Source organism: Rhizobium sp. Leaf262 (assembly GCF_001422245.1).
Taxonomy (GTDB): domain Bacteria; phylum Pseudomonadota; class Alphaproteobacteria; order Rhizobiales; family Rhizobiaceae; genus Agrobacterium.
On sequence record NZ_LMMM01000001.1, the window covers coordinates 516161 to 631503 of the forward strand.

Genomic DNA, 115343 nt, shown 5'->3' on the forward strand with positions numbered 1-115343 from the left:
TGCTGATCTGGTCGTTGGTGTAGATGGGGAACGTGCGGGTTGGGTCGTCTATGTTACCCTTTGGCGCGCTCAGGCTGAGGTTGCCGATGGCTGTACGGACATCCTCCATGGTCACATCGGCCTGTGCCAGACGACCGGGGTCGACCGCGATGCGGATGGCTGGCTTTTGCTTTCCGCCGATATTGACGAATGCCACACCGGAGACCTGCCCGATCTTGGAGGCGACGTTGCGTTCGATATATTCGTCCAGTTCCGGCAGGGTCAGCGTGTCGGAACTGGCGGAAAGCTGCATGACGGGCGCATCGGCGGGGTTGACCTTGCGGACCGTTGGCAGGGATGTCATGTCTTTTGGAAGCTGCCCCGCCGCCTCGCTGATTGCGGTCTGCACATCGCTGGCCGCTGTCTGAATGTCCTGATCGAGTCCGAACTGGACCGTGATGGAGGTGGTGCCGAGGGAACTGTTCGAGGTCATTTCAGTGATGCCGCTGACCCGCGATAAAGCTTCTTCAATCGGCTGGGCGACGCTGGACGCCATCGTATCCGGCGATGCGCCGGGAAGATTGGCGGCAATCTGTACCGTCGGAAAATCGATCTGCGGCAGAGCCGAAACCGGCATGAAGGGGTAACAGACCGCGCCGAGCAGAAAAATCCCGGCCATGATCAAGCCGGTCGCTACCGGATGCATGATAAAGAAATCGAAAAAGCCCGACTTGGCTTTGGGCTCAGTTGCGTCTGGGGCGCCGCTCATGGTTTGGCCTGTTCCGCAAGTTCGCCGGTGGGCGATCCCGTCCATGGTGTGACGGTGACGTGGTCACCATCGCCAATGCGGGACTGACCGTCCATGACGACCTGATCGCCGTCCTGTATACCCTCTGTGACCAACGCGCGGGCGTCTGTAACATAAGCCGTGCTGACGGTCTTTTTCTCGACCTTTCCGTCCGAACCGACGACATAGGCGTAAAGACCGTCGCGCCCGCGTGCCAGTGCCTTGTCGGGGACGACCACGCCCTGCTTCTTCTCCACGGTCAGAACCGTGGCAACCGGCAGACCGGGCCAAAGCACGCCATCCTTGTTGTCGAAGGTCGCACGAAGGTGGATCGAGCCGGTCGATGCGTCCACGGCATTGTCCATCGTGGTCAGATGACCTGTTGCCAGAACGCGGCTACCGTCCGTGCTTACCAGACGCACCTGTGCGATCCCCAGTTTCAGAGCATCACGAATTTCGCCGAAACGATCACCCGGCGCGACGAAGGATACGGCGATGGGGTCCATCTGGGTGATGGTGACAAGGCCATCGGTGGAACTGGCGCTAATGATGCTTCCTACATCTGCCTGCTTGAAGCCGGTGCGCCCAGAGATGGGGGCCGTGACGGTGGCGAAACTGAGTTGTGTTTCTGCGTTCTTGATCTGCGCATCATCGTACTGGACAGCCGCTGCATATTGTTCGCTGGACGCATTTTTCTGTTCGAGCGTGGAGGCGGAGGCGACGCCTTTTTCGGCGAGTGCTGCGTAACGCTGAGCATCCGTTCTGGCACTGTTGAGCTGGGCTTCGTCCTGCGCCTTCTTCGCCTTCGCGGATGTCAGTGCCGATACAAGCTCACGGTCATCGAGCCTGGCGAGCACGGTTCCCTTTTCCACCAACTGACCTTCCGTAAAGGCAATGTCCAGGATCTCGCCGTCTATGCGGGGGCGCACGTTCACCGACTGCAGGGGAGCGACGGTTCCGATGCCGTTGATGACGCGGTCAATGGTTTCGACGCTGGCTTTTATGGCGGTTACGGGAACCGCGGGAGCATCGTCGGCGAAGGTGGGAATGGGATGGATTATTATCACGCCTGCCATCAGCGCAAGCCATTTGCGCTTGCCGGAAACGGCAAGCAATTGAACCAAAGGTTTACTCATGCATGCCACTCCGTGAAAGCGGTCAATAAACGCAAGCGGATGGGGTTTGGTTCAGCGGGGACCGGCCGGAAACGGTCAGATTCCGCTTTATGACCAATAATTTAGAAATCGCATCAACCCTGGATGCCTGCTTGATGGCGGCAGCGATATTTTTCAATTTTTAGCAGTGCAAGACGGCGATCCTTGCGCGTTTCAGAGGACGCCCCACGCGCGAAACCGTCCCCGACCTGTCATTTCGCGCAGTTCGAGCTGGTTTGCGAGACCGACAGCGCCCTGCGGTGTGGTGCCCAGCGCCTTGACGATCATCGAGGTGGAAACGACAGGACGGGCCAGCACGAGCGCTATCAGTTCGGGCAGGCGAGAATTCGAGCGCCTGCCCACAAGCTTGCGTTCTATCCGGTTCTTTGCATTCAGCAGCCGGTCATGTTCTTTCATGCCCAGTGTTGCTGCCTCGTGAATGGCGTCCATAAGCACAACAAGACGCTCTGATTGGGAGGTGGCATTTCGCCTTTCGCGTGGAATGGCGCGCAAGCCGATATTGAGCGTGATGAGGTGAGCTTGCGTCAGCCCGTCTTCGCGCAGGAGTGCGGCTGCAAGCTGCCGCCCAAGCCATGGGCTGCGCTGGAGAACCTCAAGTCTATGCCATGCGTCAAGGGCAATGGCGGCCCGAAGCGGAGATGGAAGCCCTGTGCTGGCCTTGAGAGTGGCGCGCCACTCCTCAAGCCGTTCGTCTTCGTTCCAGTCCGGATCACGCACAAGGGTGTCCGGCTTGGGATGAAGGGATGGTCGCTCGTCTCTAACGATTGTTTGCAGCGTTGCCGTGCTTCGTGCAAGCAACCTGTCGAGGGCGCCAAGCTCGTCGCTGAGCGTCAGGTCATCCTCTTCATCATCGGCGGTGTCGAGCTGGGGTGCATGGTCATCCAGGGGGAGGGACGCGACGCTGACAGGTTCTTCGCCGCGGAGGCGCGCCAGGCCAGATGCGCCCAAGGCCCAGGCAGGCTCATTGGAAAAGATTTGCCTGCGGGCGCGCAGCACGCGATTGGCAATCGATAGCTCGTGGGTCGGTGCACGGATATCCATATGGGCATCGTGGAGAACCAGATCTTCGATATGGACGAGCTCACCGTCTACCCACAGCGACGATGTCGCGTCCTGAAAATCCTGGCGCTCCAGAAAACCATCCCGAAATGAAGATCGTGAAATGCGTTCGTCCAGCCGCGCCAGTGCCTCTGTTGCGCGCATACAGGGCGACATCAGTGTTGCGAGTGGCAGGCGGTTCACATCGTAGAGCATGGAATCTGATAGGATGCCCACGAAATGAAAGCAATTTCGGAATTGGCTTTCATAGACTTGTACCCGGCTTTATGTGCCAGGCAGCGACACCCTGGCTTCGAAACCCTCGTTTCTGCCTGCGGCAGGCGATGTCAGATGCAGCTTGCCATTCATTTGCTGAACGAGATGGTGGACGATGGCAAGGCCCAGACCTGAGCCGCTAGCCTGCGTGGTGCCACGCATGAAGCGCGTCGTAAGCTTAGGCAGAAGAGCGCTGTCGATGACAGGGCCGCTGTTGACGACGCGAAGGGAGTTGTCATTGCCGATATGCACGTCGACATGACTGTCAACCGGGCTATGAACGAGGGCATTTTCGACAAGATTGCGCACCACGATGCCGAAGGCATCCGCATTGATCATACCGCGCAGCTGTGCATCGGCGGGCAAGTGAAACTGGATACGTTTTACGCCAATGTCCGAACGACCGATATCCTCCAGCACAAGTTCCACAATAGGCAACAGGTCGGTCTCGGTGTCTGACGTGCCGATTCCCGCCTCGGCGCGTGACATCTGCAGCAGTTTTTCCGCCAGTTGCGCCAGATGGGACAGAGAGCGCTCGATCTGGTCGACGCGCGGCGCGAATTCCTCGGGAATGTCTGCCTGCAAACGCTGGGCCTGCGCCAGCGCACCGGCAATGGGCGTGCGCAATTCATGGGCGCTGTTGGATGCAAAGGCCCGTTCAGATTCCAGCGCCGCCCGCAGCCGCTCCAGCAAAAGGTTGACCGACCGGGCGATGGGATGCAGTTCTGCGGGAAGATGGGCATCATCGACGGGCGCCATATTGCCGCTGTCTTTGCTGCCGATCTCATCGCGCAGGCTCTGCACGGGCGCAAGCGTTCGCCTGATTACCAGAATAACGGCGATTATACTGAGCGGGATGAGGAGCAGCAAAGGCAGGATCAGCGCAGTGCCGGCCTCCACAATGGCTTCGCGGCGATTGGCGAAGGCATCCGCCATCTGGAGGTACAGGCTGCCATCGGCACTGACGACCGTGTAGATGCGCTGCGTGGCCGTGTCGGCAAAGCCAGGCACGAGTGGAACGTCGAAAGGTTCAGAGGGACTGTCGTGCGAGTGAAGCAGGACCTCGCCCTCGCGGTCGCGCAGCTGATAGGTCAGATACTCCTCGCCCCCCGCAGGCTGCACGAGTCGGCGCTCGGCTTCCGGGCTGCGTTCGCTGAGGTCGTCGGCAATCAACGGCAGAAGTCGTTCTGCCGTCTCCTGCACCCCGCTGTCGAAGATTTCCGCAAATTCGTCCTGCATCACCATGATGCCGAGGGACGATGCTATAAGCCAGGACAAAGCGACAACGCTTGTCAGCGCTATTACCATGCGGCGGGTCATGCTGTCGTTGCGCTTCATCTGTCTACCTGATCGTGTAACCGAGACCGCGGACCGTCTCCACCCGGTCCGAGCCGATTTTCTTGCGCAACCGGCTGACATAGACCTCGACGGTATTGCTTTCTATTTCCGCGCCGAATTCGTAAAGCGTTTCGTGCAGTTGCGCCTTTGAAACCACCGCACCGGGTCGCTCCACCAGCTTTTCAAGGACTGCCCATTCTCTGGCGCTGAGCGTCAGCGCGGTGCCGTTGACGACGATGTTTCGAGCAACCTGGTTGATTTCGATGCCCGGCAGTTTGACGACGGGGGCGGAGCGCCCCTCGTAACGGCGCGAAACCGCCAGCATGCGTGCCGTCAGTTCACCCAGATTGAAGGGTTTGACGAGGTAGTCATCCGCCCCGGCATTCAGGCCCTCGATCCGATCGGATACCTGATCGTGAGCGGTCAGGATGATGACGGGCGTCGGATCGTTGCGCTGGCGCAAATGTCGGAGAATGGTCAGGCCCTCTCCATCCGGCAGGCGAAGATCAAGCAGGATCAGGCCATAGCCGACGGTCTCCGTGACCGCCATGGAATCTGCGACGGTCTTGAACCAGTCCACCGCGTGGCCCGAAGCAGCAACATGATCGCGCAGAGCCTCCCCCAGAACGTGGTCGTCTTCGACAAGCAGAACGCGCAAGCATACCTCACTTTCAGACCGTAAACCCGTGGCCATGATAGTGGGTATGCTGCGATATTTCTTCCGTCAAGCGCACGCTTTCAGGCGGAGGGACGATGCCGGCACGCGCTGAACACATCCAGCGACGGATCATAGACACTGGTCGAGATATTCATCATGCCTAAAATGCTGTGGAAGAAGTTGTCGTGGGAGCGTCCACCCGCTTGAGCTTCCTTCGTCAGGCAAGCGGCATCCAGCCCCATGGACTTTGCAAAATCATCATCGAACCAGACGAGGAATGGCACGTGGGTCTGCTCGGCAGGTGCCAGGATGTAGGGTGCTCCGTGCAGATAGATGCCGTTTTCGCCCAGTGACTCGCCATGATCGGAGGCGTAGATCAAACCTGTTGCGAGCTTGTCCGAGCGGGCCTTCAGCTTGTCGATCACGCTTGCCAGAAAATGATCGGTGTAGAGGATGGTGTTGTCATAGGCGTTGACGATCTCGCTGTCCTTGCAGCTTGCCAGTTCCGCTGTGCGGCAATCGGGCGTGAATTTTCTGAACTCGTCGGTGTAGCGCAGGTGATAGGTAGGGCCGTGGCTTCCCAACTGGTGAAGGACGATGACGCTGTCCTTGGTCACGCCGTCGAGCCAGCTATCTAGCCGGTCCAGGAAAATGTCGTCATGGCATTCACCCGTCGGGCAGAACTTCGGGTCAAGCGAAGCAGTCAGATCGAAATAGGGGATACGGTCTGCGACGTTCTTGCTGCCGGTGTTGTTATCCCACCAGCGGGCATCGACGCCTGCGTGAACGAGGACATCGAGCACGTTCTCGTTGGAGAGCGCCTTGCTGTGGCTGTATTCCGTGCGGGGGAAGCGAGAGAACATGCATGGAATGGAGATGGCGGTTGCCGTTCCGCAACTGGTCGTGCTGGGAAAATAGGTGACGTTGCGCTTCTTCAATTCCGGATTCGTTTCCCGCGCGTAGCCGTTGAGCGAGAAATTCGCCGCACGCCCTGTTTCTCCCGCAACGATAATGGTGATGCGGGGCTTGGTGACACCGGCCAATGCGGGCATGACTTTCGCATCCTGTCCCGTTGGAGAGACTGTCAGCTTTGCTTCCCGGTCTGCCTGCGAGACGTAGTGAATTGTCGAAGAGATCGGTGTAATCGGGTTCAGGCTCTTGACGATATCCTTGTGCTGACGGACTGCGGTCGTGAATGTCTTGGAATTTGCAGCGGCAACGGCAAAAACGATTGCCAAACAGCCGACGATGCCGATCGTATTCCAGAGGACCTTGCCGGCAAAAGGCCGGTGATCGATTTTAACGAGTGCGATGAGAAGAATGGGAATCCCGGCAACAAGTGCAAGGTGAAGTGCAAACCCCGGCGTCATGAGGTTTCCCGCTTCCGCCTGCGTCGTTTCGAAGGCATTGCGCACCATATCGCTGTCAATCACAGCGCCGAAGCGATCCATGAACCAAGAGGACACGGCTGCGATGATGATCAGCGCAGCAAACAGCGGCTTGGTCAGGTACTTGACGGAAAAGAAGATGAAGATGGCGGAAAACGCGGCACTCATGGCAATGTAGAGCGCAAAAATCGCGACCGGATAGGCAGCAAGATAGGTGTGGACCTTCGTCCAGAAGGTGTGGTTGGTAAAGAACAGAACATAGAGTGCGGTGGCCACGCTCAACGTAACGCTGCCGACATGCGGACGCCCGAGGGTGCTGCCTCCGCTTTTCATTCCCTGAATTGTAAGTGCCATATGCTCGATCTTCCCGCTGCAAGTTCCGTGGATATCCGCGCGAGTGGCGCGCAGATATCCGGATGATTGGTCAGCGAGATGTGTCATTCACCTGACATGAAACTGAACGTTTCTGTCAGAATGGATCGGTGCGCGGTTTGCCGCAAAAACAGGCATCTTAACGATTGTTAAAATCCACCCTTAAAAATGCGCGGTTTTCCTTTGGCCTCATATCTGTACAGTCAAGGTTGCGTGATCTCCCCGTGACACTCCTCCCACGCCCCACTTCGCATTAGGCCAATTTTCTTAGGTCTTCCGCCGCTATGAATGGAATTCAGATGGCTTCGTTGATCCCGTCGAGAAAGCTAATTTTGATCCCTCTGCTGGTTCCCGTCGCAGCCATGGCCTTCGATGAAGTGCCAAGGAAGGACCAGATCGCCATGATGGCCGAGATCAAAAAGACCGACATGGTGGGCGTGGCGAGAAAAACGAAGGAAGTCGATGCCAGACCTGCCTCTCCGGGCGAGATCGTCATTACCTTTATCAAGGGTCAGGGTGTGGAGACCCGGTCCAAACCTGCCGAAGAAGGGGATTGGGTCGTCCGCAACCGTTGCGAGGAAACCGGAAACGAGGAAATTCTGGTCAAGGCACGCAATTTCGCCAATCGCTATGGCGAGCCGCTTACAGAGCCCAATGCTGCCGGTTATCGTGCCTTCAAGCCAAAGGGTAGCGACATGCGCTACTTCATCGTAAGCGACGATATCGGGCCGTTCAATTTCAAAGCGCCTTGGGACGAGACGATGGTGGCCTTGCCGGGCGACGCCATTGTGCAGATGGAAAATGACGAGAGCGAGACATACAGGGTCGCTGCGGCGGCGTTTCAATGCACCTACGAGATCGTCGATCCACCGAAGATCGTCGTGGATGCGGCGTTCCGCTAAACCTTCATCGGCGAATGTTTTAAACTAGGGCAGAAATTCCAGCAGCCTGCGCTCGTCTGCTCTCAGTCCGGATATGGATTTCAGGTCTGCGGCAAGAATTCTCTCAAGCTTCTTGACGGACTTGTCCTCCGTGGCGAGGTCCAGCACAGCTGGGTGGACATAGCTCTTGCGACAGATTGCTGGCGTGTTCGACAGTTCTTCCGCTGCGGCCATGCACATGCCCTTGATGGTTGGACGTTCGGCACTGCCAATCGCACGCGCAGCATGGCCAAAGGCTGCCAGTGTGCCGCCCCACGTGCGGAATGTCTTTGCGGAAATGCCTTCGCCTGCGCTTTGCGAAATATAGGCGTTCAGCGCGCTGGAATCGATCGGGTGAACAAGCCCGTTCTCATCCTGCCATACAAATAGCTGTCGGCCTGGAAGATCGGCGATATTTTCAAGAATTCTTTGCAGGCGTGGATGCTTCAGCTTTCGTTTCACCTTCTGCCCACCCTTGGCGGCAAAACGCAGCTCGATCGTTTCTCCGAAGGACACATGTTTTTTGAGAAGCGTCGTGGCACCATAGGTGCCGTTGGTCTCGAGGTAGGTCTTGTTCCCGACACGCAGATAGGCTGCGTCCAGAAGGAGGACCAGAGCCGCCAGCGTGACGTCTGCGCTGTGGACCTGTTTGGAAAGGTCTGCCGTGGCGCGTCGTCGGATGGCAGGCAACGCTTCTCCAAATGTTTTCAACTGATAGAATTTTGTTTCCCCGCGCAGCGCGTGCCAGTCGGGGTGATAGCGATATTGCTTGCGACCGCGGATGTCATAACCCGTGGCCTGAAGATGACCGGTCGGGTCTATGCAGATCCACACGCGTTCATAAGCGGGTGGGACGCCCAAAGATTTAAGACGGGTGATTTCGATCTTATCTGAGAGGAGTGCGCCGTCAGGCAGGCGATAGGCGAAGCCCTTCCCTCGCCTTTCGCGTGAGATGCCCGGTTCCTGATCGCTGACATAGGTCAAGCCGACTTTCTTCAGGATACGAATTGGAAGCTCATTCATGGATTTTATTGCTCCTCACCATTGTGAGGGATAATGCAGCCGCGGCTCGTCTGTTCCCGCAGACGCCAGACGGACGGAGAGCCGCCGGAACGGCTCTCCGTCACGGATGGTCAGGCGTCAGGTGCAAGTTTCAGGATTTGCGATTTACCGCCACCCCGTTCTTCGGTGACCGCGTACACGGCACCATCACTACCGATCTTGACGTCGCGGATGCGTGCTTCCAGCGGGAATCGACCCTCGGAAACGACTTTGTCGTTTTCGATCTTGAGAACCACCAGACCCTGGCTGACGAGACCGCCGATGATCAGAGAGCCCTTCCATTCGGAGATGGCCTCCGAATCGTAAAAGGCCAGACCGGACGGACCAATGACGGGGTCCCAGTAGTAGACCGGCTGCTCCATGCCTTCCTTGGCCGTAGCGCCTTCTCCCACCGCACCGCCACTGTATTCAATACCGTAAGTGATGACGGGCCAGCCGTAGTTGAGCCCTGCCTTTGGCAGGTTCAACTCGTCACCACCTTTGGGGCCATGCTCGACGGTCCACAGGCGGCCTTGGCCGTCAATTGCTGCCGACTGCATGTTACGGTGGCCATAGCTCCAGATTTCAGGCAAGGCCTTGTCCTGCCCAATGAACGGATTTCCTTCGAATGCCTTTCCGTCCGTGTCGATGCGGAAGACTTTACCGAGACCACTGGCCAAATCCTGCGCCTGGACGCGAGGCTCCTTGTCGGAGCGCTCTCCGACCGTGACATAGAGTTCGTTGTTCGGGCCGAATGCAAGACGTGAGCCGAAATGCTTGTCGCCATCATAGGTCGGCATCTGACGGAAGATGACCTTGGTATCCTCAAGAACCGCTTTACCGTCGTTCTCCACGAGTTTCGCCGATGCGACCGATGTGCCGTTCCCGCTCTCGCGTGGTTCCGAAAAGGAGAAGTAAATCATTTTGGACGTCTCGAAATCTGGCGCAAGAGCGATGTCGAGCAAGCCGCCCTGTCCAGCGGAAGCAACCTCTGGAACACCTTCGAGGGCCGGTCCTGCCTTGCCATCCGCAACAATGTGCATGGCACCTTCCTTGGCTGCGACAATCATGCGGCCATCCGGCAGGATTTCCATTGACCAAAGATGCGGAAGATCATCAGCCACGACTGTCTTTTGAAGTGAAGGCATCTTGTCCGGCTGTGCGGCGCGTGTCTGGCCTTCGAAAGCAGGTTTCTGATCGGGTGCGTTGGCGGCTTTGGTCTCTGCGGGACTGGCAGACTGGGCGTTTGCCAAAGAGGTCATCGGTACCATAAGGCACATCGAAAGAACGGTGGTTGTCAGCAGGTGGATAGCGCGTGGCATAGATCTCCCTTCCATGGATTCGTTGCGAGCGGCAAACAAGTGGGAGCGTTTTTCGTTTCAGCGATGGGCTTCAACAAAACTTGATTCCAAAGTGTAAAACATCATCAGCTTAAATTTCGCGGGCGAGAACTTGTGAGGAACATAAGTGCCCTTCTGGCGTTTTTTGGTGTCGCTAACGCAGGAGGATGCCATGCAGATCATAGACAACAAGGAAATCGAAGCGACGGAGATACGGCCGATCCAGAGCGTTGCGGAATTTTGCCATCGCTACCGACTTGATAAGTCTGAAGAAAATCGGTTGAGAACGCTGTTTGGGGATTTTGCATCTCGCCACGAACTGCTGATGAACGCACAGCGCAAGGCAACGTTCCGCTAAAAAACCGTCAGTTCGACGCCTCGCCCAAGATCATAAAGACGTCGTACCGAGTCGTTTTTCCTAGAAGTTGATGAGATGGTTTGCGAATGCCGGGCATGGGCTCGGCACGCAGCGGCCACTTCAAAACCACCCGTTTGGTCGCATGCGAAAGCGCGACATTCATCAGATCGACCTGATCAGGGTCCGAACCCACCAACTCCCGCAGCACACGCATTTCCTTCTTCACCAACGCCGTACTGTGGCGGGGCGGATGCATGGGGTCGATGATGACGACCTCCGGTGAAAGATTGGGTATGACGGCTCGCGAATCGCCATGCAGCAGAGTCATCCGCGAAACGATCTCCCTGTAGATACCACCTTCGGCGTCGGCGCGCGCAATGGCATCTGTCAGCAGTGCGTGCATGCCTGGCGATCTCTCGATCAGTGTGACCTCTGCTCCAAGGGATGCGAGCAAGAATGCATCGCGACCCAGTCCGGCCGTCGCGTCGACGATCTTCGGTGTCTTGCCATGTTTCAGACCGGCAGCTTTGGCAAGGGCCTGACCGCGCCCTTCGCCGGAGCGAAGACGATGACCGACCGCGCCACCCACGAAGTCGATGATGAAAGCCTCATTGCGTTCTTTATCCATCATGGCGATCTCAAAAGGGGCAGGGAACGGTGAAAGTCACATCGTGGCCGTCTGGATGGCGAAAGGTCACCTCCTGGGCATGCAGAAGCAATCTTGACGAAGCCGCAAGGGCGCTGTCGTTGGCGTAAAACGCATCCCCCAGAATGGGGTGACCGATGGCCTGCATGTGGACCCGCAATTGATGGGTACGTCCGGTCTTTGGGTGCAGCCGCAGCCGGGTGGCGGGAAGCGGCAGCCGCTCTATGACACGCCACGCCGTCAGCGCGGCTTTGCCGCCCTCGTGATCGACACGGTGGCGTGGCTTGTTGTGAGGATCTATTGCAAGCGGCAGATCGATCTGACCGCTTTCAGGCTCTACATGGCCCCATACGACGGCAATATAGCTCTTATCCGTTTCACGATTTTCAAATTGCGAAGCGACGGCGGCATGTGCCTTGCGATTTAGCGACATCAGCACAATGCCTGATGTGTCCTTATCGAGACGGTTGATCATCAAGGCATGTTTGAAGCGCTTCTGAACCCGCGTGGCGAGGCTGTCGAAAAGGCCGGGGTCGCGCCCCGGCACCGACAAAAGCCCGCTCGGCTTGTCGAGAACAAGAAGGTCGTCATCCTGATAGACTATGGAAACATAGGGTTCCATCGGGGGATCGTAGACCGGATTATCGAGCACGAATGTCATGCGGCCTCATAGCACGGTTTGCGATGAAGGCGAGGTGTCTTTGTTCATCGCTGAGGAAGCGGAACGGTAACACGCCCACTTGTCAGGTCCAGTACCATTCTGGCGACATCTTCGGCATTTGCGACCGGAATGGACAGGCCCAGTCGTGCACCCGCCTCTGTGAAAACTTCCCTTTCGATCGTAAGGTCCGGCACAGCCGCCAGTCTCGATTTCACCAGTGCCAGATCGGAAAAGCCGCATTCGATTTCGCTGGAAAGTGTGGGAATGACGCGCGTCTTTTCGCCGTGGCGCAGGCAGGTCGCGGCCGTGCCGCCATAGGCGCGCATGAGGCCGCCGCTCCCCAGCAGGATGCCGCCGAACCAGCGTGTCACGACGACCGCGACCGCGTCGAGCGATTGTCCGTCGATGGCTTGCAGGATCGGCTTTCCCGCAGTGCCGGATGGTTCGCCGTCGTCGCTGAAGCGATAGACCTGCCCGATGCGCCACGCCCAGCAATTATGGGTGGCGGTGGGGTCCGATTGCGCTTCGATGAAGCGTCTGGCCGCGTCTTCGTCCGCCACGGGACTGGCGGCAGCGATGAAACGGCTTTTCTTGATGTCTTGCGAAAAGGTTTCTGGGCGATTGAGCGTGAACATGAACCGTCAATAGCGCATGTACTGCGGCGGGCAAATCGTTATAAGGCCAGTGGAAAGAACTGTGTTGAAAATGATGTGATGCGCGGCAAGCAGATTTCGATCATCGGTGGCGGCCCGGCAGGGTTGATGGCGGCAGAGGTGTTGTCATCGGCAGGTGCCGAGGTAACTCTTTACGAGGCAATGCCGACGGTTGCGCGCAAGTTTCTGATGGCGGGAAAATCGGGTCTCAACATCACCCATGCGGAGCCCTACAGCGAGTTCGTGACCCGTTTCGGTAGTGCGCAGCATAGACTGCGTTCGGCGTTGGACGAATTTACACCCGATATGCTGCGGCACTGGACGCTTTCGCTTGGACAGGAAACCTTTACCGGAACGTCCGGGCGCGTCTTTCCCATCTCCATGAAGGCATCGCCACTTCTGCGGGCATGGCTGGCGCGGCTGGAAGAGCAGGGCGTTCGCATCAAGACAAGGCATCGCTGGACGGGCTTCAAAGGCGGTGCGCTCTGCTTCGAGACGCCATTGGGCGAGACCCTTGTCGAAGCCGACGCTGTCCTACTTGCGCTTGGCGGTGCAAGCTGGCCGAAACTGGGATCGAACGCGGCGTGGGTTCCCTTGCTCCGCCAGAGGAGCATCACGGTCAACGACTTCCGTCCGGCCAATTGCGGTTTTGACGTGAACTGGAGCGACTATTTCCGTGAACGTTTCTCGGGCGTACCGGTCAAGTCCGTCGCCATCACGTCGTCGGCAGGCCGCCATAAGGGGGAATTCGTCATCACCAGGCATGGCGTGGAGGGCAGCCTTGTCTACGCCCATACCGCAGCCCTTCGCGATGCCTTCCGCGACGCGCACAAGCCGGCCATGGTGGTGGACCTTATGCCCGGGCGTTCACGGCAAAGGCTGGCGCAGGACCTTGAGCGCCATCCGCGAAAGGACAGCCTCTCTAACCGCCTGCGCAAGGCTGCGGGTCTCTCTTCTGTGAAGGTGGGGCTCTTACGCGAGTGCCATCCCGATTTTCCCAGCCTTGATGCATCGGACATGGCAGCCATGATCAAGGCGGCACCAGTCCAACTCAGCGCCGTGCGACCTATCGCGGAAGCCATATCCAGCGCGGGAGGCATTGACTGGGACGAAATCGACCTCCGCTGGATGTTGAAACATGCACCCGGCATTTTTGTTGCGGGTGAGATGGTGGATTGGGAAGCACCGACCGGTGGATACCTTCTAACCGCTTGTTTCGCGATGGGAAAAGCGGCTGCTAAGGGGATGATTGCCACGCTTGGTGATGTGGGATAACCATATCGTGCAATCGCCTATTGCGTCGGTTCAAAAAAAACGCTTGATAAGTTTCTTCGAATAAAGTGGGTAAAGCTTTCAGGTCTGCCATACGCAGCCGAAGCTCTGGGTGGATGAAGGCCTTGGCTTTCATTGGTGATGTTGATGACTGATGTATCTGCAACTGGCCTGTGGCCGATAGGTGGTGGCGAGGCGGGCGCGCTTGTGCGTGCATTCGACTGGTCCACAACCTCGCTTGGCCCCATCTCATCATGGCCCGCCAATCTGCGTCATAAGGTCAACTCTGTCGTCAATTCTCCCATTCCGCAGGTTTTGATGTGGGGCGCCGACCACGTCATGATCTACAATGACGGCTACATAGAGATCGCCGGAAATTACCATCCCAAGGCGTTGGGCGCCACCGTTCCCGCCATATGGCCGGAAATCTGGGACTGGAACAAGAAGATACTGGCTGCCGGTTTTCAGGGAACGGTTCAATCCTACCGTGATCAGACGTTGGTCCTCAATCGCAACGGCCAGCCGGAAGAGGTCGTGTTCGATCTGTTCTACACCCCCATCCACAATGATGATGGTCGCGTGGGCGGCGTGTTGTGCACCGTGCTTGAAAATACCGAGAAGGTCAGGGCCGTTTCCGATCTGGCTGCAAGCCGGGAAGAGCTGAGCCGCCTGACCGACGCCTTGCCCATTCTGGTCGGTTTCATCGACCGCGACCATGTCTATCGATTCGCCAATCAAGGCTATCTCGACTGGTTCAATTACCATCCTGAAGATGTGCTGGGCCGCAAGGTCGTCGAGGTGGTTGGTGAGCGGTTCTACCAGGAGCGGCTGCCTTTCATCGAGCGTGCGATGTCGGGGGAAGCCGTCATCAACGACGCCTCGATCCTGTGTCCTGATGGTGTGACGCGTGCGGCGGAAATCCGTTATGTGCCCCGTTACACATCCAAGGGCGATATCGACGGCAGTTACGTCCTTATCATCGACATCGATGCGCGCAAGCGCGTCGAACTGGAACTGACCGTCAGCAACAACCGCTTCCGTGCCGCTGTCAACGCCGTTCACGGCGTGCTGTGGACCAACAGCCCCGATGGTCGCATGGTGGGCGTGCAGAGCGGTTGGGCCGGGCTGACCGGACAAACGCTGGAGGAATACCAGGGATACGGATGGGCGGAGGCTGTTCACCCGGACGACCAAGCCGGTTCACTGGAAAGCTGGAACGAAGCCGTTGCCGCCAAGTCCACCTACGTTTGGGAACATCGCGTTCGACGTCATGACGGTGTTTACCGGACATTCGCCATCCGAAGCGTGCCTATTCTGGATGCCCGCGGTGAGATCATCGAATGGGTTGGCGTTCACACTGATATCACCGAGCAGCGGGCCGCAGAATCGGCATTGCAGGAGCATTCCGCCAATCTGGAACGGGAAATTCGCCATCGCCGCCGCGCCGAGGACCAGCTTCGACAGCTGAATGAAGGCCTGGAAGCGCGAGTGGCCGCTGAAATCGCCGAACGTCGACACGCCGAACGCGCGCTGCAGCAGGCACAGAAGATGGAATCCATCGGTCAGCTGACGGGTGGCGTCGCGCACGATTTCAACAATCTGCTACAGGTCGTCGCGGGCAATCTTCAGCTTCTTGCGAAGGATGTTGCAGGCAATGAGCGCGCCGAGCGACGGGTGAGCAATGCGCTGGCTGGTGTCAGCCGCGGTGCCAAGCTTGCCAGCCAATTGTTGGCCTTCGGTCGTCGACAGGCGCTGGAGCCGCGCGTCATCAATATCGGTCGTTTCGTAGCCGGCATGGACGATCTGCTGCGCCGCTCCATCGGCGAGGCGGTGGAGGTGGAGGTGATCACCGCTGGCGGTTTGTGGAACACATTTGCCGATCCGGCACAGGTGGAAAACGCGCTGTTGAACCTCGCCATCAACGCGCGCGACGCGATGGACGGCTCCGGCAAGCTGACGATCGAGGTTGGCAATGCGTCGCTCGATCAGGATTATGCCCGCACCCATGCGGAAGTCGAGGCAGGTCAATATGTGATGCTGGCGGTGACGGACACCGGCTCCGGCATGGCACCGGAGATTATCGACAAGGTATTCGAGCCGTTTTTCTCGACCAAGCCCGAAGGCAAGGGTACGGGTCTCGGCCTCTCGATGGTCTATGGTTTCGTCAAGCAGTCGGGTGGTCACGTCAAGATTTACAGCGAGGTCGGGCAGGGAACGACCGTCAAGGTTTATCTGCCACGGTCCTTGGCTGACGAGGACCGCGAAGTCGTCGTGCAGGACGGGCCGATCGTTGGTGGTAGCGAAACGGTTCTCGTGGTCGAAGATGACGACGAGGTCAGAAGCACCGTTGTAGAAACACTGACCGATCTGGGGTACCGTGTACTGACGGCACGTGACGCTCAGGCGGGCCTGACCGTTGCCGAAAGCGGCGTTCCCATCGATGTCATTTTTACCGATGTGGTCATGCCGGGTCCGCTGAAAAGCAGTGAGATGGCAAGGCGCGCCAAGGAGCGTCTGCCCAATCTCGCCGTTCTCTTCACCTCGGGATATACCGAAAATTCCATCGTCCACGGTGGCAAGCTCGACGCAGGCGTCGAACTGCTGTCCAAGCCCTATACGCGGGAAGCACTGGCGAGACGCCTCCGGCATGTCCTTGCCAACCAGAAGCAGCGGGCGGAAGCGAACAAGGATCGCGTTTACAGTCACGATGCCATCGCCAAGCTGCGCACGAAGCCAGCGATGCGGGTGCTGCTGGTCGAAGACGACGATCTCATCCGTATGAACACAACCGATATTTTGCTGGAAGGCGGTCATATGGTGGTGGAAGCGGCGAATGCGACTCAGGCGATCGATCTGATCGACAGAGAAGACATCGACGTGCTTGTGACCGATGTCGGACTGCCGGATATGAGTGGCGCTGATCTCTCGGTGCTGATCAAGGAGCGCAAGCCCTCCGTGGGCGTGGTATTTGCAACGGGCGACAATTTCCTGCCCAGCAATGCGCCTGCAGGCTCGGTTCTGCTCTGCAAGCCCTACACCGAAAGCGATGTCCGCTTGGCCATCGTGCAGGCGATGAGCGAATAGGACATCAGTAGCCGCGGGCCATGTCCACGGTCGCTGGTAACGAACCGGTCTGTCGCCAGGCCCTGATGTTTGCCGCAACGATGGCCGCAGACGTCTGGCGGTTGGTTGGCGCGGAGATATGCGGCAGGACTGTCACTTTGGGATGCCGCCAGAAAGGTGAGGTCTCGGCCAGCGGTTCCTGTTCGAAGACATCCAGCACGGCGTGGGACAAGCGCCCTTCATCCAGCGCAGTCAGAAGATCGTCCGCGACGACCACAGCGCCGCGCGCAAAATTTATGACGGAAGCGCCCGGCTTCATGCGGTCAAGCCGGTTCTTGTTGAGAAGGCCTCTTGTGTCAGGTGTCAGCGGCACCAGGCAAATAAGGATGTTGCTTTGTTCCAGAAGCGTTGTCAAACCGCGATCTCCTGAATGGCTCTCGACGCCTGCGACGGTCTTGGGAGATCGGCTCCAGCCTATGGTACGAAAGCCCGCCTGAACCAGCCGTTCGGCTGCAAGAGCGCCCAAGGTGCCAAGTCCGAGAATGCCGACCGTAACATCTTGCGGATGACGATACTCGATCTCATTCCAGAGGGCGCGCTGCTGCTGTTCACGGTATGCTGGCATGTCGCGGTGGAGATAGTAGGTCCATGCCAAGACGGCCTCTGCCATCACGCGGGAGAGCTCAGGGTCGGTTAGTCGGACGATGGGCGGCGCCGTTGCACCCAGTTCGGCCACAAGTCGCTCGACGCCAGCCCATAGGCTGTGGATCCATGTCAGGCCGGGCAGGGATGCGATATCGGCCGGGTCCGGGTTGGCGACGATTGCAACTTCCGCCTCAGACCGTTGCTGTGGGCTCATGGATTTCACCGGAACGATGGTCTCGCCCGGCAATGCTGCCGAGAGGATATCGATCCACTCCGCCTCATTAGCCTCGGTGGTGCGGGAAGCAAAAGCAATAGGAGAAGGCATGGGGAAATCCTGCGGAGATATTGTTATCCGCCATCAATGCGGAAAAGCGCTCTCCAAATCCAGCCTTGTGAGGAAAAGGCGGGCAAAAAAATGCCCGCTAATGCGGGCATTTCTCTTTCAGTATCAGGCCGGTTCCGTCACCGGCTTTTTCGCATCACCGTAATAGGCGGAGAACTGGTCATGATAGTGCTCCGACCCGCCAGGACCTGCATAACGCTGCAGTTCCGTCATGTCGGTCTTGTTGAGCACGATACCGAGCGTCTTGCTGGCGATCTGCGGCTCGTGGCTCATCAGGTTTTGCACCATCTGGATCGGTGTCTTGCCCCATTCGGTGACGAAGACGAAGCCATCAACCTGAGAGGCAAAAGCCTTTGCATCGATGACCGGTACGACCGGTGCAAGGTCGACGATGATGTAGTCGCAAGCTTCACGCGCAGAGTCCATGAACTTACGCATGCCAGACGATGCCAGAAGTTCGCTCGAATGGGCAAACTGGTTGCTTGTGGAGACCGGAAGGATGCCCATCTTCGTGCGGCTGTCCACCTTGACGGCCTTGGTCCATGGGACTTCATCGAGAACGACTTCGACAAGACCTGCGGACTGGCGCGTGGTGAGCATGCGGCTGAGGCCGGGATTGCGAATGTCGGCATCCACGACGAGCGTGCGCTTGCCAGTTGTCGCGATGAGACCTGCCAGATTGAGGGCAACGACGGACTTGCCTTCGTTCGGAAGGCAGGAAATGACACCGATAACACGGCATTGCTTTTCCTGAATGACGACATCCGCCGTCAGTTTCACGTTGCGAAGCGTTTCTGTGAAACTGGAGCGTGGGCTGTCGACCGCCAGACGCAACATCTTCTGGAACGAGACCTGCCCGATGTCCTCGATGTTGCTGTCAGGGATTTCCGGCGTCGCCGCACCCGTTTCCGATTTCCCGGTATCCACGCCCTTTTCACCGATGAACGGCAGATAGCCGAGAAAACGCATGCGCAGATTGTCGCGCACGTCGTTGCCGGTATGGAAGTACCTGTCACGGAATTCCAGAACAGCGGCGACACCACCACCCAGCATCAGACCCAGCACGATGGACAGTGCCATGGTCATGGTTTTCTTGGGGCTGGAAGGAGAGGTCGGCAAGCCGGCTTCGGAGATCACGCGCGCCTTGGCAATCGGGAAGGACTGTTTTTGCGACGCTTCCTCGAAGCGGCCGAGGTAGGATTCGTAGAGCGTTTTCAGCGCCGCTGCCTGTTGCTCGAGCTCGCGCAACTTGACCATGGTCATATTGGCTTCGGAGTTGCGCCCGGCAACGCGGTCGATGCTTTCACGCAAGGACTGAACGCGCGACTGGGTTACATCGAAATCGTTCTTGAAGCTGCCTGTGAGCTGCTGCAGTTCCTGAAAGATCTGGCGGGCGAGATCACCCTTTTCAGCCTCAAGTGCCACAGCTTGGGGATGATCCTTGCCGAACTGCTGAACAACGCCGCGTTCACGATCGGAAATGGCGATATAGCGTTTGCGCAAGTCCTGAATAACCGAGTTATCGGTATCACGCGCCGAAACGATCGCGTTGTTCACGGCATTGTCGGGCCCCTGATCGGTAATCGACTTGTATTGCGTGTAACGTGCTGAAGCGGTTGCGGCATCTGCCTGCGCTGCGATGAGTTGGCCGTTCAAATCCGATAGCTGGCTTTCAGACATCAACTCCCCGCGCGAGGACACGATGTTGTTGGCAGCCTTGTATTTTTCAACGGCGAGAGATGCTGCCTGCGAACGCTGGTTAAGATCGGTCAGGCGTTCCTGAAGCCAGACAGAAGCGCGCTCCGTGGCATCGAAGTTGGCGTTCAACTGCTCTGTCAGATAGGAATTCGCGTAGGTCTTGGCGATCTGAGTTGCAAGCTGCCGGTCGGTGGAGCGGATGGAAATAGCAATAACCGAGCTTCGGCCAACGCGCTCGACAGTCAGCGCCTGCTGAATGACTGCAGCTGCTTTTTCGCGGCGGCCGTTGCGGATCGCTTCTTCGGACGCAGGCGTCGAACTGGGCGTCAAGAGATCGACGATACCCTTGACGGAAGACTTGACCAGATCGGCAGGCGACATCGGTGGATTGATGATCGTATCGTTCTGATCGAGAGCCGCCTTGTCGACGACGGTCAGGGCCATTTCCTTCGATTTGAGGATTTCGACGGCGCTGGCAATTCGATTGTCTATGACCTGCGCTGCGGGAACCGGCGTCTCGTCTTCGGCGTAGCGCGACAGACTCTCGTCGAGCAATACCTGCGTCATTGCGGTATAGACCGGCGTGGCGAAGACGAGGTAGGCCCCGGCCAGGATCATCGTGGCGATCACGCAGGCCGCAATCACGTTGGCGCGGCGCAAAACGGCCGCCCAAAGGCGGTCGAGGTCGATAAACGTGTCGGAATCCTTGGATTGATCCTGGAAATTCATGTTCGATTTAAAGGTCTTGTGGTGCATGGACCCACCTTGTGATTAAAAACGGCGAACGGGAAGGCCGTTCTCCTGCCTCCCCGTCTCCCTCTATTTTACGTTTCAGGCCGCTTTTACACGGCTTTCGTGGTTCAGAACGAGTTCCTTGATAGAAGCCAGAACCTGGGCTTCCATATCCGAGCGCATAAGCGAAAATGCGACATTGGCTGCGATGAAGCCCTGCTTGCTGCCACAATCGAATGTGCGTCCGATAAATTTCTGGCCGTGGAAGGGCTGTGTCTCGGCCAGGCGCTTCATACCATCCGTCAACTGTATCTCATTGCCCGCGCCGCGTTCCTGCTTTGCGAGAATATCAAAAATCTCCGGCTGCAAAATATAGCGGCCGTTGAGGTAATAATTCGAAGGAGCCTTGGAAGGTTCCGGCTTCTCCACCATTTCGGTGACGCTAAAGCCATGGCTAACCGTATTGCCGACACCGACGATGCCGTAGGATGAGGTTTCTTCAGGGGCGCATTCTTCGACACCGAGGATATTGCCACCCACTTCGTCGTAAAGCTCCATGAGGCCAGCGATGCAGCCGCGTGCACCGTAGGAGACCATGTCCGGTAACAGCAACGCGAAGGGTTCCTTGCCCACAAGCTCACGTGCACACCAGACGGCATGGCCGAGGCCAAGCGGCACCTGCTGACGGGTGTAGCTGACGGTTCCGGCGACAGGCAGCATCTTTTCGAGTTGAAGCACCTGCATCGTCTTGCCGGACTTCGTCAGCGTGTTGACGAGTTCGGGCGCGCTGTCGAAGTAGTCTTCGATGGCGGTTTTGTTGCGACTGGTCACGAAAATAATATGTTCGATACCGGCCTGCATGGCTTCGTCGACGGCATATTGCACAACGGGCCGGTCGACGATTGTCAGCATTTCCTTCGGCATCGCCTTGGTTGCGGGCAGGAAGCGTGTTCCGTTTCCGGCAACAGGAATAACAGCTTTTCTGACAGTCCTATTTAGCTCCATGGCATTCTCCTTGATCGAATTTGGGGGCGAAGGCAGGGTCAAGACGCCTGCCTTTTGACATCTGTCTGGACGGGAGGGGCGAAGATGGAGTGACGTATTTTTCTCAGGCGCACTTCGATGGGCATACGCAGATGTCGAAGCGCTATCGGATCGCGCAGGGCAATCTTGACCACCTCGCCAAGCGACCGGCGCTTGATGCCGGAAACGATCATGAGAAAATGGCGGGCCTCCACAAGACTGCGTGTGCGCAAGCTCTGTGCCTGGCGCGCGGCAGGCGCAAGCGTGTAGTGATCCAGAAACTCGCGGTCTGCGGCAATCATCGCGTCGATATGGTGCAGTTCCAGCACACGCGATATAGACCCCTCACGGATGTTATAAACATAGCCGGGCGTGGGCTCTATGGCGCATAGCCCGCCTTCGGCCAGCGCCGATGCGAGCAGCAGGTAGTCTTCACCGATGCGAAGCGTCTTATGGAAGCGCAGCCCTTTCGTATTCAAAAAGGCCCGCTGGAACATGGGCTTCATGTAGCCGAAGTTGAATGTGGATCGGAACAGGATGTTGGATGCGATGAAATCTTCAAGTGTGAGGGTTCCCCGCTTTTGAAGAAATGCCTCTTCGAACATCGTTTCCGATGGACGATCATCCGTGTAGACCACGTCGAGATTATCGACTGCGATCTCGGCGGACATGGATTCTGCTCTGGCAATCATGCGCGCCGTACGCTTGGGAAGGATGACGTCATCGGAATCCAGAACCGCGATCCATCGTCCGCTTGCCGCATCTATCCCCGCATTGCGAGCTCCGCCGGGACCAAGGTTCTGTTCCAGCGCGACCAAACGCACACGAGGGTCGTTTTCGGCAACTGCTCCCACGATGGTGCGGGTGGCGTCGGAAGAGCAGTCATCGACAACAAGAACTTCCAGCGTCACGGATTCTTGCGCCAGCGCGCTTTCGATGGCGGGAACGATCGTCTCTGCTGAGTTATAGGCGGCGATGACGAATGTGACGTCCGGCTGTGTGGTGGTTTCCATCAGGTCGCCTCCACCGTGCCATACTGGCGGATTTCGCGCACGCCGATCGCGCCGCTAACCGAGCCCATGTGCAAGGCGACGCGCAGCAGCTGGCGGTTGCGGCGTACGGGATCTAGGCAGGTTGCAATGGCCATGCCTGTGCAGGCAAGAACCTTTGCGCTTGCGGTCAGCACCTGCATGACGCGGCGGATACCGGGTTTCTTTTCCGCCAGCAGCCGTCCATGGGTCTGACCAGAGCGGAAGCGCCGTTTTGCAAGCCACATGAAGCTCGCCCGCGTGTCCGGGACAGGCTCCGTCAGAAGCGCATTTTCAGCGTATGCGATACGACCACCGGCGGCATGCATGTGCGTGAAGAAATGCGTGTCTTCTCCGCCGCTTTGTCCCAGCGAAAGTGCAAAACGACGCCCTGCGACAGAGGGCGCATCCATGCGCAGTAGGGTGTTGCAGGTATAACCTGTGATGATGGCACCATTGACCCATACCGGCGCGGTCGAGTGAAAGTCACCCTTGCGCATCCAGCCGGGTACGGTGTCCTTGTAGATAGCGCGGACAGGACCGAGTACGGCTTCGGCACCCGTTTCCTGCGCGGTCTTCAACAGTTCCGTCAACCACGCCGGTGGGGCGGTTTCGTCATCGTCGATAAAGGCCAGATATTCGGCGTCGCTGGCCGACAGGCAGGCGTTGCGCGCAATCGAAATATTCGACTTAGGGCAGTGAACATAGAGGATTTCGAAGGGAGATATCTCACGCAGATGATCAATCGACGCTTTCGCTGTCGGCTCGGCATCGTTGTCGGCAACGATAAGGCGAACTGTTACACCGGCGGGAACGTCGATGGCAAACAACGATTTCAACGTTGCGACCACGGCGGGGCGACGGTAGGTGCAAATGCCGATATCGACCTTAAACGGTGGGGTTACAAGTGACGTGTCGGTCATGATACCGCCTTCTCCGCCACGGGGGCCGGAGTACCAAGAGAGCCGAAAAGCTCAAGCCAGAAGCCGGTAGACCATGCGAAATGCATGACCATTGCGGCAAATGCGGCGAGTGGGCCGTGGGAATTTTTCTGTGCGATTGCCATCCACAGGCCATAGCCAAGGCATGCGGCAATCCAAAGGCACAGCGGAATGACAGCTGCCCAATGGAAAATACCCAGCAATGCAAAAACGGCGACGGGCATGACGGCAAGCGGAATCATCTGGCGAAGTTTCGGCAGGGAACGATGCTTGAGCAGGTTCTTTGCGCGCCCGCGTCCATAGGCCAGATATTGTTTGAACAGCGGACGGACGTTAGAGCGAGGATAATAGGTCATGCGGGTCTTGTCGGTCATCCATATACGGAAGCCAGCCTTGCGCAGCCGGTAATCCAGTTCGGCATCCTCGTTGTGGCTGAAACTCTCATCATAGCCTCCGACCTTTGTGAACGCCGCGATGCGCATCAACGCGTGGTGGCCATGATCGATCCAGTGACCCTTGGCACCTTCGCGATGTTTGGAGCCGCCATTTCCCAGCTTGGAGTTCTGGGCAATCGCCGTGGCTTTCTGAAATGTGCCGTGACCGACGGTGTCCATGGCAACCACCACCGAATCGGCTCCGGTTTTGACCGCGTCTTCGATGAGGCGCGTGCAATAATCGTCCGGATAATCGCCATGGGCGTCGATGCGAATGAGATAGTCGTAGTCAGCACCAAACATTTCGATGGCAAGATTGATCCCGGCACTCTGGATGCGCTTTGGATTGGCCAGAAGGATGACGCGGGCGTCCTGCTTTGAAAAGCTTGCGACAATGTCACGTGTACCATCGGTACTGCCGCCATCAGCCACGATGATACGGTCCTGTGGGTGATTGAGCGTACTGGAAAATTTGAGAAGCAGATCGTCAATCGTCCGCGCCTCGTTGAGACATGGAATGACGATCAGTGTTTTGACATCAGGAATTATCTGCGGTTTCATGGCTTTGACCCCCGTCAAACTGTTGAGAGCATGGCTTCCAGGGCGCGGCCATCATGCGGCGCAGCCAAGGAGGCGAGTTTGTGAACGAGATGGGTGCAATCCTGTCGATCCGTCACCCACTGCTTGCGGTCTATCGCTGCGAGTTTGCGGAACTCCGCCAGATAGGCGTCTTCGCTGAGGCCCGAGAACAGGGATACGAGCGTTGCAGCATCCGCCGATGGTAGAATGTGACCGATATTTCGCGTTTCAAGAAAACGGGCGGTCTCCGTTCCGGAGAGAGCAATGGGAAGCGTACCGAACAGGCATCCTTCATACAGCCTGTTGGGCAACAGCCAGCTGGAGTTCTGACCTTCTTCGAAGAAGTCGATCGCCCAGGTGAACTGCACCTCATTGTAAATCGCGGCAAGATCCTCGGGATTCTTGTATGGTCCCTCAAAGCGCAGATGAGGGGCATTTGCGACGAAGCCATCAAAATCATCGAATTCGGAATAGGCCGGGCGACCGCGCAGGATGAACTCGACCTTGCCGTCCATGCGTTTTGCAAAGTCCGCCAGAATTTCAAGCGATTTGCGGCAGCGCAAAGCTCCGAACCAGCCTATTTTCCAAGGCTCTCCCACTTTCGGCTGGCGAGGTGCCTGTACCGTTTCGGTCTCCGCATCCAGCATCAAAACCTTGTTTTCCTGTAGGAGGACGGGAAGTTTCAGGCCTGAACGGGGCGCGAAATAGTGGCGTACAAAAGCTGGTGAGCTTGTGATCAGGAGCTTCGCATCACTTGCAAAGTAACGCTGGGCAGCGTTGACCATTTTTCCGACCATGCCCTCGTTCAGCAATAGTCGGTGAATGTCGAGGCATTCATAGACGACCGGTACGTCGCGGCCGTAAATGGCCGAGGCGCGCTTGGCGAGCGCCAGCATTTCCAGATTGCGAGCGATGATCACATCTGGTTTGCGCACATTTTGCAGTGCGCGGCGCAGGGAAAGGCTGGCCTTGGCGATGGAACCGATGCGTTGCGCAAAGCGCCCATCTGCGGTTTCCCCCAAGACGGTGGGCGTGACGCCATCGACCGTAGCAAGCGTGTTCACCCCGCGCGTAAAGCCGGTCAGACTGACATCAGCTCCACCCGCCTGCAACGTCATGACGCGCCGGCGAATGGCCGGGTCGGCAAGGTCGTGAGCGAGATAAAGAACATGTGTCATTCAAACAGTCCTGGGCGATGGGTGAAAAACGAGACGATGTGGTATCGCTCAGTTTGAAAGGCAGGCAACGGATTCGGGGAACTGGCACTTGTCGCCAAGAGCGGTAAAGGCCATGCGATCCACACTCATCACGGCCGGGCCGCTATAGGCGAATTTGCCCATCCAGCTTTTCAGCGTGTCCGTGCCCCAAAGGCTGAAGAAAATCTTCTGCGGATTTTGAGGGATTTTCGAGGCGTCAGTCACTTCATGCACCATCTTGCCATTGACGTAGTAACGCAGGCGCTGTGGCTCCCACACGAAGGCGTAGTCGTTATAGGCCTTGTCTGCCCCACCTTCGACATCCACCAACTTCTCGTTCCCGCCCTTGGCGGATACATATTGGTTGAGCTGAACCTGAGACGTGTTTTTGCCCAGCACTTCCATATCGATCTCGTCATGCGGTTTCTTGTCGGTTGGCCCGATATAGGTAAAGAAGGCCGAGTTCAGACCAGAACCGGTCGCGGTCTTGATGCGTGCCTCATAGGTGCCGTAGCGGAACCGGGCTTTCGTCTGGATTTCGCCGCAGGAGAAATTACGGTCTCCCGCCTTGCCTTCCTGATAGCCAAGCTGAAGCTTGCCCTCTTCGAACTTCACCAGCTTTTTTGACCAGGTACAATTCTGATGGGGGCCGTTGTTCCAGCCGTCGGACACATACCAGAATGACCGGTCCATGCTGTCGAAGTTTTCGACGAATGACTTGCCGTTGTCTTCCTGCGCCATGGCGGCGGGAGCGCCGATGCTGAGCGCCAGGAGAGCGGATGCGATCATGCGTGAAGGGACGGATGCGAGTAAAGCGGTCATGTGATCACCTTTGTCTTTGCGGGTAAGCCGGGTCTGGAACGTGCTGCGATGGCGCGGCAGCGACGGCCGTCGGGCTCTTTATTACGGGTTTCGGCTTTTTTCCCCGGCTTCCCGTCAACAGGCCGTAGAGAGCGGGAAGTTTCGAACGAACCTGTGCATTGGTGACGATCAGGATAGCGAACGACAGCAGCACGGCTCCAATATAGAATGCGGGATAGAAGTCGGGCCCACCCCTGTTCCAGACCATCCACATCAGGACCAGAAGGGGATAATGGGCACAAAAAATCCAGAAGCTCAGGCTCCCCGTCTCGGAAAGGCGTCGGCCCGTCCGACTTTGTATGAGCAGGGACGAAGACGCCCAAAGCCCCATGGCACCGAAAACAGCCAGAAGATTTCGAAGCAGGTTGAGTTCGAAGGTGAATTCTGGACCTGTAAAGTAAAGCCCGGTGGCAAGCAGTGCAGCTGACACCAAAACAGCAGCGGTGATTCTGCCCGCATAGGGGTCCAGCATTTTCAAATCGACCTTGTGCAGCGCAAGCGCGATACCCAGCGTAAAGCTGAAGAGAATCGATTTTTTCTGAACGATAAACAGTGTCAGGTCGGGCCAAGCCGTTACCACCAGCAGAGCTGCCAGCGTTGGCAAGGCAGCACGGCGTACGAGAAATGCCAGTAGGGGCGACAGCAGAATGCAGACGAAGAGGTCGCGCAGGAAGTAGAGCGGGACGTTGACGGGAAGCTCTTCGACGGCTGCGCCGTGACTGATCATCTCTCGCGGTGTGGCGTTCCATAAATCGGGGAAATAGCCGACACCGACGTCGAAGCGCTGAATGAGAAGCACAGCCAGGAAAAGTGCACCGTTCCAGAGCAGGAACGGCAGCAGGACAGTTTTGGCCTTTGATTTGACGGTGGCGGAGTAATCGAACGCCTGCATCCCCTTGCGAAAGAGAAGGTAGCCGGAAATAGCGCTCAGACAGGGAACGCCGATGCGGAAAAGAGCATCGCCGAGAAACACACGAATCCAGTCAAAGAAACCGTAAACCCCGAGAAAAGGGCTGGTTTCAGGATTATGCGGGACATGTACGAAGACGATGCCCGATATCAAAATTATGCGCATCAAATTGATGCGGGAAGATAGGTTCTGATCAAAAGTCACATCAGTTCCCCTTATTGGGCGGCGTCTCCCTCCACCGCGTTACAACCAGAGCGAACGTAAGCCCGTGCTGGAGTCTGGTTTTCACTTTAGGGTAAAATGTGGCGATGCGGGAAAATTAGCTCTCGAAATGTGAGGGGTAAATCTCTGGCGCATCGCGGCTTTCCTTAGGGAATGCACGCTAACTACAAGTTTTCAATGAGGAAATTTTCAGTGCGTCTTTGCGTTGGAGCAAGTCCAGCAACACTTAGTGCCCTCGTTTTTGCTGCAGTGCAAAATGAAATCCAGATTTCCCTCACACATCTCAGGGAAACGGAGTGTCAAAGCAGGCGGATTTGTGGCGAAAAAGGCTCTGGCAAAAGTTGCACTTTCTCAGGCCATAGCTTCTTTGGCCTTGCGATTGCGTACCAGCCCCATAATTTTGCCGAGCAATGCTCGTTCGGTCAGCAGGATGAGAACGCCGTAGATCGCGCCGCCTGCGACAGCACCTACGAGGACCTGCATGTAAGCGTGCGGCAGGCTATCGGCGAAGACGTGTAGAATATAACGGACGGCCAATGCCATCACGAAAGAGGCGATCATCGGACGACTGCTGATGTAAAGGCCTTTCAGGAGAGGCGTTTCACTCGCCTTGAACACGGCCCATGAATAGAAAATCAGAGTGATCGCATTGACGACGCACAGAGCGACCATCGCATCGATCAGCGTGCCGTAGATGGCGGCCAGCCACACAGCGCCGGTTGTCACGAGCGCGCGGATTGTCGCCGACCAGAATAGGACGCGGCCGTAACCTGCGCCTTTCAGATACGGAATGAAGGTGCTGCAGGGTGTCAGGATTGCCTTGGACAACGCCAGCAAACCCAGAACTGGCCAGGCGTAGGCCCAGTTGGGGCCGAAAATGACCAGCATGGCTGGTTCTGCCACGGCCCAGAGGCCGAACATCATGGGCGCGAGAATGACGGTCAGGACCTGAGTAGAGAACATCAGTGCCTCTCGACGTCGCTGTTTGTCATCCATCATGCGGCTGAAGGCGGGAAACAGCACGCCCATGACGGCCGAAAGGACGACCTGATTCGGAATGCTGGCGAAACGGTTGGAGGCGGAATAGGCGCCTGCATCGGCAAGCCCGAGATAACGGGCTATGATGACCATGGGCGACTGGAAGGTCACGAAATTCGCGATTTCAGATCCCATCAGCCCTGAGCTGAAGCCCAGAAGTGGAACAAGCCGCTTCGGCTTCATGACGAATGCCGGCTTGTAGTGGGAAACGGCATAAAGGCCGACGAGACGGATCAGCGCGGCTGCAAAAAGCTGGATGATCAATGCCCAGACACCAAAACCGGCAAAGGCCAGTACGACGGCGAGGATGGCTGCGGCACTTTCCGAGGTCATGCTCCAGATGGCGTCCTTGCTGAAATTCATGCGCCGTGCCAGCAGCGAATAGGCCACGTCCCCCGCCAGTTGCAGTGGAATGAGGAAGGCCATAATCCGCAGCAAGTAGGCGCTTTCCACCGCGCCCAGCAACGTGCCGAAGAACTCTGCGCCAAAATACAAAATGGCGGCCATGGTGCAGGAAATGGCCAGATTGGCCCAGAAGACGGTATGGATCGTGTCCATGTCTTCTTCCTTTTCCACGATCAGTGCAGAGGTAAGGCCTGCGCCTGCGATCATCGTCAGGAATTGAACGACGGTCAGGCCCACAGCCACGACGCCGAACTCCTCCGGTGTCAGCAATCGGGCCAGAATCGGCACGGTGACAAACTTAAGCCCGAATGTGCCTGTTTTTGATAAAACGCTCCAACCGACATTCGCGGTAATCGTTTTGACGCTCGGAGCTGGGGGCATTCGTGCATCCTATATGGTTTGGAGGCCAGCAGTGGTGGGCTGGCGGGAGGTTTGCCACTCATCGGGGCCGTTCTATTTATCGGGCCCGACACTTCTTGATCAACACAAGGGGCGAAACAATGGCGAAATTTACAGTCGTTATTCCTTATTATCAAAAACAGCACGGCGTTTTGGGTCGTGCACTGGCATCGGTTTTTTCCCAGTCCCTTCAGGATTTCGATCTCGTTATCGTAGACGACGAGTCGCCTTATCCCATTGAAAAAGAACTTGAAGAGCTGGCTGAGGAGCAGAGAGCGCGGATCAAAGTGGTCAAACAGGCCAATGCCGGCCCGGGCGGTGCGCGCAACACCGGGCTCAATAATGTCCCTGCGGACACATCTTATGTGGCGTTTCTCGATTCGGACGACATGTGGACGCCCGATCATCTGAAGAATGCCGCCTACAGCCTAGAGACCTTCGGTGGGGAATGCTACTGGGCGTCGATGCAGGCAAGTGACGAATTCTATTACCACTTCGCCATTTCCGAACTGGAAAGCAACGAAGGCGCAACCCGTCTATCCGAATCACCCAAGGTTATCGAGCTGCCGGATCTTGCCAGCGTGATGTTGCGCAACTGGAGTTTCCTGCATCTGTCCTGCATGGTCATTGGCAGGCCGCTGTTTGAAAAAATCCGTTTCGATCCGATCTTGCGGCTGGCGGCGGAAGATGTTCTGTTTTTCTGCGACTGCATTCTCGCCTCCAAACGCACGCTTCTATGCGACGACGCCGGTGCGATGCGTGGCATGGGCGTCAATATTTTCCACAGTATCGACAACACCTCGCCGGAATTCCTGCGACAGCAGTTCAACACCTGGGTTGCGCTCGACACCCTCCAGGGTCGCTTTTCGAAGCGTCCGGCGGATGTCGCCTCCATCGCGTCCTACAAAAACACCGCCCGCAAGCAGGCGCTCTGGAGCCAGGCGGGCAAGTTGAAGCAACGCAAAGCCCCTGAACTCGGTCTGCTGTTCAAATGGATGATGCGCGACCCTGCCATTTTACGTGCAGCACTCGAGCTTGGAACAGGCAAATTCGCCCGTCCGAAGTGAAGCGGCTGCAACCGACATTCTTATTCAGGAGTAGTCCATGAAACCATATCACTGGGAATCGCATCACGGAAATTTCGGCGATGACCTCAATCTCTGGCTTTGGGATTTCCTGCTGCCGGGTCTGCGAGACGTCCATCCCGATGTCCTGCTGGTTGGTGTCGGCACCGTCTTGAACGATGTCCTGTTTCCACCCCAGCAGCGCAAGCTCATCATCGGCAGCGGTTATGGCTATGGTGCCGTGCCGGATATTTCCAACAAGGAGCTTTGGGATATCCGCTGCGTGCGCGGTGAGATGACTGCGGCCAAGCTGGGCCTGTCACCGGATATGGGTATCGTTGACCCGGCCGTGATGGTTACGGAAATGCCGGATTTCAAAAACCTGCCGAAGCTTTACAAGAAGACCTTCGTTCCGCATTGGGAGTCTGCGGAATTCGGCATGTGGCAAAGCGTTTGCGAACCCGCGGGACTGACCTATCTTGATCCGCGCGGTGAGGCGAAGGCCGTGATCAAGCACATCGCGCAATCGGAATTCATCGTTGCCGAATCGATGCATGGTGCCATTCTGGCCGACGCCTTTCGCGTGCCATGGGTTGCCGTCAGCACGTCGACATCGATTAACAGCTTCAAATGGAGCGATTGGGCGGGCAGTGTCGGTGTGAAGTACGAACCGCGTTATGTGCCTGTCTCCACCCGTGCGGAAGCTGCCAAGAAGGGCTCGAAATTCTGGGGCATGAGCTTTCCTCCACCACCGCCCGCACAAATCGTGGAACGTCCGGTAACGGAACCCCATGACGGTGAGTTGCTTGTTCGACCGCATCAGGAGCCGCGTTCTTTGCGCACCCTGGCAAAGCAGGTGCTTGCGGCACCATCGACGCTGGCTCTGTGGCAAGCGAGCCGCGCCGAACCGAGACTAAGTCCGGATGGGCGGTTGGAAGAGCGCAAGCAGCGCTTCCAGGCGGTTCTCGAAACGATCAAGAAAGACTATTTCTGATCTGGAAAAACGCCGCTCAATTTTATGAATTGAGCGGCGTTGCGCTCAAGAGATACCTGACATCGGCAACCTGCTGCGGTCTTTTCCGATACTTTGCCGTTTTGTCCATCCATATGCCATGGATGACGGAAGGCATGGCGGGCAGACGTTTCACCGCATGTGTCAGCGCACCGCCCAGTCCGCCTTTCGCCTTGGCGTCGAGAAAATGGCGAAGCTCGAACTTTTCCCGAATGTGGCGTTCATGCTCCTCGAGCAGAGCCTTCTGCGGCTGCGTCAGGGTATATGCAGCGAGAATGCGACGGTCGGCTTCGTAGAGCTGACGCAAGTCATCTGTGCGGTGGCTGCCGCTCAGCGAATTACCCCTGACGATGGCACCATAACCGCAATTGCGAATGACCTTATAGCGCGCGCCGCAAGCCAGCGCCCGCACGTAAAGCTCGTAATCTTCACCGAGTCGCAACGCTTCATCGTAGCGCAGCCCATGCTGCTCCAGAAATGCGCGCCGAATAATCGGTTTCAGAAAACCCGTCTCGCCGCGCTCTATGCCGCGCTTCGATATGTTGCCTTGAACAAATTCGGAGAGGGTCAGGAAATGCTCTTCGGGCGCAAATCGAGCGGGCTGCAGGGATGACGCGCCGGATACCGATTGCTGAATGAAGGCGATGTTGTCCGCCACCAAATCCCAGTCGTCACTTTCCAGCATGGCGGCAAAGCGGCCACGAAAGAAAAAATCATCCGCGTCGAGAATGCTGATCAGCGGTGCCGAAGATATGGAAATAGCGTGGTTACGTGCGGCGGAAGGCCCCCTGTTAACGTCAAAACGGTCGACCTTCAGACGGTGGCTTCCATCGTCACATGCGCGAGCCACGTCTGCGGTGGCATCGGTCGATCCGTCATCGATCACAACCACTTCCGATACTTCGGGTTCTGCCAGAGCAGAGGCAATCGCCGTCGCGATTGTATCGGACGCGTTTTTGGCTGCGATAATAACGCAAATGGATCGCAAATCCCCAGTCATGCCAACTCCTGCTTCGTTACGTCTTACCGTTTTCGTAGCAGAAAATGTCAGGGATAAGGACTCGAGGTGATTATTTCGCACCTGCGAGAAGTTCGGTTACATGTAAAAAGAAGACGTTAGAAATCGCTGAGTTTAGGGCCATGTGGCGACACGCCGGTAATGGCGTCCGCAACAGAGGTCTCAGGCGCAGGCGCGGTTTCCTTTTGAAAGTTGAGTGTCGCGCGCATCTGCCGCTTTTCTTTTGCCACAAGAATAAGCACGCCTACAAAGTAACCAACCTGTATAATGACAAGACAGAGCAGCGTCTGAATGAAGCTGGTTAAGAAAGAGCCATGGATAAAATATGTCGCAACCGCGAAAACCAGCAACGCACAGATCATGCTGATGAGAACGCGCGGGGCGTACATATCTTTCTCCTCCGCTAAGCATTGTCTCTCGTTGGAGAAATGCATTGTTATGGCTTTCTTTTTCAAGGATAGTATTACGAAACGCATGCCGTTTCAACACAGTTATACTTCTCTTAGAACGTGCAGCATGAAATTTCGGTAATCTTTATTGGTAAAATTTACCCAAATTTCCGACCTTTTCGCGGTTTTTCGTATTTTCGTCTCAGCGTCTTTCGCGAAAGGTTGAGAATGCGTGAAGACCACTTGGTGTCGGTCCGTGGTTTCCGCCTCAGCGAGCAAAGGCACGGGTTTCGCCGTCGGGAAGCAAAACGGCGTTGCTGCAGACTTCGTTAACTATGTCACGGGTAAACATAGGATGTTGATTCCCGAAGCAGTAAGGTGTGCGTGTGACAGAGCGTTCAGAAGTAATTGCGTTTCCCGCCAAAAATCGCGTCGTCGATATCAAGCGATGTGTCCAGATGCTTGAAACCCTTCATGGCGAGGAAGCAAACCGCTTCTGGCGGGACGAGTGCCGTGCGCTTGCCGCGCATTTGCTCAATCTGGGTTATGACGATACGGCCATGCGTCACGAAGTTATGGAATTTCAAAACGCTGTACAGACAGAACTTTGGGCAGGTTGCCAGCAGGACGAGCCTGCACGCCGCGACGCCTATTGAACGAGTAACCGATCATGGTTGCTTGAAACGCGTTTTCTTACTTATGCGCAAGTCGCCATGCTGGAGCGCCGACGGAGTTGCGCACAATGAGATCCGGTGTGAGCAGGATCTCCGGTTGATCAGCTTTTTGCCCTCCCAAAAGATCTAGCAACAGTGCCATGGCATGTTTGCCTATGGATGTTCTGGGCTGGCGAATCGTCGTCAGGGCAGGCGACATGAAAACCGCCTGGGGAATATCATCAAAGCCCGTCACCGAAAAATCGCCGGGAATATCGTATCCTCGGGCAGTCAGGCCGATCATGACCCCGATTGCCGTCTGGTCGTTCACACACATGAAGGCCGTTGGCAGCGTGTCGCGCATGAACAATTGCTCGATGGCCAGTCGCCCGCTCTCCAGCGTTCCGTCGCCTTCGATGATCATCGCTGGTGCGGAAACAAGGCCCGCTGCCTCAAGACCCTCGTCATAACCCTTCCGGCGGCGGCTATAGGCGAGACGCACACGCGAATCGCCAATAAAGGCAATGCGCTCGTGTCCTTCCGCAATCAGCATGTCGACGACCTTGCGCGCGCCAGCGGTGTCGTCCACGCCAACATAGGGTATGCCGCCCTTGTAGATCGGCTCGAAAACGCCGACGCTTGGCGGCAGGCGCGCCGTCATGGCCTGATGGCCGAATGGCAGGATGCCGGTGAAAAGGATGAGCCCGGCGGCTTGGTTGGAATTCAAGAACTTCAGATATTCCAATCCGCGCTGAGCGTCGTTCTGCGTGTGGCCGATGAGGATGCCGTAACCATGCGATCGCGCTTCGTTTTCCAGCCCGACGAGAATGTTTGAAAAGTTCGGATCGCCGATATCTGGCGCGACCACGAGGATCATATTGGAGCGACCAAGACGCAGGCTTCTTGCCATGGCATTGGTCGTGTAGCCCGTCACGGCGATGGCCTGATTGACTTTCAGACGAGTCGAATTGGCGACTTTCTCAGGCGTATGGATGGCGCGTGAAACGGTGGCGATGGAAACCTCCGCAATCCGGGCAACGTCTTCAATCGTGGCAGAGGAGGGAATGGACAATGATGGCCTCGGATGTATGCGCGACCGGACACTACACAGACTTGGCGATCCGTCAAATACGATCACGCAAATCTGTTCGTAAACGCAGATGTAAACCTTTACATCACCAGTGTAAAGGTTTACATCGATTTCAGACGTAGGGAGACGTCTGGAGGGTTTTCATGGATGCTGAGATGGCTGACGACCGCGGCACAGTGCTGTCTGCGCGGCGTATTTCCAAATCTTTCAACGGTGTACAGGTGCTTTTCAGCATCAATTTCGACCTGAAAGCCGGAGAAATCCATGCGTTGATGGGTGAAAACGGCGCTGGAAAATCAACGCTCGTGAAGGTTCTGTCTGGGTTCGAGCAGCCGAGCACCGGTGAAATTCTTCTTGACGGCAAACCAGTCAAGTTGCCGCCAAATGGCCTGGCAGAAGCCCTGGGGATTGTCATCATCCATCAGGAATTCAATCTGGCAGAGCACCTCACAGTGACGGAAAGTCTGTTTCTCGGTCGGGAGTTGACCCATTTCGGCGTTCTCGATCGAAAGGCCATGCGGGGAGAGACCCGCCGCGTTCTGGACCTCCTGGGGTGCCACGTCGATGAAAACGCGATGATTGGCACACTGTCTGTGGCCGAAAAGCAGATGGTGGAAATTGCCAAGGCCATCAGCCGCGATGCGCGTATCGTTTTTATGGATGAGCCTACAGCGGTGCTTTCGCGGGAAGAAACCAATTACCTGTTCGAACAGGTTCGCAAGTTGCGAGACAAGGGCACGAGCTTTGTGTTCGTGTCGCACAAGCTGGACGAAGTCATGGAGCTGACGGATCGCGTTACCGTCCTGCGCGACGGTCACTGGGTGAAGACTGCGCCCACGGCTCTTCTTGATGGCGAAGCAATTGCACAGCTGATGGTCGGGCGGGAATTGTCCAGCCTTTATCCAGCCAAGCGGGAACCTGACGTGGACGAGAAGATCGTTCTCAGCGTCCGTGGCGTGTCCACCAAATATGTGCAGGATGCCAGCTTCGATCTTCGCAAAGGCGAGATCATCGGGTTTTCGGGCTTGATCGGCTCCGGTCGCACCGAACTTGCCGAGGCTATTGTCGGGCTGCGTGGGCGTTCGTCGGGCGAGGTCGAGGTCAATGGCAAGCTTTTACCGCAGCATGATCTCCACGCAGCCATCGACGCCGGTCTGGCCTATATGACCAAGGATCGCAAATCCAAAGGACTGCTTCTCAATGCGGGCATGTCCCTGAATCTGACGCTTCAGTCGCTGGAGCGACATGGAAAGTTTGGATATCTCAGCTCATCGAGCGAGGCCAGATCGCTTGAGCGTGCGCGCAGACGTTTCGATATCCGCGTGCGTGATGGCAGCGTTGTCGTTGGGCGCATGTCGGGTGGCAACCAGCAGAAATTGCTTTTGGCCAAGGTCATGGAGACAGAGCCCAAAATCATCATCATCGATGAGCCGACGCGCGGCATTGATGTGGGTACCAAGCAGCAGATTTATCACTTCATATCCGCATTGGCACGCGACGGACATTCGGTCGTCGTCGTTTCCTCGGAGATGCAGGAGGTCATCGGGCTTTGCACCCGCGTTGCAGTCATGCGCGAAGGGCGCGTGGTCGGCATGCTGGAAGGCGACGAAATCAACGAAAGAGAAATCATGCGCTATGCGGCAGGCCTGAAAACCAAGGCGGCGGCATAGCGGCGGTCGCAAGACCGATGGGAAGGGGCGGGAGGTCAATTTGAGCACGAGCGTGAGTGATAACAGCAAGGAAAAGCGTGGGAGGCGGTCGCTGCGTGATGTGGATTTGCGGGCAGTGGCACCCTTTATCGCTCTCTTCCTGCTATTGGTCGTCGGGGCCATGGTCAATCCGAATTTCATCAGCATCAATAACCTTGCCAACGTGGCCACGCGTAGTGCGTTTATTGCGATCATTGCGGTTGGTGCGACATTCGTCATCTCGGCGGGCGATCTCGACCTGTCGGTGGGATCGATGGTGGCCTTCGTCGCCAGCCTGATGATCCTTCTGATGAATTCCGGCGCGGTGGCCGATCCGGCAATGATGCTGGTTCTGGCCGTGGTTTTCACGCTGATTGCCGGTTCGCTCTGTGGTCTCGCCAACGGCTTGATCACCACAGTCGGCAAGATCGAACCATTTATCGCCACCCTTGGTACGATGGGTGTCTATCGCGGGCTGACCACATGGCTGTCGCAGGGGGGCGCCATCACCCTGCGCGAGCCGCAGTTGCAGACAATGTACCGTCCCGCTTATTTCGGATCGTTTCTGGGCGTGCCGTTTCCGATCATCGTCATTCTGGTCGTGACGGCGATTGCTGCCTTCATTCTGTATCGGACCCGTTACGGTCGCCATGTCACCGCGGTTGGTTCCAATCGTGATGTCGCCAAATATTCCGGGGTTGCCGTCAACCGTGTGCGAACCATCGCCTTCGTCATTCAGGGTCTATGCGTCGCCATCGCTGTTCTTCTCTATGTTCCACGTCTCGGTTCTACATCGGCCACGACAGGCATGATGTGGGAATTGCAGGCGATCACTGCCGTCGTCGTTGGCGGTACGGCGCTGAAGGGCGGCGCTGGCCGCGTCTGGGGCACCATCTGCGGTGCGTTCATTCTGGAACTCGTGGGCAACATCATGCTGCTGTCGAACTTCATCAGCGAATATCTGATCGGAGCGATACAGGGCGCGATCATCATCATCGCCATGCTGGTTCAGCGTTCGCTGATGAGGCGGTCGTAAGGTTACCGGGTCAACGGGTCGCCCGGTTTAGAAAATCGAGACCTTTTTTTGTGTGGGAGGAAAACACATGCGGAAGACACTGTTGGGAGCGGCTGTGGCGCTGTTGGCGCTAAGCGGGGCAGTTCAGGCACAAGACAAGAAAGTGACCATCGGGGTTTCCATCCCTGCAGCCGACCACGGCTGGACGGCTGGCGTCGTTTATCATGCCGAACGCGTGGCTAAACTGTTGATGCAGGAACATCCGGGTCTCAATGTCATCGTGAAGACATCGCCGGACGCCGCAACTCAGGCCAATGCCGTGCAGGACCTTGAAACGCAGGGCATCGACGCCTTGGTTATTCTGCCGTCAGACCCGGATCCTCTGGTCAACGCCATTAAACAGGTGAAGGATAACGGAAAGTTCGTGACACTGGTGGACCGTGCACCGAGCGTCAACGACGACACGGTGCGTGACCTCTACGTTGCGGGCAACAATCCTGCATTGGGCGAAGTCGCTGGCAAATATATTGCCGAAACCACGCCGGAAGCACAGGTCGTCGTCATTCGCGGTCTGCCCATTCCAATCGACCAGCAGCGTCAGGACGGTTTTGACAAGGGCATCGCCGGTTCTAAGGTGAAAATTCTGGATCGCCAGTTCGGCAACTGGAACCGCGACGACGCTTTCAAGGTCATGCAAGACTACCTGACGAAGTATCCGAAAATCGATGTCGTCTGGTGCCAGGATGACGATATGGCAGTGGGCGTTCTTCAGGCCATCGAGCAGGCAAAGCGCACCGACATTCAGTATGTCGTCGCCGGTGCCGGTTCCAAAGACATGATCAAGAAGGTCATGGATGGCGACAAGATGATCCCCGTCGACGTGCTTTATCCGCCAGCCATGGTCGCAACGGCCATGCAGCTGACCGCCGCCAACTTCTACGATCAGGTTCCCGTGCGTGGCACCTATATTCTCGATGCGACGCTGGTGACGAAGGACAATGCCGAGAGCTTTTACTTCCCCGACTCTCCGTTCTGATCGCTGACGACTATGGCAAAGGCCCGTTCGAAAGAGCGGGCCTTTCGTCTGTCAGGAAAAGCGGCTGGCCCGGAACGGATCGACCGGGATGGCGGTATCCTCGCCCTGAATGAGCTGCGTGACGAGTTTTGCCGTTGCGGCAGACTGTGTCAGGCCCAGATGGCCATGGCCGAACGCGTAGATGACATCGCTGCTTGCGCGTGAGCGGCCGATTACCGGAAGGCAATCGGGCATGGAAGGTCTGAACCCCATCCACTGCCTGCCGCCCTCGGTTTTCAATCCCGGCAGGAACCGGCTTGCCTTCTTCAGAAGGGCTTCGGAGCGACGGAAATTCGGCGGCAGGTCGAGCCCGCCCAATTCAACCGCACCACCGACACGAATGCCTGACGAGAGCGGCGTCACGACGAAGGCATGATCGTTGAAATAAAGCTGGCGCGTCAGGTCGAAAGAGCCGGATGGAAGCGTCGTATTGTAGCCGCGCTCGGTTTCCAGCGGCACAGTATTCCCAACAGACGTAGCGAGCGGTCTCGACCAAGCCCCGCAGGCTATAACGACTTTGTCCGCGTCGATCTTCTCGCCATTTGTCAGAGCGACAATGGTGCTTTCGCCGACCGTGTCGATGCGGCTCGCTTCACCTTTTCGCAGCACTGCTCCGCGCGCTATGACGAGATCGACGATTGCGCGTGTAAACTCATAGGGGTCGGCGACCTGCAAGCCGCCAGGCGTGAAAATCGCATTTTGAAACTGCGGCGCCAGACCGGGCTGTAATTGTTCAATGTCCTGTCGCGAAACACGAGAAAAAGCGACCCCCGCACGCTCCTTCTCGTCCCAGTCTTTTTGCGCAGCGTCGAAACTGGCTCTGGTGTCATAGAGGTCTAGTGTGCCGGTGTTTGAGATGAAGTGCGACAGTTCTGGCATTGCAGCCACGTTCTGCATCTCTCGTGCGGCAAGCGCCATCATCGAAATTTGGACGTTCAGGCCGTGGCGAAACCGACGCGGAGAACTTGCTTTCCGAAAACGCCACAGCCATGGAGCGATCTTCAAGGCGTAGGCTGGTGGCACGCTGAGCGGGCCTAGCGGGTCTATCAGCCACCGAGGTGCTTTTCGCATGATACCGGGTGCCGGAATCGGGATGATTTCGGGAAAGGCGAGTATTCCAGCATTGCCCGAGCTGGCGCCACGGGCAATCTCCCCCCGCTCAAGAAACGTCACCGACTTGCCTGCGTTTTGTAGATAAAGCGCGGACATGGCACCGATGATGCCCGTGCCGATGACCAGCACTTCGCATTTTGCAGAAGGGTTCATTAAAAACATCCCACGAGTTGATGTTCTGAGATATCAAGTTAAATGCAAACTGTCGACAGGCAGGGGCGGTGGGGAGCCGCGCTTATTTTCTGATGATGTTGTCCGGTCTGACGATGGTATAGTTGACGCGCATCAGCTTGTTCTCGACAGGGTAATACATCGGAAGATCCAAGCGGGAGCTTTTGACGTCTTTCAGTTCAACCTTCATCTGTTCCTCAAGCCATTCCGACAATTGCGGGACTTCCAAGTCGTTTCCAACCCAGACCATCAGCGCGGGATGAGATTCGGATATGGCAAAGGGCGGATCGTAATCATCATAGATGGTCGTCGCGACAGGCACATCTTTAAAAACGAACCGGAGGTTTCCGCCGGTTGGCCAGTTGGGCGTGACGATGACGGAAGGAGATAGTTTTTCGATCTCCACGATATGGCGCTGAAAAGCCTCCCAGTCGTAGTTGGAATTCGAGGTTCGACCGAGCGAGGCCATCAGCGGGTGTGTAACCAGAAGTGCGACCGGCACCAGTGCCATCATGATCAGGGGAATAGTCAGAAACCGGCTGACGAAACGATCCAGGTCGGCAACATAACGCTCGAGATAAAGGGCCGCGAGTATGGGGCCGGGCAACAGCAGAGGCAATAGCCATCTGTCTCGCAACTCCGTCATGGTCGTTGTCAGGATGACGATTGCCATCAAGACTGCGATAGCGATGAAGTAATGCAGGAAAAAGCGAAACCAGACGCTCTGTGTCTTGCGCGGCAGTTTTTGCTCCCGCCATGCCGATAAACCCAGCAGCAAAGCCGGCACCGCTGCAATGATAAGCGATCCGGCAACGAAGCGAGCAAGTCCGCGACCGACCTGCAAAAAGCGATTGTCGGGTGCGTCTTCCGCCATACGCTGCAGCGTTACCTCTGATGCAAAGGCAAGATTGTGCACAAGCCAGAATAGGTGCGGCAAAAAGACGAGGACACTGATGGCGATCGTCAGCATGAAACGTTTATCCAGCAGGCGGGCGCGACCCTGCGGGTGAAACCAGACGGCTACAAGAAGTGCGGGCAAGGCCAGCGCGAAATTGTATTTGGAGAGCATCCCCAGACCCGCTGCTACACCGACGAGAATGTAGCCCATGAGTGTCGGGCGCTGGATCAGCCGGATACTGCCATACAGCAGCAGTGCGAAGGTCAGCATCAACATTGCAGTGTGAGTGAGGTCACGCTGCGCTTGCCAGAACATTTGCGGAATGACGAAGAGCGTGAATGCTGCAACGACGACAAAGCGTCTGTTGTCCAGCACCAGTTCTGCAATTTTCACGTAAACGGCGAAAAACAGAAAAAGAATCAAATTCTTGGCGAGTGCGACCGTCGCCATCGACGTGCCGAACACCGTAAAGATCGCCTGCTGATACCAGTTGTAGAGCGGGGGCTGTGCATCATAGCCAAGCGCCAGCCACTGGGCAAAAAGAACCTGCTGCGCCTCGTCGACCCGCAGCGCTGCCGGCACCAGCTGGCGTATGATGATCTGCAGGAGGAAGTAAGCCCCGAAAAGCGCAATGACCGCATTCGGGCTATCGGCAAGGCAGGAGGAAAACCTTTTCAGAACTCCCTCGCTCCTGTCGCCCATTAGCGTTTCAGCCGTTTTTTCGGATCTTTGCATGCCCCGTCCGTGTCGTTGCTAAGCGACAGAATCCCGCGTCGCTTGCCTGATCCGCGTGACAAATCTGAACTATGTGGCCGAACCGTGAACGGTCCTGCCACATTTAGTTTTTTTTGGTTCTTGTGTGAAGGACTGTGGCGAAAATGCAGTGCTGAAATGGCGGGGTCTCGCCAACACGTGAATATCGTCGTGTTTTAGAAATGACGCCCCATAGACGGGGCGTTCGTCCCTCAGTTTGCGTTATAGGCTGCGATCGCCGCCATGTTGACGATATCGCTGTCCTTTGCGCCCATCGCGGTGATCTGTACGGACTTGTCGAGACCGACCAGAAGAGGGCCGATGACGGTGGCACCGCCCAGTTCCTGCAACATTTTCGTCGAAATGGATGCCGAGTGAATGGCGGGCATGACGAGAACGTTGGCGGGGCCGGAAAGACCGGCGAACGGATACTGGCTTTGCATTTTCTGGTGATTGAGCGCGACATCTGCGGCCATCTCGCCATCGACCTCGAAGTTCACATTGCGCTTGTCGAGGATGCGGACGGCCTCGCGCACCTTTTCGGACCGTTCACCCAGAGGATGGCCGAAGGTGGAGTAGGCGAGCATGGCCACACGCGGCTCATAGCCGAAGCGGCGTGCAAGCCCTGCGGCCTCTACGGCGATATCGGCAAGATCCTCGGCCGAGGGCATGTCGTGAACAGCGGTATCGGCAACGAAGACTGTGCGGTTGCGTGATACGACAAGCGAAACGCCGATGACACGGTGGCCGGGCTTGGTGTTGATGCAGCGACGAACGTCTTCCAGCGCGGTGGAGTAGTTTCTCGTCGTGCCCGTTACCATGGCGTCGGCATCGCCCAGCGCTACCATGCAGGCAGCAAAGTGGTTGCGGTCGTTATGCACCAACCGTTGCACATCGCGCAGCAGGAAGCCCTGGCGCTGAAGGCGGGCGTAGAGATAATCGATATAGGTCTCGACACGCTCTGAAAGGCGGGCATTGGTGATCTTGATATTCGGACGGTCGAGATCGATACCGGCACGTTCGGCATTGGCGCGAATAATATCGTCACGTCCCAGCAGAATGGCGGTGCCAAGGCCCTGCGCGGTGAAAGAGATCGCCGCACGCATGACCTGCTCCTCTTCCGCTTCCGTAAAGACGACGCGCTTTGGCGACTGGCGAATCCGCTCGTAAAGGCGCTGCGTCGTGGATGCCATCGGGTCGCGGCGAGCGGAGAGTTCGCGGGCGTAGGCCTCGAGGTCGCCGATTTCGCGCCGTGCCACACCGGTTTCGATGGCCGCACGTGCGACAGCCACCGGAATGGCGGAAATCAGGCGCGGATCGAAGGGGACGGGAATGATATATTGAGCGCCGAAGCGCGGACGCACACCCTGATACGCGGCTGCAACATCATCGGGAACGTCTTCCCGCGCTAGGTCGGCCAGCGCCTTGGCCGCTGCGATCTTCATGGCATCGTTGATCTGGCTTGCGCGCACATCCAGCGCGCCGCGGAAGATATAGGGAAAGCCCAGAACGTTGTTGACCTGATTGGGGTAGTCCGAGCGGCCCGTCGCCATGATCGCGTCGTCGCGAATACGCGCCACTTCTTCGGGCGTGATTTCCGGATCCGGATTGGCCATGGCGAAGATGATGGGTCTTGGGGCCATTGAACGGATCATCTCTTCGGAGAAGGCTCCCTTCTGCGACAGGCCGAAAACGACATCTGCGCCTTCCATGGCCTGCGCCAGCGTGCGGTTATCGGTTTTCACCGCATGGGCGGACTTCCACTGGTTCATGCCCTCGCTGCGGCCCTGGTAAATCACACCCTTCGTATCGCAAAGGGTGATATTTGCCGGGTTGAAGCCCATGGCCTTGATCAGGTCCATGCAGGCGATTGCTGCAGCACCTGCGCCGTTACACACGAGTTTGGTCGTCTTGAAGTCGCGGCCGGTCAAAGCGATCGCATTGATGAGGCCTGCGGCTGCAATGATGGCCGTGCCATGCTGGTCGTCATGGAAAACGGGAATATCCATGATCTCGCGCAACCGGCTTTCGATGATGAAGCATTCCGGGGCCTTGATATCCTCGAGATTGATGCCGCCGAAGGATGGGCCGAGATAGCGCACGCAGTTGATGAACTCGTCGGCATCTTCCGTATCAACCTCCAGATCGATGGAGTCGACATCGGCGAAACGCTTGAACAGAACCGACTTGCCTTCCATGACAGGCTTGGAGGCAAGCGCGCCCAGATTGCCGAGACCCAGAATGGCCGTGCCATTGGATATGACGGCAACCATGTTTCCACGGGTGGTGTAATCATAGGCCGTTTCCGGGTTGTCGGCGATTGCCTTGACCGGTACGGCGACACCCGGAGAATAGGCCAGCGACAAATCGCGCTGGGTTGCCATTGGCTTGGTGGGGGTGATCTCCAGCTTGCCGGGTCGCCCCTGCGAGTGAAAGTCCAGCGCTTCCTGATCGGTTACGGATGTCTTGCCGCTTGCGGCTTTGGTTTTGTCCGACATGTTCCCCCACCTTTTCTCATCTCTTTTTAAAACAGTGGGCGTAGTTATTGCGTTTTCTATGAAAGTGCCAAGTCTTCAAGGCATTTTAAAACAAGAAAACGAAGGATACAGGGAGAGAGCGAACGCTTCAATCGATTAGCAGTTCGCATTTTTCCGGAACCCGAGGCCTATGTCACCGTTCGTCCATTGGCTGCTTTTGGTAAAACGGGCGACTGGACACAGGATATGGTTGTAGCCTTGGCGGAAATACGACCTTGGCATCCGTGTTCACACATGTTTTGCTGACAGCCGTTACAGAATGATATTTCGACATTTGAAAGGGCATGACGTGAGCACACAGAACCGAAAGATTATCCCGGTGCTTCTGGCAGGCGGGGCAGGATCGAGATTGTGGCCAGTTTCTCGCGATCAGCTACCCAAGCAGTTTCAACCGCTTGTCGGCGAGTTTTCTACGTATCAGCAGACATTGAGACGCGTGAGCGACAGCACGATCTACGATGAGCCAATGGTCATCACCAATGAGGATTTCCGCTTTTTCGCGCTCAGGCAGGCCGAGGAAGTCGATGTTCCTGCGACGGTCGTTTTGGAACCTGCGCGTCGCGATAGCGCCGCTGCGATGGCCGCCGCAGCCGTTTTGGCTGAGCGCCGGGAGCCAGGCTCCCTCGTTCTCGCGCTCGCTGCCGACCACGTGGTGTTGGACAGCGACCGCTTTACCGATGCCGTCAAACTGGGTGCCGAGGCCGCAGCGCAAGGCAATATCGTCGTTTTTGGACTGACCCCGACCGAGCCGCGCACATCCTACGGTTATATCAACCCGGGACAGCCTATCGATGGCAACGAAGACCTCTGTGTTGTCGAAGCCTTCGTGGAAAAGCCCGACGAGGAGACGGCGATTTCGTACGTGGAGAAAGGTTACCTGTGGAACTCGGGCAATTTTCTCTTCAGGGCGGATGTGATGATTGCGGAACTCGCAGCACATGCACCGGAGATTCTCGAAGCCGTCACGCGGTCTGTGGACCTTTTTGAAAGCGATCTGGGGTTTGTCCGGTTGGACAAGGAAAGCTTCGAAGCGTCGCCGAAAAACTCCATCGATTACGCCGTCATCGAAAACACCAAACGTATGGCCGTGGTGCGCGGCCACTTCCGTTGGTCGGATATTGGAAGCTGGGATGCAATCTGGGAAATCGCCGATAAGCAGGGCGATGGCAACGCCGTCGAAGGGCAGGGCATTTTCGTGGACTCTGAAGGCTGCCTCATTCACTCCAACAGCATCCTGACCACTGTCGTTGGTGCCAAGGATCTTGTTGTGGTGGCCACCAAGGATGCTGTGCTGGTAACGCCAAAGGACCGTGTCCAAAGCGTAAAGGGTCTTGTCGAAGCCTTGAAAGAGGACAGCAACCACGCCCGCAAGACCGAAATACACAAGCGCGCCTACCGGCCCTGGGGCCATATCGAACAGACCGATTCCGGCCCGCGTTTCCGCGTCAGCCATCTCAAGGTAGAGCCTGGCCACAAGATTTCGCTCCAGCAGCACTACCATCGCTCCGAGCACTGGATCATCGTGAGAGGAACAGCAACGGTGACGATCGAGGAGGAGACGCGCCTGCTGACCGAAAACGAGTCCATCTATATCCCGATCGGCAAGCAGCATCGCCTCGCAAATGAGGGGAAAATACCGCTTGAGATCATCGAGATTCAGACGGGCTCCTATTTTGGCGACGATGACATCATTCGCCTGAAGGATGACTACAAGCGGGCTTGACCTTCGAAGATGTGCGGGAAATGCCAAGTGCTGAGACGCCCTCAATCCGCCTCAACCGCGCCCCAATGGGCTCTTAGCACTTTGAATATTGCTGATTCCTCCCAAGGAATACGGAGTGATGGATAGCGTGGATCGTTTTCGTGGAACAAACGTTACTCCTGCGCCATTCATTACGCGGAAGGGCAGGCGGGCTGTTGGGGCTAGAAAAAAGATTAAAACAGGAGAAGACAAAATGAAAAAGGCTTTAGCCGTAACCTTCGCCGCAATGACACTGGGCCTTGGTGGCACCGCCAGCGCAATTGCTGCCGATCTGGCGACCTACCCTGAGCCAGCCTACCAGGATCAGGATGACCGCAACGGCGTGAAAATCGGCTACCTGACGTGTGAAGTCGGTGGTGGCGTAGGTTATGTCATCGGTTCGGCCAAGGAACTTGATTGCACATTCCAGTCTACCACGGGCGCACGTCGCACCGACCATTACAGCGGCGCAATTCGCAAGATGGGTGTAGACCTTGGTTTCACAACGCAGGGCAAGCTTGTCTGGGCCGTCTTCGCTCCGACCGCCGGCTACCATAAGGGTTCGCTTGGTGGCCTCTATCAGGGTGCTACCGCCGAAGCCACTGTTGGCCTTGGCGTTGGCGCAAATGTCCTGGTGGGCGGTACTGCCGGATCGATCCAGCTTCAGACTGTCAGCGTCACTGGCCAGGTTGGCTTGAATCTCGCTGCCACGGGTACATCGGTTACGTTGAACCCCATCAGCGGCTGATATCGCCTCTGTCAATCTGACGCATTCGCTCTACGCCCTTTTCGTCTTATAGATGAAGAGGGCGTTTTGCTGCGCGAGATAGAAGCCGGATATTGATATGAAAATGAAGCTGAACTGTCTCACCGCATTCCTTTTCCTCTTCCCACTCTCGGCGGTCCATGCAGACGGAGATGCTGCCAGTGGCGAACGCGCTTTCAGTAAATGCTCTGCCTGCCACAGCATCGAAAACCCGCGCACGCGTATGGGTCCGCATTTGATGGGCGTCGTGGGGCGACCCGCAGGTTCGGTCGCGGATTACAAATATTCCCAAGCCATGAAGGATGCCGGGTCAACTGGAATGATCTGGAATGAGGATAATCTTCGGGCATTTCTGTCCAGCCCCAAGAAAAAGGTACCCGGCACCTCCATGCGTTTTTTTGGCCTATGGAGTGAAAGCGAGATCAACGATCTGATCGCTTACATGAAAACCGTCGAAGCACCGAAGTAGACGTCAGAGCGATTTTTCGAACAATATCGTCTCGGCCTCCTCCAGGCTCATTTTGTAGACCCGGCTCGCGATCTCGAAACTGTATCCGTTGCGCGCAAATGCCGAGATTTCCTTGTTCATTCGTTTCTGGTCTGACTCTTCGCGGCGAAACGGACCGAAGCGGCGTTTCCGGGCCATGATCACCGCGGCGTAAAGGTCGTCTGTTTCGCTGAGTGCCTGTTCGGTGATCTCCTTGGCAACGCCTTTGATGCTGAGCTTCTGCGCGATGGCGCGGCGTGACTTTCCGCCCCGTATGGCGGATCGGGTAGCGCTTTCGGCATAAGCGACGTCATCGAGTGCCTTGATGTCGTAGGCGAATTTAACCGCGGCATTGGCAAGCGCTTCGATCTGTTCCGGGCTGATGTCTTCGAATTTCTGTTTTGCCTTGCGGGTTATGGCATCGAAAAGCTGACGCTCGGTCATCATCCGCCGCTCCAACCGATAGATGGTGGAGTTGCGTACCCAGGTGAGCATTCTGGCTGTCGGGGCCACCCGTGTTTCCGCGTCGTCCATTGCGGGCTTCGATTCCTCGTGAGTCGCGATCAGTTCGTCGGTGTTTTACGCAAAACGGCGCAGGCGTTAAACCCTGACGGCCTTATTGAGCTTGACTCACCGGTAGTGCAAAAACATTGATGGGGGTGTCTAGACCGCGCAAAGTCTGTGCGCCGATATTCTCAAAATTCCTGATGGGTCCGGCCATTTCCACGAAGGTCTCGGACATCAAAACCGGACGCTTTATCGTCTTTGTCAGGCTCTCAAGCCGTGAAGCAATATTCACCGCCGGGCCGATGACGGTGAAATCAAGTCGGCTTTTCGAGCCGATATTGCCGTACATGACATCCCCTACATGCACGCCGATACCGTAGCCCAAAGGCTCGTGTCCGCGTTCAATATTGGTGGCGTTCAATGCTTCCAGATGTACCTGCGCTTCCTCGATGGCGGTGATCAGGTTGGAGCATGCATCCGGGTCGCTGAGCGGGAAAATTGCCAGCAGGCCATCGCCCATGAATTTCAGAATTTCGCCACCGAATTTCTCGATCGGTTCGGACATGGCATCAAAATAGGCGTTGAGCAGTTCGATGACATCGTCACGTGGCCACATATCGGAAATATGGGTGAAGTCACGCAGATCGCAGATCAGAATGGCGGCCCCGACGGTCGTGCCGCTGCCGCGCCGGGTCGCCCCGTCAAGAATGGCCTGGCTGGCATGGGGTCCGACATAAGTTTCAAGCAGGGTGCGGGCTATTCGGTTTTTGAGACGGATTTCCGAAACGAGAGATATGGCCGGAACGAGGGTGCGCAACAACTCGATTTCCGCATCGGTAAACCCGCCTGGGCGATCGCTGGAGAAGGTCAGGACATGGCGTTTTCCAAACGTGTGTAATAGCGGCCAGGCGCAATATTCCGTCAGGCCCTCGGCCCGCAGATCGGTATAGATACTCGACTCGCCTTCAATGGGTGGGGCATCCAGCCGGAAGCGGATTTCCGGCGCGCCGGAATGAATTTGGTAGATCGGGCTGTTGCGATATTCTGGGCTGTTTTCCAGGCCATAGGCATAGGTCGTGAATTCGGCCTCTTCCAGGCCGCGAGACCACAACATGCGCGCGCCGCGCCATTGCGGATGTTCGACCATGAAACTGAGAGACCCACGCGCGACGGAAACGCCCGCATCGTTCAGCCTACCGCACAGTTCCACGAATATATTGTCGATAAAGCGCTGATTGCTGGTTTCCAGCATCAGCCAGTTGAGTATGGCATGGGGCCTGGTCGGCCAAAGATCGTATGCGGCAGGGGAGTGGGACAGGCCAGCGGAATGTGCTTCTGTCATGAACATCTCACAGTCAGGTAACGAGAACCGAATTCGTCCATCGAAGCGCTGTGCCTGATGTACGCCCTGCATGTGGTACGCGGCATTGCCGTTTTTAAGGGGATGAATGAATAGGTCAGACAATAAGTTCTATTTTCTCGCCCGTCGCGTGTGACGCAAAATCACACTGGCATGACGGGCGAGGCTATGCCCCACTGATATGGGGCAGATATCGGCGTCAGACGATGTCTGAAAGCGGAATTTGCAGTGCTGCGGCAACGCGCTGGATGTGTGACGGGTTGATATCGGAACCGTCTTCGAGCGCGGTGATTTCCTGAGTGGTCAATCCGCAGGTGATGGCCAACTGCTCGACCGTGTAGCCACAGCTACTACGAGCGGCGGCAATTTTCGACGCAAATGGCGCGTGGGTTTCGTTACTGGAATGCGGTTGAGAAACAGATATTGTCATTATAATCTCCCTAGAATGGACATTGAATGGAACCGGGGTCCATCGGAGCTACCGGGATTTAATGCGGCCGCGCTGCGTAAGGAGAGGCTATGCTGCAACGCAGCACGGAAAATAGCCATCTTTTGGCTGCGATCAATAGTTAAATTTTCGTAAGGATTTCGCGGTTAACGCCAAAACCTGATCCTGCGTCATAGCTCTGCGTCGCCACAGCGTTTTACGTCGTCAGATTATAGCGCATGTCGCGTCTGAAATCGGATGGCGACATCCCGGCAACCTGACGAAACGCCTTGTTGAAGGCGCTGACAGAACCAAAGCCACTTTCCATTGCGACTTGCAGAATGTTGTCGTTATCGTTGATCAGCATGGCCTGGGCGCGCGAAAGCCTCAGCAGCGTCAAATATTTGATCAGCGTCATGCCGGTTGATCTGCGGAACAGGTTCATCGCGTATTTTGGGTGTAAACTTGCGGAGCGGGCAATGTCTGTTGCATCGATGTCTTCCAGAAAATTTGCCGCGATGAAGTCGCACATGCGCACCACACTCGCCGAATGGGTGCCTTCGGTATCGCTCGATTTGCCCTCATGCGAAGCCGGCAATATAACGGTGTAGGGCTCCAGGAACATTCGCTCGACGCGCAGCAACAGTTCTTCGACGGCGTTCTCAGCTTTCATCGGATCGTCGGAATTGGCGTAACGGAACCAGCGCGAAAAGTTCTCATCGTCGGATGGGTCGGTAACGGAAGTGACCATCGTGGCACCGCCCATCAGCTTGGCGGAAACCGCAACGGGCAGACGCATGCGAAAGAAATGTACGAGCGGCAGATGCGCCCCTGCATAGAAAGAATCTTCCGAAGACCAATCCATCTGGTGCGCCTGCCCACCCCAGAAAAGGCACATCTGCCCCGCCTCCAGACGCAGCGAATGGTCCCCCATCCGATAATGAACGCTGCCTGATGTCACATAGTTTATCTCGATTTGCGCGTGCCAGTGCGGCATCAGCATGATGGAGGGATGGGTACGGAAAAACTGCAATTTCGTCGGTGCGCCTTCGATGCTGCTGGCACCAGGATGATAGACCGCTTTTTCTCCGACCTTACTTTCCGCCAAATCGATGTTCCCTTTCTACGAGACAGATTTTCTTCTCCCGTTAATCTGCCCGTGTCGTTGGAGGACGGCAATTGAAAAATGGGAGATTTTCAATGAGTTTCAAACTGATCGGTGCGTCCGTGTCGCTTGCGTTGCTTGCTGCTGCACCTGCTGCGGCGCAATCCACCATTACCATCTGGAGCTGGGACGTCGCCGCATCGGCGCTGAAGTCCGCGACTGAAGGTTTCAATAAGAAATATCCTGACATCAAGGTGGACGTTCAAGACCTTGGCAACAATCAGGTCTATGACAAGGCGCTGGCTGCCTGTGCTGCGGGTGGAGAGGGGCTGCCTGACATCGTCACCGTTGAAAATTTCGAAGCCGAAGTCTTCTGGAGCCGCTTCCCGGACTGCTTCACCGATGCAACGGCATTAGGTTACACGCCCGAAAAACAGGCGCTTTTCCCTGACTTTAAACGGGCCGAGCTTGAAGTCGATGGTGTTGCCTATGCAGTTCCATGGGATTCCGGCCCCGTCACAATGTTCTATCGGCGCGATTTCTACGAAAAGGCCGGTGTCGATCCGGCCACGATCAAGACCTGGGATGATTTCATCGCGGCTGGCAAGAAAGTCATGGCTGCCAACCCTGGCACAGTCATGACCCAGGCCAACTTTAACGGCGACAGCGAATGGTTCCGTATGATGGCCAACGAGCAGGGATGCGGTTACTTTTCGACCGATGGCCAAACCATTACCATCAACCAACCCGCCTGTGTTTCCACGCTCGAAAAGCTCAAGCAGATGAGGGACGCGGGCATTATCACGGCTGCCATCTGGGACGAAAAAATCCAGGCCAACTCGGCCGGGAAAGTCGCCACCCAGATGTATGGTGGCTGGTATGAAGGTACGATCCGCTCAGGCTCACCCGACCTCGCTGGCAAATGGGGCGTTTACGCCATGCCAAGCCTGACGGCTGATGGTCCGCATGCGGCAAATCTGGGTGGCTCATCGCTGGCCATCAGCTCTGCCTCGCAGCACAAGGAAGATGCGTGGAAGTTTGTCGACTATGCGCTTCTGACAAATGACGGTCAGGTCACAATGCTGAAGTCCTTCGGACTTGTGCCTTCGCTTCTGTCGTCCGACAAGGACCCGTTCGTGAAGGAGCCGCAGGCGTACTGGGGCGGTCAGGCCATCTGGTCCGACATTCTCTCGACATTGCCGAAGATCGTCCCGAGCCGCGGTACGGCCTTCCAGGCCGATGCGGAAGGAATCTACCGCGCTACGCAGACCAAGTATCTGGCCGGGGGCTTCCCCGATGCCAAGACGGCGCTCGACGACGCAGCCAAGCAGATCGAGACGGCAACAGGCGTGCCGATCGCCGAATAGCTTCCCAAGCCGACCGTTGCCGGACGCTTTCTGCGGAAAGCGTCCGGCAGAAATCCCTTCTGGCTTCGTGAGGTCGATATGCCGTTGCGCAACAGGGTCGCATATGCGTTTCTTGCCCCCTATCTCCTGATCTTCGCCACTTTCTGGTTGTGGCCCATCATCAGTGCGTTTCTGATGTCTTTTCAGAATACGCGCATCAATCCCTGGCGTTTTGCACCATCACTCAACTGGGGGCGGTTGATCGCCGACCCTGCTTTTTACAATGCGCTCCAGAATACGCTGATCATTCTCATCGTTCAGGTGCCGGTTATGATCGCGCTCGCCACCATCATGGCGGTGCTGCTGAACTCGCCGCTCTTGAAGGCGCGCCCGCTCTATCGTTTCGCCTTTTTCGCGCCCGTGGTGGTTGGTGAAGTCGCCTATGCGGCCGTATTTCGGCTGATGTTCAGCGCTGACTTCGGTATCGTCAACAAGCTCATCACATCCGTGGGACTGGCGCCGGTGGCGTGGTTCGACAATTCCACCGCGGCCATGGCACTCATCATCATCGCCGTCACATGGCGCTGGGCAGGTTACAACGCCATCATCATTCTGGCCGGATTGCAATCCATCCCCGGAGATGTCTACGAAGCCGCAACCCTGGACAATGTCAGCAAACGACAGCAGTTCCTGCACATCACCCTGCCATTGCTCAAGCCCATCATCATGTTCTGTGTCGTGCTGTCCGTTATCGGCACCATGCAGCTCTTTACCGAGCCGTTCCTCATCACCAATCGCGGCGGCCCGGGCGGAGCAACGGAGACATTGGGTATCCTCCTTTACCGGCAGGGCTTCACCTCGCTCAACTTCGGCTATGCCTCTGCAATCGCCTATACGATTGCCGCGCTGGCGGTAGTCATCTCCCTGTTCAATCTATGGGTGGGAAGGGAAGCCAAATGAAGTCCAAGTCGAAGTCTCTTCTCTGGCAAAAAATAGCGCTTCATGCGGCGCTGACACCGCTTGCCATCATCTGGCTCTTCCCGATCTGGGTCATGTTCGTGTTCTCGACAATGCCGGATTACGGCATATTCAGTCCTGATATCGAGTTGCTGCCATCCACGCATTTCGTGGAAAACTTCAAAAATCTGCAGGCGGATACGGATTTCCTGCGTGCCATGTTCATCTCTATCGGTGTGGCGGTGATCTATACTGTCGTCTCCGTCATGTTGACCTCCATGGCAGGCTGGGCACTGGCGCGCTATCGCTTCGCCGGGCGCTCCGTCGTCATCGCCATCATTCTCGGCACGATCACCTTGCCCTATGCCGTCGTCGTCATTCCGCAGTTCATCATGGTGGCCCGCGAGTTCAAGCTCGCCAACACCTGGGTGGCGCTGATCGTGCCACCGCTCTTCAACTCGCTGGGCGTGCTGTTCATGCGGCAATCCTTCACGATGATGCCGGGTGAGCTGTTCGATGCGGCCCGTGTGGAAGGCGTCAAGGAATGGCAGATTTTCCTGCGCATTGCCCTGCCGTTGGCACGGCCAACCATGGCGGCGCTGTCTATCATCCTGTTTCTGGCGTCCTGGAACAACTACCTCTGGCCACTGCTGATCAACTCCCGCCCGGGCATGATGACGGCACCCGTCGCGCTTGGAACGTTGATCGGCCTCACCAAGGTTTCCTGGGGTGGCATCATGGCAGGGGCCATGCTGTTGACGGCGCCTATTCTCGTCATTTTCGTGCTGTTGCAGCGTCATTTCATCGCCGGCATTTCTGCCGGTGCCGTCAAGTAATCCGGGAGGAACCGCATGGCGGACCTGTCACTCAAGAACGTCGTCAAACGTTATGGCTCGCTGGAGGTCATCCACGGAGCCGATCTGGAGATTGCGGATGGCGAATTCGTCGTCTTCGTTGGTCCTTCTGGCTGCGGCAAGTCTACGCTGCTTCGCATGATTGCTGGACTGGAAGATATCTCCGGCGGTGAGATCAGCATTGGCGGCAAGGTGGTCAACGATGCCGAACCCACGGATCGCGGTATCGCCATGGTGTTCCAGTCCTACGCGCTTTATCCGCATATGACGGTGGAGGAAAATCTGTCCTTCGGCCTTCGCATGAATGGTAACCCCAAGGCCGACACGGCACAGCGGGTGAAGCGTGCCGCGGATATCCTTCAGATCGACGAACTGATGCAACGCCGCCCCAAACAACTGTCCGGCGGGCAGCGGCAGCGTGTTGCCATCGGTCGCGCGATCGTGCGTCAACCACGGGTCTTCCTTTTCGATGAGCCGCTGTCGAACCTCGACGCCGAGTTGCGCGTGCAGATGCGTGTGGAAATTTCGAGGCTTCACAAGCAACTCGGCACGACGATGATCTATGTCACCCACGACCAGACCGAAGCGATGACGTTGGCCGACAAGATCGTGGTGCTGCGAGCGGGCAACATCGAACAGGTGGGTGCGCCGCTCGATCTCTACGACGACCCCGCCAACCGTTTCGTTGCCGGCTTTGTCGGTTCGCCCAAGATGAATTTCCTGCCCGGCAAAGTCATCGCTCAGGGATCGGGCTCCGTTACCGTTGGCCTGAAGGATGATCCCGGCGTGGTGCTGACATTGCCGGTTACGTCGTCCGTTGAGACCGGCAGCGATGTCACGCTGGGTGTACGCCCCGAACATTTCGGCAATGCCGGGGCGGGCGACGCAGATCTCGGCGTGGATGTCGATGTCGCAGAGCATCTCGGCAATACCAGTTACGTCTATGCCCGCATGGCCGGTGACGTACCGCTGATCATCGAGCGGCCGGAATCGAGACATTCCGCCGATCAGCAACGCATGACCGTCGCGATCTTTGCGGCCAAGACCTTTCTTTTTGACAGCGCGGGCGCTCGCCTTCGCTGAGACGACGATCCCAAGACAATAGAATGAGGATTTCCATGACTGACGTTCAACCCATCCGCTGGGGCATCATCGGACCCGGCACCATTGCCCGCACCTTTGCAGATGGTATCGCGCATTCCCGGACAGGAAAGCTGGAGGCGATTGCCAGCCGCAATCCGGATAAGCCTGGCCTTGCCGACGGATTTCCCGGTGCGCGTATCCTACACGGTTACGATGCCCTGTTGAGCGATCCCGATATCGACGCAGTGTACATTGCCACGCCCCATACCGGCCATGCCGAATGGGCCATCAAGGCGGTGCGCGCCGGTAAACATGTGCTGGTGGAAAAGCCCATCGCGCTGTCGGCTTATGATGCTGATGCCATTTTTCACGAGGCTCGCAAGGCGGGCGTCTTTGCTGGCGAAGCCTACATGTATCGCCTCCATCCGCAGACGGCAAAAATCATCGAACTGGTCAAAAGCGGCACGATCGGCGACGTGCGCATCATCCGTTCGAGCTTCGGCTTCAATATGGGTGGCTTCAAGCCGGAACACCGGTTGTTTGCCAACGAGGCTGCCGGTGGTGGCATTCTCGATGTCGGCGGCTATCCGGTGTCCATGGTTCGGCTGATCGCAGGTGCGGTTGCTGGCAAGCCGGTGCTGGAGCCGGAAAAAGTTTCCGGCGCGGCCTATCTGGGTCAGTCCGGTGTCGATGAATGGGCATCTGCCGTGCTGAAATTTCCAAACGGAATCGTCGCGGAAGTCTCATGCTCGATCATGGCTCAACAGGACAATGTGCTGCGCATCATCGGTTCGCAGGGACGCATCGAGGTTGAGAATTTCTGGTTCGCATCCGGCCATAAGGGCGGTGTCGGCAAGATCGACATCATCAAGGGCGATGACAGACAGACCGTTGAAGTTCGCGAAGACGGATGGCTGTATGCGTTCGAAGTCGATGCGGCAGGCGAGGCCATTCGCGCAGGAAAACCCGAATTTGCCTATCCCGGCATGGGCTGGGCGGATTCGCTGGGCAATCTGCGTGTGATGGATCAATGGCGGCAGTCCATTGGCCTGGAATATGGCGTGGAAACGGCAGCCAAACGGGTCTCCAATATTGCAGGCGGCATGGTCAAGGCAGGCGGTGCAGTTCCAAAGCGCAGCATTCCGGGGCTCGCCAAGCCCGCATCCGTCGTCGCGCTTGGCTTCGAATTCTTCCCCAATTTTGCATCGGCCTCACTGACGCTGGATACGTTCTACGAGGCGGGTGGAAATCTCTTCGACACGGCGTACGTTTATGGTGGTGGCAAGACGGAGGCGATTTTCGGAGATTGGCACACCAGCCGCAACGTGCCCCGTGAAGACATCGTCCTCATCGGCAAGGGTGCGCATTCCCCACTCTGCTATCCCGACATGATCTCCAAGCAGCTCGACCAGTCTCTTCAGCGTCTCAAGACGGATTATGTCGATATTTATTTCATGCATCGAGACAATACGGATGTGCCGGTCGACGAATTCGTGGATGCCATGGATGCGGAAGTGAAGCGCGGTCGTATTCGCGGTATCTTCGGTGGCTCCAACTGGACCCGCGAACGAATGGACGAGGCCGCCGCCTATGCCCACAAAAACGGAAAGGCTGCGCCCGCAGCCTTGTCCAACAATTTCTCGCTTGCAGAGATGCTCGATCCGATCTGGGCAGGCTGCGTTGCCGCTTCCGACGACACATGGAAAGAATGGCAGAATGCCCATCAGATTCCGAATTTCGCATGGTCGAGCCAAGGACGCGGATTCTTTACGGATAGGGCCGGTCGCGACAAGCGCGATGACGAGGAGATTGTTCGTGTCTGGTATTCGGACCACAATTTCGAGCGGCGGGACCGCGCGATACAGCTCGCCAAGGAGCTTGGTCGCGATCCTATTCATATCGCGTTGGCCTATGTGATTGCGCAGCCTTTCCCCGTCATTCCGCTGATCGGCCCGCGTACGGTGGCTGAGCTTGAAGACAGCCTGTCTGCTCTCGACATCAACCTCACGCCTGAACAGATCCGTTGGCTGGAAGCATAGTCTGCACAAACGAAGGGCCGCTTTCGCCGAAGCGGCCCTTTGAACGGAACTATGCGGCCATTTCTTTCAGAGCATCTTCCAACTCATAGATCGCGCAGACAATGTGATAAAACGTGCTGGCTGGTGCAGGTTCATCGATCATGGGCGCATCATGTGGCCATCTGTCGAACCATAGTCCTGAAATTGGCGTATCGAGAAATGGCTGCAAAGCCCCGATGGCGCGCACGGCAGACGACAAATAGCGGTATCGCTCCTCGCCATGCGCGACGCACGCCAATCTGACTGCTGCTTTCAGCCATTCCGTTTGCGGCCACAGCCGCGCAAGCGGATCGTGAACGCTGAAATCGTCATGAAGACTCATGACAGCCACCTTTCGGCGCGCGCATATGCCGTATTTCTCTCCGATCTCGAAGAGACGCTTTGCTTTTGAGATCGCGTCATTGTCCTTGCGGAGTTTGCCCCAGCGAGTCAGGAGCCATGCCCATTCGAATTGATGGCCGGGCTCCATGATTCGCCCCTTGTCGCCGGGCATGGGTGCCCAGTTGTGGTCGAAAAACTCACGTAGCCCACCCGATTGTGGGTCGATGAATTTCTCCATTGCAAGCGAGGCGACTTCGTCGGCCAGCTCGCGCCAGGGTCCATCGGGATCGACGACTTCCCATGCGAGCATCGCTTCGAAGAAATGCATATGTGGGTTGGAGCACAAGGGTTCGCGAGGCGGATTTGCTTCTTCAAATCCAATGACCGGGTGGGCATAATCGCGCTGGAGCACTTGGAGAATGCCAAGCGCCCGAATTTGCATTTCGTCCCGTCTTTCCGGAAAGACGAGGGCCGTCTGGGCAGCCGCAAATAGAGCGAATGCCTGATTGTAGAAGTCGAATGTCGGATCGGTTAATTTGCCGGAAGCGTCCGCTAGATTGCCGTACAGGCCGTTTTCGAGGCGAAAGACCTGATCGAACCAGTGCAGACCATGATCAACGGCCTTGCGCCAGTCTCCATTCCAGCCTCTCTGTCCGGCGGCGGCGTAGCAATAAGCTTGTCTTGGCTGTACACGGGCCCGGCGGTTATCACCGAGCATCGGTTTCGCGTCCTGTCCGATGCGCTCGTAAAAACCGCCATCAGGTTTGCCCGCGCCAACTTTCCACCACAGGGGCAGAGCGTCCTGGTCAAGCCAGCGCTTTAGTCGCTTGGCCTCTTCTAAGAGTTGGCTCGTTGCACTCATCGGTTGATCTGCCATTTCCGTTCCGTTTCCTGCCTGCGTTTTTAAAGCGGGTCCAATAGCTCCCTACAACCCCAATTCGGCAGCTTCGGCAAAGTTCCATCGACGTCAGGCTCAGCTTAAGGCTTATCCGACAACGTATGAGCAAGATTTGATATTGCTAATTCGGCGGCCTCACGTATTCCATGAACATGGTTTGGTCATCACTGATTCGTTGCGCACGCGACCTTCCCGGCATGCTGAATGTTGCCGGTGCGGCGGCGGGAAAGTCCGCTGCCTTCGTTCTATTGCCTTGTGTAGCGGTGGTGCTCTCTGGCTGTAATAACCCAGGCGGCATTCGACCGTCCGGTGCGCCGAAAATGCTGCCGCCGGAAGAGGCGCTGATTTTTCCTCCTCCGGGAGGCCCCGAGGTTATCAACGTCATCAACCGCACCTATTCGAACGCCGTTCAGCAGGAGGTCATCCTGCGATCCGACGCACGAACGCCTGGGCAGAATTATCTCAAGATCGAGCTGTTTGGCCCGCAGCGCGCTGAAGACACCGGCAAGGACGGCTTATCCAGCAGCAGCCTGCGCGCCTCATCCATATCGCGTGAAATCCGCTCTGCTTTTCCGGGCGCGCAATTGGCAACATCCGCCGAGTATCTGCAAAACGCCTATGGTGCTTTTTCCTATGCGTCGGGACGTGGTGCGGGAGACGATTCCTGCATTTACGCATGGCAGCGCATCCGTTCGCCGGAGGATATGAGGCAGGGCTTCCAGAATCTCGGGCGGATCAATGTCACGCTGCGGCTTTGCCAGTCCGGCGTCACCACGCGTGACCTTCTTACGGTCATGTATAATTACACGATAACGGGCAGCTATGATGCCGCGGGCTGGAACCCCTATGGTACCGCGCAAAAGCCACCGGATGGTATGGGCCGATCAGGTAACCCCACCTATCCCGTGACGGCAACCGAATTTCCAATGCAGCCCGGCATACAGACGCCGAGCGCTCCGGCCGTTCAGCGCTCTGCGCCTGCGGTGCGCCGGGTCGTCGTCCAGCAGCAACAGCCTGCCGCGCCGCCGGTCGTTGTCTCACCGGCACCCGCCCGGGTACTGATTCCCTCGCCAACGGGTGCAATGCCAGGGTCCGCACGTCCGGCAGATGTCGCGGCACCCGCACCGCGTCCGGAAACGAGACGTGTGGTCATTCCCTCGCCTGATTGCGCATCGTCGGGGCAAGGATCGCAAAGATGCAATTAACCAATTTAGTATTGTCTTGCGTATAAAGCGTCTTCCCGTGGCATCGTCGTCGGGCGGTCTGTCGGGTGTCGGGGCGATTGGCCTCTGATCGATTTGAACAAGGGTTTGCAGATGAGCAAGGCCATCTCCGTCATCGTCTGGATGTTCGTCTCGCTTTGCGTTCTGGTCATCATAACGCTTCCAGTCAGTCTGCAGACCCACCTGATCGCGACGGCGATCTCGCTGGTCCTTCTGGCCACCATCAAATCGCTGAACGGCAAAGGCGCGTGGCGTTTGATCGGACTTGGTTTCGGGACGGCCATCGTGCTGCGCTATGTTTACTGGCGAACCACCAGCACCCTGCCGCCCATCAACCAGCCGGAAAACTTCATTCCCGGGTTCCTGCTCTACCTGGCTGAAATGTACAGCGTTCTGATGCTCGCACTCAGCCTCGTCATCGTGTCCATGCCCTTGCCATCGCGAAAGACACGGCCAGGTTCTGCGGGATATGTGCCGACCGTCGATGTTTTCGTGCCCACCTATAACGAGGATGCAGTCCTGCTGGCCAACACACTGGCTGCGGCAAAAAACATCGATTATCCCGCCGACAAGTTTACCGTCTGGCTTCTGGATGATGGTGGTACGGTGCAGAAGAGAAACGCTTCCAGTGTTCTAGAAGCGCAAGCCGCGGCGCGCCGCCACGAGGAGCTGAAGCGTCTTTGCGACGACCTTGGCGTAAATTATCTCACCCGCGACCGCAACGTTCACGCCAAGGCCGGTAATCTCAACAACGGGCTTGACCATTCCACAGGTGAACTCGTCGTGGTGTTCGATGCGGATCACGCGCCCGCCCGTGACTTTCTGCTGGAAACCGTTGGATACTTCGAGGAGGATGAGCGGCTCTTTCTGGTTCAGACGCCGCATTTCTTTCTCAACCCCGATCCCATCGAGCGCAATCTTCGCACCTTCGAGACGATGCCCAGCGAAAACGAAATGTTTTATGGGATCATCCAGCGCGGTCTCGACAAGTGGAACGGCGCATTTTTCTGCGGTTCCGCTGCAGTCCTGCGTCGCACGGCGCTGAAGGAAACCGAAGGTTTCAGTGGCGTCAGCATTACAGAAGACTGCGAAACGGCGCTGGCGCTTCATTCCCTTGGCTGGAACAGTCTCTATGTCGATAAACCGCTGATTGCGGGGCTACAGCCCGCCACCTTTGCAAGCTTCATCGGTCAGCGCAGCCGCTGGGCTCAGGGCATGATGCAAATTCTCATCTTCCGCCAGCCGCTTTTCCGCCGGGGCCTCTCCTTCACGCAGCGGCTTTGCTACATGTCCTCGACCCTGTTCTGGCTGTTCCCGTTTCCGCGCACGATCTTCCTTTTTGCTCCGTTGTTCTACCTCTTCTTCGATCTCCAGATTTTCGTGGCGTCGGGTGGGGAGTTTCTGGCCTACACGGCTGCCTACATGCTCGTGAACCTGATGATGCAGAATTTCCTTTATGGCAGCTTCCGCTGGCCGTGGATTTCCGAGCTTTACGAATACGTGCAGACGGTACACCTGCTGCCAGCAGTCGTGTCGGTGATCTTCAATCCGTCGAAACCGACTTTCAAGGTCACGGCAAAGGACGAATCCATCGCCGAGGCGCGACTGTCTGAGATCAGCAGGCCGTTTTTCGTGATCTTCTTCGTGCTGATCATCGCCATGATCTTTGCGATCTATCGCATCTACGCAGAGCCTTACAAAGCCGACGTTACGCTGGTCGTGGGCGGCTGGAACCTGCTCAACATCATTTTTGCGGGTTGCGCCCTCGGCGTCGTATCCGAGCGCGGTGAAAAGTCGGCGTCGCGCCGTGTCACGGTCAAACGTCGGTGCGAGTTGCAGATCGGCGATAGCGATGCATGGTTGCCCGCCACCGTGGAGAATGTGTCGGTCAACGGTATGCTCATCCACATCTTCGAACAGGGCCTTTCGCCCATCGAAAAGGGAACCGCAGCGACCATTCGCATCAAGCCCCACAGTGACGGTGTGCCGGAAACCATGCCCATCGATATTGTGCGCTCCGTACGTCAGGATGGTTTTATTTCGGTGGGCAGTACCTTTTCGCCGCAAAAGGCGGTGGACCACCGCCTGATCGCGGATCTGATTTTCGCTAACTCCGATCAGTGGAGCGAGCTGCAGCGCAGCCGTCGAAAGAATCCGGGCTTGATCAAGGGCACCGCCACGTTTCTGGCAATCGCCGTGTTTCAAACCCAACGCGGGCTGTTTTACATGTTCCGTTCGCTGATACCGGACCGCAAGACAAAGCCGGTGCTGGGAAAGGCGAAGTCATGACGATGCGTGTGTTTATCGCCGTACTTCTCGCGTCGATCCCTGGTGTGGCCTTTGCGCAATCCACTCCCTTCGACATGTCGCCGGAAAAGCCGACATCGCCGCCACCCGTAACGCGCCCCGCGCCCGCTGCCCCGGAGAGGCAGCCCCCTGCGCCACCACCGAGCCAGAGGCCAGCAGTCGCGGCTCCTGTGCCCGCGCCCGGAACATCTGCGCCGAGCGTAACAGCCCCGCAGGCCGCACCGCCAGCCAGAACGGCTGTCACACCCGCAACGGGCGCGCCGGATGACCGCCGCCGTTATATCCTGCCCTTTGCCGATCTGGGGCTATCCGGTGAAATCGACCAGCGTCAGTGGACGCTTTACCTCACGCCCGAGCAGGCAAAGTCTGCTGTTTCGCTGAATGTCGGTTACCAGAACGCCATCGTGATCGCGCCGGAAAGCTCGAACCTTGAGGTGTCCGTCAACAATGTCGCACTCGATCGCAAGAGTGTGTCCTCACCAGATGGCGAAGGCAATGTTTCGATGGCGATACCAGCCGGAGCGTTGCAGGCTGGTGCCAACGCCATTTCTCTCGGCGTCCAGCAGAGGCATCGGACAGACTGCACGGTACAGTCCACCTATGATCTATGGACGGATGTCAGCCCTGCCAGCACGTACATCGCTTTCAATGCCGATGTTGCCAATCGTTTCGATACGGTCGATGACATTCAGGCGACGGGTGCCGACCATGAGGGTTTGACGACGATCAATATCGTCGCACCCGGTCTGGCGAACCCGGCGTCCGCCCAACCTCTTCTCAGGCTTGCACAGGCGCTTGCCCTGCGCACGCAGATGCCCAACCAGAAGGTTACCTTCGATACCCGGCTTCCAACCCAGCGCAAGCCAGGCACCCTCACGGTACTGGTCGGGACGTCAAGGGAAATTGCCGCGACGGCGCAATCCGTGCCGCCGGAGGCGTTGGCCGGTCCTTATGCCGGGTTTGAAGAGAACATTATCAATGGGGTGTCGGCACTGATCGTCAGTGGTCCGACGCCGCAAGCGCTTCAGCTTGCCATCGAGACATTGTCGGCATCCGTTGAGCGGCCTGCCGGATCATCACGGGCGTCTCTTTCCACGCGCGCCTGGCACACGCCGGACGCACCGCTGGTCATGTCCGACCGTCGCATTGCGCTTTCAGCGTTGGGTGTAAAAAGCAGCGAGTTTTCCGGCAGGCGGTTCCGGACGGAATTCACCATCGGCGCGCCTGCCGATTTTTATGCCGCCGCTTACGGCGAAGCACAGCTGCTTCTCGATGCGGCCTATTCGAATGAAATTCTGCCTGGCAGCCATATCGACGTCTATGTGAACGGCAATATTGCCTCCACTGTCCCGATTTCCAATCGTGGCGGCGGCATTTTTCGGCATCTTCCGATCAAGGTAACATTGCGCCATTTCGTACCGGGCGTGAACACCATTGCCATCGAAGCCATCTTGGAGACGGATGCTGACAAGGCGTGCCTGCCAGGTGCGCCAGCTGCGCAGACACCACGCTTTGCACTGTTCGACACGACGGAAGTCCATATTCCCAACTTCGCAATGATCGGACGGGCACCGGACCTGGCCGCGACGAACGGCGTCGGTCAGCCCTATCGGGCGGGTAGCCAACCTGTGGCCGTCTGGCTGGAGCGTATCGACACCGACACCATGTCCGCCGCGGCAACACTTCTCAGTCGTCTGGCGCTGGCCGGTGGTCATCCGGTGCAGGTAGAACTTGTGGCGACGCCCGCATCTGTGGGAGAACGTAACGCGTTGTTTTTCGGCACTCTCAGCCAAATGCCGCAGGCTTTGGTCAATCAGCTCGACCTCGCACCTGCCAGCCAGGTTGCTTGGAAAGAAGTCGATAGTACGGCCCGTCCGGCGCAAACGGATCAGCTTTTCAATGATTGGCGCGAGCGCGTCGATGGCGGGCTGTGGCAGGGACAAATATCCTCCTTCGAGGAATGGATGAAGCGCAATTTCGACATCAGTTCGGATACGCTGCGGTTTCTTCCCGGAGCCGAACAGATCTACACGCCGCCACCGAATGTAACCTTCATGCTGGCACAGGGTATGAGCCCGGGAGGGGAGGGCGTGTGGACCATCGCGACTGCGCCGACTGCTGCCGATCTTCGGACAGGAATGGCAGCGATGACGGAGCAGAAGCGATGGAGCACGCTTTCGGGACGTGTCGCGACCTATGATGCCAACGCGGACAAGGTGGAAACGATTGCCGCCGAGCAACCCAGTTTCATCATCACGCGGGCTTTCAGTTTCTCGAACTGGCGGCTTATCGTTGCAAACTGGCTTTCGAACAACACCCTGTCCTACTCACTTGTTTTCATCGGGTTTCTGACGTTGTTGGGATGCGTCACGTTCCTGATGCTGCGCGGCATGGGGCGTGACAAATGAAACAGATGCTCGCCTTTGCATTCAGGGCTTTGATGATGGTGGCGATCATGCTCGTTCCACTCACCGCAAGGGCAGCATCCATCTCGCAGACAGACTGGAATGCCTACAAGGCGGCCTTTCTCGATCCCGCTGGACGCATAGTCGATACCGGCAACAACAATATCAGCCATAGCGAAGGGCAGGGCTATGGAATGTGGCTCGCCGTGCTTGCAGATGCACCGGCGGATTTTGAGCTCATATGGTCGTTTACGAAAACCGAGCTTCTGGTGCGCGACGATGGCCTTGCCGCCTGGAAATGGGACCCCCAGACGCAGCCGCATATTTCTGACATCAACAACGCGACGGATGGCGATATTCTCATTGCATACGCGCTGGCGCTGGCGGCCAAGCAATGGGCGAAGCCCGATTACGCGGATGCTGCCCGCTCGATTGCCAGCACGATCGTTGCAAAAACCATCGTGCAGCGAGCTGGTAGAACCGTGCTTTTGCCAGGCACCGCAGGATTTGCAGAGGCTGACCGGCCAGATGGCCCCGTGGTCAATCCGTCCTACCTGATTTTCGAAGCATTTCCAGTCTTGAACGAGCTGACGCCTTCGCCGCTGTGGACGGCATTGACGAGGGATGGTCTGGCCCAAATCAACACCTTCGCATTCGGGCCGCGAAAGCTTCCGGCTGATTGGGTCTCTTTAAAAACAAAGCCGCGCCCGGCGGATGGGTTTGCTCAGGAGTTTGGCTATAACGCCGTCAGAATTCCGCTTTACCTTGCTCGTGCTGGTCTTGGCGATGAAAAGCTGCTTGAGAGGTTGCGTTCGGGGATCATCGTCGACGGCGGTAATATGGCCACGTTCGATTTGCGCAGCGGAAATCCAAAGGATGTCCTATCGGATGCGGGATATCGCATCATTCCGGCCTTATTGGCCTGTGTAAGCAAGAAAACACCCATTCCAGACGAGCTGCGCCACTTCACGTCAACACTTTATTATCCATCTACGTTGCATCTCTTGGCATTGTCATTCGCGACTCAGGCGCGTCAGGAGTGCTTATGATCGGAAAACCGATTTTCATAGCCGCCGCGATATTGGCCATTGGCGGGGTCACCGCCTATCAGTGGCGCGATGAGCTCTTGGGCAGAGTGGCGGCAGTTCACACCACTGGTTCGATCGGCGGCAACGGGCTCGGCGGTCGTTTATCGGGCGTTCAGTCGCCGATCAATCCAACGCGTGTCGCGCAGTACGACACTGGCGTCACCCCGTCGGTGACCGTGCCGACATCCGGCTCCATGCAGGATCAAATGCTGGCGCAAGTGGCGCGTCCATCGCCGACACAGCCAGCAACGACCCCACCTGCGCCGACCCAACCCGCTGCTGTCGATGAGAGCGCATTGCGTTATTTTGCAGCTCAGGGCGATACCGCCCGTTTGCAGGCGGAAATTGCCCGGTTGAAGGTGCTTTACCCCAACTGGACACCGCCCGCCGATCCTCTGGCCGTTCCAGAGCAGGGCGATCCGCAATTGGAGACTATGTGGCAGCTGTATGCCAATGGTCGATATGCAGAAGTTCGCAAAGCAATTGCAGACCGGCAGGTCGAGGATGCAAACTGGCAGCCGCCAGCCAACCTGACCGACATGTTGAAATTGGCTGAGGCGCGGCAGCGGTTGGTCAATTCATCCGACCTCAAACAATATAACGCGGTGGTGGAAACGGCCGCCGCCAATCCGGAGCTGCTGACTTGCAGTGAAGTGGACGCGCTCTGGCGTCTGGCAGAAGCATTTGTGCGTATCGACAAGCCCGAGCGCGCTCGAGACGCCTACAATTACGTTCTGAGCAATTGCGACGGTTCCAGCGAACGGCTTGCCACTGTACAGAAGGCATCCACCTTGCTTCCCATGGCGATGATGGACGACCTTCTGGCCAAGGAAAAGCAGGGGCCTGACGGGCAACTGGAATTCGAGCCTGTGAAGGACGATCTGGCCCGCCAGTTTGTTGCCGACGCCGGTGAGGACAAGAGCGTTACCGTGCCGCCCGCCTATTTGCTGCGGCTGGAGCGTCTGGCCGAAAGCAACAAGACGGCCAGCGATGCACTGCTGCTCGGTTGGTATAATGTTCGCAGAGAAAAGGTTGCCGATGCGGAAAAATGGTTCCGAAGCGCAAGAGAGACCGAAGATTCCGCCTCGGCATCAGAAGGCCTGGCGCTGGCGCTGATTTCCCGTGGTGATCCGCAGGAAGCCGAGGAGGTCATGTATAAATGGCGAGATTCCTCCGACGACTCCCGCAAAACATATCTTGCCGCCACCGCCAATCTTCTCGCGCTTGATCCGCCCGTTGCTCTGGAGCCGGAGGTTCTCAAGCGTATGGCGGATGTGGCCGTATCGGAAAAGGACGCAGCCACTGCCCAGGAATTTGGCTGGTATTCACGCGCCTTTCAGCAGCCGCAGCTTGCAGTACAATGGTTTACGACGGCACTTGATTGGAAGGCCGATGATGAAGCGTCCGCCTATGGTTTGGCACTGAGTTATCAGGATTTGAACAACAGTGCCGAAGTCCGCCGCCTTCAGCAACAGTGGGGATCGCAATCCCAGCGGATTCTCGACATTGGCAGGCCCGCTCAAACCGGCGGGCAACAGGTTGCCGGCGCATCGCCTTCCCGCAGTACGGCCCAAGTCCAATCAGGCAACATGCAGACGACGGACGTTGTTTATCGATCTGTCGCGCCTGCCGTGATGCCACGGCAAAACCGTGTCGTGACGCAGGTTCAGTCTTCGCGAAACGCCGGTCGTTGCGGGGCAACATATAATCCGGATGCTCTGGCACCCCAGCAGGCGCTGCAACAGGGCTGGTGTCTGATGGATGCCAATCGCCCTGCGGAAGCGCTGAAAGCCTTTGCTGCGGCGCTGAGAAGCGGCCCGGAAAATGTTCGAAGCGACGCGGCTTACGGTCAGAGCCTCGCCTATTTGAGAATGGGCCTGACGGACAATGCAGCCGTTTCCGCAACGAAGTCCGGCATGGATAAAACCAAGGCGACAGAGCTTCAGGTTGCCATTTTAACCGACAGGGCCCTTGCCGCCTACAATAACGGCCAATACGAGAAAGCTTTGATCCTTCTGGACCAACGAGCCCGCTTTGCTACGGAGCGCAACGACCTTATGGTCATTCGTGGTTACGCCTACCTCAACCTGAAGCGTTATAGCGAGGCCATTCAGGTGTTCGAAGGACCTGCGTCGACAGGACATCGGGATGCGGTTCGCGGCCTTGCCGCGGCACTGGATGCCCGCCCCAGCAAAGGCCCACGAGGCGGTTGAGATCACAGTCTGGTATTTTTCAGACAGATTTCATGGAATTCATTGAAAGTTCATGTGGCGGGATATATGTGGTCTTCGGATACTCATCTCTGAAAGACGACGATGCTGACGAAAAAGGGAAAGTACGGGCTGAAAGCCATGATCGACCTCGCTGGCCTGGCCCAGGGAGAAACGGCTTTCGTGAGTGAAATCGCGGTCCGCAACAACATTCCCAAGAAGTTTCTGGACGCGATTTTGCTGGAGCTGCGCAACGAAGGCATGCTGCGCTCCAAAAAGGGCCCGGGCGGCGGTTATGCCTTGTCGAAATCCGCGTCGGATATCTATATCGGTCAGGTCATTCGTGCGCTGGATGGCCCGCTCGCACCCATACGTTGTGCCAGCCGCACGGCGTTTGAGGCATGCGAAGACTGTTCCGATCCGCAGACCTGTCAGGTGCGCCGCTCCATGACCGATGTGCGCGATGCCATGGCAGCGGTTCTGGATACGATGACGCTGGAACAGTTTGCATCCAACAAGGTCGATCTCCCTGCCGAAAAAACGGCCTGAGCCGACGTTAAGCCTCTCTGCCCGTTTGGTGGAAACGTCTGATTTGTGTCAGACGCTGGCCAGATTGGCATATCTTCCGCCGTGATAGACGAGGGGCGCGCCTGGGCTGCGCTCCACCGACAACACGCGACCGATGATGATGGCGTGGGTGTGTCGTTCCACAACATCCTCTACGGCACAGTCGATCGCGGCCAGTGCGCCACGTAGCGCCGAAGCTCCACTTTCGAGTGTAAACCATTCCGCGTCAGTATAGCGGTCGGCACCTTTGATGCCGCCAACGCCTGCAAAACGAGACGCGACGTCCTGCTGGTCAGCTGACAGGATGTTGACGCAAAAATGGTTGTAGCGGGCAATGATCGGCCAAGTGGACGATGATTTGTTGATGTTGACGATCATCGTCGCAGGTTCCATCGAAAGCGCGGTGGCAGACGTGACCGTCGCGCCTGTTCGGTTCGAACCGGTTCCTGCGGTTATGACCGAGACGCCACCGGCAAGGCTGCGCATTGCAGCCTTGAGTTCGTTGGAATCGAATGCCGTTTTCTCACGTTCGTCGTGAAGGTAAGTCACCGTTGCCGTCATCCTGTCTCTCCAAGCCTGAAATCTCCAGCCAATGAACGATATCAGCGGGCAATGGCCCCGAGGAGCGAAAGGATTTCATTGTTGATTGATTTTGTAGAAATCTGTTGTGGTCTGCGACCGTTTGACGCGCATCCTGATATGCCATCATCAGTGTAGGCGTTTCGAGGGCATCCACTGGCTATCCGGTGCGGACTCTCGCCCCGCAAGCGTCACGGGGTCATGCAGCATCGGCGCCGCGGCCATCGAAAGCGTGAGACGTGCGAGAGCGCTTCTGGCTTTTTCGGCATATTGTATGTTCACCGCATCGTCGGAATGGTAGTTCTGAAGTGTTGCGAACACAGCCGCCGCTTCGTTGCGTCGCTCGGCGGCAGTCAGTGCAATGCCGCATTTGTAAAGTGCTTCGTGGTGGAAGGGCGCCCGCCTCGTGACGTCCTGGAATGCGCTGACTGCACCTTGGTAATCCCGCTGGGCAAGCCGTGTCTCACCAAGTCTCAACAATGCGGGTAAAGGATCGCTGACGGATCTGCTGATGGCAAGATAAGCCTGCTCGGCGATGTGAAATTCGCCTTTTTCGAACATCAGATTGGCAAGCCCGAATTCAGCGCCGCTGTGGTTCGGCACGCTCTCCAGCACCTGGCGAAATGCGATCTCTGCCTTTGCCTTTTCGCCCTTTTTGTAAAACTGCAGGGCCTGCCGATAAACGAAGGCAATAGAAAATGGATGGAGCTTGTCCTGCAGGTTTTCTCCGGACCGGGTTTTGAACAGCGTGCAGGTGATCGGTCTGTCCTGTGGGCCGAACATGTATTTATAGGGTTCATTGCCCCTTAGAAAGTCATAGGTCCTGAACCCCATTCCAATAGCGCGGCGTATGCAGTGTCCGTGCAGCAGAAAACCGGGAGAGGGCGTTGTCCAGCTTTCGTCGCGCCCGGTGATGTAGAAGAGGATACTTCGCTTTTGCCGGTCGATGATATTGGCAAGTGCACCCAGCGGGCGGTCGCCGTGCCACAAAACCGGCACGTCCAGCGTGCCATCGCGGAAACAGTCCATCAGCATCTCCCGTGTCGCGGAGATCAACGTCTCGATCCGCTCTTCACCTTTGTAAGGTGCCCATTTGATACGCCACAGGTCGAAAAGTATTTTCATGTCGCGGTCTATGGTCTCTGCTGTTGCAAAGGTGATGCGAAGGTCATCGTTTGCGTCCAGCTTGCGCAGGAATCGCCGCAGTTTCTGCCGCGTCTGGCTGCTCATCGCCTCATTCAGATAGTCATCGAAATTCGTTGGAAGCGTAACGACGGGGCAAACGCAGTTGTTGATATCGTTGAGGCTCTTTGGCGTGCTGTCGCGAAATTTCACCAAAGGCCCCTGAAGAGCCCTTATCATCGCATCGCGCCGGGATGGCGGGCCGCAGAGATAATCGAGCTTCAAATGTGTCCAGCGCTGCTGCATGATGAAGGCGCAGAAACCCTCGACCGAATTGTTTTCGTAATCAGGGCGCGTGATGAAACCGGTGTAATCAGCCGCAAAATTTCCAGCCATGATGAGTTCATCGAAAAAACGGCCGGTTTTTTTGTCCTGCTGAGTGACGACCCGCAGAGGAAAGAACGCAACATAGGGCGACCCTTCCGCTTTTTCCTTGAGGGCGAGTACGAACCAGCGCCCGCGTCTTTTCAGATAGGCTCTCAGCCACACCCAGGACAGGAAGTGCTGCGCATGCGGATCGGCATTGTACACTGCATCCCAGTTTTCCCGCAGGGCGTCGAAGCCCACCCAGCTGTCTATGACATCGATGCGCATGATTTCCCCCGAACGAAATACGGCGACGTTGCAAGCGCCATCTTATTCGGAAAAGGCATCCGTCAAATATGCCGTAAGGGTTAGGAGGGCCTATCAATTGGAGCTATGTCATGGCTGATCGCGTGGGTGCGCTCAATACGAAAGGCCCGCGCCGATGTCTCGGGCGGGCCCCTCTTGGGAGGTTATCGTACAGTTTTACTCTGCCGGCTGAGGTGTGGCGGCCGGTCCAACCTCACCGATGACGGGAACTTCCTCGCCACTGAGGACGCGAGCAAGCTGCGCCTCGTCCAATTCGCCTTCCCAGCGTGCAACAACGATGGTGGCCACCGCATTGCCGACGAAGTTGGTCAGCGCGCGGCACTCCGACATGAAGCGGTCAATGCCCAGAATGAGGGCCATGCCCGCAACGGGAACGGACGGAACCACCGACAGCGTTGCCGCCAGTGTGATGAAGCCTGCACCGGTGATGCCTGCTGCACCCTTGGAGCTCAGCATTGCAACGAGAAGCAACAGAATCTGTTCACCAAAGGACAGATGGATGCCTGTAGCCTGCGCGATGAAGAGAGCAGCCAGCGTCATGTAGATGTTGGTGCCGTCGAGGTTGAACGAGTAGCCGGTTGGAATGACGAGGCCGACGACGGAGCGTTTGCAGCCTGCCTTTTCCATCTTGCTCATCAAGCCTGGGAGAGCCGCTTCGGAAGACGAAGTGCCAAGAACCAGCAGAAGCTCTTCCTTGATGTAGCGGATCAAAGCCAGAATGGAGAAGCCGTTGTAACGGCAGACTGCGCCCAGCACGACCAGAACGAACAGGAACGATGTCAGGTAGAATGTACCGATCAGCATCGCGAGGTTGGTGACGGACGAAATGCCGTATTTGCCGATGGTAAAAGCCATCGCACCGAATGCGCCGATGGGGGCAGCCTTCATCAGGATCGCGACCAGCTTGAAGATCGGATACATCAGAGCGTGCATGAAATCGACGACTGGTTTGCCGCGTTCACCGACGACACCGAGCGATATGCCGAACAGCACCGAGAAGAAGAGAACCTGCAGAATGTCACCATCCGCGAATGCTCCGACGATCGTCGTCGGGATGATGTTCATCAGGAAGCCGGTAATGGTCTGCTCATGAGCTTTCGCAGCATAGGTTGCTACTGCTGATCCATCCAGCGACGCCGGGTCGATGTTCATTCCAGCGCCTGGTTGCACGACATTGGCCACGATCAGGCCGATGATGAGTGCGAGTGTCGAGAATGTCAGAAAGTAGATCATTGCCTTTCCGGCAACCCGACCGACTTTCTTCATGTCGTTCATACCGGCGATACCGGTTGCCACGGTCAGAAAGATGACCGGTGCGATAATCATCTTCACCAGACGGATGAAGCCATCGCCCAGCGGCTTCAACTGTTCGCCGATCTGCGGATAGAAGTGCCCGAGCGCGATGCCCGCGATGATCGCAACGATGACCTGAAAATAGAGATGGCGATAAAATGGCAATTTGACGTGGCTGGATGCCACGGCTGTGCTGTCAATCATGTCAGTTCCTCCTCGGTCACAACCCTGCCTATCGGCCTCCCGGGTCTGACGTATTTGGTTCACGGCCGATGACCGTTCGTTGAGGAGTTTGGCAAATGCCGTGCCAGAAATGTGATGTGGCGTCTAAATAATTGAATCTCATCCATTAATTTATTTTCGATAGTGGGGGTGATAGGCATCTGTGTGGATTTTCGCTCGATGTAGCTTGCCATTTGTGTGGAAATCCGCACAGATAGAAAGCTACATCAGAGAGATTTAGAGATTGAGCAGTCTGGATACATCCCGTTTTCGATGGGTTGCCTTTGGCGTGATGTGGGCCATCATCGCCTTCGGTGTTTTCGTTGCTGCCGACAAGGTCGGGCGTATTCAGGCCACCCGAACACTGCTGGCGACGGCTACCACCGATGCGGAGCTGAAGTCGGCACTTCTGACCGGTGCGCTGGAGCGCCCCCGGGTTCTTCCGCTCGTTCTGTCGCGTGATCGCGATTTGATCGAGGCGCTGGAAAACGGTGGTACATCTGTCGAAGGGCTGGATCGGAAACTGGAGGGTCTTATCGAAGGCACGCAGGCTTCGGTCATCTATGTCACCGATATCAACGGCGTTACCATCGCCTCCAGCAACTGGCGAACAGCTGAAAGCTTCGTTGGCTCCAATTATGCGTTTCGCGACTACTTCAAACGCGCACTGGAGACCGGGCAAGCCGAGCATTATGCGCTGGGCAATGTCAGCCGCAAGCCGGGACTTTATATTTCGCGGCGAGTGGATGGTGAGAATGGGCAACCGCTGGGCGTCGTCATCGCCAAGGTCGAATTCAATCGTCTCGAGGCCGACTGGAACATCGGCGGTCGTCCCGTTTACATCGTCGACGCCAATGGCGTGGTGTTGATGACCAGCATACCGAGCTGGCGTTTCAAGACGGTCGCACCGATCGGCGAAGCGCGTCGCAACCAGATTGCAGAAAGCCTTCAATTTGGCGACGAGCAACTCAGCCTCATGCCGGTCACGGTCCAGTCCATGCCGGGTCCGCAGGTGGCGATGATCAACGTCAATGCGCCGCTTTCTCTGCGCGGCGAGTATTTGCGGCTGGAATTGCCCGTGCCGACGACGGAATGGCAGTTGCACTATCTTCAGCCGGTTGAGGCGACCGTCAATGGGGCGGTGCGCGAGAGCCGCATCATTGCGGCGGCGAGCTTGATGCCGCTTCTGGCATTTTCCGCAATCTGGCTGTGGCGCAGGCAAAAGGGTGCCGAAGCACGCGCCGCCGCGGAGCAGGATCGCGCCGAACTGGAACGTCGTGTTCAGGAGAGGACGATCGACCTGACCATGGCACGTGACCGTCTTCAGGCCGAGATTCTCCGACACGAACAGACCACTGAGGAATTGCAAAGCGTCCAGCATGAATTGGTCAAGGCCAACCGCCTGTCGATCCTGGGGCAGGTGGCTGCGGGTGTGGCGCATGAAATCAATCAGCCAGTGGCTACGATCCGCGCCTTTGCCGATAATGCCCGCGTGTTTCTCAAGCGGGACCGCAAGCAGGATGCGGATGAAAATCTCGAGAGCATTGCCGGTTTGACCGAGCGGATCGGCGCCATTACCAGCGATCTGAAAATACTGGCGCGGAAGGGGCGCACGGCCGCAGAGCCGGTCAGCCTCCGTCTGGTTATCGAAGGCGCCGTCGTTTTGCTGAGAAGCCGCTTTGCCGGGCGGATGGATGCGTTGCACATCGACTTGCCGGAGGAAAACTTGCTCGTGCTGGGAAGCCGCATCAGGCTGGAACAGATCGTTATCAACCTGCTGCAGAACGCACTGGAGGCTCTGGAGGACAAACTTGACGGTCGTGTCGACGTGCGCACGCAAACCGCGGGCGACGAGGTGGTTGTGACGATAGCCGATAACGGACCTGGTATTGCCGAAGATATCCACGAGCAGCTTTTTTCACCGTTCAATACGTCCAAGGAAAGCGGTCTCGGCCTCGGTCTGGTCATTTCACGCGACATCGCGTCCGATTATGGCGGACGAATCGACGTTGCAACGGGAAAGAGCGGCACATGTTTTTCTGTCTATCTGAAGCGGGCATGAGATGGTTGTGAACGGAACGGTCTATCTGGTCGATGATGACTCTCAATTGCGCAAGGCCATGCGTCAGACGCTTGAACTTCAAGGCATCGATGTCACCCCGTTTTCAAAGGCTGAGCTGGCGCTGGAGGCTCTATCGGCGGATTTCGACGGCGTCGTGATTACCGATGTGCGTATGCCTGGCATGGATGGATTGCAGTTTTTCGATCGGCTTCGCCAGATCGATCCTGATCTTCCCGTCATTCTTATCACCGGTCATGGTGACGTGCCGATGGCGGTGGCGGCGCTGCACAATGGGGCGTATGACTTCATTTCCAAGCCGTTCCCCGCAGAACGCATGGTCGAAAGCGCACGGCGTGCGTTGGAAAAACGCCGCCTCGTGATGGAAAATCGAGCGCTTAAGCGAGCGGCAACGCAAGCAGAAGATGATCTGCCGCTGATTGGCCAGACGCCCGCCATGGAGCGCCTTCGCAATACGCTGCGGCACATCGCCGATACGGATGTCGACGTGCTTGTGGCGGGTGAAACCGGCAGCGGCAAGGAAGTGGTCGCAACGGCACTGCACCACTGGAGCAAACGACGCGCCAACGGTAATTTCGTGGCGCTCAACTGCGGCGCCCTTCCAGAAACCGTTATCGAAAGTGAGCTTTTCGGCCACGAGGCGGGCGCTTTTACCGGCGCACAAAAAAAGCGAATTGGCCGTATCGAGCATTCCAGCGGCGGCACCCTGTTTCTTGATGAGATCGAAAGCATGCCGCCTGCCGTGCAGGTGCGAATGTTGCGTGTGCTGGAGATGCGGCAGGTCTCGCCGGTCGGCTCCAACGAGGAGCGGCCGGTCGACATCCGCGTGGTGGCTGCAGCCAAGGTGGATCTTGGGGACACAACGCAACGCGGCGATTTCCGAGACGATCTCTATTACCGTCTCAATGTCGTGACGCTCTCAATCCCGCCTTTGCGGGAAAGAAGAGCGGATATTCCTCTGCTGTTTTCCCACTTCGTAAAAAAGGCTTCCACCCGCTTCGGCATGGCGGTGCCACCCATTACGGCTGGCGTCTCCCGATACCTGAATGACCACGACTGGCCCGGCAATGTGCGTGAACTCGGACATTTCGCAGAGCGCGTGGTGTTGGGGCTCGAAGGTGCCGCGGAAACCGCACCGCTGCCGTCCCTTCCGCGCGATATGAGCGGCACACTGGCAGAGCGCATGGACCGCGAAGAGGCGCAGATCATCCGGGAAGCGCTGGAAAAGTTCGAAGGTGATGTGGCGGGCACCATCAGCGCACTCGGCATTGCCCGCAAGACGTTTTACGACAAGCTCCAACGCCACAACATAAACCGCACGGACTACGTCCAGAAGTGAATGCAGTCCGTGCGGTTGATCACTCGATAGGCTTTGTCAGCCAGCAACGCAGAAGTGGTTCTGGCCGTCATATCCCAAATAGGTACCCGTCCGGGAGTTGAAGCTGCCATAACGCTGCGAGCAATAATCGTACCATGCGTTTGTCCAAGGCTCTATCGTGCGATAGGTCGGACGCGGCTGGTAGGCAGGACGGGTGTCGTAGACCGGTTGAGCGCGGTAAACGGGACGTGGTGCCTGGCGATAGTAATAATTGTCGTCTGGTTCGCTATAGGTATAGGCGGGCTGGTAAGTCCGGTATTGACGCACAGGCGGCTCGTCATAGACCCGCTCATCCGAATAGCGCGGCTGAGACAGTGCGGAACCGACGGCGACACCGGCAGCAAGGCCAAGTACGCCGCCAAGAAGCGCCGCATCGCGATCGTGGCGACGCCAGTCTCCAGCAGATGCAGTGTTCAGAGGGGCAATAACGGTTGCAGAGACTGCAAGAGCCAGAAGTGTTTTTGCTGCGAAGGTAGCCATGATCTTAATCCATCCAGAAGGCGGCGGGCTGCCAGTTGTTATCTGATGGTTAAGAATTAACGCTAGCTGGCTGAACACGGGCTGAATGAATTGTGGCCATGCTGCGGCGGTGTTTCGGGCTCTACAGCCGGGTTTTCCCTCCGGCTGTAGAGGCGCGCTTGCTCAAGCTGCGTATCGGCTGATCGCCAGATCCGACGTTTCGATTTCAGGCTTGTTGCCGCTGATGAGGTCGGCAAGGACGCGGGCCGAACCGCAGGACATGGTCCAGCCCAACGTGCCATGACCCGTGTTGAGATATAGGTTGCTGTAACGTGTCGCGCCTATGACAGGCGTTCCGTCCGGCGTCATTGGTCGCAGGCCGCTCCAGAATTTTGCCTTCGTCTGGTCGCCCGCCCCGCCGAACAGGTCTTCGATGGAGTGGGTGAGGGTCGCTTGCCGTTTGGCGGGCAGGTCTTTGCTGAAGCCTGCAATTTCCGCCATTCCACCGACGCGGATACGGTCGCCCAGGCGTGTCATGGCGATCTTGTGTGCTTCATCCATCACGGTGGAAACCGGTGCCCGGGCTGCATCAATGATCGGAACGGTGATCGAATAGCCCTTGACCGGATAAACCGGCAAATCGATGCTCAGCCGCTCGAGGAATTTTGGCGTGTAGCTGCCCATTGCGCCGACAAAGACGTCCGCCTCTATCAGGCCCTTCGTCGTTTCGACCGCCTTGACGCGGGCTCCTTCCGTGACCGGGCGCATGATACCGGTGTCGTAGAGGAAGGTAACCCCAGCCTGTTGCGCCATTCGGGCCAACTCGGTCGTGAACATGAAGCAGTCGCCGGTCTCATCGCCAGGCAGGCGCAACCCGCCGACGATTTTTTCCCTTGAACCCGAAAGGCCCGGTTCGACTGTGACGCATCCATCGCGGTCGAGAATCTCGTAGGGCACGCCGCCAGCTTTCAAAACGGCAACGTCTTTGCCGATGCCATCGAACTGCTTTTGCGTGCGGAACACTTCCAGCGTTCCTTGCATCCGCTGGTCATATTGAATGCCGGTTTCTTCACGAAGCGCCATGAGGCAGTCGCGGCTGTATTCGGCGATACGTACCATCCGGCTCTTGTTGACCGCGTAGCGTGCCGAGGTGCAGTTGCCCAGCATCTGACCCATCCACTTTAGGGCGGCAGGGTCGAGTGTCGGGCGTATAATCAACGGCGAATGCTGCATGAACAGCCATTTCATTGCCTTGACGGGAATGCCCGGTGCCGCCCATGGGGAGGAATAGCCGGGCGATACTTCGCCCGCATTGGCAAAGCTCGTCTCAAGCGCTGCGGAAGGTTGCCTGTCTATGACGGTGACGGAATGACCGGCTTTTGCCAGATACCAGGCCGATGTGACGCCGATGACGCCCGCTCCGAGAATTACGATCTTCATGTTTGTCTCACTCGTCTGCGTCTGTTGTATCGCCTGTCTGTGCAAGCGCGCCGGGTTGAAGATAGGTGCGGCGATAGCGCTGGCCGAGCCCCGTCAGAATTTCATAGGCGATCGTACCAGCATCCTCCGCAATGTCTTCCAGTGACTGATCGGGACCTATCAGTTGAACGAGACTACCATGCCTAAGGGTTCCCTCTGGCAAAGCGGAAATATCGAGGCTGATGCTGTCCATCGAAACGCGTCCGGCGATGGGCAGTCGGACACCCTGGAAATACGCGGCACCTCGGTTGCTGAGCGAACGTGGCAGACCGTCAGCGTAACCGGCTGCAATGGTTGCCAGACGCGTTTCGCCTTTCGTGCGCAGCGACCCTCCATAGCCCACCAGCGTATCTGCCGGAACGCTGCGCGTCTGCACCACGGCAACATCCAGTCGCACGACCGGCGTCATCGGATTAGGCCTCACAGCCGATGGCGCGCCGCCATAGAGCGCGATGCCAGGGCGCATGATGGCATTGTGGTAGTCCGCTCCGAGAAAGATGCCTCCAGAATTGGCAAAGCAAACGGGCGTGTTCGGAAACATCTCCGCAGCCCTGCGCATCACGGACAGCTGTGCACCATTGGCCGTATGGTCGGGCTCATCGGCGCAAGCCAGGTGGCTCATTATGAACGTGATGTCTATGCGATCAAGCAGGTCAGGCGATGTTTTGAGTGTTTCGATCTCTTGGGGCGCCATGCCGAGGCGAGACATGCCCGTGTCGATCTGAAGTGCGGCCGGCAATGGCTTGTCGAGCACTTTGGCATGCATTGCCCACTGGGCAAGCTGCTCCAGAGAGTTGATGACCGGTGTGATGTTCATAGCGGCGCAGGACGCCTCATTGCCCGGTTGCAATCCATTCAAAACGAAGATTGCCGCATCGCCCGCCAGCCGCAAACGAAGGGAGATGGCTTCATCTATATGCGCTACGAAAAAATGACGGCAACCAGCCCCGTAAAGAACCGGCGCAACCATGTCGGCCCCCAGGCCATAGGCGTCGGCTTTGACCACGGCACTGGTAACGGATTGCGGCGCCTTGGCCTGCAGCATCAGGTAATTTTCCCGAAGCGCGCCGAGGTCTATGGTCAGATAACCGCTGGCACCACCAGTCGCCTTCTGGCGATTGATCGTCATATCCATCGTCTTTCCCCGATTGTTATTTTAACGAAAGACTATTGCAACGATCATCGAATTTTTGCAGTTTTATGCGCAGATAGTTCGAATAATTCGTCTTTTACACAATTATCGATCACCAATTGGAATGATTTCATGTCGGCTTTGGACGCTACCGATCGTCATATCATCCGGGTGCTGCGCCTCAACGCCCGCATCAGCAATGCGAAGCTCGCAGCAGAGGTCGGTCTGTCGCCCTCGGCCTGTCTGCGCCGTGTCGACATTCTCGAACGGGAAGGCGTCATTCGGGGCTATACTGCCTTGACTGGCAGTACCGCTGGCGGCGAGGTCATTTCTGTCATCGTTCAGATCACACTGGACCGGCAGACCGAGGATTTCCTCAACCGTTTCGAACATGCGGTGCGTCGTTACCCGGAAATCCGCGAGTGCTATCTGATGACAGGCGGATCGGATTACTTCTTGCGGGTCGAGGTGGAGACCGCCGCAGACTTCGAGCGGGTCCATAAGGACGTGCTGTCGAAGCTGCCCGGTGTGTCACGGATCCATTCCAGCTTTGCCATTCGCAATGCATTGGCAGGCCCCAAGCCAAGGGGCTGATTCAGGCGGTCCACCATCGATAGAAATGATGGACCGGGCCATGACCATTGCCGACGTGCAGGTCTCGTCCCGCCGCCAGTGCGCCTTGCAGATAGTCCTTCGCCAATCCGATCGCATCCACCAACCCATAACCGAGTGCCAGATTTGCCGTGATAGCCGAGGCCAGCGTACAGCCGGTCCCGTGGTCGTTATGTGTCTCGATGCGTGGCATCGAAAAGACATGCTGCGTCTCGCCGTCCAGCAGGATGTCAGTGCTGTCTTCGCCACCGCCGTGACCACCCTTGATCAGTACGGCCCGAACCCCGGTTTTTAGAATCGTTTCGGCTTGATGAATCATGTCCTCCCGGCACCCTGCCACCGATTTGTTGCTGAGCAACGCGGCTTCCGGCAGGTTCGGCGTGGCCAGCGTCGCCAGGGGCAGAAGCCGCGTGCGCAGGGTTTCGATGGCATCTTCCTGCAGCAGACGGTCACCGGATGTCGCAACCATGACCGGATCAAGGATAAGCGGCATGTTCAGACCTGCAAGATGGGACGCAATGGTGTCGATGGTTTCGACACGCGACACCATGCCGATCTTGACCGCGCTCACATTAAGATCGGAAAAGACCGCCTTCATCTGCGCGGAAATCATGGCCGAGGAGATGTCCTCAACTCCGGTTACGCCTTTCGTGTTCTGCGCCGTAATGGCCGTCAGCACGCTTGCCCCATAAACCCCGAGCGCTGAAAACGTCTTTAGATCGGCCTGGATGCCGGCTCCACCGCCGCTGTCGGACCCTGCAATGGTCAAGGCAATCGCCGTCATATGCGTAACTCCAGCGCGGCATCGATGTGGCGGCGGAACTCCGTCGCTGCTGCGGCGATGTTGACGGAACGGAACAGCGCCGAAATGACGGCCACCCCATCTGCGCCTGCCGCAATCACGGGCTCGATCCGGTCCAGCCTGATCCCTGCAATCGCGCCCACGGGCATGTCGGGCCTCGCCTGTCTGAGAAAGGCGCGCAGTTGCCTTAAGCCGTCGATACCCACGGGTGTGTCCGGGTTGACCTTCGAAATGGTTTCGAAGACGCCACCGATGCATGCGTAATCGGCGGGAGCCTGTGCCACTCGCATCGCATCTGTCTGATTTTTGACCGTGAGGCCGATGATAGCCGAGGGTCCCAGCAAGCGTCTTGCCATCTCGGCATCCATATCATCCGCACCCAGATGGACGCCATCAGCACCGGATGCAAGAGCCACATCGACGCGGTCGTTGACGACGAGCGGCACACCGGTTCCCCTCAGGGCTTCAGCGATAAGTGTGGCCTGCTCTATCATCTGGCGCGTGGAGGCGGCTTTGTCACGATATTGGATGATGGTCGCGCCGTGGCGGGCCGCGACGGCGGCAAGCTCTGCCAAAGGGGCGATGTCTGCGAGGGATGCATCCACCAGCGCGTTCAATCTGTAATCAACGGTCATCATGCTCAATCCTTGCAAGGGAAAGAATGTCATCGGCGCTGACTGCGTTTAGCGCATCGAGGAAAGCGGCCTCGAACGTACCGGGACCGCGCGCGTGATGGGCGGCCAATTGTGCGGAAACGCCGGTGACGGTCAAAGCCGCCGCTGCTGCCAGCATCGGGTCGGCTTCCACAGCCATGAAGGCGGCAATCACGCCGCCGGAGAGGCATCCTGTACCCGTAACCTTCGCCATCCATGGGTGGCCATTGGTGATCTTTATTTTTCGCGTCTGGTCGACGAGCAAATCCTGAGGCCCGGTCTGAATGCGAAGCGCCGCACCGACATCACCGATAACGGCCATTTCAGCGGCGTTTCCGCGCAGGATTGTTGGCTGACAAGCGATGAGTTCTCGGGCAAAATCCAGGCGTGATGGCGAATAGTCGCAATGTACCGGGTCCACGATCCAGGGCTTGCGCTTAGCATCTGCCACCTTGACGGCCATCAGGATGACCTTGCGGCGGGCCGCGTCCAGCGTGCCGAGATTGATCGTCAAGGCAGCGGCCTTGGACACGAAGCTTTCGATTTCCTCTTCAGACGAGGTCATGGAAGGGATGCCGCCAACGGCGGTTATCCCGTCTGCGGTAAACTTCTGTACAACCGTGTTCATCAGGCAGTGAACACGCGGTTGTTCCCGACGCACTCGCATCAGGATATCTGCCGCTATATCCGCGGTTGGAAGGCTCGCCATCGGGTATCGAACTCCAGATATATCATCAGGGAGATCCGGGTTTCGGCGGAGAAAAGAAAAGCATGGCCAGCAGCGGCGACTGTTCCGTTCCTACGCCGGCATGACCCGGATCAGGTTCAAGGGTCCGGCTCAGCGCCATCTCAGCATCGTGCGATGCTCCCCTCGGAATGTCTGGAAATTGTCGTCTTTTGTGCCCGCTGTCAATGGCGGGAAATGGCGGACGTCCAGCGTCCACCATTTTGCGAAGCCGTCAGGCGATCTGCACGACCACCTTCTCACGGGCAGATTTCAGAGCCGCATCGGCGAGTTTGAGGGCAATCAAACCATCATAGGCCGATGGGGAAGGCGCGACGTTGTTCTCGATGGCTTCGATAAACGCGCGGATTTCGGCAGCATATGCCTCCGTGTAGCGTGTCATAAAGAAATCATGCAATGGCGGGCGCGTATAGCCTTCCTTGGTCGCGATCTCGATGGAGACCGGGCGCTGATTTTCGGCGGCGACGGAGCCTAGCGATCCGTGGACTTCGATGCGTTGATCGTAGCCGTAAGTGGCGCGGCGAGAATTGGAGATGATCGCCTGGCGTCCACTGGCGGTGGTCAGGATGATGCTTGCGCTATCGTAGTCGCCGAGTTCGCCGATCTTCGGGTCCACCAGAACGGAGCCGGTGGCAAAGACGCTGACGATCTCTTCACCGAGCAGAAAGCGCGCGATGTCGAAATCATGAATGGTCATATCGCGAAAGATACCGCCTGAGACCTTGATGTATTCTGGTGGCGGCGCGCCGGGATCGCGGCTGGTGATCGTCACCATCTCGACCTTGCCGATCTGGCCATCGTCAATTGCCTTGCGCACGGCGCGGAAATGCGGATCAAAACGGCGGTTGAAGCCGAGCATGATTTTAGCATCTGTTTCCTTGACCACTTCGATGCAGGCGGCGGCGCGCGCAACATCGAGATCGATAGGTTTTTCGCAGAAGATCGCCTTGCCTGCGCGGGCAAATCGCTCGATCAGATCGGCATGCGTGTTGGTTGGAGTGCACACGATAACGGCATCGATATCGGGATTGGCCAGCACATCCTCGATTGTGCTGATCTGGCAGCCGGTTTCGTCGGCAATCGCCTGAGCGGCGTCAGCAAAAGCGTCGACGACGGCAACCAGTCTGGCACGTTTGTCGGCGGCAATCGCCTTGGCATGCACCTTCCCAATGCGCCCGGCACCGAGCAAAGCCAATCTCGTAACCATCGTTATCCTCCCGATACGATTTACGGGTCTTTCACACCCCGTTCCCTAAGTGGAACGCGAATATGAAATTCGACCCATTTGGAATATATGTTCCATCTTGCTAGAGCGCCATTTCATTTATGTCAAGGCATCACAATGGGTACCGCATACCTGCAGGAATGAGAGGCGATCGACGCGCGAAGGCTGCGCGGAAAAGTCCCTTACCTTGCCGTAAATGGTCCAGAGAAGGTCCGGTCAGAAGTCTATGTCTGTGGCATGCCGGGAATTCGGTTCACCTCGACCATCTGCCGAATCGTGCGGTCGGCCACCTTCTCGGCACGCACCTTGGATACCTCCGCATCCTCTGGAAATGTGTAGGTCATATAGGACAGCGATGTTTCAAGATCGTTGTTGTTGTGACCCAGGATGGCTGCGAAGTAGCTGTTCTTGGTGACGCTGGATGGGGCGAAGTTGCGAAAGGCGATTTCAGCATAGAGGTGGCGAAGACCATAGGGTTTTGGTGGCTCTTCCTTGGGCCAGATATCCTCGAATTTGCTGATGACTGCATCGCGCAACGGCAGGCGGACCTCAGACGTAAAGTCGTCCACGCTCAAGCCCAGCCACAATTTTCCATCGCTGCTGTCGCGCAGGCGACGATAGGCATCCAGAACGATTTTCGCCTGTTCCAGAACCGGGATTTCATAGGTCACGCCAAACTTCGTGCCTTCGCCCTGCTTGGTCTTGGCTTGCCCGTTGAAGAGCACGCTCCACTTGGAAACTCCCTTGCCATAAGCGGCGGGCGTCAATTCGGCCTGGGTGAAGATTTCGTAGGGACGCCGACCCGTGGTTCCCATCAGGCCGATGGCAATCGTCATGGGATCTGAGGATTGCAGGTATCGACGACACCGCCGCATGACCTCGGCATAATTTTCAAAGATGATCAGCGAACCATGCTTGTTGGCGATTTTCGCCATCTTGATCTTGCGAGCTTCATCGTAAATCTGTGGTGTTCCGGACGCGATGCGCAGCATGGGATGATCGTCACCGAAGGCTTCGCGCAAAGCGTTGCGGTATTTGGTGATGTAGGAGATGACGGTTGCCTGCGCCTTGTCGCCCATGGACGCCATTTCCGCGTCCCATAGTGCCTGCATCTCAGGCTTGGTGGTCAGGCCATTGGTTGCGGCGATGAAATCTGAAACACGCAGCAGGAAACGCGGCTTGCGCCCGACCATGTTGTTTTCGGCCCGCTCCAGCTTTTCCTGGATCGAACTCGCCACGCCGCGCACTGGGTATTCGGCAGCTTTGACATAAGTGTCCAGCCGTTCACGCAATTTCTTCATGTTGCAGATGGCGAGCGGCGTCGTTTTAGGGCCGAAGGCGTCTTTCAGGGCGTATCTATATTTTACGATATAGAGCTCGAGCGTCTTTTCGGTCCTGCCATTGTCGAAATGAAACCGCACCTCCTCATTCCAGAAAGCGCTGATTTTCTTCGAGTCAAAACTTCCATCGGGTTTTCGGGTCGCTTTGATTTTTTCGATAAATTCTGCAATCCGTTCGACCAGAATCGGTGTCTTTGTCTTTCTTTTTTCGGTCGCGGACATGGTGGGCTCCAGCAATATGATTCGCACTCGGAAAAGTATATTTTAGGCGCAATAACAATGCATGACCAAAGCAGATGCTATGAAGAAAATGGCTCTGTGGGAGATTTCGCAGGTTGGGTAAACCACTTGGCTCCATCATGATCCATATAAATATGGTCTTCCAATCGTATACCGAAACGATCCGGATAGACCAGCATCGGTTCGTTGGAAAAGCACATGCCGGACGCTAGCGGCAATGTATTACCGCGCACGATATAGGGTGCTTCGTGAATTTCCAGTCCCAGGCCATGACCGGCCCTGTGCGGCAGGCCGGGCAGACGGTAATCCGGGCCGAGACCATGACTTGCCATGACGCGGCGGGCGGCGTCATCGAGTGCACTGCATGCGACACCGAGTTTCGCAGCGTCGAAAACCGCTTGCTGGGCCTCTCGTTCGATGGCCCAGGCCCTTGCGAATTCCTCAGAAGATGTGTCCATGACATAGGTTCTGGTCAGATCGGAATGATAGCCGTCAATGCGTGTGCCGGTGTCGACAAGAATGACATCGCCTGCCTGCAGGGTCTGATCGCCATCGGCGCCATGGGGTAAGGATGTCGCGCTTCCAAAGGATACGATGCAGAATGAAGAGCCGCCTTCGCCGCCCAGTTCCAGATGCTGCTGATCGATGAAGCGGATGACTTCCGATGCGGCGATGCCGGGCTTCATCACGCTGTGCGCACGTTTGTGCACCTCAAGCGTCAAATCCATGGCATATTGGATGATCGCTATCTCGGCTGGAGATTTGCGAATACGCAGATTGCCGATCAACGGCCCACCATCGCAAAGCCGCTCCTGACCCAGTTCGCGGGTAAGGCTGTGATAGATAAACAGCGGCAATGCATCATCCAGCGCCACGCGGCCACGCGTTCCCACCAACGAGGCAACCAGCGCGGCGGGTTGCTCTTCTTCCTGCCAGACATGGACATCGCCATCGAGATGCGGAAGGGTATCGACGCGGCTTTTCTCAAAGCCTGGAACCATATAGTGCAACATGTCTTGCGTTATGAGTGCGCCGAGCAATCGTTCGCTTTGGTGCCAGACCAGTCCCGTAAAATAGCGCAGGCTTTCGGAAGAGCCAAGAAGCAGCGCTTCGACCTCCTGTTCGGCCATGAGGCCGCGCAGACGGCGAAGCCGCTCTAGGCGTTCGGAATCGCCGATCGTATCGGGCTTGTTCAATAAGGGCATTCTTCGATCTTCCAGTGGCACCACAAGGTGACGAATACGAAATTCTCATTCTGTATTCAATATGTCGACAGAAGAATGCCGTGTCCTATTGCTGCAGGCGTTTTTTCAGCGAGGCAACGATCCGTTTCGTCAGGGCTTCATAATCCTCGTCGAAATGGTGGCCGCCATCGATGCCGATGATTTCCGCACCTTTGTCCTTCAGGGCGGGGCAGGCGGCATCTTCATCATCCGTGCCGTAAACACACTGAACGATTTTCGGATCGATCTTCGCCAGATCATTGACGGGGTCTTGGGCACCATCACCGGAAACGCCGAGCCATCCGCCGACGGAAATCTCATATGAGACTTCGTGAGAGAGTGACAGAAGGCTCATTTGAACGATGCGGCTCTTTTCCTTCTCCGGCAGCAAATTGTAGGTAACGGGGAGGACATCGGCACCGAAGGAATAGCCGATCAGCATGACGTTCTTCACCTTCCATTCCTTGCGATAGGTGTCGATTATACGCGTCAGGTCTTCGGCGATGTCCTCGGGCTTCTTTTCCGACCAGAAATACCGCAGGGAATCGATGCCGATGGTTGGAACGCCGTCCTGTTGCAGAAAACTGCCGACGTCCTTGTCCAGATCACGCCAGCCGCCATCACCGGAATAGATGATGGCCATCGTGTCCATGGTCGGCTTGGCTTCGAGTACGGTCAAGGGAAGGCCAAGGGGATTGTCGGAGTTGCCTGCCGCGTCGATACGGTCCTGCAACGCCTGCGCCAGAGCCGCCTGTGCTTCGTCCGTCACATCCTTTACATCGATATCCGAGTGAGACTTCAGCAGATCCTCCACATGAGCACGGCCCTTTGCGTCGGCCTTTGGCGTGAAGACCACGCTCACGGGTGCAGGAAGGTCACCATCTGTCAGGCCGTAAATCGTACGGTTTCCGTCCTTTTGCTTGGTGGCAGGCGTGCAGAGTATCTTTTCCAGCGGTATGCCCGCAACGGGGTCGACTGCTACGGCCTCGCCGATCGTTGCCGCAGGGCTCTGCGCGATCATGGCAAGCGCGAGCGTCGCGCCATCACCCACACCCGCGATGATGGGCGGACGATAATTCGACACTTTCGCCTTACGCTGGATTTCCTGTGAAAGCTCTTCGATGTCGGAAATCATGTAGACGCAGTCATCATCGTCGGCTTGAAGCGCGGCCATATATTTTGGAAAATCGATGCCGACGACAGCGGCACCCTTATCCACCAGTGCTTCCGCTTCCGTCTGTTCCTGCTCTCCCCAGCCACTCTGACCGGAGATCAGGAAAATATTTGCAGCAACATCGCCATCTGGCAGCATGATGTGATCGGGCGGGATCATGCCTGTCTGAAAGTCGTTCGCGTCCTGTGCCGACACATGAAAGGGTATGGAGAGTGTCGCTGCTATCAACGCGGCTTTCAGATATTTCAGGCCTGTCATTTACCAATCACTCCTCTGACGCCGCCGCTGATGAGAACGGTCGCATCCATTAGGGCCAATGCGGCGCTGGTGCCGTTGGAAACCGCGACATAGCGTGGTTCCCATTTGGGGTGAAACTTGGACTTGAAGGCACGCAGTCCCTTGAAATTATAGAAGCGCTCGCCGTGTTCGTACAAAGTTCCACCGATGCGATCCCAAACAGGCGCGGCTTCGCGCTTCGACATTCCGGAGAGCGGGGCCATGCCCAGGTTGAAATAGGAGTAACCCTGTTCGCGCATATATTCAATGATGCTCACAAATAGGAAATCCATCGCCCCGCGCGGGGCGTCCGGCGAAAAGCGCATGAGATCGACGGTGACCTCTTTCTTGGTTTGCGTCATCAAGAGGTTGGCGAACGCAGTGATCTGGCCATCCTTGTGCAGCACCGCAACGGGCTGGGACAGGATGTAGTCCTTTTCGAAAGAGCCGAGCGAGAAGGTTTTTTCGCGCGTGTTGTGGTGTGAAAGCCAGGAATCCGAAACGCGTTTGAGATCGTCGTACACTTCAGGCACCTGCGGCGTGTCGATGACAGAGAATGTCAGTCCGTCGCGCGCGCCGCGGCTGAGCGACTGGCGTAGATTGGCAAGTTTGCCGCCCTTCAGTTCAAACCGTGTCAGATCGACCATGGCCAGTTCGCCGAGCTTGAAGGCGCGGAGGCCAGCATCGGCACAATTGGGCAGAATGGCCGGAGATATCTGATAAAAGACGGCGCGACCGCCAGATGAACGTGCTGTTTCAACGAATTGCCAGACCAGATCGGCAAAGTCTTTTTCATCTCCAACCGGATCGGCAAGCGCAATCCAGGAGCGTCCCCGGATGCCATACATGATGAATGCGTTGCCGCTTTCCGACAGCATGACGTGCTTGTCGCCCATCCGGACCAGATTGGCGTCAGCCACATCCTGCTTTTCAACAATTGCGGTGGCTTTGACGACGTCGTCCGGGTGGATTTCGTCTGGCCGGTAGATGACCGGGCGCAGCAGGCTGAAAATGGCGACGGTGGACGACGCAAGCACCAGCCCCAGAAGCGCTCGAAGGCTTCGCGGTGCTTCCTCGGAAAATTCGAATTGCCACCATAGCGTCTGGCTGTAATCCGTATCGCGGTAGACGAAAAACAGAATGGTCGCGGCACCGGCGACGATGACAGCCATTGCAGCAAGCCATGTTGGGCCAAGCGCCTGACGCAGCAGCGAGGCGTGGCGAGTAAAGCTGCGGATGTTGAAGAACAGGGCAACAATGAAGATGCCGAGGAAGATCGCCTCGAAGACGGCAATCGCCTTGATGAGAGACAGAAACAGACCGCCCGCGGCCGCAACCAGAGCAACCCACCACGCACCATCCAGCCGCTGACTCAGTCCACGGGACGCAACGACCAGAACAAGGCCCAGAATACTGGACAGGAAGTGCGCCGCCTCGATAATCGGCAACGGCACGAAGCCCGACAGAAAGTCGAGGTTGCTGTCGGGTGTCGGCGTCACGCTCGAAAAGATCAGCATGGTGCCGAGAATGAGCGCGTAGGCTGATAGAAGCGAGGGAGCAAGACGCCCGGCGAGATTGCCGATATCGGCCATCACGGGCTTGGAGGCGAATTGCTTCATCTCCGTCGCAAGCATCAGCATGATCGCAACCAGCAGCGGCAGGACGTGGTAGATCATTCGATAGAGAACGAGGCCACCCAGAAGCTGATCAAGGCTGATGGCATTGCCAAGCCCGGCTACCATTACCGTCTCGAATACGCCAAGGCCTGCAGGAACGTGGCTGAGAACACCAAGACCGACCGCTGTGGCATAGATAGCAAAGAAGCTGGGCCAGCCGACATTGGTTTCCGGCAGTAGCACGTAAAGAACCGAAGCCGAGGCCGCGATGTCGAGCGCGGAGACGAGAAACTGCCTGGACGAGGTACGGCTGTCAGGCAAACGCAGCTTCAGGCGCTTAATCTGGAGGACCCGGCCATTACGGCCCAGAAACATCAAAGCCGCCATAACGCAGATGACGATGAGGGCTGCCCCTCTCAACCAGATTGCATCGACCCCGATGATCGCTGCAACGCGAGGTGCGACGATCAATGTCGACAAGGCGCTGACGGCCAGCAGGCCAAGCCCGAAGGACAATGTCACGAAGGCGATGATGCGGGCTATGTCGGATGGGGTCAGGCCAAGCCGGGAATAGGCACGGAACCGGATCGCGCCGCCGCTCAGCGGCCCGAAGCCCGCCGTGTTGCCGACCGCATAAGCAATGAAAGCAGTGGCGATGACCGAGGGGGTGGGCAGCTTCTTGCCGATATATTCGATGGCATTGGCGTCATAACAGATGAGAGCTGCAAAGCTGAGACCGGTAAACAGGATGGCCAGCGCAACAGCGCGCCAGCTCGTATCGGCCAGTGCGTCGACGATCTCGTCATAACGGACTTCCGACGTCAGCTTGTAGATGGTGAAGGTCATCATCACGAAGACAAGCGTCACCGCGATCGATGTCAGATGCGGCCTGTACCGTTCGAAAAAGCCTTCGAGACCGGCTTCGGCCTCTTCGATCTGCGCTACGTCGGTCTTCTCTGTCATATGCTTTTCCACAGGATCAGATTGCGTCTGGCGAACCACAGCATTGTGACGCTAGTTCGTTGTGTTTTCACAAATACGAAGATTTGATTTTTATTTCATAAATTCTTGCGCGGTCTTCGAATTCTAGCGCTGCCGGGCAAGGTGTGCCGTTCACGCACCCCAGGTCGCTTCCAGCACTCTGATCCAGTTGCCATGGCAGATTTTGTCCAGCGAGGCCTGATCGTAGCCCGCAGACCGCAAGGCTTGCACCAGAAGCTGAAGGTCAGCGACGTCCCGCATCGCTGCGGGAATTGTGGTTCCGTCGAAATCCGAACCGAAAGCGACATGGTCGATACCCATGCGTTCGACCATGTAGTCGACGTGTCGGACCAGTTCGCTCAAATCCGTGTCCGGGTTCTTCACCCCGTCCTGACGCATGAACAGCACGCCGAAATTGACGCCCGCAAGTCCGCCCGTGTCGCGGATGGCGTCGAGCTGGCGGTCCGTCAGATTGCGGCTGTGATTGCACAGGGCATGGGCGTTGGAATGCGATGCTACCAGCGGTGCATCAGAGATTTTGGCGATGTCCCAGAAGCCCTGCTCATTCATGTGGGAGAGATCGACCAGCACTTTGAGCTCGTTGCAGGTCTTGACCAGCCGTGTGCCCGCCTCGGTCAGACCCGGGCCGATATCCGGCGTCGAGGGGAAGCGGAATGGAACGCCATGCGCAAAGATGTTGGGACGGCTCCAGACAGGCCCCAAGGTGCGCAGCCCCGCCTGATGCAATACATGGAGTGCATCGAGATCTGCATCGAAGGCCTCCACGCCTTCAATGTGCATGACGGAAGCAAAGGCGCCCTTCGCCATCGCCTCGCCAATCTCAGCAGCGCTGCGGCAAACCTTCACCGAGCCAGCGGATGCAGCCTCTATACGAAACAGCAGGCTTGCCATGCCAAGGGTCGTCGCCAGGGCATCCACCTGTGCCGGAGCGATAAAATCGCCATTGGTGTCAAATCCGCGTGGGGAGGGCACATAGATAGCGCAAAGGCCACCGATGAGCGCGCCTTTGCGTGCGCGTGGCAGATCGATGTGACCAGCCGTTTCACCGTTCAGGAATCGTGTCTCCGGCGCAGCTTCCACCGACAATTTCAGGCGCAACAATGTATCGTTATGGCCATCGAAGACGGGCACTGCGTTCTGGCTGGTCATGAATAGGTCGCTTTCGAATAATGTCTCATCGAGCATTGCTGTAAGCTCCAGATAGGTGCAAATGCAATGCTTCAACAGAGCTTACCCGTGTTGCGAAGGCCAATTTGAACGGAAAACACATGCCGAACGATCTTCACTGGAGTGCTGCCGAAGCAGTCGCCAAACGATTTGCCAGCCAGTGGGCGGGCAATGAGCCAGGCGGCTCCATCATCGGCTTCGACCATACAGGCATTCGGTTTGCACATGCGGGCGGCGTCGAGAGTCTGGCAACGCGCGCACCTTTTACGGAGCGTAGCGTCGTGCGTTATGCATCCGTCACCAAACACATATTTTGCACCATGGTCCTGGCGAATTCCGACCTTATCGCGCTTGGTGATGTCCTTGGTCAGCATATGTGCGACCTGCGAGCGCCGCTGGCCGATGTGACCGTGGGGCAGGCGCTCGATATGAGTGGCGGCCTGCCGGATGTTCGGGAATGCCTTTCGCTCCTCGGCCTGTCGGTTTACACCGAAACAAAGGCCGCTCCCCTGCTGGATTATCTGTCGCGCCTGAGGCGCCTCAATTTCACACCGGGTAGCGAAGTCTCATATTCCAATACCGGATATCGTCTGGTCGAAGCCGCTCTGGAGCGTAAAGGTCGGCGTTTCGATGATTTCGTTCAGGACAACATCGCCGCACCCCTCGGCATTTTCCTAAAAGCGCCAGATGTCTGGAATGATCCGGTGGACGGTCTTGCGCCGGGCTACTGGAAATCCGATAGCGGCTGGCAGCTTTCGGCGGCTGGACTGCACATATCCGCGTCAGGAAGCCTTGCCGGTAGTGGCGACGCGCTGGTGCGGTGGCTTCAGGCGCTCATGGATGACGAAGGAGCTTTTGCTGGTGTGCTGGAAAAACTTTCGGCAGAACGCTCTCTGGGAAACGGCCGTCAAAGTGAGTACGGGCTGGGCCTGCGTTGGTCGCATCTTGGCGAGAGACGGTTCGTGGGGCATGGTGGCTCGCATCCGGGTTACAAGACCTATTTTCTGCTCGATCCGGACAATCGAACCGGCTTCGTGGTCGTGTCCAACCGGGAGGACACGAACGGGTTCAAGATCGCTCTCGAAAGCATGGCGGCACTGGCGAGCCTGCCGCTGCCGAAACCTGTAACCGGTCTACCGGACGGTCTTTACGTGACCGAAGCCGGACCATGGTGGCTGGAGATCAAGGGAAGCACCTGCACATTCATCGACGCTGAAGATACGCTTTACGATGATGGCGAGGGCTGGGCTTCTTCCCGTTCGGCATCGTCGCCGATGCGATTGCGGTGGGACGATAATGCCGTGATTGGCGAGGCTGGCCACGCGAAGCGCAGGTTTCTTCCGGTAGGTCGTCACGAGGTGCCTGAAACGATTTCCGGTCGCTGGCGTTCGGATGAGGGTGCCGAGTTTGAGATCGAGAACGGCAATCTCGTCATGGGCATCGGTCCGGTGCGCAACGTCATGCCGCTGAAAGCGCTCGGCAATGGACGTTTCCTGTTTACGCTTCATGATGGCCCGTGGACGAAGCGGGTCTGCCTCAACATGCTCGACAACGACAGGGCTGAACTGGTTACCAGCCGTGCCCGGATGATCGAATACCGGCGCTCGGCCCGATGAGACCGAGCGCGCCACTGTTCAGATGGCCGTGCGGCGTGCATGTTCGAGATAGAGTTCACGAAGGCGGGAAATCAGCGGGCCAGGTCTGCCATCGCCTACCTCTTTTCCATCGATTCTGGTGACGGGCATAACGAAGTTGCCTGCGCTCGTAAGCGCGGCTTCCTGAGCCTCCATGGCTTCCTGCAGGGTGAAAGGGCGTTCTTCAAGCGTCAATCCAGCCTCATCGATCAGTTCCAGGGCCGCTTGGCGCGTACAGCCGGGTAGCGTCTTGTTGCTGTTACCGCGCGTAACCAGTTTCTTGTCGGCGGTGATGATATAGGCCGTCGAAGACGCGCCTTCCGTAACAAAACCATCCTCGATCATCCATGCCTCATCGCAGCCTTGCGCCTTGGCGATGCGCTTGGCCATGACCTGCGGCAGCAGGCAAACCGATTTGATGTCGCGGCGCTCCCAGCGCTGGTCTGGCACCGACGTCACCGATAGGCCAGTCGTTTCCTGCGGATTGCCGAGAAGTTTCTTCGCCTGCGTAAACATCACGAGAGTGGGCGCAAGATCGTCAGAAAAGAGAAAATTGCGGTCTTCTGCGCCGCGTGTCAGTTGGAGATAGATCAGGCCTTCCGTCATCTGATTGTCTTTGACGAGACGACGTTCCGCTTCGACGATCTGCTGTGTGGTAACGGGCAGAGGAATCTCTATTTCACCCGCACTGCGTTGCAGCCGGGTCATATGCAGATCGCTGTCAATGAGCTTGCCGTCAATGACAGGTGTTACCTCATAGATGCCATCTCCAAACAGAAAGCCACGATCGAAAATCGACAGTTTGGCTTCCGATTCGGGAAGGAAGTCCCCATTGAGATACACGATGCGATCGTTTTGGCTTGGCATGAGAGGTCCTTTAGTCTTGAGACAGCAGCGCTTTGAGCGCTTCGATTGAAATGGCGGAAATACTGGATGGTTTACCCTTGGTCGCATTGAAGCCCTGCGCGCTTGATGCCATGCATAGCGAGTTGAGGATCGCCTCCTCAGTCGCCTCGATTGCCGCTTCGAACAGGGGCGAGACGATGTCGTTGGAAAGCTGCGGATAGGCGTGCAGCACCTTACGGCGGGCAGGCGTGCGGCGAACGCTTTCAGCTGTTGAAAAGGCAAGCGCGTAGTCGCCAGAACCGTTGCTGAGTGCGGCACCCGTGCGCGACAGTCCGCCAAAAGCTCTTGCGGCAAGACGCTTGAGATTGCGTGACGACAGCGGCGCATCTGTCGCGACGACGATGACGATGGAGCCATCCACATCCGGGACTGGGGGCGCAGAATAGGGCTTCCCGCATACCAGAAGCCTGCCGCCATAATTGGATTGTACCAGCACGCCCAGTCTGTAGCGCTGGCCTGCCACGGGCACGATGCGTGAACTCGTGCCGATGCCGCCCTTCAGGCCGAAGGCAACGGTGCCTGTTCCGGCTCCGACGCCGCCCTCTTCGACAGCACCCGTTCCAGCAACGTCCAGAGCCTGCACGATCTCATCAACCGTCGGGCGACCTGCGCGGATATCATTCAGCCGTGAATCGTTCGTCTCTCCTACGACCGCATTCAACGAAACCACACGCTCGTTGCCGGGGTAATGAAGCGTATAACGAATGATTGCTTCGACCGCACGACCGGTTGCCAGCGTGTTGGTGAGAACGATGGGCGTTTCGATTTCGCCCAGTTCCTCGATCTGGGTCGCGCCGACGAACTTGCCAAAGCCATTATAGATGGCAAGTGCGGCCGGAACCTTGTCCTGAAACAGATTGCCGCCATGAGGGAAGATCGCAGTTGCGCCTGTGCGAACGGTAGCGCCTTCAACGATGGTGGCGTGCCCGACGCGGACGCCTTCGACGTCTGTTATGGCGTTCAAGGGACCTGTCTCATACACTCCCGGCGCAAAACCAATGTCGCGCAGTCTCACTCGGGTATTGTCAGGCATAGGATACGGCTTCCGCAGACTCAGAGGCGGATGGTTTAACGTGATTTGCGGTAAAACGGCAGCTCAAATCTCGCTCTGCCGCCTATTCAAATTCGAGAATAACCTCATCGACAGCAAGGCTGTCTCCCGCGCTGACCGCAACCTTGCTGACCTTTGCGCGTCGTTCCGCACGAAGAATATTCTCCATCTTCATCGCTTCGACCGTTGCCAGTGCCTGCCCCGCTTCGACGTGATCACCTTCGCTGACGGAAATGACCGTTACGACGCCTGGCATCGGGCAAAGCAGCATTTTCGATGTGTCGGGCGGCAGCTTTTCCGGCATCAGTCGCGCCAGTTCAGCAACACGTGGCGTACGAACGCGGGCACTCACATCGATGCCGCGCCAGCGCAGACGGATGGTCGATGGGGAAAGCTCGACCTTGACGGCCACAGGTTCTCCATCGACCTTGAAGAGGTGCAGACTTTGTCCGGGCAGCCATCCGCATTCCACAGCGACAGCCGAACCATCGTCGAAGATAACGGAAACGTTGTCTGCTGCGGCTTTAAGAGAAATAGGGTACTCGATCCCGCCGAAGGTAACCACCCAGTCATGTCCCACAACGCGCCGGTGGTTGCCGATGGTGCCGGAAATCTGTGTGGCGCGGGTCTGCACGCGATGATGGATCAGCGCGGCGATGGCGGCGAGTTTCCGCGCGCGCTCTGCATCGGGTTCAACGCTTGTAAAACCCTCGGGGAACTCTTCTGCAATAAATCCGGTGGTCAGGTTTCCGCTGCGGAAACGTTGGTTTTGCATGACGGTGGACAGGAAAGGCAGGTTGTGGCCGATGCCTTCGACCTCGAAACTGTCCAGCGCCTCGCCCATGGCATCGATGGCAGTGATACGTTCAGGTCCCCAGGCGCAAAGCTTGGCGATCATCGGATCGTAATACATCGAGATTTCCCCGCCTTCGAACACGCCCGTGTCGTTGCGAATGATGGTGCCATCGGTCTGCTTGCCTTCTTTCGGAGGCCGATAACGCGTTAGCCGACCGATGGAGGGCAGGAAGTTCCGATACGGATCTTCGGCGTAGAGACGGCTTTCGATGGCCCAGCCGTTGAGTTTGACGTCGCTCTGGCTAAAGGCAAGGCGTTCGCCGGAGGCAACGCGGATCATCTGCTCCACCAGATCTATACCCGTCACCAGTTCCGTTACGGGGTGTTCCACCTGTAGTCGCGTGTTCATCTCAAGGAAGTAGAAATTGCGCTCGCCATCCACGATGAATTCCACCGTGCCAGCCGAATAATAGCCGACGGCTTTGGCGAGGGCGACGGCCTGTTCGCCCATGGCCTTGCGCGTGGCTTCATCGAGGAAAGGCGAGGGCGCTTCTTCGATGACTTTCTGGTTACGGCGCTGGATGGAGCATTCGCGTTCGCCGAGGTAAAGCACGTTACCGTGCTTGTCGCCCAGCACCTGAATTTCAATGTGGCGCGGCTGGTTGACGAATTTTTCGATGAAAATGCGGTCATCGCCAAAGGATGCCGTGGCCTCGTTCTTCGAGGACTGAAAGCCCTCACGCGCTTCGGCATCGTTCAAGGCAATCCGCATGCCCTTGCCGCCGCCGCCAGCGGACGCCTTGATCATAACTGGATAACCGATGGAAGACGCGATCTTCACGGCCTCGTCCGCATCTTCGATCAGGCCCATATGCCCCGGCACGGTGGAAACACCGGCCTCCTGCGCCAGCTTCTTCGACGTGATCTTGTCGCCCATCGCTTCGATGGCCTTTACCGGCGGGCCGATGAAGGTGACGCCAGCCTTATCAAGCGCTGCCGCGAAGTTGGGGTTTTCCGACAGAAAGCCGTAGCCGGGATGCACGGCATCTGCCCCTGTCTGTTCGATCGCCTCCAGAATCTTCTCGATGACGATATAGGACTGGTTTGACGGGGCAGTGCCGATATGGACCGCCTCGTCAGCCTCGCGCACATGCAGCGCATTGGCATCTGCATCGGAGTAGACCGCAACGGTTTTGATGCCCATGGCCTTGGCCGTGCGGATCACGCGGCAGGCGATTTCACCACGGTTGGCGATGAGGATTTTGGAGATCATGGTTTTGTCCTCACAGCGGAATCGTGTCGTGTTTTTTCCAATGCGTCGTCACCTGCTTGTTGCGCAGTGAGGCAAACGCCCGGGCAATGCGGCGGCGGGAGGAATGGGGCATGATGACCTCATCGATAAAGCCGCGTTCTGCCGCCACGAAGGGATTGGCGAACCGCTCCTCATATTCCCTGGTGCGCGCCGCGATCTTGTCCGGGTCGGACAATTCGGAGCGGTAGAGAATTTCCGCCGCACCCTTTGCGCCCATGACAGCGATTTCCGCCGTCGGCCAGGCGTAGTTGACGTCAGCACCGATGTGTTTCGAGGCCATGACATCATAAGCGCCGCCATAGGCCTTGCGGGTAATCAGCGTCACCATCGGCACGGTCGCTTCCGAATAGGCAAATAGCAGCTTTGCCCCATGCTTGATGACGCCGCCATATTCCTGCGCCACACCCGGCAGAAAGCCCGGTACATCCACCAGCGTTAAAAGCGGAATGTTGAAGGCATCGCAAAACCGCACGAAGCGGGCGGCCTTGCGCGAGCTGTCGATATCCAGGCATCCGGCCAGCACCATCGGCTGGTTGGCGACAACGCCCACGGTCTGCCCTTCGATACGGATAAAGCCGGTGATAATGTTTCTGGCGAAGGCCTCCTGAATCTCGAAAAAATCGCCTTCATCAGCCAGCGCGTGGATCAGTTCCTTCATATCGTAAGGCTTGTTGGAACTGTCGGGGATCAGCGTATCGAGCCGCTGCTCCAGCCGCGCCGGGTCATCGTGAAACGGACGACTTGGTGCCTTTTCGCGATTGTTGAGCGGCAGGAAATCGAAGAGCGCCCGGACGGCTTCCAGCGCTTCGATATCGTTTTCATAAGCGCCATCGGCGACGGAGGATTTTCTGGTGTGGGTGGAGGCCCCGCCCAGCTCTTCCGCGGTGACGATCTCGTTGGTGACGGTTTTCACCACATCCGGCCCAGTGACGAACATGTAGGAGGTATCGCGCACCATGAAGATGAAATCCGTCATGGCTGGCGAGTAGACCGCGCCGCCAGCGCAGGGGCCCATGATGACGGAGATTTGCGGGATGACGCCGGATACTTCAGCATTGCGGCGGAAGACCTCGGCGTAACCGGCCAGAGACGCCACGCCTTCCTGAATACGCGCGCCGCCGCTATCGTTAAGGCCGATCAGCGGTGCACCGGCGCGCACAGCCATGTCCATGACCTTGCAAATCTTCTGCGCATGGGTTTCGGACAGCGAGCCGCCCAGAACGGTGAAATCTTGGCTGAAGACGTAGACCTGGCGACCGTTGATGGTGCCCCAGCCGGTAACGACGCCATCGCCCGCCACCTTCTGTTCGGCCATGCCGAAATCCACCGCGCGGTGGGTAACATACATGTCGTATTCTTCGAAGGAACCTTCATCCAGCAGAACATCGAGGCGCTCCCGCGCTGTCAGCTTGCCTTTGGCATGTTGCGCATCGATGCGCTTCTGGCCTCCGCCAAGCCTTGCTTCGGCCCGGCGCGCGTCCAATTCCTCGAGAACCGTCGGCATGCAACCTCCCTCATGCTGATATCGTCACATAGGCTTAGACGTGAAATCTCGAATTGAAAACAGTCTATTACGGCCAGATGTGCAGATTTCGAGCCTGATCAGAGAGATTGCGCCGCATTGATGGAGGAGACGAAGCGGCGTGTGCGCTCCTGTTCAGGTGCCCGGAAAATGGCTTCGGCAGTGCCTGTTTCCACCACCTTGCCAGCCTCCAGAAACACGACATTGTTGGCGATGCGCGACGCAAGACGCAGATCGTGGGTCGCCATTACCATGGTCGTTCCCTCGCGTGCCAATTGGCCAAGCACATCAACGACTTCCTCTGAAAGTTCCGGGTCGAGCGCCGAGGTCGGCTCGTCGCACAGAAGCACCTGCGGCGAGGGTCCGAGCGCACGGGCAATGGCAACGCGCTGCTGCTGTCCGCCGGAGAGATTGGCGGGCCAGGCATCGGCCTTGTGCGCCATGCCGACCTTGGTCAGAAGCTCCATGGCGCGATCTCTTGCTTTCTCGCGCGACCATTTCTGAACGATCAGCAAACCTTCCATGACGTTTTCAATCGCGGTGCGATGCGGAAACAGCTGGAAGTTTTGAAACACCATGCCCGTCTGGCGGCGGATTTTCTGGATGGATTGCCATGTTACTTTCTTGCCTGACGTGAAGGCAATCGAGTCGGTGCCGATGCGCACCGTGCCCTCGGTCGGCAGCTCCAGCAGGTTGATGCAGCGCAGCAGCGTGCTTTTGCCGCCGCCGGATGGGCCAACCAGCGCCGTGACGCTGCCCTCTGGAAATGTCAGCGAAATGTCTTTGAGGATGACGGCTTCGCCGAAGCGTTTTTCGATATTGGAAAGCTCGATCATCGGCTGTTCTCCATCATGCCGCCATAACGGGCAAACCGCACTTCAAGCCGGGCCTGCAAGTTGGACAGCACCGAGCTGAGGGCGAGATAGATGAGGGCGGCTTCAATATAGAGGATAAGCGGCTCATAAGTGGTGGCGACGATGCGCTGTGCGGACTGGAAAAGCTCCGGCACGGTGATGGCGGCAGCAAGCGACGTGTCTTTGACCAGCGAGATGAAGGTGTTGGACAGCGGCGGCACGGCCACACGGCTTGCCTGCGGAAGAATGGTGCGCTGCATGGCCTGACGCCAGCTCATGCCGGTCGAAAACGCCGCTTCCCACTGGCCTTTTGGCACCGAGGAGATGGCCGCACGGATGATTTCAGACGTGTAGGCGCCAACATTCAGCGTGAAGCCGATCAAAGCGGCGGGAAACGCATCCAGCAGGATGCCGATGCTGGGCAGGCCGTAGAAGATCACGAAAAGCTGGACGAGGAGCGGCGTGCCTCTGATGACCCAGACATAAAAGCGGGCGATCAGCCTTAATGGCATAGGGCCGAACAGGCGAGATACTGCGGTCGCCAGACCTAGGCTCAGCCCTAGGACAAATGAAAGCAAGGTCAGTGGAATGGTGAACTTCACGCCCGCCCACAGCAGGGTCGGAAGCGAGTCCATCATCAATTGCAGCCAATGCGGCACGGTGAGCCCCTTAATAAAAAACGAAGTCCGGCGCTAACGCCGGACTGTCTGGTCTGGTTCGGATCATGACCTATTTCCGCAGGGGATAACAGGTCTTCCAGTCGTTTACTTGGAAACGTCCTGGCCGAAGTATTTATCGGAAATGGTCTTGTAGGTACCATCCGCCTTGATGTCTGCCAGTGCCTTGTTGATCGAGGCCACAAGCTCATCATCGCCCTTGCGCACGATGATGCCGGAATAGTCGGCGTCTGGCTTTTCGGCCACGACTTTGACCGGCGCCTTTGGCTGCTTCTTCTTGAAGTCGTAGAAGGAGAGGCTGTCATTGATGGTCGCGTCGGCGCGTCCGGTCAGAACCAGCTGGATCGATTGGTCGAAACCATCCGTGCCCACAAGTTCAGCACCGGCTTCCGTTGCCAGCTTGCCGAAGTTGCTGGTCAGCGACTGTGCCGACTTCTTGCCCTTCAGGTCCGCAAAGCCCTTGATGTCATCGTTCTTCTCACTGACGATCAGCACGGCCTTCGATGCGATATAAGGCTCTGAGAACGCATATTTCTGTTTGCGGGCTTCCGTGATACCGACCTGGTTGATGACGGCGTCATAGCGTTTGGAATCGAGACCTGCGATCAGGCCATCCCACTTACCTTCAACGAATTCGGCCTTCACGCCAAGCTTCTTGGCCACGGCCTCACCGATTTCGACGTCGAAGCCGACGAGCTTGTTGCTGGCATCGTGGAAGGTGAAGGGAGCGTAGGTGCCTTCGGTCCCGATCTTGATGACGCCTGAAGACTTGATCTGGTCAAGGTTCTCGCCGGCGAAGGAAGGGGCGACGATGGCAGCGTTAAAGGCGGCGGCGGTAGCAAGTGTCTTGAGCCAGCTCATGGTATTCCTTTCAGGATTTTCTAATGATGTCTCATCCCACAAATTCTGCGTATTTAAACGGCAGAAAGACGCAAAAAGATGCGGGAAAATGGAATATTTTTCTCATGCTTAGGTCATGGCTCAGTGTAGCCAGCCACGCGCAGCTGCAGGGTATCTGTCGAGGGCTGTGTGGTGAAGAACAGCGTGGCCCTGTCGCGGGATTCCGAGGCGACATAATCGAAGGTTACGTCGGCTGTCTCTGCCGCTCCAGCAGCCGGTTGCAAATCTCCCACGACGTGGACTCGGGCGGCTGTCGACTGGGACACGTTGTGTATGTCGAAGGCGACGCGAAAGCCGCCCGATGCCGGTTCGATGGCTGTTACGTTCAGCGTAAAATCAGGGGCACTGTCATCGTAGCGATAGATATCCCAAATCAGCCAGCCGAGAAGCGCAATGACGATGCACCCGCAGAGGCCACCGGTCAGCCACTCGATCCAATGGGGAGAGGATGTCTCAATATGCCCCTTGGCGGAGGATTTGGTCATGATGGCCTCACAAGATCAGCCGCGCGGATGCGGCGCCGATTGCGGCGGGAAAGCCGAGAATAACGATGGCCGAGATCATCTGGGACAGCGACGTGTCGCCCAGGCGCTCGAAGGTCCACAGCGTGTAGGCACTCATCGCAAGCGCGATGACGTAACCCGGCAGGGTAAACCGCACCAGACTGTGCCATCCCCTGCCATTTTCCGCATGCCGATGGCTTCCCTTGAAGTGTAGTGCGTAAACGAAGCCATGCATGATGAGAATGGACAGAATGACGAGAAGAAGAGTGTGGTAAGGCGTGATCTTGTAGCCGATGAGGATCATTTCTTCCGTCGGCGCGACATTCAGATTGAGGAACAGCGCGCCGACCATCATCATGAACAGTTCCATGACGTAGCTGGTTTCCGTGCTTCCCTCATTTTCTTCGTCCTCCTCCTCCGAATGCGCGCCGAGCTGGCTTCGGCCCAGAAGCGCGCCGATGCTGGCGGGCACCGCCTGTAGGGCGACCTTCGCGATGACGTTACTCCGTGTCGCCTGATCGTCGAGGATGCCGAACAGAATGAGGATTGCTGTGCTGACGATGATCGCGAGCCCGAAGGCGATCGCCGCGTCTCGGCAGGCCTCTTTCCAGTCGGCGGTTTTTTCGAAGCCGATTCGGTGTGCGAGGAGAATCAGGAGGGGGATGTTGAGGGCGCAAAGGAGGAAAAGTTTGGTGCGATCGATGTAAAGTCCGAGAAACCACATCTCCATGGTCATGAAGATGGGCAGGGCAAAGAGAAGCGCGCCCCCGGTACCCCGGGCAATGCCCGTCAGGAACTGCCTGGTTTCATCGCCTTCAGACGATGCACTTCTTTGCGTTGATGACATCTAAATCCCCGATATTACAGACATAACTGCAAACTGGGGCTGTCGGTTCCCGGCGGGTTCATCAGGTCCGCAGGTGTTAATTTCACCGGCCTCGAAACGGTCCTGTTAACCCTTTGTTAACCACATTTGCGGTACTCCATTATCAATGATTTGTTTACCAAGATGACCAAAGTGCTAACAGAAACCTCACGTTCAATTCGCATAAAAGGCCGTTCGTTTCTTGCGGTCGTGCTTTCTCCCGAACAGCCCCTGGATCAATGGCTTGAGCGACTGGACGATCTCGCAGCGCGGTCTGCCGGTTTCTTCCTGTCGCGGCCAGTGGTGCTGGATGTTGCGGATCTGAAGCTCGACAAAGCAGGTCTCAAGGGGCTTCTGGCTGAACTCGTCTCGCGCAACGTTGCCATCATGGGCATAGAGGGCGCGCGCCCTTCCATGATCGAGCCCGGCATGCCGCCAGCATTGAAGGGTGGCAAGGCAGCATCGGACGTCGAGGTGGAGCCCGTCTCGCTGGCAACCGCCGAGGTTGCCGAAGAACCGGTAAAGGCACCCGTGACCGAAATCCGCAGCACGGTTCAGTCGCTGATGATCAGCGAGCCGGTTCGCTCTGGGCAATCGGTCATCTTTCCGGAAGGTGACGTCACCGTGGTCGGTTCCGTGGCATCGGGTGCAGAGGTTATCGCGGGCGGATCGATCCATATTTACGGCGCGCTGCGTGGTCGTGCCATGGCGGGTTCGCTCGGAAATGCTTCGGCACGGATTTTCTGCAAGAAGCTGGAAGCCGAGCTGCTGGCCATCGACGGCGTCTACAAGGTGGCAGAAGACATAGACCCGAAACTTCGCGGTCAGGCGGTCCAGCTGTGGCTGGAAAACGATACGATCAAGGCAGAAAAACTCAATTAAGCCGTAAGCGGCAGAAAACAGGAGAGCAGGATGGGGAAGGTAGTAGTCGTTACTTCCGGTAAGGGAGGCGTTGGCAAGACAACGTCGACTGCCGCGCTCGGTGCAGCGCTGGCACAGAACAAGGAAAAGGTCGTCGTCGTGGACTTCGACGTCGGTCTTCGCAATCTCGATCTGGTCATGGGTGCGGAACGCCGTGTCGTCTACGATCTGGTCAATGTCATTCAGGGCGATGCCAAGCTGCCGCAGGCGCTGATCCGCGACAAGCGTCTCGATACGCTGTTTCTGCTTCCGGCCTCTCAGACACGCGACAAGGACAATCTGACGCCCGAGGGTGTGGAGTGGGTGATCGGCGAGCTGAAGAAGCATTTTGACTGGGTCATCTGCGACAGCCCGGCGGGTATCGAGCGCGGTGCGACGCTGGCCATGCGCCATGCGGATGTCGCCGTTGTCGTCACCAACCCGGAAGTCTCTTCCGTTCGCGACTCAGACCGCATCATCGGCTTGCTGGATTCCAAGACGCTGAAGGCCGAACGCGGCGAGCGGATGGAAAAGCACCTGCTGCTGACACGCTACGATTCGGTTCGTGCGGAGCGCGGCGATATGCTCAAGGTCGAAGACGTGCTGGAAATTCTCTCCATCCCGCTGATCGGCATCATTCCAGAAAGCATGGACGTTCTGCGCGCTTCGAACGTCGGTGCACCGGTTACGCTGGCGGATGCAAAATCACCGCCTGCCATGGCTTATTTCGATGCGGCGCGCCGTCTGCGCGGCGAAGACGTTGCGATGATGATCCCCGGCGAAAAGCGTGGCATCTTCGCCAAGTTCTTCGGGAGGGCTGCATGAGCATCTTCGGACTTTTCCGCAAACAGAAATCCGCGCCGCTGGCGCGTGAGCGGCTGCAGGTTCTGCTGGCCCATGAGCGTAACGGCGATGGGAACGAACTGGTGGCTTTGCTGCGGGAGGAAATTCTCGCCGTCATCGCCAAACATGTGCAGATCGACAGCGACAAGGTTCACGTCAAGATGGACAGCGACGAGCATATGTCGTTGCTGGAAATCGATGTCGAGATTCCCTTGTCAGCGCAGTTGCGCGCTGCCTGATCATCGTCTTTCACGACAACAGCCGCCCGGACGAAAGTCCCGGCGGCTGTTTTGTTTGCGTGAAATCTCTATGCTGGTTTGCGTCTGCTGGGCAGTTGCGGCAGAAACACGGTGAGCAACCCGAGCAGCGGCATGTAGGAGCAGACGTGGTAAACGAACTCGATGCCTTCCCGGTCGGCAAAGACGCCGAGCACTGCGGCACCGATGCCGCCGAAGCCGAAGGCAAACCCGAAGAACATGCCGGCGATCAGCCCCACGCGGCCCGGCACGAGTTCCTGCGCAAAGACGACGATTGCCGAAAATGCCGAGGAGAAGACAAAGCCGATCAGAACGACGAGGATGGCCGTCCATGTCAGGTTGGCATAGGGCAGGAGCAGAGCGAAGGGGATGACGCCAAGGATCGAGAACCAGATGACGACGCGCGATCCGAAGCGGTCGCCAATGGGCCCGCCGAAGAACACGCCTGCCGCAGATGCACCCAGGAACAGGAAGAGAAGCAATTGCGCGCTCTGGACCTCAAGACCGAATTTCTCGATCGTATAGAAGGTGAAATAGCTCGAAAGGCTGGCGAGATAAGCGTTCTTGGTCGCGGTCAGGATGAGCAGGACGACGAGTGTCAGCAAGACCTTGTTGCGCGCCATCGGCAGGGCGCGGCTGACGGGCGGGCGTCCCGCATTGCTACGACGATGGCGGCTATACCAGACGCTGACCCAGGACAGCACGGCAAAACCGGCGAGTGCTATCAACGAAAGCCAGCTGAGGCTCTGCTGACCCTTGGGCAAAACGACAAAGGCAGCCAGCAGCGGCCCTATGGCTGTTCCGGTGTTGCCTCCAACCTGGAAGAAGGACTGTGCCAGACCGTGGCGACCGCCTGATGCGACACGTGCGACGCGCGACGCTTCCGGGTGGAAGATGGCCGAGCCGATGCCGATCATGCAGGCGCCGATGACGAGAACGGGAAAGCTGTGCGCATAGGCAAGCGTAATCAGGCCAGCGCAGGTGGACAGCATGGCGACGGGCAAGGAAAACGGCATCGGCCATTTATCCGTCGCAACGCCAACTGCGGGCTGCAACAGCGATGCAGTGACCTGAAAGGCAAAGGTCAGCAGTCCGATCTGGACGAAATCCAGCGCATAATTTTCTTTCAGCAGCGGGTAAAGCGATGTCAGCAGCGACTGCATGATATCGTTGAGCATATGGCAGAAGCTGGCTGCGGCAATGATGGAAAAGGTCGTTTTTTCAGCGCTGAAGCTCGTGCTGGTCACACTCGCCATGGGTTTTCTCCAGAAATGTGCCGCGGTTGGCACTTTTGATTATCGCGATCTTCTACGCGCATTGTCGTCGGCCTGCTTTTGTGGTGTGGTCTAGTTTTTTCGAGAGTGGGCCAAATGCGTAGCCATGAATCGTCTGAGATCAGCGTCCCTGGTGGTGACGACCATAAGGCGATGCTGACTTTTATCGATGGTGCCAATGAAGCGGTGCTGGCACTGCGCCGCACCTATTCGAAGGGGTCGCGGGGCGTCGTCCATTCGCATCGCAAGACCCAGCTGTGGTTTGCCCGCAGCGGAGTAGTGCTGGTCAGCACCGCGAAAGGCCGCTGGATGATCCCACCCGGTCATGGATTGATTATTCCGGCGGGCCTGCAGCATTCCAGCGAAATGATCAGCCGGGTGGAAATGAATTCGGTCTATGTCCATCCCGATGTCATCGCCACTGATCGCCCGCGTGTCGTGGAGGTAACCGTTCTGGCTGGCCAGCTTATCGAGGAACTGATCGACGACGATATCCGGCCAGCCAATGCGCGCAGGCGCGAACTGGTCATGGAACTGCTGATGGATGAGATAGGTCGTCTTCCCGAGCAGCCGCTTGGCCTGCCTTTTCCAACCCATGTCGGCATGGCAGGCCGGTGCCGGGATTTCCTCGAAACACCCGCGGCCAATGCCAGTATCGATGACTGGGCGCAGGCGTTGGGCATGAGCCGCAGGACGTTTACCAGACTGTTTCGAGCCCAGACGGGCGTGAGTTTCGTAACGTGGCGGCAGCAGGCCTGCATTTTCGCCTCGCTGCCACGGCTTGCCAGCGGAGAGGCAATAACGAATGTCGCGCTGGATGCGGGCTATGAGAACGTTTCGGCTTTCACCACCATGTTCCGTCGCATGCTGGGTAGCTCTCCGAGTGCCTATTTGAAATCATCCGGCACGCGACCGATGAGAGGTTTTGTCGAGTAGGTCTATCCTTGCGGGGCTTTCTCCTTCAGCCATTCCACCAGCTTTAGCGTTGCCACCTTGCGGGTTGAGGAGCCTACCAGCCAGTAACCGCGGTCCGGGGCGTCGAGTGTGGGCCCGACACCTACCAGAGCGGTGCTTTCCACGAGGTCATCCACCAGTCCCGCCCAGCCCAGTGCCAGGCCTTGTCGTTCCACCGCGGATTGCACCACCAGCGAATAGGTATTGAAGCTCATGTCGCCGCGTCCCTGTTCAGCGTTTCTGTTCACTCCAATGCTTTTGAAATATTTGGGCCAGTCGAACCATGTCGACGCCCAGTCGCTTTCCAGATGCACGAGTTTCAGGGTTGCGAGATCTGCTGGCGTTATTGCCTCTGGCGGTCTATCCAGAAAACCGGGCGCGCAGACCGGTCTTACCTTCTCGGGCAAGAGCAGCGTTGCGTCGTTCCCTGCTTCCTGCCGCGTTCCGAAAATGACGAGAACATCGTCATCGCCCGCATTCTGCCGAAGCGGGTTCTGGTTGGCCGCAATCTGGATATTGATGTCGGGATATCGGGCACGAAACGCCTGCATGCGTGGAATGAGCCAGAGCGATGAGAAGGCATAGTCCATGTGCAGGCGCACAGTGGGCCTCTCATACGCTTTGAATTCACTGGCCAATTCATCGATCTCAACGACATGGCGACTGATCAGCGCATGTAGCTTCACGCCTTCAGGCGTCAATTCCACACCGCGATGTTGCCTCTTCAACAGGCGCACCCCAAGCTCATCCTCAAGACGCCGTAGCTGATAGCTGACGGCAGGTTGGGTAAGGACAAGCTCCTGCGCGGCTGCGGTAAGACTGCCGCGCTTGCCGATTTCGTGCAGAATTCGCATCCATCCCAAGGTGATCGGTCGTTCAGCCATAAAAAATCCTTTTGTCAGATATCAAAAATTATCCACTTCACGACGCAGATCAATGTGTTGTTGACTAAAAATCTCGAAAATCCTGGAGGACAGCAATGAACCGGAAATCTCGTATGGGTCTGAAGACCGCAGGCCTTCTTCTTCTCGTTGCTGCATTTGCCGGTAACGCACAGGCAGCCGATGATGCCGCCTGCAAGACCATCCGTCTGAGCGATCCAGGCTGGACGGATATTACCGCCACCAACGGCGTCGCGTCGGTCGTGCTGGGCGCGCTGGGCTATGAGCCGGATGTGAAAACACTTTCCGTTCCCATCGGCTATCAGGCCATGAAGAATGGCGAAATCGATGTATTTCTCGGCAACTGGATGCCTGCCCAGAAGTCTTTTATCGATGATTTGAATTCGGCCAAGGCCATAGAGGTCATCGGTCAGAATCTGGAAGGCGCGAAATTCACGCTCGCCGTGCCCTCATATATGGCGGAAAAAGGCATCAAGAGTTTTGCCGATCTGGCAAAGCATGGCGATGAGTTCGACCACAAGATTTACGGTATCGAACCCGGCGCGCCTGCCAACCAGAACATTCAAAAAATCATTGCCGACGAGAAGTTCGGCCTGAAGGGCTGGGAACTGGTCGAATCCGGTGAGCAGGCCATGCTGTCACAGGTGGACCGGGCAGGAAAATCCAAGAAGGGCGTCGTCTTTCTTGCCTGGGCACCGCATCCGATGAACGAGAAATTCTCGATCGAATATCTCTCCGGTGGCGATGATTACTTCGGCCCCAACTTCGGTGGTGCGCAGGTTTACACGCTGGCTCGCACGGGCTGGACGGCGCAATGCCCGAACGCAACGGCGCTCTTCAAGAACCTGAAGTTCGATGTTGCCATGGAAAACAAGCTGATGGGCGAGATTCTGGACGGACAAAGCGCGACGGACGCTGCGACTGCGTGGCTCAAAGCCAATCCGAAAGCCATCGACACATGGCTGGCGGGTGTCACGACGCTGGATGGCAAGCCGGGCGATGCTGCGGTAAAAGCTGCCGTCGGCCTCTGATTCCAGGATAAAAATGCATGACGCGTCAGAATATTCTCATCCTCATGGTCGATCAGTTGAATGGGACGTTTTTCCCCGATGGACCTGCGGATTTTCTGCACGCGCCGCATCTGAAAGCCTTGGCTGAGCGCTCGGTGCGCTTCGCCAACAGCTACACCGCAAGTCCGCTGTGCGCCCCGGCGCGAGCGTCCTTCATGTCTGGACAACTACCCAGCCGCACGCGGGTCTATGACAATGCTGCGGAATTCGCTTCCGATATTCCGACATACGCCCATCATCTGCGCTCGGCTGGATATTACACCGGCCTTTCCGGCAAGATGCATTTCGTCGGTCCCGACCAGCTTCACGGGTTCGAAGAGCGGCTGACGACAGATATCTACCCTGCCGATTTCGGCTGGACGCCCGACTATACAAAGCCGGGTGAGCGGATCGACTGGTGGTATCACAATCTCGGCTCCGTCACTGGGGCAGGCGTCGCTGAAATTACCAATCAGATGGAATATGACGACGAGGTTGCCTATCACGCGACCCGCAAGCTCTACGATCTGGCACGCGGGCTCGATGAGCGGCCATGGTGCCTGACCGTCAGCTTCACCCATCCGCACGATCCTTACGTGGCACGGCAGAAATATTGGGATTTATACGAGGATTGCCCGGCGCTCGATCCTGATGTTGCGTCGTTGCCTTTCGATGAGCAGGACCCGCATTCGCAGCGTTTGCTGGAAGCCTGCGATCATCGTGCATTCGATATCTCTGCCGACCAGGAAAGGCGGGCGCGACAAGGCTATTTCGCCAATATTTCCTATCTCGATGACAAGATCGGCGAAATCCTCGACGTGTTGAAGCGCACGCGAATGGACGAAAATACGACCATCCTGTTTCTCTCAGATCACGGCGATATGCTGGGTGAACGCGGACTGTGGTTCAAGATGTGCTTCTTCGAGGGCTCGGCACGCGTGCCCCTGATGATCTCCACGCCCGGCTGGACCCCGAAACGTATCGATGCACCAGTTTCCACTCTGGATGTGACGCCTACCCTGTGTTCGCTCGCAGGTCTCGACATCACGTCGTTGAAGCGTTGGACCGACGGCCAGGATTTGTCGGAGATCGCAAAGAACGCGGTGGAACGTGGCCCGGTGCCGATGGAATATGCGGCGGAAGGATCGATAGCGCCAATGGTCGCGCTACGCGACGGCCGCTACAAGCTGACGCTCTGCGAGCAGGATCCACCGATGCTGTTCGACGTGGAAACTGACCCTCGCGAGCTTTGCAATCTTGCAGACGACCCGCACTATGGGGATGTGCTCACGTCGCTGATGAGCGAGATGAACAAACGCTGGAATCTGGCGACCTATGATGCGTCGGTACGCGAAAGTCAGGCGCGTCGATGGGTGGTCTACAAGGCTCTGCGAAACGGTGCCTATTACCCTTGGGATTACCAGCCGCTTCAAAAAGCATCAGAACGCTATATGCGAAACCACATGGATCTGAATGTGCTGGAAGAGAACCAGCGCTTCCCGAGATGAAGTAAGCGTAAGGCCCTCCTATCAATCAGGCAGGTTTGGCTTACCGGTGTGAACATGAACGGCTTCAGGGCCGTCCATGTTCACCTGCAATCCACCGATTGACGATCTATTGCTTGGCGGTCGTAAGGCCGTCGAAGTCTGAATCGAGGCGGGCGAGGGACGATGAAATCCGTTCCCTTTTCTGCTTGATCCACTCACTTTGCTCGTCCAGCTTGCCTTTGGCGACAGAAAGCATTCTCTCCATTTCAGCAGGCTGGGGACCGCCAACCGTGGCGCGGTTTCTGACGATGGCCTTGGGATCGAGGGTAGAGCGGAATTCCTCCTCGCTCATGGGAAGTTTGGCGGGAAATTTGCTGCCATCGACGGCCTGCGTGTAAATCTGGCTTGCTTCGGCGTAAGGGAAGTCAAGCGGTTTGATGTTGTTGGCTTTGGCGTATTCGACCACATCCGAGGCGAAGTGGTGGCCAACGCGGAAGGGCAGTTTATACTTGCGCATCAACACATCCGCCAATTCCTGGGAGGCGGTCCAATCGCTGTTGAGCTCTTCCAGCGATCGCTGGGGGTCAACGACGAGAGCACCGAGAATCTTGTTCCAGCCTGCCAGAGCTTTGCGTGCACTGGCCACCATCTCGCTACTTGCGCCAACGTCCTTGGCGTCGTTCATGCCAGGTGTGATGTTGTGCGCCTGAATGACCGTACCGAGTGCGAGCGTGACCGCAGTCGATGCATCCTGTCGCGTAGAGTTTAGCAGACCGGGGTTGCGTTTTTGCGGCATGGCGCTTGAAACATAGGTGTTGCCACCCCCCTCTTGCAGCAAAATCCAGGGTCTGGGCTGAGCATATTGTGTCATGAGGTCTTCGATGAACTGACCCGTATGAAGCGCGATACTTGTGACGATCGCACCGACTTCCACAGGTTCATCGGTCGAAGAGATTTGCGAGGCGTCGTAGGCATTGTCGACAATGGCGGCGAAGCCGAGATAATCGGCCATGCGTGTGCGGTTCAAAGGCCAGCTTGTGCCGTTCAACACGGTCGTCCCCATCGCAGATCGATCAACCCGGGCATAGGTCTCGCGGATGCGCTGTGCATCGCGTTCCAGCCCTGCGGCGTGACCCAGCAGGTAATGGCCGTAACTATTTGGCTGCGCGGCGACGCCGTTGGTGTAATTCGGGACGATCGTTTCCACATGCTGGGCGGCGAGCGAGACCAGCGTTGCCGATGTGTCGTTCAGTTGCCGCGCAAGATCAAGCAGTTCGTCGCGCAATATGGCTGCTCGGAAGGTGGCGTGCATGTCCTGACTGGAGCGCCCGGCGTGCAGCAGGGTGACTTCCGGACCAGCTGCGTCTATCAGCAAAGGTTCGAACGTGATGACGGTCGAAGGCCGCTTGGCGCCTGGCGCGTTGCCATTGTCTATGACCGTTTTGATGCCCGCGGCGATAGACGGAACCAGAGCTTTATCGAGCAGCCCCTCCTGCGAATTGATGATGGTCGTGGCCTTGTTGATCTCGCCAAGCCAAAAGAACTCATCACGAACCTGCGGTTTTTCCGCCAGGGCGCTGGTTGCACACATGCAGAAAGCAGCCGCGGCGGCGAGTTGATTGATCTTCATGAGCCTTCCTTTTCGTCATCTTCATAGGACAGAGACGCACGCGAGCTGGCCAGGCGTGCAAGCTACTGCTGATGAACAGCTTAGGAACCCCAGCTTTAAAGAGCAAGGCTGCAACCGGCGAGCTTTGGATATGAGGGGCTTCTGCGTCTCGCTATGGCAACTCTGAGCACGCGCTTAGTCTTTTCGAGCTATGGAGGCCTGAAAACGCTGCGTCGTTTCTCCCTTTCCAATCGACGACACCCAGATTGTATCATTTATCCCCAGCCCAGTTTGTTCGAACGCAGCCATATTGGTTGACGAAAAAATTGCTTTCTATACTATATATGGTGTTCGAGGTTCTTTCGATTCTTGAGGGTCGAAAGCTAAGACGGGAATACGGTGCGTGATGTCCCTTGGGGCGGATCAAAGCCGAAGCTGCCCCCGCAACTGTAAGCGGCGAGCATTCTCTCAAACAGCCACTGGGGCCGAAAGGCGTTGGGAAGGCGAGATGGATGTGACGACCCGCGAGCCAGGAGACCTGCCTCAAACAGAAACGTCCACGGGCGGGGTGTCCGAAGGTCGCGTTTGCGTGCGGGATGACCCAGTGCGTGCCGCTTCCCCTGACCTCCGCATCAACCACTTCGGGGTGAAGTCAATGCCGCGTCTTTCAGTTCAGTATCCGCGTGAGTAGCCGGCTCTAGAGCCTTTGGCCGATTTCGGCCGTCAACTATCACAAATTTCCCGCACGGGCGTTCCCTACGCCTGATCGATGGTGCACGCCTACATACATCTTACGAGGATACTCATGACCGTTACCGTTTACAGCAAGCCAGCCTGCGTCCAATGCACAGCAACCACTCGCGCTCTCGACCGCCAGGGCATCGACTACACCATCATCGATGTCTCCGAAGACACGAATGCCTACGATCTGGTTCAGGGACTGGGCTATCGTCAGGTTCCTGTAGTCGTGGCTGGCGAGACCCATTGGGCGGGCTTTCGTCCAGACATGATCAGCGCGCTCGCTGCCTGAGTTAGACGCGTGGGGCAGATCGTCTATTTTTCCAGCCGATCGGAAAACACCCATCGCTTCGTCACAAGGCTGGGCATCCCGTCACGGCGAATTCCCATCAGCCTTTGCGAAAGTCTTCACGTCGAGGCCCCCTATGTCCTGATCCTGCCGACTTACGCATGTGAGGGCGGAAAAGGGGCTGTCTCAAAACAGGTGATCCGCTTCCTCAACGATGCGGAAAACCGCGCAAACATTCGCGGTGTGATCGCCGCAGGCAACAGCAATTTCGGTGCGACCTACGGGATCGCCGGCAACGTCATCTCGAACAAGTGCCAAGTGCCGTATCTCTACAGGTTCGAGCTTCTGGGCACTGAGCAAGACGTCGCAAACGTCAAACACGGATTGGAACGATTTTGGACGCGACCACATTCGAAAAGCCCCTGAAGACATCGGAATCAGAGCTGGATTTCCATGCTCTCAATGCGATGCTGAACCTCTACGACGAGCATGGGAACATCCAGCTCGACAAGGATCGGCTGGCGGCAAAACAGTATTTTCTCCAGCATGTCAACCAGAACACGGTGTTCTTCCATAACCTGCGGGAGAAACTGGATTACCTCGTCACCGAAGGATATTACGAACGCGAGGTTCTGGACCAGTATTCGTTCAATTTCGTGCGGGATTTGTTCGACGCTGCCTATGCCAGGAAATTCAGGTTTCCGACCTTCCTCGGCGCGTTCAAATATTACACCTCTTACACGCTGAAGACCTTCGACGGCAAAAGATATTTGGAACGCTACGAAGACCGTGTGTGCATGGTCGCGCTGACGCTGGCGCAGGGAAACGAGGCGCTTGCCCGCGACCTTGTCGATGAGATCATTTCCGGCCGTTTCCAGCCCGCAACGCCGACATTTCTCAATGCCGGAAAGAAGCAGCGTGGCGAGCTTGTGTCATGCTTCCTGCTGCGAATGGAAGACAACATGGAGTCAATTGCGCGAGGCATCAATTCTGCGCTCCAGCTTTCCAAGCGCGGAGGCGGCGTCGCGCTGTCGCTGACGAATATTCGCGAGGCGGGAGCTCCGATCAAGCAGATCGAGAACCAGTCATCGGGCATCATTCCCGTGATGAAGCTGCTTGAGGATAGTTTTTCCTATGCCAACCAGCTGGGAGCGCGTCAGGGCGCCGGCGCGGTCTATCTCAACGCCCATCATCCCGACATCATGCGGTTTCTCGACACCAAGCGGGAAAATGCCGACGAGAAGATCAGGATCAAGACTCTGTCTCTGGGCGTCGTCGTGCCTGATATCACCTTCGAGCTGGCGAAGAACAATGAGGATATGTACCTTTTCTCACCCTACGATATCGAGCGTGTCTACGGCATCCCCTTCACCGAAATATCCGTCACTGAAAAATACCGGGAGATGGTTGCGGATTCCAGGATCAGAAAGAAGAAAATCAAGGCCCGTGACTTCTTTCAGGTGATTGCCGAAATCCAGTTCGAGAGCGGATACCCCTACATCATGTTCGAGGACACGGTAAACCGTGCGAACCCGATCGCAGGACGCATCTCCATGAGCAATCTCTGCTCGGAAATCCTGCAGGTCAGCGACGCCAGCGAATATCATGACGACTTATCCTACAAACTGATGGGCAAGGATATCTCGTGCAATCTTGGCTCGCTGAATATCGCCGCGACTATGGACAGTGCCGACTTCGCAAAGACGATCGAGACGTCGATCCGGGCACTGACGGCCGTCTCCGACATGAGCCACATTTCATCGGTGCCGTCGGTCGAAAAAGGCAATGACGACAGCCACGCTATTGGCCTTGGGCAGATGAACCTGCATGGCTATCTCGCACGAGAGCGCATCTTTTACGGCTCCGACGAAGGCATCGATTTCACCAATATCTATTTCTACACCGTCACCTATCACGCCATCCGGGCCTCGAACCGGATTGCGACTGAACGCGGCATCAGCTTCAAGGGCTTTGAGCACTCGAAATATGCCTCGGGCGAGTATTTCGACAAATACACCGAACGCGATTGGCTCCCTGCGACCGAGCGGGTGCGCGCGTTGTTCGTGACAGCCGGTATCTCGATCCCGACGCAGGCCGACTGGCTTGCGCTGAAAAAGGCCGTCATGACCTCAGGTCTTTATAACCAGAACCTGCAAGCCGTGCCGCCGACCGGTTCGATCTCCTATATCAATCACTCGACATCTTCGATCCATCCCATCGTTTCGAAGATCGAAATCCGCAAGGAAGGCAAGCTTGGGCGCGTTTATTATCCTGCTGCTTTCATGAGCGACGATAATCTCGAATACTACCAGGATGCCTATGAAATTGGTCCCGAGAAGATCATTGATACCTATGCGGCGGCCACCCAGCATGTCGATCAAGGGCTGTCCTTGACACTGTTCTTCCGCGACACGGCCACCACACGCGACATCAACCGGGCGCAAATCTACGCTTGGAAAAAGGGCATCAAAACAATCTATTACATCCGTTTGCGTCAGATGGCGCTGGAAGGCACGGAAGTGCAGGGCTGCGTATCATGCGCGCTGTGAACAAGAACGCTTCGAAAGATCAAGACATGAACATAGCCGTCAAGCCCGCAAGCTGCATCCGTGCCATCAACTGGAACCGCATCGAAGACGAAAAGGATTTGGAGGTCTGGAACCGCCTGACGGCAAACTTCTGGCTACCGGAAAAGGTACCGCTGTCCAACGATATTCCGTCGTGGGCCACGTTGAAGCCTGAGGAGCAGCAGCTGACGATCCGCGTCTTCACCGGATTGACGCTGCTCGACACGATCCAGAACGGTGTCGGCTCGATCCGACTGATGGCCGACGCCTCCACTGCTCACGAAGAGGCGGTGCTTTCCAACATTTCCTTCATGGAAGCAGTGCATGCCCGCTCTTATTCCTCGATTTTTTCCACTCTGTGTTCGACACCAGATGTCGACGATGCCTATCGTTGGTCCGAAGAAAACGAATTTCTGCAGCGGAAATCTGCCTTGATCATGCGCGAATACGAAAGCGGCGATCCGCTGAAGAAGAAAGTGGCTTCCGTCTTCCTCGAAAGCTTCCTGTTCTATTCCGGCTTTTACCTGCCGATGTACTGGTCGAGCCGCGCCAAGCTCACCAATACCGCCGATATGATCCGGCTGATCATCCGTGACGAGGCCGTGCACGGTTACTATATCGGCTACAAATTCCAGCGTGCGGTAGAGCTTTTGAGCGTTGAGCGCAAACAGGAAATCAAGGATTTTGCCTTCGATTTGCTGCTCGAACTCTATGACAACGAGGCGAAATACACACAGGCCCTCTACGACGGCGTCGGCCTGACCGAAGACGTCAAGAAATTCCTCCACTACAACGCCAACAAGGCGCTTATGAATCTTGGCTACGAGGCGCTGTTCCCGGACGAAGCGTGCAAAGTCAATCCTGCCATTCTGTCGGCACTCTCTCCCAACGCGGATGAAAACCACGATTTCTTTTCCGGATCAGGATCGTCCTATGTCATCGGCAAAGCCGTTGCGACGGAGGATGACGACTGGGATTTCTAAATGTGAATGGACGCAGACAATTTGACGCTTGTCTGATTGTCTGCCTATGCCACGGTTTCGCAATCCGTGCCCCCGAATCAGCGGTTCAACACGCCTATGGTGTTTCCAGGTGACGTTCACACTTAGAGTACTAGATACGGCTCGCTCACTGGATTATAGGTGTGCAGGCCAATGCCTGGTGTCGGAGGACGGATGAAAAAGGTCGGGTTGAGGGAAAAAAACAAGGAAGACAAACTGCTTCGCATCAAGGATGCTGCCCTTAGCCTTTTCCTGTCCAAGGGGTTCGATGATACGACAACACGCGAGATTGCCAGTCATGCCGGTGTCGGCATGGG

98 protein-coding genes and 2 riboswitches (2 of these 100 running past the window's edge) are annotated in these 115343 nt (G+C 57.2%); of the genes, 39 read left to right on the forward strand and 59 right to left on the reverse strand.

The features are described 5' to 3' along the window. From ASF29_RS02320 to ASF29_RS02345, 6 genes are all read right to left on the reverse strand, one after another. Positions 1-748 carry the 5' end (the start) of an efflux RND transporter permease subunit gene (locus ASF29_RS02320; protein WP_062448137.1) on the reverse strand. It extends 2399 nt beyond the left edge of the window, so the window shows 748 of its 3147 coding nt (coding positions 1-748); the start codon lies at positions 746-748; its stop codon lies off the left edge, out of view. Continuing rightward, positions 745-1902: an efflux RND transporter periplasmic adaptor subunit gene (locus tag ASF29_RS02325; RefSeq protein WP_062448139.1), complete on the reverse strand. Its 1158-nt coding sequence runs from the start codon at positions 1900-1902 to the stop codon at positions 745-747. Before ASF29_RS02325 ends, ASF29_RS02320 begins: the two co-directional genes overlap by 4 nt. A 192-nt stretch (positions 1903-2094) precedes the next feature. After that, complete coding sequence (locus ASF29_RS02330; RefSeq protein WP_062448140.1) at positions 2095-3195, reverse strand: RHE_PE00001 family protein; 1101 nt, start codon at positions 3193-3195, stop codon at positions 2095-2097. A 69-nt stretch (positions 3196-3264) separates the two neighbouring features. Further along, a complete protein-coding gene (locus ASF29_RS02335; protein WP_062448141.1) occupies positions 3265-4593 on the reverse strand; it encodes a HAMP domain-containing sensor histidine kinase in 1329 nt (442 codons plus the stop codon). Between the two features lie 4 nt (positions 4594-4597). Continuing rightward, the gene (locus ASF29_RS02340) at positions 4598-5251 is read right to left on the reverse strand and encodes a response regulator transcription factor (RefSeq protein ID WP_062448142.1); all 654 of its coding nucleotides are present in this window, start codon (positions 5249-5251) and stop codon (positions 4598-4600) included. Between the two features lie 80 nt (positions 5252-5331). Continuing rightward, positions 5332-6993 (reverse strand): phosphoethanolamine--lipid A transferase, encoded by a 1662-nt coding sequence (locus ASF29_RS02345; protein ID WP_062448143.1) that lies wholly within the window; start codon positions 6991-6993, stop codon positions 5332-5334. 317 nt (positions 6994-7310) lie between these two features. Here ASF29_RS02345 and ASF29_RS02350 point away from each other — a divergent pair, with 317 nt between their 5' ends. Next, the gene (locus ASF29_RS02350; protein ID WP_200925501.1) at positions 7311-7913 is read left to right on the forward strand and encodes a hypothetical protein; all 603 of its coding nucleotides are present in this window, start codon (positions 7311-7313) and stop codon (positions 7911-7913) included. 24 nt (positions 7914-7937) lie between these two features. Here ASF29_RS02350 and ASF29_RS02355 read toward each other — a convergent pair whose 3' ends face one another. Further along, positions 7938-8954 carry a DNA topoisomerase IB gene (locus ASF29_RS02355; RefSeq protein ID WP_062448144.1) on the reverse strand — a complete coding sequence of 339 codons (1017 nt, stop codon included), beginning with the start codon at positions 8952-8954 and terminating at the stop codon, positions 7938-7940. A 110-nt stretch (positions 8955-9064) separates the two neighbouring features. Then, complete coding sequence (locus ASF29_RS02360) at positions 9065-10294, reverse strand: PQQ-dependent sugar dehydrogenase (RefSeq protein WP_062448145.1); 1230 nt, start codon at positions 10292-10294, stop codon at positions 9065-9067. 190 nt (positions 10295-10484) lie between these two features. Here ASF29_RS02360 and ASF29_RS02365 point away from each other — a divergent pair, with 190 nt between their 5' ends. Beyond that, positions 10485-10670 (forward strand): hypothetical protein, encoded by a 186-nt coding sequence (locus ASF29_RS02365; protein ID WP_062448643.1) that lies wholly within the window; start codon positions 10485-10487, stop codon positions 10668-10670. Positions 10671-10677: 7 nt separating this feature from the next. Here ASF29_RS02365 and ASF29_RS02370 read toward each other — a convergent pair whose 3' ends face one another. The 3 genes from ASF29_RS02370 to ASF29_RS02380 are packed head-to-tail and all read right to left on the reverse strand — an operon-like array spanning position 10678 to position 12612. Continuing rightward, complete coding sequence (locus ASF29_RS02370; protein ID WP_062448646.1) at positions 10678-11298, reverse strand: class I SAM-dependent methyltransferase; 621 nt, start codon at positions 11296-11298, stop codon at positions 10678-10680. Positions 11299-11308: 10 nt separating this feature from the next. Beyond that, on the reverse strand, positions 11309-11977 hold the full coding sequence (locus tag ASF29_RS02375) for an RluA family pseudouridine synthase (protein WP_062448146.1): 669 nt from the start codon (positions 11975-11977) through the stop codon (positions 11309-11311). Positions 11978-12021: 44 nt separating this feature from the next. After that, positions 12022-12612: a YigZ family protein gene (locus ASF29_RS02380; RefSeq protein WP_062448147.1), complete on the reverse strand. Its 591-nt coding sequence runs from the start codon at positions 12610-12612 to the stop codon at positions 12022-12024. Positions 12613-12690: 78 nt separating this feature from the next. On the opposite strand from ASF29_RS02380, the gene ASF29_RS02385 reads away from it, so the two are divergent. Continuing rightward, positions 12691-13905, forward strand: coding sequence for a TIGR03862 family flavoprotein (locus tag ASF29_RS02385; RefSeq protein WP_062448148.1), 1215 nt, complete (start codon positions 12691-12693; stop codon positions 13903-13905). A 144-nt stretch (positions 13906-14049) separates the two neighbouring features. Then, positions 14050-16986, forward strand: coding sequence for a PAS domain-containing protein (locus tag ASF29_RS02390; RefSeq protein ID WP_062448648.1), 2937 nt, complete (start codon positions 14050-14052; stop codon positions 16984-16986). Between the two features lie 4 nt (positions 16987-16990). Here ASF29_RS02390 and ASF29_RS02395 read toward each other — a convergent pair whose 3' ends face one another. The 10 genes from ASF29_RS02395 to ASF29_RS02440 all read right to left on the reverse strand — a co-directional run bounded on the left by ASF29_RS02395 (position 16991) and on the right by ASF29_RS02440 (position 29401). Further along, entirely contained in the window at positions 16991-17935 is a 945-nt protein-coding gene (locus tag ASF29_RS02395) for a glyoxylate/hydroxypyruvate reductase A (protein WP_062448150.1), read from the reverse strand. A 123-nt stretch (positions 17936-18058) separates the two neighbouring features. Further along, positions 18059-20407, reverse strand: a complete 2349-nt coding sequence (locus ASF29_RS02400) for a polysaccharide biosynthesis tyrosine autokinase (protein WP_062448151.1) — start codon at positions 20405-20407, stop codon at positions 18059-18061. A 75-nt stretch (positions 20408-20482) separates the two neighbouring features. Beyond that, entirely contained in the window at positions 20483-21388 is a 906-nt protein-coding gene (locus ASF29_RS02405) for a UTP--glucose-1-phosphate uridylyltransferase (RefSeq protein ID WP_062448152.1), read from the reverse strand. Between the two features lie 38 nt (positions 21389-21426). Continuing rightward, positions 21427-22419, reverse strand: a complete 993-nt coding sequence (locus ASF29_RS02410; protein ID WP_062448153.1) for a glycosyltransferase family 2 protein — start codon at positions 22417-22419, stop codon at positions 21427-21429. Then, positions 22419-23357, reverse strand: a complete 939-nt coding sequence (locus ASF29_RS02415) for a glycosyltransferase family 2 protein (RefSeq protein WP_062448154.1) — start codon at positions 23355-23357, stop codon at positions 22419-22421. Before ASF29_RS02415 ends, ASF29_RS02410 begins: the two co-directional genes overlap by 1 nt. After that, positions 23354-24370: a glycosyltransferase family 2 protein gene (locus tag ASF29_RS02420; RefSeq protein ID WP_062448156.1), complete on the reverse strand. Its 1017-nt coding sequence runs from the start codon at positions 24368-24370 to the stop codon at positions 23354-23356. The genes ASF29_RS02415 and ASF29_RS02420 overlap by 4 nt, the downstream gene beginning before the upstream one ends. A 14-nt stretch (positions 24371-24384) precedes the next feature. Continuing rightward, positions 24385-25566 (reverse strand): glycosyltransferase, encoded by a 1182-nt coding sequence (locus ASF29_RS02425; RefSeq protein ID WP_062448157.1) that lies wholly within the window; start codon positions 25564-25566, stop codon positions 24385-24387. A gap of 48 nt (positions 25567-25614) precedes the next feature. After that, positions 25615-26406, reverse strand: a complete 792-nt coding sequence (locus tag ASF29_RS02430; protein ID WP_062448158.1) for a glycoside hydrolase family 16 protein — start codon at positions 26404-26406, stop codon at positions 25615-25617. A gap of 4 nt (positions 26407-26410) precedes the next feature. After that, a complete protein-coding gene (locus tag ASF29_RS02435; protein ID WP_156462500.1) occupies positions 26411-27559 on the reverse strand; it encodes an acyltransferase in 1149 nt (382 codons plus the stop codon). Positions 27560-27928: 369 nt separating this feature from the next. Beyond that, positions 27929-29401, reverse strand: a complete 1473-nt coding sequence (locus tag ASF29_RS02440) for a lipopolysaccharide biosynthesis protein (RefSeq protein ID WP_062448162.1) — start codon at positions 29399-29401, stop codon at positions 27929-27931. Positions 29402-29520: 119 nt separating this feature from the next. Here ASF29_RS02440 and ASF29_RS02445 point away from each other — a divergent pair, with 119 nt between their 5' ends. Together ASF29_RS02445 and ASF29_RS02450 are read left to right on the forward strand one after the other, a co-directional pair. Next, complete coding sequence (locus tag ASF29_RS02445; protein WP_062448164.1) at positions 29521-30486, forward strand: glycosyltransferase family A protein; 966 nt, start codon at positions 29521-29523, stop codon at positions 30484-30486. 37 nt (positions 30487-30523) lie between these two features. After that, positions 30524-31477 (forward strand): polysaccharide pyruvyl transferase family protein, encoded by a 954-nt coding sequence (locus ASF29_RS02450; RefSeq protein ID WP_062448165.1) that lies wholly within the window; start codon positions 30524-30526, stop codon positions 31475-31477. 22 nt (positions 31478-31499) lie between these two features. Here ASF29_RS02450 and ASF29_RS02455 read toward each other — a convergent pair whose 3' ends face one another. Then, positions 31500-32495, reverse strand: coding sequence for a glycosyltransferase family 2 protein (locus tag ASF29_RS02455; protein ID WP_062448167.1), 996 nt, complete (start codon positions 32493-32495; stop codon positions 31500-31502). Between the two features lie 116 nt (positions 32496-32611). Further along, positions 32612-32902: an exopolysaccharide production repressor protein gene (locus ASF29_RS02460; RefSeq protein WP_062448169.1), complete on the reverse strand. Its 291-nt coding sequence runs from the start codon at positions 32900-32902 to the stop codon at positions 32612-32614. A 386-nt stretch (positions 32903-33288) separates the two neighbouring features. Here ASF29_RS02460 and ASF29_RS02465 point away from each other — a divergent pair, with 386 nt between their 5' ends. Then, on the forward strand, positions 33289-33558 hold the full coding sequence (locus ASF29_RS02465) for a DUF6074 family protein (RefSeq protein ID WP_062448649.1): 270 nt from the start codon (positions 33289-33291) through the stop codon (positions 33556-33558). A gap of 37 nt (positions 33559-33595) precedes the next feature. Here the strand turns inward: ASF29_RS02465 and ASF29_RS02470 are convergent, their stop codons facing one another. Continuing rightward, entirely contained in the window at positions 33596-34627 is a 1032-nt protein-coding gene (locus ASF29_RS02470; RefSeq protein WP_062448171.1) for a LacI family DNA-binding transcriptional regulator, read from the reverse strand. A 161-nt stretch (positions 34628-34788) separates the two neighbouring features. Here ASF29_RS02470 and ASF29_RS02475 point away from each other — a divergent pair, with 161 nt between their 5' ends. The 3 genes from ASF29_RS02475 to ASF29_RS02485 all read left to right on the forward strand — a co-directional run bounded on the left by ASF29_RS02475 (position 34789) and on the right by ASF29_RS02485 (position 38384). Then, a complete protein-coding gene (locus ASF29_RS02475) occupies positions 34789-36315 on the forward strand; it encodes a sugar ABC transporter ATP-binding protein (RefSeq protein ID WP_062448173.1) in 1527 nt (508 codons plus the stop codon). Between the two features lie 40 nt (positions 36316-36355). Next, entirely contained in the window at positions 36356-37369 is a 1014-nt protein-coding gene (locus tag ASF29_RS02480) for an ABC transporter permease (protein ID WP_062448174.1), read from the forward strand. 67 nt (positions 37370-37436) lie between these two features. Continuing rightward, the gene (locus tag ASF29_RS02485) at positions 37437-38384 is read left to right on the forward strand and encodes a substrate-binding domain-containing protein (protein ID WP_062448176.1); all 948 of its coding nucleotides are present in this window, start codon (positions 37437-37439) and stop codon (positions 38382-38384) included. A gap of 51 nt (positions 38385-38435) precedes the next feature. On the opposite strand, the gene ASF29_RS02490 is transcribed toward ASF29_RS02485, so the two are convergent. The 3 genes from ASF29_RS02490 to ASF29_RS02500 form a co-directional block, all read right to left on the reverse strand. Then, positions 38436-39689: an FAD-binding oxidoreductase gene (locus ASF29_RS02490; RefSeq protein WP_062448178.1), complete on the reverse strand. Its 1254-nt coding sequence runs from the start codon at positions 39687-39689 to the stop codon at positions 38436-38438. 82 nt (positions 39690-39771) lie between these two features. Next, a complete protein-coding gene (locus ASF29_RS02495; RefSeq protein ID WP_082453343.1) occupies positions 39772-41340 on the reverse strand; it encodes a glycosyltransferase family 39 protein in 1569 nt (522 codons plus the stop codon). A gap of 230 nt (positions 41341-41570) precedes the next feature. After that, positions 41571-43856: an NADP-dependent malic enzyme gene (locus ASF29_RS02500; RefSeq protein WP_062448182.1), complete on the reverse strand. Its 2286-nt coding sequence runs from the start codon at positions 43854-43856 to the stop codon at positions 41571-41573. A 328-nt stretch (positions 43857-44184) separates the two neighbouring features. Here ASF29_RS02500 and ASF29_RS02505 point away from each other — a divergent pair, with 328 nt between their 5' ends. From ASF29_RS02505 to ASF29_RS02515, 3 genes are all read left to right on the forward strand, one after another. After that, positions 44185-45618: a mannose-1-phosphate guanylyltransferase/mannose-6-phosphate isomerase gene (locus ASF29_RS02505; RefSeq protein ID WP_062448184.1), complete on the forward strand. Its 1434-nt coding sequence runs from the start codon at positions 44185-44187 to the stop codon at positions 45616-45618. Positions 45619-45850: 232 nt separating this feature from the next. After that, entirely contained in the window at positions 45851-46384 is a 534-nt protein-coding gene (locus ASF29_RS02510) for a DUF992 domain-containing protein (RefSeq protein WP_062448186.1), read from the forward strand. 103 nt (positions 46385-46487) lie between these two features. Then, complete coding sequence (locus ASF29_RS02515) at positions 46488-46871, forward strand: cytochrome c family protein (protein ID WP_062448651.1); 384 nt, start codon at positions 46488-46490, stop codon at positions 46869-46871. A 3-nt stretch (positions 46872-46874) separates the two neighbouring features. Here ASF29_RS02515 and recX read toward each other — a convergent pair whose 3' ends face one another. The 4 genes from recX to ASF29_RS02535 form a co-directional block, all read right to left on the reverse strand. Next, positions 46875-47423 carry a recombination regulator RecX gene (gene recX, locus ASF29_RS02520; protein WP_062448188.1) on the reverse strand — a complete coding sequence of 183 codons (549 nt, stop codon included), beginning with the start codon at positions 47421-47423 and terminating at the stop codon, positions 46875-46877. Between the two features lie 82 nt (positions 47424-47505). Then, entirely contained in the window at positions 47506-48648 is a 1143-nt protein-coding gene (locus ASF29_RS02525) for an adenylate/guanylate cyclase domain-containing protein (protein ID WP_244473475.1), read from the reverse strand. Positions 48649-48955: 307 nt separating this feature from the next. Beyond that, positions 48956-49186, reverse strand: coding sequence for a helix-turn-helix transcriptional regulator (locus ASF29_RS02530; protein WP_062448191.1), 231 nt, complete (start codon positions 49184-49186; stop codon positions 48956-48958). Positions 49187-49400: 214 nt separating this feature from the next. Next, positions 49401-50297: a helix-turn-helix domain-containing protein gene (locus ASF29_RS02535; protein ID WP_200925511.1), complete on the reverse strand. Its 897-nt coding sequence runs from the start codon at positions 50295-50297 to the stop codon at positions 49401-49403. Positions 50298-50383: 86 nt separating this feature from the next. Between ASF29_RS02535 and ASF29_RS02540 the strand changes: the two genes are divergently transcribed. The 5 genes from ASF29_RS02540 to ASF29_RS02560 all read left to right on the forward strand — a co-directional run bounded on the left by ASF29_RS02540 (position 50384) and on the right by ASF29_RS02560 (position 56567). Continuing rightward, the gene (locus ASF29_RS02540; protein WP_062448194.1) at positions 50384-51655 is read left to right on the forward strand and encodes a sugar ABC transporter substrate-binding protein; all 1272 of its coding nucleotides are present in this window, start codon (positions 50384-50386) and stop codon (positions 51653-51655) included. Between the two features lie 78 nt (positions 51656-51733). Continuing rightward, positions 51734-52594, forward strand: coding sequence for a sugar ABC transporter permease (locus ASF29_RS02545; RefSeq protein ID WP_062448197.1), 861 nt, complete (start codon positions 51734-51736; stop codon positions 52592-52594). Further along, positions 52591-53427: a carbohydrate ABC transporter permease gene (locus tag ASF29_RS02550; protein ID WP_062448198.1), complete on the forward strand. Its 837-nt coding sequence runs from the start codon at positions 52591-52593 to the stop codon at positions 53425-53427. Before ASF29_RS02545 ends, ASF29_RS02550 begins: the two co-directional genes overlap by 4 nt. Positions 53428-53442: 15 nt before the next feature. Continuing rightward, positions 53443-54528 (forward strand): sn-glycerol-3-phosphate ABC transporter ATP-binding protein UgpC, encoded by a 1086-nt coding sequence (gene ugpC, locus ASF29_RS02555; protein ID WP_062448200.1) that lies wholly within the window; start codon positions 53443-53445, stop codon positions 54526-54528. Between the two features lie 35 nt (positions 54529-54563). After that, a complete protein-coding gene (locus ASF29_RS02560) occupies positions 54564-56567 on the forward strand; it encodes an aldo/keto reductase (RefSeq protein WP_062448201.1) in 2004 nt (667 codons plus the stop codon). 49 nt (positions 56568-56616) lie between these two features. Here the strand turns inward: ASF29_RS02560 and ASF29_RS02565 are convergent, their stop codons facing one another. Further along, positions 56617-57789 carry an AGE family epimerase/isomerase gene (locus tag ASF29_RS02565; RefSeq protein WP_156462518.1) on the reverse strand — a complete coding sequence of 391 codons (1173 nt, stop codon included), beginning with the start codon at positions 57787-57789 and terminating at the stop codon, positions 56617-56619. A 356-nt stretch (positions 57790-58145) separates the two neighbouring features. Between ASF29_RS02565 and bcsN the strand changes: the two genes are divergently transcribed. The 6 genes from bcsN (at position 58146) to ASF29_RS02595 (ending at position 67607) form a co-directional block, all read left to right on the forward strand. After that, positions 58146-59030 carry a cellulose biosynthesis protein BcsN gene (bcsN, locus tag ASF29_RS02570; protein ID WP_062448652.1) on the forward strand — a complete coding sequence of 295 codons (885 nt, stop codon included), beginning with the start codon at positions 58146-58148 and terminating at the stop codon, positions 59028-59030. A gap of 111 nt (positions 59031-59141) precedes the next feature. After that, on the forward strand, positions 59142-61337 hold the full coding sequence (bcsA, locus tag ASF29_RS02575; protein WP_062448205.1) for a UDP-forming cellulose synthase catalytic subunit: 2196 nt from the start codon (positions 59142-59144) through the stop codon (positions 61335-61337). Then, on the forward strand, positions 61334-63763 hold the full coding sequence (locus tag ASF29_RS02580) for a cellulose biosynthesis cyclic di-GMP-binding regulatory protein BcsB (protein ID WP_062448207.1): 2430 nt from the start codon (positions 61334-61336) through the stop codon (positions 63761-63763). The genes bcsA and ASF29_RS02580 overlap by 4 nt, the downstream gene beginning before the upstream one ends. A 5-nt stretch (positions 63764-63768) precedes the next feature. After that, positions 63769-64809 carry a glycosyl hydrolase family 8 gene (locus ASF29_RS02585; protein WP_244473476.1) on the forward strand — a complete coding sequence of 347 codons (1041 nt, stop codon included), beginning with the start codon at positions 63769-63771 and terminating at the stop codon, positions 64807-64809. After that, positions 64806-67061, forward strand: coding sequence for a tetratricopeptide repeat protein (locus tag ASF29_RS02590; RefSeq protein WP_062448211.1), 2256 nt, complete (start codon positions 64806-64808; stop codon positions 67059-67061). The genes ASF29_RS02585 and ASF29_RS02590 overlap by 4 nt, the downstream gene beginning before the upstream one ends. A gap of 102 nt (positions 67062-67163) precedes the next feature. After that, entirely contained in the window at positions 67164-67607 is a 444-nt protein-coding gene (locus ASF29_RS02595; RefSeq protein ID WP_062448213.1) for an Rrf2 family transcriptional regulator, read from the forward strand. Between the two features lie 48 nt (positions 67608-67655). Here the strand turns inward: ASF29_RS02595 and ASF29_RS02600 are convergent, their stop codons facing one another. The 3 genes from ASF29_RS02600 to ASF29_RS02610 form a co-directional block, all read right to left on the reverse strand. After that, on the reverse strand, positions 67656-68186 hold the full coding sequence (locus tag ASF29_RS02600; protein ID WP_062448215.1) for a flavin reductase family protein: 531 nt from the start codon (positions 68184-68186) through the stop codon (positions 67656-67658). Positions 68187-68333: 147 nt separating this feature from the next. Next, on the reverse strand, positions 68334-69980 hold the full coding sequence (locus tag ASF29_RS02605) for a GNAT family N-acetyltransferase (protein WP_062448216.1): 1647 nt from the start codon (positions 69978-69980) through the stop codon (positions 68334-68336). A gap of 195 nt (positions 69981-70175) precedes the next feature. Further along, positions 70176-71516, reverse strand: a complete 1341-nt coding sequence (locus ASF29_RS02610) for a dicarboxylate/amino acid:cation symporter (RefSeq protein ID WP_062448218.1) — start codon at positions 71514-71516, stop codon at positions 70176-70178. A 310-nt stretch (positions 71517-71826) separates the two neighbouring features. On the opposite strand from ASF29_RS02610, the gene ASF29_RS02615 reads away from it, so the two are divergent. Next, complete coding sequence (locus tag ASF29_RS02615) at positions 71827-73596, forward strand: sensor histidine kinase (RefSeq protein WP_082453344.1); 1770 nt, start codon at positions 71827-71829, stop codon at positions 73594-73596. A 1-nt stretch (position 73597) separates the two neighbouring features. Beyond that, the gene (locus tag ASF29_RS02620) at positions 73598-74953 is read left to right on the forward strand and encodes a sigma-54 dependent transcriptional regulator (protein ID WP_062448221.1); all 1356 of its coding nucleotides are present in this window, start codon (positions 73598-73600) and stop codon (positions 74951-74953) included. 36 nt (positions 74954-74989) lie between these two features. Here ASF29_RS02620 and ASF29_RS02625 read toward each other — a convergent pair whose 3' ends face one another. From ASF29_RS02625 to alr, 3 genes are all read right to left on the reverse strand, one after another. Continuing rightward, complete coding sequence (locus tag ASF29_RS02625) at positions 74990-75472, reverse strand: BA14K family protein (RefSeq protein WP_062448223.1); 483 nt, start codon at positions 75470-75472, stop codon at positions 74990-74992. Between the two features lie 162 nt (positions 75473-75634). After that, on the reverse strand, positions 75635-76891 hold the full coding sequence (locus ASF29_RS02630; RefSeq protein ID WP_062448224.1) for a D-amino acid dehydrogenase: 1257 nt from the start codon (positions 76889-76891) through the stop codon (positions 75635-75637). 7 nt (positions 76892-76898) lie between these two features. After that, on the reverse strand, positions 76899-78065 hold the full coding sequence (gene alr / locus ASF29_RS02635) for an alanine racemase (RefSeq protein WP_062448226.1): 1167 nt from the start codon (positions 78063-78065) through the stop codon (positions 76899-76901). A 129-nt stretch (positions 78066-78194) separates the two neighbouring features. Here alr and ASF29_RS02640 point away from each other — a divergent pair, with 129 nt between their 5' ends. Further along, entirely contained in the window at positions 78195-78656 is a 462-nt protein-coding gene (locus tag ASF29_RS02640) for an Lrp/AsnC family transcriptional regulator (protein ID WP_062448228.1), read from the forward strand. 1 nt (position 78657) lies between these two features. Here ASF29_RS02640 and thiD read toward each other — a convergent pair whose 3' ends face one another. From thiD to ASF29_RS02685, 9 genes are all read right to left on the reverse strand, one after another. After that, on the reverse strand, positions 78658-79458 hold the full coding sequence (thiD, locus tag ASF29_RS02645; protein ID WP_062448237.1) for a bifunctional hydroxymethylpyrimidine kinase/phosphomethylpyrimidine kinase: 801 nt from the start codon (positions 79456-79458) through the stop codon (positions 78658-78660). Further along, positions 79455-80114 (reverse strand): thiamine phosphate synthase, encoded by a 660-nt coding sequence (gene thiE, locus ASF29_RS02650; RefSeq protein ID WP_062448239.1) that lies wholly within the window; start codon positions 80112-80114, stop codon positions 79455-79457. The genes thiD and thiE overlap by 4 nt, the downstream gene beginning before the upstream one ends. Then, positions 80101-80838: a hydroxyethylthiazole kinase gene (locus ASF29_RS02655; RefSeq protein ID WP_062448241.1), complete on the reverse strand. Its 738-nt coding sequence runs from the start codon at positions 80836-80838 to the stop codon at positions 80101-80103. Before ASF29_RS02655 ends, thiE begins: the two co-directional genes overlap by 14 nt. Positions 80839-80908: 70 nt before the next feature. Next, a riboswitch (TPP riboswitch) is annotated at positions 80909-81011 on the reverse strand. Between the two features lie 77 nt (positions 81012-81088). Further along, positions 81089-82081 carry an inositol 2-dehydrogenase gene (iolG, locus tag ASF29_RS02660; protein ID WP_062448242.1) on the reverse strand — a complete coding sequence of 331 codons (993 nt, stop codon included), beginning with the start codon at positions 82079-82081 and terminating at the stop codon, positions 81089-81091. Positions 82082-82323: 242 nt separating this feature from the next. Continuing rightward, positions 82324-83661: a telomere resolvase gene (locus ASF29_RS02665; RefSeq protein WP_062448243.1), complete on the reverse strand. Its 1338-nt coding sequence runs from the start codon at positions 83659-83661 to the stop codon at positions 82324-82326. Positions 83662-83738: 77 nt separating this feature from the next. After that, complete coding sequence (locus tag ASF29_RS02670) at positions 83739-84884, reverse strand: Xaa-Pro peptidase family protein (RefSeq protein ID WP_062448245.1); 1146 nt, start codon at positions 84882-84884, stop codon at positions 83739-83741. An 85-nt stretch (positions 84885-84969) separates the two neighbouring features. After that, positions 84970-86334, reverse strand: coding sequence for an AcvB/VirJ family lysyl-phosphatidylglycerol hydrolase (locus ASF29_RS02675; RefSeq protein ID WP_062448246.1), 1365 nt, complete (start codon positions 86332-86334; stop codon positions 84970-84972). Beyond that, positions 86331-88931, reverse strand: coding sequence for a bifunctional lysylphosphatidylglycerol flippase/synthetase MprF (gene mprF / locus ASF29_RS02680; protein ID WP_062448248.1), 2601 nt, complete (start codon positions 88929-88931; stop codon positions 86331-86333). The genes ASF29_RS02675 and mprF overlap by 4 nt, the downstream gene beginning before the upstream one ends. 150 nt (positions 88932-89081) lie before the next feature. Beyond that, the gene (locus ASF29_RS02685; protein ID WP_062448654.1) at positions 89082-90119 is read right to left on the reverse strand and encodes a dipeptidase; all 1038 of its coding nucleotides are present in this window, start codon (positions 90117-90119) and stop codon (positions 89082-89084) included. Between the two features lie 119 nt (positions 90120-90238). On the opposite strand from ASF29_RS02685, the gene ASF29_RS02690 reads away from it, so the two are divergent. Continuing rightward, positions 90239-91753: a serine hydrolase domain-containing protein gene (locus ASF29_RS02690; protein WP_062448250.1), complete on the forward strand. Its 1515-nt coding sequence runs from the start codon at positions 90239-90241 to the stop codon at positions 91751-91753. 18 nt (positions 91754-91771) lie between these two features. Here ASF29_RS02690 and ASF29_RS02695 read toward each other — a convergent pair whose 3' ends face one another. The 9 genes from ASF29_RS02695 to ASF29_RS02735 form a co-directional block, all read right to left on the reverse strand. Beyond that, positions 91772-92638, reverse strand: a complete 867-nt coding sequence (locus ASF29_RS02695) for a D-amino-acid transaminase (RefSeq protein ID WP_062448252.1) — start codon at positions 92636-92638, stop codon at positions 91772-91774. Between the two features lie 10 nt (positions 92639-92648). Then, positions 92649-93710 carry a P1 family peptidase gene (locus ASF29_RS02700; protein WP_062448254.1) on the reverse strand — a complete coding sequence of 354 codons (1062 nt, stop codon included), beginning with the start codon at positions 93708-93710 and terminating at the stop codon, positions 92649-92651. Positions 93711-93792: 82 nt separating this feature from the next. Beyond that, positions 93793-95796 carry an acetyl/propionyl/methylcrotonyl-CoA carboxylase subunit alpha gene (locus tag ASF29_RS02705; RefSeq protein WP_062448255.1) on the reverse strand — a complete coding sequence of 668 codons (2004 nt, stop codon included), beginning with the start codon at positions 95794-95796 and terminating at the stop codon, positions 93793-93795. 10 nt (positions 95797-95806) lie between these two features. After that, positions 95807-97339, reverse strand: a complete 1533-nt coding sequence (locus tag ASF29_RS02710; RefSeq protein ID WP_062448257.1) for an acyl-CoA carboxylase subunit beta — start codon at positions 97337-97339, stop codon at positions 95807-95809. Between the two features lie 98 nt (positions 97340-97437). Beyond that, positions 97438-98193, reverse strand: a complete 756-nt coding sequence (locus tag ASF29_RS02715; protein ID WP_062448258.1) for an amino acid ABC transporter ATP-binding protein — start codon at positions 98191-98193, stop codon at positions 97438-97440. Continuing rightward, positions 98190-98870, reverse strand: a complete 681-nt coding sequence (locus ASF29_RS02720; protein ID WP_062448261.1) for an amino acid ABC transporter permease — start codon at positions 98868-98870, stop codon at positions 98190-98192. Before ASF29_RS02720 ends, ASF29_RS02715 begins: the two co-directional genes overlap by 4 nt. 105 nt (positions 98871-98975) lie before the next feature. Then, the gene (locus tag ASF29_RS02725) at positions 98976-99749 is read right to left on the reverse strand and encodes an amino acid ABC transporter substrate-binding protein (protein WP_062448263.1); all 774 of its coding nucleotides are present in this window, start codon (positions 99747-99749) and stop codon (positions 98976-98978) included. A 113-nt stretch (positions 99750-99862) separates the two neighbouring features. After that, entirely contained in the window at positions 99863-100273 is a 411-nt protein-coding gene (locus tag ASF29_RS02730; RefSeq protein ID WP_062448264.1) for a TIGR02588 family protein, read from the reverse strand. 7 nt (positions 100274-100280) lie between these two features. Further along, positions 100281-101138, reverse strand: a complete 858-nt coding sequence (locus tag ASF29_RS02735) for a TIGR02587 family membrane protein (RefSeq protein ID WP_062448266.1) — start codon at positions 101136-101138, stop codon at positions 100281-100283. Positions 101139-101300: 162 nt separating this feature from the next. Here ASF29_RS02735 and minC point away from each other — a divergent pair, with 162 nt between their 5' ends. The 3 genes from minC to minE are packed head-to-tail and all read left to right on the forward strand — an operon-like array spanning position 101301 to position 103138. Further along, positions 101301-102038, forward strand: coding sequence for a septum site-determining protein MinC (minC, locus tag ASF29_RS02740; RefSeq protein WP_062448656.1), 738 nt, complete (start codon positions 101301-101303; stop codon positions 102036-102038). Between the two features lie 30 nt (positions 102039-102068). Continuing rightward, positions 102069-102881, forward strand: a complete 813-nt coding sequence (minD, locus tag ASF29_RS02745) for a septum site-determining protein MinD (RefSeq protein WP_062448268.1) — start codon at positions 102069-102071, stop codon at positions 102879-102881. Beyond that, positions 102878-103138 (forward strand): cell division topological specificity factor MinE, encoded by a 261-nt coding sequence (minE, locus tag ASF29_RS02750; protein ID WP_062448270.1) that lies wholly within the window; start codon positions 102878-102880, stop codon positions 103136-103138. Before minD ends, minE begins: the two co-directional genes overlap by 4 nt. A gap of 68 nt (positions 103139-103206) precedes the next feature. On the opposite strand, the gene ASF29_RS02755 is transcribed toward minE, so the two are convergent. Then, entirely contained in the window at positions 103207-104412 is a 1206-nt protein-coding gene (locus ASF29_RS02755; protein ID WP_062448271.1) for an MFS transporter, read from the reverse strand. A 114-nt stretch (positions 104413-104526) separates the two neighbouring features. Between ASF29_RS02755 and ASF29_RS02760 the strand changes: the two genes are divergently transcribed. Continuing rightward, on the forward strand, positions 104527-105366 hold the full coding sequence (locus tag ASF29_RS02760) for a helix-turn-helix transcriptional regulator (RefSeq protein WP_062448273.1): 840 nt from the start codon (positions 104527-104529) through the stop codon (positions 105364-105366). A 2-nt stretch (positions 105367-105368) separates the two neighbouring features. Here the strand turns inward: ASF29_RS02760 and ASF29_RS02765 are convergent, their stop codons facing one another. After that, the gene (locus tag ASF29_RS02765) at positions 105369-106268 is read right to left on the reverse strand and encodes a LysR substrate-binding domain-containing protein (protein WP_062448275.1); all 900 of its coding nucleotides are present in this window, start codon (positions 106266-106268) and stop codon (positions 105369-105371) included. A gap of 95 nt (positions 106269-106363) precedes the next feature. Between ASF29_RS02765 and ASF29_RS02770 the strand changes: the two genes are divergently transcribed. Next, positions 106364-107317, forward strand: a complete 954-nt coding sequence (locus ASF29_RS02770) for a choline ABC transporter substrate-binding protein (protein ID WP_062448277.1) — start codon at positions 106364-106366, stop codon at positions 107315-107317. A gap of 17 nt (positions 107318-107334) precedes the next feature. Next, complete coding sequence (gene betC / locus ASF29_RS02775) at positions 107335-108843, forward strand: choline-sulfatase (RefSeq protein ID WP_062448278.1); 1509 nt, start codon at positions 107335-107337, stop codon at positions 108841-108843. A gap of 106 nt (positions 108844-108949) precedes the next feature. Here the strand turns inward: betC and ASF29_RS02780 are convergent, their stop codons facing one another. Beyond that, positions 108950-110452 (reverse strand): argininosuccinate lyase, encoded by a 1503-nt coding sequence (locus tag ASF29_RS02780; protein WP_062448280.1) that lies wholly within the window; start codon positions 110450-110452, stop codon positions 108950-108952. Positions 110453-110768: 316 nt separating this feature from the next. After that, a riboswitch (cobalamin riboswitch) is annotated at positions 110769-110992 on the forward strand. 244 nt (positions 110993-111236) lie between these two features. Between ASF29_RS02780 and nrdH the strand changes: the two genes are divergently transcribed. The 5 genes from nrdH to ASF29_RS02805 form a co-directional block, all read left to right on the forward strand. Next, positions 111237-111461 carry a glutaredoxin-like protein NrdH gene (gene nrdH / locus ASF29_RS02785; RefSeq protein ID WP_062448282.1) on the forward strand — a complete coding sequence of 75 codons (225 nt, stop codon included), beginning with the start codon at positions 111237-111239 and terminating at the stop codon, positions 111459-111461. A gap of 9 nt (positions 111462-111470) precedes the next feature. Then, the gene (gene nrdI, locus ASF29_RS02790) at positions 111471-111884 is read left to right on the forward strand and encodes a class Ib ribonucleoside-diphosphate reductase assembly flavoprotein NrdI (RefSeq protein ID WP_062448283.1); all 414 of its coding nucleotides are present in this window, start codon (positions 111471-111473) and stop codon (positions 111882-111884) included. After that, the gene (gene nrdE / locus ASF29_RS02795) at positions 111854-114007 is read left to right on the forward strand and encodes a class 1b ribonucleoside-diphosphate reductase subunit alpha (protein ID WP_062448285.1); all 2154 of its coding nucleotides are present in this window, start codon (positions 111854-111856) and stop codon (positions 114005-114007) included. The genes nrdI and nrdE overlap by 31 nt, the downstream gene beginning before the upstream one ends. Positions 114008-114033: 26 nt before the next feature. Then, positions 114034-115008: a class 1b ribonucleoside-diphosphate reductase subunit beta gene (nrdF, locus tag ASF29_RS02800; RefSeq protein ID WP_062448658.1), complete on the forward strand. Its 975-nt coding sequence runs from the start codon at positions 114034-114036 to the stop codon at positions 115006-115008. Positions 115009-115200: 192 nt separating this feature from the next. After that, a protein-coding gene (locus ASF29_RS02805; RefSeq protein ID WP_062448287.1) for a TetR/AcrR family transcriptional regulator crosses the window boundary here: on the forward strand, positions 115201-115343 show its start. 490 nt of this gene lie beyond the right edge of the window; 143 of the gene's 633 nt are visible here — the first part of the coding sequence; its start codon is at positions 115201-115203; its stop codon lies beyond the right edge, outside the window.

What these genes read in the sequence shown, in the direction of transcription:
- ASF29_RS02450 (WP_062448165.1), top strand. Translation starts at nt 30,524, where the DNA reads ATGAAACCATATCACTGGGAATCGCATCACGGAAATTTCGGCGATGAC.
- ASF29_RS02705 (WP_062448255.1), bottom strand. Translation starts at nt 95,796, where the DNA reads ATGATCTCCAAAATCCTCATCGCCAACCGTGGTGAAATCGCCTGCCGC.
- ASF29_RS02780 (WP_062448280.1), bottom strand. Translation starts at nt 110,452, where the DNA reads ATGAAGATCAATCAACTCGCCGCCGCGGCTGCTTTCTGCATGTGTGCA.
- ASF29_RS02640 (WP_062448228.1), top strand. Translation starts at nt 78,195, where the DNA reads ATGTCGGCTTTGGACGCTACCGATCGTCATATCATCCGGGTGCTGCGC.
- ASF29_RS02490 (WP_062448178.1), bottom strand. Translation starts at nt 39,689, where the DNA reads ATGAACCCTTCTGCAAAATGCGAAGTGCTGGTCATCGGCACGGGCATC.
- ASF29_RS02610 (WP_062448218.1), bottom strand. Translation starts at nt 71,516, where the DNA reads ATGATTGACAGCACAGCCGTGGCATCCAGCCACGTCAAATTGCCATTT.
- bcsA (WP_062448205.1), top strand. Translation starts at nt 59,142, where the DNA reads ATGAGCAAGGCCATCTCCGTCATCGTCTGGATGTTCGTCTCGCTTTGC.
- ASF29_RS02565 (WP_156462518.1), bottom strand. Translation starts at nt 57,789, where the DNA reads ATGAGTGCAACGAGCCAACTCTTAGAAGAGGCCAAGCGACTAAAGCGC.
- ASF29_RS02625 (WP_062448223.1), bottom strand. Translation starts at nt 75,472, where the DNA reads ATGGCTACCTTCGCAGCAAAAACACTTCTGGCTCTTGCAGTCTCTGCA.
- ugpC (WP_062448200.1), top strand. Translation starts at nt 53,443, where the DNA reads ATGGCGGACCTGTCACTCAAGAACGTCGTCAAACGTTATGGCTCGCTG.
- ASF29_RS02345 (WP_062448143.1), bottom strand. Translation starts at nt 6,993, where the DNA reads ATGGCACTTACAATTCAGGGAATGAAAAGCGGAGGCAGCACCCTCGGG.
- ASF29_RS02770 (WP_062448277.1), top strand. Translation starts at nt 106,364, where the DNA reads ATGAACCGGAAATCTCGTATGGGTCTGAAGACCGCAGGCCTTCTTCTT.
- ASF29_RS02620 (WP_062448221.1), top strand. Translation starts at nt 73,598, where the DNA reads ATGGTTGTGAACGGAACGGTCTATCTGGTCGATGATGACTCTCAATTG.
- minE (WP_062448270.1), top strand. Translation starts at nt 102,878, where the DNA reads ATGAGCATCTTCGGACTTTTCCGCAAACAGAAATCCGCGCCGCTGGCG.
- ASF29_RS02725 (WP_062448263.1), bottom strand. Translation starts at nt 99,749, where the DNA reads ATGAGCTGGCTCAAGACACTTGCTACCGCCGCCGCCTTTAACGCTGCC.
- ASF29_RS02540 (WP_062448194.1), top strand. Translation starts at nt 50,384, where the DNA reads ATGAGTTTCAAACTGATCGGTGCGTCCGTGTCGCTTGCGTTGCTTGCT.
- ASF29_RS02630 (WP_062448224.1), bottom strand. Translation starts at nt 76,891, where the DNA reads ATGAAGATCGTAATTCTCGGAGCGGGCGTCATCGGCGTCACATCGGCC.
- ASF29_RS02485 (WP_062448176.1), top strand. Translation starts at nt 37,437, where the DNA reads ATGCGGAAGACACTGTTGGGAGCGGCTGTGGCGCTGTTGGCGCTAAGC.
- iolG (WP_062448242.1), bottom strand. Translation starts at nt 82,081, where the DNA reads ATGGTTACGAGATTGGCTTTGCTCGGTGCCGGGCGCATTGGGAAGGTG.
- thiE (WP_062448239.1), bottom strand. Translation starts at nt 80,114, where the DNA reads ATGATGACCGTTGATTACAGATTGAACGCGCTGGTGGATGCATCCCTC.
- ASF29_RS02710 (WP_062448257.1), bottom strand. Translation starts at nt 97,339, where the DNA reads ATGCCGACGGTTCTCGAGGAATTGGACGCGCGCCGGGCCGAAGCAAGG.
- ASF29_RS02755 (WP_062448271.1), bottom strand. Translation starts at nt 104,412, where the DNA reads ATGGCGAGTGTGACCAGCACGAGCTTCAGCGCTGAAAAAACGACCTTT.
- ASF29_RS02695 (WP_062448252.1), bottom strand. Translation starts at nt 92,638, where the DNA reads ATGCCAAGCCAAAACGATCGCATCGTGTATCTCAATGGGGACTTCCTT.
- ASF29_RS02670 (WP_062448245.1), bottom strand. Translation starts at nt 84,884, where the DNA reads ATGCCCTTATTGAACAAGCCCGATACGATCGGCGATTCCGAACGCCTA.
- ASF29_RS02380 (WP_062448147.1), bottom strand. Translation starts at nt 12,612, where the DNA reads ATGTTCACGCTCAATCGCCCAGAAACCTTTTCGCAAGACATCAAGAAA.
- ASF29_RS02440 (WP_062448162.1), bottom strand. Translation starts at nt 29,401, where the DNA reads ATGCCCCCAGCTCCGAGCGTCAAAACGATTACCGCGAATGTCGGTTGG.
- ASF29_RS02655 (WP_062448241.1), bottom strand. Translation starts at nt 80,838, where the DNA reads ATGGCGAGCCTTCCAACCGCGGATATAGCGGCAGATATCCTGATGCGA.
- ASF29_RS02335 (WP_062448141.1), bottom strand. Translation starts at nt 4,593, where the DNA reads ATGAAGCGCAACGACAGCATGACCCGCCGCATGGTAATAGCGCTGACA.
- ASF29_RS02400 (WP_062448151.1), bottom strand. Translation starts at nt 20,407, where the DNA reads ATGCACCACAAGACCTTTAAATCGAACATGAATTTCCAGGATCAATCC.
- ASF29_RS02615 (WP_082453344.1), top strand. Translation starts at nt 71,827, where the DNA reads ATGTGGGCCATCATCGCCTTCGGTGTTTTCGTTGCTGCCGACAAGGTC.
- ASF29_RS02495 (WP_082453343.1), bottom strand. Translation starts at nt 41,340, where the DNA reads ATGCAAAGATCCGAAAAAACGGCTGAAACGCTAATGGGCGACAGGAGC.
- ASF29_RS02600 (WP_062448215.1), bottom strand. Translation starts at nt 68,186, where the DNA reads ATGACGGCAACGGTGACTTACCTTCACGACGAACGTGAGAAAACGGCA.
- ASF29_RS02605 (WP_062448216.1), bottom strand. Translation starts at nt 69,980, where the DNA reads ATGCGCATCGATGTCATAGACAGCTGGGTGGGCTTCGACGCCCTGCGG.
- ASF29_RS02325 (WP_062448139.1), bottom strand. Translation starts at nt 1,902, where the DNA reads ATGAGTAAACCTTTGGTTCAATTGCTTGCCGTTTCCGGCAAGCGCAAA.
- ASF29_RS02545 (WP_062448197.1), top strand. Translation starts at nt 51,734, where the DNA reads ATGCCGTTGCGCAACAGGGTCGCATATGCGTTTCTTGCCCCCTATCTC.
- ASF29_RS02685 (WP_062448654.1), bottom strand. Translation starts at nt 90,119, where the DNA reads ATGACCAGCCAGAACGCAGTGCCCGTCTTCGATGGCCATAACGATACA.
- ASF29_RS02425 (WP_062448157.1), bottom strand. Translation starts at nt 25,566, where the DNA reads ATGACACATGTTCTTTATCTCGCTCACGACCTTGCCGACCCGGCCATT.
- ASF29_RS02580 (WP_062448207.1), top strand. Translation starts at nt 61,334, where the DNA reads ATGACGATGCGTGTGTTTATCGCCGTACTTCTCGCGTCGATCCCTGGT.
- recX (WP_062448188.1), bottom strand. Translation starts at nt 47,423, where the DNA reads ATGGACGACGCGGAAACACGGGTGGCCCCGACAGCCAGAATGCTCACC.
- alr (WP_062448226.1), bottom strand. Translation starts at nt 78,065, where the DNA reads ATGGATATGACGATCAATCGCCAGAAGGCGACTGGTGGTGCCAGCGGT.
- ASF29_RS02690 (WP_062448250.1), top strand. Translation starts at nt 90,239, where the DNA reads ATGCCGAACGATCTTCACTGGAGTGCTGCCGAAGCAGTCGCCAAACGA.
- ASF29_RS02760 (WP_062448273.1), top strand. Translation starts at nt 104,527, where the DNA reads ATGCGTAGCCATGAATCGTCTGAGATCAGCGTCCCTGGTGGTGACGAC.
- bcsN (WP_062448652.1), top strand. Translation starts at nt 58,146, where the DNA reads ATGCTGCCGCCGGAAGAGGCGCTGATTTTTCCTCCTCCGGGAGGCCCC.
- ASF29_RS02375 (WP_062448146.1), bottom strand. Translation starts at nt 11,977, where the DNA reads ATGACATTCGTGCTCGATAATCCGGTCTACGATCCCCCGATGGAACCC.
- ASF29_RS02455 (WP_062448167.1), bottom strand. Translation starts at nt 32,495, where the DNA reads ATGACTGGGGATTTGCGATCCATTTGCGTTATTATCGCAGCCAAAAAC.
- ASF29_RS02365 (WP_062448643.1), top strand. Translation starts at nt 10,485, where the DNA reads ATGCAGATCATAGACAACAAGGAAATCGAAGCGACGGAGATACGGCCG.
- minC (WP_062448656.1), top strand. Translation starts at nt 101,301, where the DNA reads ATGACCAAAGTGCTAACAGAAACCTCACGTTCAATTCGCATAAAAGGC.
- ASF29_RS02420 (WP_062448156.1), bottom strand. Translation starts at nt 24,370, where the DNA reads ATGAAACCGCAGATAATTCCTGATGTCAAAACACTGATCGTCATTCCA.
- ASF29_RS02550 (WP_062448198.1), top strand. Translation starts at nt 52,591, where the DNA reads ATGAAGTCCAAGTCGAAGTCTCTTCTCTGGCAAAAAATAGCGCTTCAT.
- ASF29_RS02510 (WP_062448186.1), top strand. Translation starts at nt 45,851, where the DNA reads ATGAAAAAGGCTTTAGCCGTAACCTTCGCCGCAATGACACTGGGCCTT.
- ASF29_RS02585 (WP_244473476.1), top strand. Translation starts at nt 63,769, where the DNA reads ATGCTCGCCTTTGCATTCAGGGCTTTGATGATGGTGGCGATCATGCTC.
- ASF29_RS02515 (WP_062448651.1), top strand. Translation starts at nt 46,488, where the DNA reads ATGAAGCTGAACTGTCTCACCGCATTCCTTTTCCTCTTCCCACTCTCG.
- ASF29_RS02595 (WP_062448213.1), top strand. Translation starts at nt 67,164, where the DNA reads ATGCTGACGAAAAAGGGAAAGTACGGGCTGAAAGCCATGATCGACCTC.
- ASF29_RS02360 (WP_062448145.1), bottom strand. Translation starts at nt 10,294, where the DNA reads ATGCCACGCGCTATCCACCTGCTGACAACCACCGTTCTTTCGATGTGC.
- ASF29_RS02525 (WP_244473475.1), bottom strand. Translation starts at nt 48,648, where the DNA reads ATGCTGGAAACCAGCAATCAGCGCTTTATCGACAATATATTCGTGGAA.
- ASF29_RS02385 (WP_062448148.1), top strand. Translation starts at nt 12,691, where the DNA reads ATGCGCGGCAAGCAGATTTCGATCATCGGTGGCGGCCCGGCAGGGTTG.
- ASF29_RS02390 (WP_062448648.1), top strand. Translation starts at nt 14,050, where the DNA reads ATGACTGATGTATCTGCAACTGGCCTGTGGCCGATAGGTGGTGGCGAG.
- minD (WP_062448268.1), top strand. Translation starts at nt 102,069, where the DNA reads ATGGGGAAGGTAGTAGTCGTTACTTCCGGTAAGGGAGGCGTTGGCAAG.
- ASF29_RS02500 (WP_062448182.1), bottom strand. Translation starts at nt 43,856, where the DNA reads ATGTCGGACAAAACCAAAGCCGCAAGCGGCAAGACATCCGTAACCGAT.
- ASF29_RS02330 (WP_062448140.1), bottom strand. Translation starts at nt 3,195, where the DNA reads ATGCTCTACGATGTGAACCGCCTGCCACTCGCAACACTGATGTCGCCC.
- ASF29_RS02415 (WP_062448154.1), bottom strand. Translation starts at nt 23,357, where the DNA reads ATGACCGACACGTCACTTGTAACCCCACCGTTTAAGGTCGATATCGGC.
- ASF29_RS02395 (WP_062448150.1), bottom strand. Translation starts at nt 17,935, where the DNA reads ATGCCTTCTCCTATTGCTTTTGCTTCCCGCACCACCGAGGCTAATGAG.
- ASF29_RS02370 (WP_062448646.1), bottom strand. Translation starts at nt 11,298, where the DNA reads ATGGATAAAGAACGCAATGAGGCTTTCATCATCGACTTCGTGGGTGGC.
- ASF29_RS02445 (WP_062448164.1), top strand. Translation starts at nt 29,521, where the DNA reads ATGGCGAAATTTACAGTCGTTATTCCTTATTATCAAAAACAGCACGGC.
- ASF29_RS02560 (WP_062448201.1), top strand. Translation starts at nt 54,564, where the DNA reads ATGACTGACGTTCAACCCATCCGCTGGGGCATCATCGGACCCGGCACC.
- ASF29_RS02730 (WP_062448264.1), bottom strand. Translation starts at nt 100,273, where the DNA reads ATGACCAAATCCTCCGCCAAGGGGCATATTGAGACATCCTCTCCCCAT.
- nrdF (WP_062448658.1), top strand. Translation starts at nt 114,034, where the DNA reads ATGAACATAGCCGTCAAGCCCGCAAGCTGCATCCGTGCCATCAACTGG.
- ASF29_RS02410 (WP_062448153.1), bottom strand. Translation starts at nt 22,419, where the DNA reads ATGGAAACCACCACACAGCCGGACGTCACATTCGTCATCGCCGCCTAT.
- ASF29_RS02530 (WP_062448191.1), bottom strand. Translation starts at nt 49,186, where the DNA reads ATGACAATATCTGTTTCTCAACCGCATTCCAGTAACGAAACCCACGCG.
- ASF29_RS02715 (WP_062448258.1), bottom strand. Translation starts at nt 98,193, where the DNA reads ATGATCGAGCTTTCCAATATCGAAAAACGCTTCGGCGAAGCCGTCATC.
- nrdH (WP_062448282.1), top strand. Translation starts at nt 111,237, where the DNA reads ATGACCGTTACCGTTTACAGCAAGCCAGCCTGCGTCCAATGCACAGCA.
- ASF29_RS02475 (WP_062448173.1), top strand. Translation starts at nt 34,789, where the DNA reads ATGGATGCTGAGATGGCTGACGACCGCGGCACAGTGCTGTCTGCGCGG.
- ASF29_RS02700 (WP_062448254.1), bottom strand. Translation starts at nt 93,710, where the DNA reads ATGCCTGACAATACCCGAGTGAGACTGCGCGACATTGGTTTTGCGCCG.
- thiD (WP_062448237.1), bottom strand. Translation starts at nt 79,458, where the DNA reads ATGACGGCGATTGCCTTGACCATTGCAGGGTCCGACAGCGGCGGTGGA.
- betC (WP_062448278.1), top strand. Translation starts at nt 107,335, where the DNA reads ATGACGCGTCAGAATATTCTCATCCTCATGGTCGATCAGTTGAATGGG.
- ASF29_RS02405 (WP_062448152.1), bottom strand. Translation starts at nt 21,388, where the DNA reads ATGGAGCTAAATAGGACTGTCAGAAAAGCTGTTATTCCTGTTGCCGGA.
- mprF (WP_062448248.1), bottom strand. Translation starts at nt 88,931, where the DNA reads ATGACAGAGAAGACCGACGTAGCGCAGATCGAAGAGGCCGAAGCCGGT.
- ASF29_RS02765 (WP_062448275.1), bottom strand. Translation starts at nt 106,268, where the DNA reads ATGGCTGAACGACCGATCACCTTGGGATGGATGCGAATTCTGCACGAA.
- ASF29_RS02675 (WP_062448246.1), bottom strand. Translation starts at nt 86,334, where the DNA reads ATGACAGGCCTGAAATATCTGAAAGCCGCGTTGATAGCAGCGACACTC.
- ASF29_RS02355 (WP_062448144.1), bottom strand. Translation starts at nt 8,954, where the DNA reads ATGAATGAGCTTCCAATTCGTATCCTGAAGAAAGTCGGCTTGACCTAT.
- ASF29_RS02350 (WP_200925501.1), top strand. Translation starts at nt 7,311, where the DNA reads ATGGCTTCGTTGATCCCGTCGAGAAAGCTAATTTTGATCCCTCTGCTG.
- ASF29_RS02590 (WP_062448211.1), top strand. Translation starts at nt 64,806, where the DNA reads ATGATCGGAAAACCGATTTTCATAGCCGCCGCGATATTGGCCATTGGC.
- ASF29_RS02460 (WP_062448169.1), bottom strand. Translation starts at nt 32,902, where the DNA reads ATGTACGCCCCGCGCGTTCTCATCAGCATGATCTGTGCGTTGCTGGTT.
- ASF29_RS02430 (WP_062448158.1), bottom strand. Translation starts at nt 26,406, where the DNA reads ATGACCGCTTTACTCGCATCCGTCCCTTCACGCATGATCGCATCCGCT.
- ASF29_RS02735 (WP_062448266.1), bottom strand. Translation starts at nt 101,138, where the DNA reads ATGTCATCAACGCAAAGAAGTGCATCGTCTGAAGGCGATGAAACCAGG.
- ASF29_RS02665 (WP_062448243.1), bottom strand. Translation starts at nt 83,661, where the DNA reads ATGTCCGCGACCGAAAAAAGAAAGACAAAGACACCGATTCTGGTCGAA.